This is a genomic window from Enterococcus sp. DIV2385, from assembly GCF_051711925.1.
In the GTDB taxonomy this organism is placed as follows: domain Bacteria; phylum Bacillota; class Bacilli; order Lactobacillales; family Enterococcaceae; genus Enterococcus; species Enterococcus faecalis.
On record NZ_JBIONV010000001.1, the window covers coordinates 452,973 to 568,315 of the forward strand.

Below are 115,343 nucleotides of genomic sequence, written 5' to 3' on the forward strand. Positions count from 1 at the left end.
CTTGATAGGTTCCGTTAGATACTTGAGAAGCTTTACCTGAAAGTTGAGTTGAGCCGGCATTGGCGACTACGTTTGTGACTGGTTGGATTGACCAATTGACACTTTGGTCAGCTGAGGGGCTGCTTTGAATATAGTCGGTTGACGTTTTGGAACGAGCAAAGACAATTGTAGAGAGCGTGTCGCCATATTCTAATGGTGAAGCTAACGATGTCGAGAAATTTCCGGCTGCATCGACAGAAATCCCTTTCACCACAATGGGGGTAGTGGTGCCATCATGGCGGTTCAAGGTTAATTGAACAGAGTAGTTATAGTTTGGGTCTTGTACTTGTTGAATGGTCCCTGTTACAGTAGTGTCCAGATGATTTGGTTGAGTTAGTTTGGCTGGTGTGACTTGAGGAACGGGATAATTACCTAAACTAAGTTGAGCTTTGCTAATTATGCCTGTTTTTGTATTATTCCCAATAATAATATTAATTGCGCCTAATCCAGTGCCAACATCTGTAAAGGTTCCTCGAATCGGATAGTCTTTGCCGTTAAGAGCAGGAGGGATTGAAATTCCTCGTTTATAAAGTGCGCCGACATCAAACGAAATGGCGGCAGACCATTTGGTTCCGGGAAGTAACACCAAGGTGCTACTTGGAAAAGTCAGATAAACAGAATGATAAGTGCTACTATAAGAGAGGCTGACGCCGTTAGTTGAACTGTGAATATCTTGAGTGGCTGTTCCTGGATAACTGACAGTCCCTGTTAAAAGAGTCAGAAAATCTTGTTGCTTTAGAGTGTCGTTATCTAACTGGCTTGAAATTTCTGTAGGAAGTTGAATAGCAATAATCGGTCGATCATTAATTGCTAAGCCGATAAGTGTCACACTGTATTCATACGAAAGTGTGATAATATCTTGGTTATACGTTCCCGTGCTTAAGGTACTTTTTAAGGTGCTATTACCAACAGAAACACTAGCTGGCGTAGGTGCCATAGGTTCATCGTTTTCAGAGGAAGCATGGGTTTGCTCGGTTTCTTGTTCCACGATATCGGTTGCTTGAGTTGTTTGTTGTTCTGTTGAAACTGAAGTAAATGTTTCACTAAAAGTAGAGGCGTGAGTTGTAGGGTTCAGTGTTTCAGAATGAGCTATCAAAGGTTGAGTCAGCGATAAAAAAAGCCATGATATGATGCAAGAAAAGATTCCCCAGACGAACTTATTCAAAACCATCCTCTCCTTTTTTGATATTATATGTATAATGACGGAAATATATAATGAGTAAATATTGAGTACATACATTCTATAATGGGCCATTCATAAAGTAAAGCGATTACATCCGATGGTGAACAAGATATTTTGTTCACAATCTTTTAGTGTTTTAAGAAGGAAATTTCTCGAAATTCTATGCTTTTTTAATCCGAAAAAATTAAAAAACTGATAGTTTGCTAAAAATCGAGTCTTTCTTTCACTTCTTAGCACTTAAAATATTTACATTTTCCTAGGGATAGTGTACTATTTAAAGGTATGCATAAATAAAGTTTGATGTATAAAATTAAATGTTATTCGGAGGGAAACAAATGTCTGCGAAATGGGAAAAAAAAGGCACTAATGATGGTGTATTAACTTTTTCAATCGAACAAGCAGTAATCGAAAAAGGATTAACGCAAGCGTTCAATAAAGTGAAAAAAAACTTAAACGTACCTGGTTTCCGTAAAGGAAAAGTATCACGTACTGTTTTTAACCGTATGTATGGAGAAGAAGCGTTATACGAAGATGCGTTAAACGCTGTTTTACCAGAAGCATATGAAGCGGCTGTTTTAGAAGCAGGAATTGAACCAGTAGCACAACCAAAAATTGATGTTGAAAGCATGAATAAAGGGGAAGACTGGGTTATCACTGCTGAAGTAACTGTAAAACCTGAAGTAAAATTAGGCGAATACAAAAACTTAACAGTGTCTAAACAAGACCGTGAAGTAACAGATGAAGACGTGGAAGCACGTTTGAAACGCGAACAAGAATCTCAAGCTGAATTAGTAATCAAAGAAGATGCCGCTGCTGAAAACGGCGACACTGTAGTTATCGACTTTGAAGGCTTCTTAGGCGACGAAGCATTTGAAGGCGGCAAAGGCGAAAATTACTCATTAGAACTAGGTTCTAATTCATTTATTCCAGGCTTTGAAGACCAATTAGTTGGCAAAAAAGCTGGCGAAGAAGTAGAAGTAAACGTTACTTTCCCTGAAGATTACCAAGCAGAAGATTTAGCTGGTAAAGAAGCAGTTTTCAAAGTAACTGTTCATGAAGTAAAAGCAAAAGAATTACCAGAATTGGATGATGAATTTGCAAAAGACGTTGACGATTCAGTAGAATCATTAGACGAATTAAAAGAAAAATTCCGTAAAGAATTGACAGAAGCAAAAGAAGCAGCAGCTGAAGAAGCAAAAGACGAAGAAGCAATTCGTTTAGCTGTTGAAAATGCTGAAATCGTTGAATTACCACACGTAATGGTTCACGACGAAGTTCACCGTTCAATGGATGAATTCTTAAACAACATGCAACGCCAAGGAATTTCTCCTGAAATGTACTACCAATTAACTGGTTCTACAGAAGAAGATTTACACAAACAATTTGAAGGCGAAGCAGAAACACGCACAAAAACAAACTTAGTGATTGAAGCAGTTGCCAAAGCTGAAAACATCGAAGTAACACAAGAAGACATCGATGCTGAAGTGAAAGATTTAGCAGAACAATACAACATGCCTGAAGCGCAAGTACGTAAAGTATTAAACAACGACATGTTAGAACACGATATTCGTATGAAACGTGCTGTTGAAACAATTACTGAAACAGCTGTTGAAAAATAAACATTTTTAATAAGCTCTTCATTCGATAGAGTTTTCTAAAACTGTAGATGGAAGGTGTCTTTCATCTACAGTTTTTTTCATATAAAATAACTTTTGAAAGGGTGTGTCAAAATGGATAAAAATTATTCGAAAATTAAATATGGATTAGTGGTGTTTGGCATCTTATGCTTGACGTACAATCTCTGGGAATTTTTTACGGCTAAGTATTCAACAAAACAAGGTGTGACGTTTGTTATCGAATGTTTACTTGGAATTGGGCTGATCTTTTTACCAGATCTTGTCAATAAATTTTTAAAAATTATTATGCCACCGACTATCGTTTATTTTTACTGGTTTTTCTTATTTATTTCAGTATTCCTAGGAACCTCGTTGCATATGATCTCAATCATTTCGTTCTGGGATAAAATTTTACATTTTGTTAGTCCGATGCTTTTAACTGCTGTGGGTTATGGTATTGCTGCTTTCCTATTGAAGAAAACGAAGTACGCCGATGTTTCCCCGTGGTTATTTTTATTATTTGGGTTTGCATTTGCAGGGCTTTGTGGCGTCTTCTGGGAATTCTGGGAATTTATCTGCGATTCATTAGGGAACATGAACTTACAACGCTATAATATGTCCAACGGCCAACCATTTATTGGGCGTGCTGCTTTGATGGATACGATGGGGGATTTATTTACCAATACCCTTGGGGCCTTTGTGATGGGCGTGTACACGTATATCAGAAGCAAAGGAAATCCTGAGTATTTAGAAAATTATGCGATAAAGAGAAAATAATAAAAAAGCGATTCAACCATGGTTGAATCGCTTTTTTGCTGTTTTTTTAAGCAGGTACTTCGACAGGTTTTTTCAAAAGTCCGTAGACAATTCCTGAAATAATCGCCCCAATTAAGATGAACAATAGATATAGTAATGGATTACTTAATAGGAAGACGACGAAGATTCCTCCATGTGGTGCCAATAATTTGATACCAAACGCACCAACCAACGCACCAGTAAAGGCAGAACCTACCACGAAACTTGGAATCACACGTAATGGGTCAGCTGCTGCAAAAGGAATTGCCCCTTCAGTGACAAAAGAAAGTCCCATTACAATATTGGTTAAGCCGGCATCTTGTTGATCTTTTGTAAATTTATTTTTAAATAAACGAGTTGCTACGAAAATTGCTAATGGAGGAACCATTCCGCCAGCCATTACAGAAGCCATGACCACGCTGCCACCTTCTGCAACAGTACTTGCTAGCGTAGCTGTACCGAAAACATAAGCAGCTTTGTTAACTGGTCCACCTAAGTCGATGGCCATCATACCAGCTAATAAAGCACCAAGTAAAGCTGCATTTGTGCCATCTAAGCCAAGTAGGAAATGATTTAACGCATCATTAATTGCTTTCATCGGGATGTTAATGACTAACATTAATAAGCCCGTAATAATCAAACCAAAAACTGGATAGAATAAAATGGTTTTAATTCCATCTAATGATTTTGGCAAGCCTTTGAAGACTTTACGTAAAAGAACCACTACATAACCAGCTAAGAAACCACCGATTAGGGCACCAAGGAATCCAGCTCCGCCAGCATTTGCTAATGCACCAGCGGCGAAACCAGCAACTAAGCCTGGACGATCCCCAATACTAGAAGCAATAAAACCAGCTAAGACAGGTAACATAAAGCCAAATGCTGCGCCACCAATTTGGTTAAACCAGCTAGCTACGTCATTGTAATTACCTAAATTGGCTAATTGATCTTGAGGAACCCCGATAAATTGATCAATCATAAAGGAAAGAGCAATGGCAATTCCGCCACCAATAACGAAAGGTAACATATGAGAAACACCATTCATTAAATCTTTATAGATACGAGAACCGATTGAACCTTCCGCTGAATCCTCTTGATCGCTTGGAGCCGAGTCACTGCCATGGAAAGTAGGAGCTTCACCACTAATGGCTAAGTTAATTAGTTCTTCGGTTTTACGAATTCCATCACTGACGGGACGATTGACTAATTTTTTACCATCAAATCGATTCATTTCTACTTTTTTATCGGCTGCGACAATCACGCCATCAGCACGAGCAATATCTTCAGCAGTTAAACGATTTTTAATTCCTTCTGAACCGTTTGTTTCTACTTTAATGTCTACGCCCATTTCTTTTGCTTTTTTCTTCAGCGCATCTTCGGCCATGTAAGTATGAGCAATTCCTGTAGGACAAGCAGTCACAGCAATAATATATTTACGATTGCTTTCTGGTGCTGGCGTTGTTTGTTCTTGTTCTGCTTTTTCTTCCGCTTCTTTTTGATCTTCTGCTGCTTGGAAAAGCGCTTGTACTGCTTCTGGAGTTTCCGCTTCTTTCAATTTGCCAACAAATTCTGGATCGATAAGTAATCGAGAAAGGGCCGCAAGCGCTTGGAGATGTGTATCATTGGCGCCTTCTGGAGCAGCAATCATGAAGAATAGATAAGTAGGTTGTCCATCTAGTGCTTCATAATCAACACCTTTTTTACTTTTAGCAAAAAGAACTGTCGGTTCTTTTACGGCACTATTTTTTGCGTGAGGCATAGCGATGCCGTCGCCTAAACCAGTCGATGTTTGTGCTTCGCGTTTTAAAATTCCTTCTTTGTAAGTGTCGATGTCAGAGATGCGGCCACCATCGTATAATTTTTGGACCATTTCATCAATCGCGCCTTTTTTATCAGTAGCTTGTAAATCCATAATCATGACATCTTTTATTAATAAATCATTAATGTTCACTCTATTTTCCTCCCTTAGTGGATTTATTCTGAAATTTTTTCAATTGTTACTTCGTGAATAAGTTCTTGGATAAAATCTTCTGAGGCTAAATCATCAGAAAATGCGGTCGCGCTACCGCAAGCGACACCCCATTTGAAAGCCTCTAAAGGATCTTGTGTTTTTGAAAAGTTGCCAATAAAACCAGCAATCATTGAGTCGCCAGCGCCGACAGAATTTTTCAGTGGACGTTTTAAAACGTTGGAACGATAAACACCTTCTGTTGTGAAAAGTAATGCACCATCACCAGCCATTGAGATAATTACGTGTTGCGCTCCTTCTTCTAGTAACCGATGTCCATAAGGTAAAATATCTTCAACACTTGTAAAGGTTGTATGATATAATTCTGCCAACTCATGATTATTTGGCTTGACCAATAAAGGCTTTTGTGACAAAGCGTTCATTAAATCTTCACCTGTCGTATCAATAACAAATTCTGCGCCTTTTTCCTTCACAATTTGGATTAACTCTTCGTAAAATCCTTTGCGTAGAGAAGCAGGTGTACTTCCTGAAAGAACAACAATATCACCAGCCTGAACACGACTAACTGCTTGTTTTAGTTCTTGAATTTCTTCGTTTGTTAGGGCAGGTCCTAAGCCGTTAATTTCTGTTTCAGTATCTGATTTCAATTTAATGTTGATTCGTGTATCAGCAGACACGGGAGTGAAATTCGTTTGGATTTCTTCTTTTTTCAACCAATCGGCAATGAATGAGCCTGTAAAACCACCTAAAAAACCTAAGGCAGTGGATTCTGTTTCCATACGTTTTAAAATACGTGAAACGTTGATTCCTTTGCCGCCAGGTAATTTAAAATCATTCGTCATCCGATTCAAATCACCAATTTGTAGATGATCGACGTGAACGATAAAGTCGATAGAAGGGTTTAAAGTCACTGTGTAAATCATTTGTTTGCCTCCATTAAAATAGTTTTTTGCTGGAATCCTTGAAGCGATTCAGCAGGGCAGTAGTCAGTTAGTAAAGTAACTGACTCTAATTCTTCCACTTTGGTAAACGTTACTTCATTAAATTTTGTATGATCCAGTAAAACATAGGCTGTTTCTGCTTGATGAATAGCCAAGGCTTTTAGCGCTGCTTCTTCGGGATCAGGCGTCGTTAAACCAAATTCTAAATGTGCGCCGTTAGTTCCTAAAAAAGCTTTGTTAAAACGAAAATGTTGTAGCTGTTCCATACTAGTGGCACCAATGATTGCTTTAGTGGAGAGCTTCAAAGTACCACCGAGCATAATAGTGGGAATTTCCATATCGCTAAGTTTTGCAGCGTGATGCACGGAATTCGTCACTACATGGATTTGTTTCCCAACTAAAAAAGGGATCATTTCTAACGTGGTTGAACCAGCATCTAAATAGATCATATCGCCATCTTGTACACAACTAGCGGCTAAAGAAGCAATTTTTTGCTTTTCGTGCGTGTTTTTGATTGATTTTTCCGTCATGTTTTGTTCAAAGCCTAAATTAAGAATACGCTTAGCGCCGCCGTGAATGCGTTCTAACAAATTGGCGTCTTCTAATTCTTGTAAATCGCGGCGGATTGTGGATTCTGAAGCATTGAATAAGCTAGCAAGTTCTTGTGATTTGACGACTGATTTTTGATCTAACAATTGTAAAATTTTTTGATGTCGTTCTTCCGTAAGCATTTTCATCCCTCATTTCATGGATATAATAGCACAAATGAAAACGCTAATCAATCTAAAACGGTCAAAAACATTCAAAAAAATTAAAAAACAGTCATAAGAAAAAAAGAAAGCTGCTGAACTCAGGTTCAGCAGCTTTCTTTAATTCACTAAATCATTCGGTAAAGTTTTTTGATAAATTTCTTTCTTGACTTGGTAAGCGAGTTTTTCATCGGTCAAAATAATAAGCACATCGCCAACATGCATAACAGTATCACCATGTGTTAAAATTTCCGATTCGCCACGGCGAATGGAAGTGAGCAACATTTGTTTAGGCCAGACAAAATCACGTACCATCGTATCATCTAAGGAACTTTCTGCAGTGATAGGTAATTCAATAATCGTTTTGTGGCCACGAATATTACTTACTTTAGAAGGAACCAAACGTTCTAATAAGCTTTCATAAATTGGCTTGCCGCCAAGACTATCGATGGTAATATAACTAACTAAAGCGACAACCCCTAAAGACATTAAATGAGAAAAATTGCCGACCATTTCTGTTACTAAAATAATCGCTGTTAACGGTGCTTTACCAATCGCAGTAAAATAACCAGCCATGGCAAAAATTAAAAAGTTTTTCACAAAAATTGGATCCATCCCTACGTATTGGACAAGTAGACTACCATACAATGTTCCGATAATGGCACCTAAAGTTAGAATAGGCAAGAAAATACCACCAGGGAGATTCGATCCGTAAGAAACCATTGAAAAAACAAAACGTAAAACCAGTAAGCCGACTAAAGCCCAAATCGTGGCCGGTTGATTGCCTAAAGCTAAAACAATTTGATTCCCACCGCCAAGTAAATGTGGAAAGAAATAACCAATCGGTAAAATCAAAATAAAAGGAACAAAACCATAATAATTAGAAGAAAGGCCTTTGATTTTTCCATATACTTTTGGTAAGGACAACAATGTTTTTTGATATATCCAACCTAATAATCCTAGCAAAACGCCCAGCAGGACTAATGTCCAATAGTACTCTAAAGGCAAAGATTTAACCGGACCAATATAAAGAACTGGCTGCAATCCGAAGAAATGCAAAGAAACAAAGTTAGCGGAAATGGCCGCAGAAAAAGAGGTTAACCAAACTAAAGGTGAAAAGGAATGGTGAACCTCTTCTAGAACAAATAAAAGTCCTGCGATTGGTGCGTTAAAAGCGGCGGCTAAACCAGCACTGGCACCACTACTGATTAAAATTTTTTCTTCAGACTTGGTGCTTTGCCGCCATTGACTATAGCCTTGTCCAACCACTGCACCTAGTTGAATTGAAGGACCTTCACGTCCCAAAAATAGCCCAGGACTAATCGCTAAGATCCCACCGATAAATTTTTTCCAAAGCACTGGAAACCAATGAATTTCTAATTGACCTTGAAGTTGTCCTTCCACTTGGGGGATGCCACTGCCTTTAATTGCTGGTTCGCTTTTGATCAGTCGTCCTAATAAATAAGCAAGCACGAGAGAAAATAAGAACCAAGGAATCATCCAAAAGGGTTTTTCGTGAAACGTTTGATACAGATGAACGACTTGTTCGCCAATTTTTTCAATGCCTAAGCGAAATAAGCTGACAACAAAGCCGACCAGAATTCCGACGACGATGCCTTTAAGGATAAAGCCGATTCGGGTACCATCTAATTGTTTAATTTCATGTACATCATTATTCATTTCATTTTTAGCCTCCATCACTACTTACTAATGTACTGCGGTTTGACTTGATTTACAAGAAAATTTCATATAAAAAGAAAAAGATTTTTTGTTCTTTTCTAAAGAACTTCAAAGGGATTTTTGGTATACTGTATAAGATTGAAAAAAGAGAGAGGACGTTTAATATGACACAAAAACATGCCTTGGTTCAGGGAATGAATCCTCGACAAGAAGAAGCCGTTTTGCATACAGAAGGACCACTGTTAGTCATGGCTGGTGCTGGTAGTGGAAAAACGCGGGTTTTAACACACCGAATTGCCTATCTAATTGAGGAAAAAGAAGTAAATCCATGGAATATTTTGGCGATTACGTTTACCAATAAAGCTGCTAAAGAAATGAAAGAGCGTGTAAATAAATTACTGGAAACGGGTGGCGAAGATGTATGGGTCTCCACTTTTCACTCCATGTGTGTAAGAATTTTACGTCGTGATGTGGATCAGATTGGTTACAACCGTAATTTTACAATTATTGACCCATCGGAACAAAAAACATTAATGAAACGCATCTTAAACGACTTAAATATTGATTCAAAAAAATATGATCCTCGCTCAATTTTAGGTACGATTAGCAATGCCAAAAATGAATTACAAACGCCTGAAAAAGTTGCTGAAATGCAAGGTTCCTTATATGAAGAAATTGTCGCAAAATGCTATGAAGCCTATCAAAAAGAATTACGCAAAAACCAATGTATGGATTTTGATGATTTGATTATGAATACGATTCGTTTATTCAATGAACAACCAGATACGTTGGCTTTCTACCAAAATAAATTTCACTATATTCATGTGGATGAATACCAAGATACCAATCATGCACAATATACCTTAGTCAATTTATTGGCTGCACGTTTCAAAAATCTGTGTGTCGTAGGTGATGCCGACCAAAGTATCTATGGTTGGCGCGGGGCGGATATGCAAAATATCTTGGATTTTGAAAAAGATTATCCAGATGCCAGTGTAATTTTGCTAGAACAAAATTATCGATCCACCAAAAACATTTTGGCGGCTGCGAATGATGTCATCAAAAATAACCGTAACCGCCGCGAGAAAGAACTGTGGACAGAAAATATAGACGGTGAAAAAATTGTCTATTATCGTGGGGACACAGAACGGGATGAAACACAATTTATTGTGAGCCAAATCCAAAAAGAAATGCGGGAAAATGACCGAATTTATGGTGATTTTGCGGTATTATATCGGACCAATGCCCAATCCCGTGTAGTGGAAGAAATGCTCTTGAAATCTAATATTCCGTATACCATGGTGGGCGGACATAAATTCTACGACCGTAAAGAAATTAAAGATATTTTGGCTTATTTAAGTTTGATTGCCAATCCAGATGATTCGATCAGCTTTGAACGAATTGTCAATGAACCAAAACGAGGAATCGGTAAAAGTTCAATTGAAAAATTACGACTATTTGCGGATACGCATGGTTGGGCTTTGCTGGAAGCTGCCCAAAATGTTGATTTGGCAAATATTTCAGGAAAAGCGGGTAAAGAGCTTGGTAATTTTGGCATGATGATTCAAGACTTAATGAAAACAGTGCCCTATTTAACGATTACAGAATTGGTGAAAGAAACTTTACAACGTAGTGGTTATCGGGAAGCTTTGATGGCGCAAAATAATTTAGAGTCTCAAGCTCGCTTAGAAAACTTGGACGAATTTTTATCTGTGACACAAGAATTTGATAAACGTTTTGAAGCGCAAAACAACGACGATCCAAATGGCGAAGAAACAAAATTGGCGGATTTTTTAACAGATTTAGCCTTGGTTTCTGATTTAGATAATTTAGAAGAGAGCTCTTCGCAGGTAACCTTAATGACGTTGCATGCGGCCAAAGGGCTGGAATTTCCAGTGGTCTTTTTAATGGGCTTAGAAGAAGGGGTTTTCCCATTATCACGTGCCATGCTAGAAGAAAGTGAACTGGAAGAAGAACGGCGTTTGGCTTATGTTGGTATCACACGAGCGGAAGAAGCCTTGTTCTTAACGAATGCTTATTCGAGAACATTATATGGTCGCACGCAATATAATCGACCAAGTCGCTTTTTAGAAGAAATTGAGGCGGAGCGTTTAATGAAACAAGGGGCGGCGGCCAATTTACAGAAAGCTCCAGCGCGCACCTTTGATCCTAAAGTATTCAAGCCCAGCGCAAGTAAACCAGCTTATACACAGCCAGCTACAAAATCAGTTAGCAACAAAGTGGCAAGTGGTGGCGAAAAAGTTTCCTGGCAAGCAGGTGATAAGGTCCAACATAAAGCATGGGGCGTTGGTACAGTCGTTCGTGTAGGCGGTTCGGCCAAAGACTTAGAGTTGGACATTGCTTTCCCAGAAAAAGGCATTAAACGGTTGTTAGCGGCATTTGCACCTATTGAAAAAATTTAACATGCAAAATAGGTCAGCGATTTAATGAGAAAGCATCATTAGATAAATTCTTTTTATTTTCTATCTTAGTGTAAATGTGTTAAAAAGACGATAAGAGCATTACACTTATGAGGAGGAGTTCTACGATGGAACAACAACCATTAACATTAACGGCGGCGACAACTCGTGCGCAAGAATTAAGAAAACAACTCAATCAATATTCCCATGAATATTATGTCAAAGATCAACCATCCGTAGAAGATTATGTTTACGATCGTTTGTATAAAGAGTTAGTCGATATTGAAACGGAGTTTCCTGATTTAATCACGCCAGATTCGCCGACACAACGTGTAGGTGGCAAAGTTTTATCTGGTTTTGAAAAAGCTCCGCATGACATTCCAATGTATAGTTTAAATGATGGGTTTAGCAAGGAAGACATTTTTGCTTTTGATGAACGTGTTCGTAAGGCGATTGGTAAACCCGTTGCTTACTGTTGCGAGTTGAAAATTGATGGGTTAGCAATTTCATTACGTTATGAAAACGGGGTGTTTGTACGCGGAGCAACACGAGGCGATGGAACGGTTGGTGAAAACATTACAGAGAACTTACGAACGGTTCGCTCTGTACCGATGCGTTTAACGGAGCCCATTTCAGTGGAAGTTCGTGGCGAGTGCTACATGCCTAAACAATCCTTTGTCGCGTTGAATGAAGAACGTGAAGAAAATGGCCAAGATATTTTTGCCAATCCTCGGAATGCAGCGGCGGGAAGTTTGCGCCAATTAGATACAAAAATTGTGGCGAAACGGAACTTAAATACGTTTTTATACACAGTTGCTGACTTTGGACCGATGAAAGCGAAGACGCAGTTTGAGGCATTAGAAGAGCTTTCTGAAATTGGTTTTAGAACCAATCCTGAACGTCAATTATGTCAGTCAATCGATGAAGTTTGGGCCTACATTGAAGAATACCATGAAAAGCGGAGCACTTTGCCATACGAAATCGATGGAATTGTGATTAAAGTGAACGAATTTGCGTTGCAAGATGAATTAGGTTTCACTGTCAAAGCACCTCGCTGGGCGATTGCCTACAAATTTCCACCAGAAGAAGCAGAGACAGTAGTGGAAGATATTGAATGGACAATTGGGCGCACGGGAGTGGTCACTCCTACTGCGGTCATGGCTCCTGTACGAGTCGCGGGAACCACGGTTAGTCGGGCAAGTTTGCATAATGCAGATTTTATTCAAATGAAAGATATCCGTTTAAATGATCATGTTATTATTTACAAAGCCGGCGATATTATCCCAGAAGTAGCGCAAGTCCTAGTTGAAAAACGTGCAGCCGATAGTCAGCCTTATGAAATGCCGACACATTGTCCAATTTGTCATAGTGAGTTGGTGCATTTAGATGAGGAAGTGGCGTTACGTTGTATTAATCCAAAATGCCCTGCGCAAATTAAAGAAGGGCTGAATCACTTTGTCTCACGAAACGCAATGAACATTGATGGCTTGGGGCCAAGAGTGTTAGCACAAATGTATGACAAAGGATTAGTGAAAGACGTAGCGGATCTGTATTTCTTAACAGAAGAACAGTTAATGACTTTGGATAAAATCAAAGAAAAATCAGCAAACAACATTTATACTGCCATTCAAGGGAGTAAAGAAAACTCTGTCGAACGTTTGATTTTTGGCTTAGGGATTCGCCATGTGGGGGCGAAAGCGGCGAAAATTTTAGCGGAGCATTTTGGTGATTTACCAACCTTAAGTCGTGCAACTGCGGAAGAAATTGTGGCTTTGGATTCAATTGGCGAAACAATCGCAGACAGCGTTGTGACGTATTTTGAAAATGAGGAAGTTCATGAATTAATGGCTGAACTGGAAAAAGCCCAAGTGAACTTGACATATAAAGGTCTCCGGACAGAGCAATTAGCAGAAGTGGAGTCACCTTTCAAAGACAAAACAGTTGTTTTAACAGGAAAATTAACGCAGTACACTCGCGAAGAAGCCAAAGAAAAAATTGAAAATCTTGGTGGAAAAGTTACAGGGAGTGTTTCGAAAAAAACTGACATTGTGGTTGCTGGCGAAGATGCAGGCAGTAAATTAACCAAAGCTGAAAGCTTAGGCGTGACCGTTTGGAATGAACAAGAAATGGTCGATGCGTTAGATGCAAGTCATTTTTAAGAAGAAAAATTAACGTTGTCAGATTTTATGTCGTAATTTGATGGTATACTTATTTTAGTCATAAAAGTTATATGAACGAGGACTTTCTGAGTTGAGAAAGGAGGTTGATGCTTATGCGCAATTCTTCTTACTTTAACGAAAGGAGCAATGTTTTTGTCCGTTGAAGCAGCGCTAGGACTGATGATTGGTTTTGCAACACTTGTTGTGACCATTATCTTCGGTATCTTAGCGCTTGTCTTAGACAACAAAAATAACCGTTCATAAGCTTTGAGGAGCTGAACGGTTAAGCGTTTGAAATAAAACCAATAACTCAGTAAGCCACCAGTTCTTATAACTGGTAGTGGCTATTAGAGAGGTATGTTCCTGCATATCTCTCTTTTCATTTTCATAATAACATATTTCCGTCATTTTTGCGAGCGACAAATTATCAATGAAATTCAAGGTTTCATCTAAAATATCCGACCATTTTATGGTAGAATGGGAACAGAGTGAGCAGCTGTGCTAAGCTGTTTAAAGAAATACAATCCAATTGATTAATCTGAAAATGAAAATTTCAGTAAATGATAGAAAGAAGGGTATCTATGGCAATTACAGAAGAACAAGTCAAACATGTCGCTAAATTATCAAAATTATCTTTCTCCGAAGAAGAATTAGCGGACTTTACCAATCAACTAGATAAAATTATTGATATGGTGGAATTACTAGAAGAAGTAGATACAACAGGGGTTCCTTTTACTTCAAATGTGAATGAATCAATCAATGTCATGCGTGAAGACGTAGCGACACCAGGAATGGACCGTAAAGAATTAATGCGGAATGTTCCGGAATCAGAGAATGGTTACATTAAAGTGCCTGCAATTATGGATAACGGGGAGGCAGGAGCCTAATGGAAAAATTATACGACAAATCGTTAACAGAGTTACATGATTTATTGGTCTCAAAAGAAATCACTGCAGTTGATTTAACCGAAGAAACATTAAATCGTATTCAAAATACAGAAGAACAACTAGGTTCTTTTATCACAGTTAGTGAAGAAAAAGCAATGGCATTAGCCAAAGCGATTGACTTAAAAGGCATCACTGAAAGTAATCCATTAGCTGGGATTCCAATTGGGATTAAAGACAACATTGTCACAAAAGATATTTTAACAACAGCTGGCTCAAAAATGTTACACAATTTTGACCCAATTTATGATGCGACCGTGATGGATAAAGTCTATCAAGCGGATATGATTCCAGTCGGAAAATTGAACATGGATGAATTTGCCATGGGCGGAAGTACGGAAACGTCTTACTTCAAGAAAACAAAAAATGCTTGGGATCAAACGAAAGTCCCTGGTGGTTCTTCTGGTGGTTCAGCTTCTGCTGTCGCAGCCGGACAAGTCCCAGTTTCTTTAGGGAGCGATACAGGTGGCAGTATCCGCCAACCAGCCGCATTCAACGGTATTGTGGGCTTGAAGCCAACTTATGGACGTGTGTCTCGTTTTGGCTTGATTGCTTTTGCTTCAAGTTTAGACCAAATTGGTCCATTGACACGAAATGTTAAAGACAATGCCTTAGCTTTAAATGCAATTAGTGGTTATGACGAAAAAGACGGCACTTCTGCAGGCGTTTCTGTTCCTGATTTTACGGCAGATTTAACTGGCGACATCAAAGGCATGAAAATTGCTTTACCAAAAGAATACTTAGGTGAAGGGGTACACCCAGATGTTCGTGAAGCGGTATTAAAAGCAGCAGAAACATTTAAATCTTTAGGAGCAACGGTGGAAGAAGTTAGTTTGCCACATTCTAAATACGGCGTAGCGGTTTATTATATTATTGCCTCTTCAGAAGCAAGTTCAAACTTACAACGCTTTGATGGTATTCGTTATGGTTACCGTTCCGAAAATGTCCAAAATCTAGAAGATGTCTATGTTAATTCACGTTCTGAAGGTTTCGGAACAGAAGTTAAACGTCGGATTATGTTAGGAACCTTCTCTTTAAGTGCTGGTTATTATGATGCGCACTTTAAAAAGGCTGGTCAAGTCCGTACACTAATCAAACAAGATTTTGAGAATGTCTTTGCGGATTATGACTTAATCATTGGCCCATCCACACCAACAGTTGCCTTTGGTCTAGGGGAAAACATCAATGATCCAATCACAATGTATATGAATGATATTTTAACCATTCCTGTCAACTTAGCAGGACTACCAGGCATGTCCATTCCAGCAGGCTTCTCAGAAGGCTTGCCAGTTGGTTTACAAATTATTGGAAAACATTTTGACGAACATACAATGTACAAAGCAGCGTACGCCTTTGAACAAGCGACAGATTTCCATACGAAAAAACCAGTCATTTTAGGGGGGAACGATTAATGAACTTTGAAACTGTCATTGGATTAGAAGTCCACGTAGAATTGAAAACCAACTCTAAAATTTTCTCCTCTGCGCCAGCGCATTTCGGAGCAGAACCAAACAGCAACACAAATGTGGTTGACTGGAGTTACCCAGGTGTTTTACCTGTCATGAATAAAGGTGCCTTAGAATTTGGCATGAAAGCAGCACTTGCCTTGAACTGTGAAATTTCAAAAGAAACACATTTTGATCGTAAAAACTATTTCTACCCAGATAATCCTAAAGCGTATCAAATTTCTCAATTTGATCAACCAATCGGACATGATGGTTGGATTGAAATTGAAGTCGAAGGCAAAAAGAAAAAAATTCGCATTGAACGGGTGCATTTAGAAGAAGATGCCGGCAAAAACATTCATGGCACAGATGGGTACTCTTATGTGGACTTGAACCGTCAAGGAACGCCTTTAATTGAGATTGTTTCAGAAGCGGATATGCGTTCACCAGAAGAAGCCTATGCGTATTTAGAAGCATTGCGTTCAATTATCCAATTTACAGAAGTTTCTGATGTGAAAATGGAAGAAGGTTCTATGCGTTGTGATGCCAATATTTCTTTACGTCCGTATGGTCAAGAAGAATTTGGTACTAAAGCGGAATTAAAGAACTTGAACTCTATGAACTTTGTAAAAAAAGGTTTAGCTTATGAAGAAAAACGCCAAGCCAAAGTCCTATTATCTGGTGGCGAAATTCAACAAGAAACACGCCGCTTTGATGAAGCAACTAGTACAACGTTGCTTATGCGTGTTAAAGAAGGCTCAAGTGACTACCGTTACTTCCCAGAGCCAGATGTTCCTCGTTTTTCAATTGATGATGAATGGATTGAAAAAGTTCGCGCTAGTTTGCCAGAAATGCCAGCCTCACGTCGTGCCCGTTATATCAGTGAATTAGGTTTACCTGAATACGACGCAATGGTCTTGACTTTAACGAAAGAAATGTCAGATTTCTTTGAAGCAACCTTAGCAAACGGTGCAGATGCGAAACAAGCATCAAACTGGTTAATGGGCGAAGTTTCTGCTTACTTAAACAGTGAAAAAGTTGAATTAGCCGATACTAAACTAACACCAGAAAATCTAGCGGGTATGATTACTTTGATTAACGATGGCACAATCAGCTCGAAAATTGCGAAGAAAGTGTTCAAAGAGTTAATTGAAAACGGTGGAGACGCTAAAGAAGTTGTCGAAGCAAAAGGCCTTGTTCAATTATCTGATCCAGCGCAATTATTACCAATGATTAACGAAGTTTTAGACAACAACCAACAATCAATTGATGACTTTAAAAACGGAAAAGACCGTGCAGTTGGTTTCCTTGTTGGACAAATTATGAAAGCAACTCGTGGACAAGCAAACCCAGGTGTGGTTAACAAGTTATTGCAAGAAGAGCTTTCAAAACGATAAGAAAGTAGCAGGCAAACCATGAAAAAAGCTAGAGTGATTTATAATCCAACGTCAGGCAAAGAGTTAATCAAAAAGAACTTAGCCGATATTTTATCTATTTTAGAAGAATGTGGTTATGAAGCCAGTGCATTTGCGACCACACCAGAAGAAAATTCAGCACGCAATGAAGCACATCGTGCTGCGCGTGCAGGATTTGATTTACTAGTAGCAGCAGGTGGAGATGGGACCATTAATGAAGTCGTGAATGGGATAGCTCCGTTGAAGCGGCGACCTAAAATGGCCATTATTCCCGCTGGAACGACGAATGACTATGCACGGGCCTTGAAGATTCCTCGTGATAATATCGTTAAGGCAGCAGAAGTGATTAAAAAAAATCAAACTGTCAAAATGGATATTGGCCAAGCCGGCAAAAATTACTTTATCAATATTGCGGCGGGTGGTCATTTAACGGAACTGACTTATGAAGTTCCATCAGAGTTGAAAAGTATTTTTGGTTACTTAGCGTACTTAGCCAAAGGAGCCGAAATGTTGCCGCGAGTGAAGCCGATTAAAATGCGCATGACGTATGATGAAGGTGTGTACGAAGGCAACGCATCAATGTTTTTCCTAGGGCTGACTAACTCGGTGGGTGGTTTCGAGCAAATCGTACCAGACGCTAAATTAGATGATGGTAAGTTTTCATTAATCATTGTAAAAACAGCCAATATTTTTGAGATTCTTCATTTAGTTGCGTTAATGTTAAATGGTGGAAAGCATGTTGATGATCATCGACTAATCTATACAAAGACTAGCTATTTACATGCAGAAACGTTAGAAAAGAACAATAAAATGATGATTAATTTAGATGGTGAATATGGTGGCGATGCTCCAATGACCTTTAAAAACATGCATCAACATATTGAAATTTTTGCAAATGGTGATGCACTGCCGTCCAATGCAATTATGGGTTCTGTCTTAACTGGTAGCGATGAGATTGTCGTAGAATCAGAAGACGAAGAGGAAGAAGCATATAACGAAGCCAGCAAAGAATTTGTCAAAGAAGTTGAACGACTAACAGACGAAGATATTGATGGCGATGGAAAGATTGCCGAAAAAGAAAAGCACTAGGTAGTCCGTGAATAGCTAATGAAAGATTTAGTTGATAAGATCTTTCATTGGCTATTTTTTGACTAAGGGAAAGGATCTCATTCTTTTATTTACCTAAAAAGCCCAAACGAAATTGCTAAATCGCCATGAAAATTCGTTGTTGCTTTTCTTAGGTATTTTCATTAGAATGAGTGAAGTGTATAAAAAGAAGGAGCGACTTATGAAAAATTATCCAGTAAAGAAAAATGACGTCATTGAAGTAGAAATCGTTGACTTGACGCATGAAGGTTTAGGCGTGGCAAAAGTGGACCATTATCCATTGTTTATTGAAAATGCCTTACCAGGTGAAAAACTTGAAATCAAAGTCTTAAAAACAGGCAAAAGTTTTGGTTATGGGAAAGTATTGACTGTCCTAAAAAGCAGTGAACAGCGTGTGCCCGTGAAAGATGAAAACTTTACAAAAGTCGGGATTAGTCCGTTGCAACATTTAGCGTACGGCGCCCAACTATCATTTAAAACACAACAAGTAGAAAATGTTATGCAACGTGTCGCTAAATTGCCAGAAGTCCCTGTTTTACCAACAATTGGGATGAACGATCCGTGGCATTACCGGAACAAAGCACAAATTCCCGTGCGTAAAATTGACAACCAACTACAAACAGGTTTTTTCCGGAAAAATAGCCATGATTTAATTCCGATGGAACATTTCTATATTCAAGACCCAGAAATTGATGCAGCAATTGTTAAAATCCGTGACATTATGCGTAAATATAGCGTAAAACCTTATAACGAATCTGATAATACAGGGAACTTACGCCATATTGTCGTTCGTCGTGGCTACCATACTGGGGAGATGATGGTTGTTCTAATTACGAGAACACCGAAATTATTCCCAATTAGTAAAATTGTGCCAGATATTTTGGAAGCTATTCCGGAAGTAGTCAGCATTGTACAAAATGTAAATCCAAAACGAACCAATGTCATTTTTGGCGACGAAACCATCTTATTACATGGGTCTGAAAAAATTACAGATACTATTTTTGATTTGAAATTTGAAATTTCCGCGCGTTCATTTTATCAAGTAAATCCACAACAAACAGAAGTGATGTATCAAAAAGTTAAAGAGTATGCGGCTTTAACAGGCAATGAAATTGTGGTGGATGCCTATTGCGGGATTGGGACGATTGGCTTAACTTTAGCCCAAGATGCAAAGCAAGTTTACGGTATTGAAGTAATTGAAGAAGCGGTCAAAGATGCAGAAAATAATGCTAAATTAAACAACATTGAGAATGCCACTTTCACGGCTGGTTTAGCGGAAGAATTATTGCCAAAATTAGTTGAAAATGGCTTGCAACCAGATGTTGTGGTGGTGGATCCACCACGGAAAGGGTTAGATGGTCAATTAGTAAACACATTAATTGAAACGCAACCTGAACGAATTGTTTATGTCAGCTGTAATCCAGCCACACTCGCTCGCGACATTGCATTATTAACAGAAGGTGGCTATGAAGCAAAAGAAATTCAACCAGTGGATAATTTCCCACAAACGACCCACATTGAATCTGTCACGTTATTAACAAAGGCGGTGGATTAAATGAATGAAAAAGAAAAAATGTTAGAATTAATTAAAAAGAAACAAGGTGGTGGCCGTTCTAAAAAAATGGAAACTCCCAAAAATGATCGTAAAAACATGCGCAAAGGGCCTAAAATTTTTAATAAATAAGCGGTTATCAGTAAAAAGTTGTCTCCCATTTCATTAATGGGAGACAACTTTTTTGTTAAAGCATTCCTAGCCAAACAAATAAGTTGTTATTTTGCTAGTAAATCTGTTATTTTAGACAAAAGACAAGGAGGGCTATTCAGTGGAATATGTAACAACATTAGAAGAATTAGAAGAAAAAATTACAGATAATCGTCTACAAGCCGTCTTTTTGACAGCAAAAAATTGTAGTGTTTGTACAGTTGATAAACCGATTGTCGAAAAAATTGCAACAAAATATGAATTTCCTACATACATTGCAGAAGCTGATAAAAGTCCAGAAATAATTGGACAATTAAATGCTTTTTCTGCACCGACCATTATCTTATACTATGAAGGAAAAGAAATTCATCGCCAAGCTAAAATTATTAACTTTCAAGAAATTGAAAAGAGAGTTCGACAAGTACAAGAAAATAGTTAATCAAAAAGGAAGCCACCGATCACGGAGAGGCTTCCTTTTTAATTATCTCGCTAAATGTTCAGTTTGTTGTTGAGAAAAAAGTTGATAACTGACAAAAACTTCTGCTCTTTTGTTTACTTCTAATTTAACGAAAATATTGTGGATATGTGTTTTTACTGTCCCGATTGATAGGAATAGTTCGTTGGCTATATCTTGATTTGTTTTGCACTCTAAAAGTAACGAAAGCACTTCTCGTTCTCGCTGCGTTAATTGATAGGCATCACAAAAAGGCGCCAAAAGTACGGGTTCATCTGATTGATTTTCTTCCAATTTAGCAGCTTCTTTTTCAAGAACCGACAGAGGAAAATCACGATTACAGAAGTAGATAATGGCGATGGAGAGAATGATTGTATAAATATCTTCAGAAACGTTTCGGTTGTTAATTTTAAAGACAATATCAGAATATTGGTCAATGTTAAAAATAACGAAGGTATCTTCCAAAAGAATCGCCACACCGAAACCAATGCTTAGCCAACCAATAAAACGAAGATATTTTTTCGCAAGGGCTGATAAAGGATCTATTCGTAATTGATAGAGCGCATAGCATCCAAGGTAAATTAAAAATAGCTGATTGGGTAAATAGTACAACCAAACTTTTAAGGCGGAATTTTGTGAAAATGGAATAGCTAGCATCCATAAACCAATTAAAAATAACCAGACAAATTGATAATTTTTAAAAGGACGACCACTAACAGTATTGATAATAGCCAGATAGGCAAAATTACAACAAATAAAAATGATGGTCTTTAAAAAAGGTGCGGTCATAAAGGTCTGATTATATTCGGTTGCAAACGAATTAATGAACTCAGTCATATAAACAATCACATTGTCACAAATAAAAATAACCATTAAAAAGAGAAGCAATAAAAAAATCGGTTGTTTATTTTTCAAGTAAAGATTTAAGGTAAAGGTTGAAGTAAACGAGTATAAAATAATCAACAAGATGTTATAAATAAAAACAAATGTCACGATTGGAAACCCCTTTCATCTTTTATTTTAAGTGAATGATTTTTCAAAATAATTATACCATTTTCAAATCTATGATTGGTCAGAAATTAGAGAGAAATCCGCCTAAACTTTTATAAACCCCTGGTGTACCAATGGTTTATAACCATAAATAAACTTTTTTTAATGAAAAATCACGCCAAAAAAGAAAGCGTTTTCTAACTTTTGGCGGATAGTAAACTCTTCGCTAAACTTGGTAAAGTCAATGTGTAAACAAAAACAACTTTAGGAGGAACACATCATGAAAAGAGATTACGTTACAACAGAAACATATACGAAAGAGGAAATGCACTACTTAGTCGATTTATCATTAAAAATTAAAGAAGCGATTAAAAATGGGTATTATCCGCAACTGTTAAAAAACAAATCTTTAGGAATGATTTTCCAACAATCTTCAACTCGAACACGAGTATCTTTTGAAACTGCAATGGAACAATTAGGTGGACATGGCGAATATTTAGCACCTGGTCAAATTCAATTAGGGGGACATGAAACGATTGAAGATACCAGCCGCGTATTGTCACGTTTAGTAGATATTTTGATGGCTCGTGTGGAACGTCACCATAGTATTGTTGATTTAGCTAATTGTGCTACCATCCCAGTCATTAACGGTATGTCTGATTACAATCATCCAACCCAAGAATTAGGTGATTTGTGTACCATGGTTGAGCATTTACCAGAAGGCAAAAAATTAGAAGATTGTAAAGTTGTCTTTGTCGGAGATGCGACACAAGTTTGTTTTTCTTTAGGATTAATCACAACAAAAATGGGCATGAATTTTGTTCACTTCGGTCCAGAAGGTTTCCAATTAAATGAAGAGCATCAAGCGAAATTAGCAAAAAATTGTGAAGTTTCAGGCGGTAGCTTTTTGGTCACAGATGATGCAAGTTCTGTTGAAGGCGCTGATTTCTTGTACACGGATGTTTGGTATGGCTTGTACGAAGCGGAATTATCTGAAGAAGAACGTATGAAGGTTTTCTATCCAAAATATCAAGTGAATCAAGAAATGATGGATCGGGCAGGAGCCAATTGTAAATTCATGCACTGTTTACCAGCAACACGTGGGGAAGAAGTAACTGATGAAGTGATTGACGGTAAAAATTCTATTTGTTTCGATGAAGCAGAAAACCGTTTAACATCTATTCGTGGCTTATTAGTATATCTTATGAATGATTATGAAGCAAAAAATCCTTATGATTTAATCAAGCAAGCAGAAGCGAAAAAAGAACTAGAAGTTTTCTTAGACACTCAAAGCATTTAACGGCCAACTGTCCACTGATTGAAAAAATGAATCAGTGGACAGTTTATAAAGAGAGGAAGAGTCTTCATGGAGGGGAAAAAGAAATTTAGTTTAACGAGTGCCATTTTATCAGTCATCTGTGTGGTTTTCGTTGCTGAAGCAGCGGCGCCTGTTGCTGCAATTGGTAATTCTCAGTTTTTTTGGTGGATTTTCTTATTAATTGCATTCCTATTGCCATATGGGTTAATTTCATCAGAATTAGGAACAACTTATATTGGTGAAGGGGGCATCTATGATTGGGTGACCAAAGCATATGGTCATCGTTGGGGTGCCAGAGTTTCTTGGTATTATTGGATTAATTATCCATTGTGGCTAGCTTCATTAGCCGTTATGACGCCAGAACTATTAACGACAATTACAGGTATTAAGTTTTCAACACCGATGATGATTATTGTTGAATTAATTTTTACTTGGATTGTGGTTTGGATTAGTTTTTATCCAGTCAGCGACAGTATCTGGATTCTAAATGGAGCTGCCGTAATCAAGATGGTTTTAGCAGTCTTAATTGGTGGGCTAGGATTGTATGTAGCCTTGACGAAAGGTGTGGCCAATGAATTTACCTTGAAATCAATGCTGCCAACGTTTGACTTAAGGAGTTTATCTTTTATTTCTGTAATCATTTTTAATTTGTTAGGGTTTGAAGTCATCTGTACGTTTGCAGATGATATGGAAAATCCTAAGAAGCAAATTCCACAAGCTATTGTAGCAGCGGGGTTAGTCATTGCGGCCATTTATATTTTTTCAGCCTTTGGAATTGGGGTAGCGATTCCCACCGATCAAATTAGTACCGGCAGTGGTATGATGGATAGCTTTAAACTGTTGACAGGTTCGACAGAAGGTTGGTTCATTATGTTGATGGCTTTCCTATTCCTTCTTACGCTGTTCGGCAACATGATTTCTTGGTCATTAGGAGTCAATAATACAGCTTGTTATGCTGCTGAAAATGGTGACATGCCTAATTTTTTTGAAAAACGTAGTAAGAAAAATGACATGCCAATTGGGGCTGCTTTGATGAATGGCATTGTGGCATCGGTGGTCATTGTATTAGCACCAATTTTACCTAATCAAGATTTATTCTGGGCCTTTTTCTCCTTGAATGTCGTCCTATTCTTGTTATCGTATATCCCAGTTTTCCCAGCTTTTTATAAGCTTAGAAAAATTGATCCCGATACACCACGTCCGTTTAAAGTTAACGGAAAACCAGGATTTTTAAAAGTTTTAGTGGTTTTGCCAATGATTATGATTATTATTTCACTGATTTTCACAGCAGTGCCTTTAGATTTTAGTCCCGCAGCATTAAATGAAAAATTACCAATCACAATTGGGGCAATCATTTTTATTCTGTTTGGTGAAGTAATTATTTACGTGAAAAAAATTAAGAAGGGAACGAAAGAAAATGGCTAAACGAATTGTAGGAAGTACCCCTAAACAAGATGGCTTTAGAATGCCAGGAGAATTTGAACCACAAGAGAAAGTTTGGATGATTTGGCCAGAAAGACCGGATAATTGGCGTGATGGTGGTAAACCTGTCCAAGAAGCTTTTACTAATGTGGCCAAAGCAATTAGTCAATTTACACCGATGAATGTGGTGGTTTCTCAACAACAATTTCAAAATTGCCGTCGCCAATTGCCGCCAGAAATTACGGTTTACGAAATGTCAAACAATGATGCCTGGGTTCGTGATTGTGGACCATCATTTGTCATTAACGACCATGGAGAAATCCGTGGTGTGGATTGGACATTCAATGCTTGGGGGGGATTAGTAGATGGTTTATATTTCCCTTGGGACCAAGACGATTTGGTTGCACAAAAAATTTGTGAAATTGAGCATGTAGATTCTTATCGTACAGATGATTTTGTTTTAGAAGGCGGTTCATTCCACGTAGATGGACAAGGAACAGTCTTGACTACAGAAATGTGCTTATTAAGTGAAGGTCGAAATCCACAACTTTCAAAAGAAGCAATCGAACAAAAATTATGCGACTATTTAAATGTTGAAAAAGTTCTTTGGCTAGGTGATGGAATTGACCCAGAAGAAACCAATGGTCACGTGGATGATGTAGCTTGTTTTATTGCACCTGGTGAAGTGGCTTGTATTTACACCGAAGATCAAAATAGCCCATTTTATGAAGCGGCACAAGATGCGTATCAACGTTTGCTTAAAATGACTGATGCTAAAGGACGCCAATTAAAAGTCCACAAATTATGCTGTCCTGTCAAAAATGTAACCATTCAAGGCTCCTTCAAAATTGATTTCGTGGAAGGAACCATGCCACGAGAAGACGGCGATATTTGTATCGCATCCTATATGAACTTTTTAATTACAAATGATGGCGTGATTGTGCCACAGTATGGTGATGAAAATGATTGTTTGGCTTTAGAGCAAGTTCAAACGATGTTCCCAGATAAAAAAATTGTCGGCGTTAATACGGTAGAAGTTGTTTATGGGGGCGGCAATATACACTGTATCACACAACAAGAACCAAAGCGCTAGGAGGGAAACAGATGTCAAAAATAGTGATTGCATTAGGTGGAAATGCGTTAGGAAATTCTTCGAAAGAACAATTGGCAAAAGCACAAACCGCGGCAAAATCCATTGTTGATTTAATTGAACAAGGCCATCAAGTGGTGATTGCTCATGGCAACGGGCCACAAGTTGGCAAAATTCGCTTAGCTTTTGAGGAAACGAGTCAATCTCCAGAAGATGTCGTGCCGTTTCCTGAATGCACAGCAATGAGCCAAGGCTATATTGGCTATCATTTACAACAAGCAATTGATGAAGAACTAGTAGCCAGAAATTTAGGGGAACAACCAGTTGTTACGTTAATTACACAAGTCGTGGTGGATCCAAAAGACCCAGCGTTTACAAAACCAACAAAACCAATTGGTGGTTATTATGACGAAGAAACAGCCAAACAGTTGATGGCGGAAACTGGGAACGTCTATCAAGAAGATGCGGGTCGAGGCTGGCGACGGGTAGTTCCTTCACCAAAACCAGTTGATATTTACGAAAAAGTTAGCTTGCGAACACTTGTTGATGCAGGACAGATCGTAATTGCTTGTGGTGGTGGCGGGGTTCCTATTGCCTATGATGGTCCAGTCTATCATGGTGTAGATGCAGTCATTGATAAAGACTTTGCGGCAGCAAAAATGGCTGAACTCATTGAAGCAGATGTTTTTGTGGTATTAACTGCAGTGGAACATGTTTTTGTTAACTTTGGTCAAGCAAATCAACAAGCTTTGACCGATGTTACGGTTACGGCAATGCAACAATATATAGAAGAAAATCAATTTGCGCCAGGTAGTATGTTACCTAAGGTAGAAGCGGCCATCAGTTTTGCAGAAAGTAAACCAAACCGCCAGGCGATTATCGGGCTTTTAGAATTAGCTTCGGAAGCAATCAAAGGAGAAAGTGGTACACGAATTACACAATAAATTCTCAGTATTTAACTTTCACAAAAGACTAAAACAAACGCATTTAGCGGACTAACTTAATCGTTAGAGAGTAGGACATCGGTCGTTTTGACGGATGTCCTACTCTTTATTTTGTCTTTTTAACGAACAAAACTGTTAGTTGTCATGCAAAAATAAACATAGTAAGATAATCTTTAAATGGTATAGGAGGATAAAAATGTCTAAATTTTTAAAAGTAATCGGAATAATTGCTGTTTTGTTAGTCATAATAGGCGCTGCAGCTTATTGGTTTATACTCAAAAAGTTCACTCCTGAGGCAGAAACCCCAGCAATGTACAATCAAGAGAGAATCGTTAAAACGATTGAAGACCAATTAAAAGAAACAGATGTACAAAAAGCTCGGACCAAAGCACCGTTGATTATTGAAAAAAATATCACTGAATTACAGCAAGCGATTGCCGACGGAGCATTGACCTATGAAGAACTTACGGCGTTTTATTTGGACCGTATTTTACAGTTCGATCAAATAGATAATGGCATGAACAGCATCTCTGAAATCAATCCGCAAGCAATTAAGGAAGCCAAGGCATTTGACCAGCAAGCCTCTCAAACACCGAAGAAGCCTTTGTATGGTATTCCTGTGACTTTGAAAGAAAATATAAATACGACCAACATGATTTCGAGTGCAGGAGCTTATGCCTTACGCACGTTCAAGCCTAAGGAAGATGCGGAAGTAGTTAAGAAGTTAACAGAGGCGCAAGCTTTGATTTTAGGAAAAGTAAACTTATCTGAACTAGCGAATTATATGTCAATGAAAGCACCAAGTGGCTATAGTTCCAAGCATGGACAAACACTTAATCCTTATGGGCCGCTCAAAATAACACCTTCAGGTTCAAGTTCTGGGAGTGGGGCTAGTGTGACGATGAATATCGGCGCCTTCTCTTTAGGCACTGAGACGATGGGATCGATTGTTTCCCCCGCTTCTCATCAATCAGTGGTTGGTTTTAAACCGACCCACAGTTCAGTAAGTGGCGAAGGTGTTTTGCCATTGGCACCGTCATTAGATACAGTTGGCCCGATTGCCCGAAGTGTCGTTGATGCTGCGCAAGGCTATAATGCGTTTAAGAAAGACACGGTTCCGAGCATTGATTCAACGAAATTTACTAAAAATAACTTACAAGGTCAACGCATTGGGTTGCTAGAAATGCCAAGTGCTGAAGAAGAATTTACGGCTGCTAAAAAGGCCCTCCAAAAAGCTGGAGCAGAAGTGATTCCGGTAACACCAGACATGGAAGGGATTGATGGCGGGAAAGTTATTTCCAATGAATTTAAGTTTGCATTGGAAGAATTTGCGAAACGTTATGATTTACCATTTAAAACACTGGAGGAACTAATTGCGTATAATCAACAAGATAAAAAGGTTCGTGCCAAGTATGGGCAAGATTTATTAGAAGCAGATGTTAAAAAGAAACAACCAGATAAAGAAATCATTCAAACAACCATTAAAAAAGCACAGCAAACGTTTGATGCGTTGCTAAAAAAACAACAATTAGACGGATATGCCTTTATTGATTCTGAAGGTACGGGTTTAAGTGCCGTGGCAGGATATCCTGAATTGACTGTTCCTTTGGCGAAAAACAGTGAAGGACAACCTTATGGGCTGACTTTTACACAAACTGCCAATAAAGAGCAAACGTTATTTGAGCAAGCTTACAGCTTTGAACAAAGTACAAAAGGACGGATAGTACTTTCAGACAACGAGCTGTTGGCAAACAGTAAAAAAATAAATAGAGATGATCAGTAAAGGGAAACTAGGAATGGCGAAACATCCGTATCAAACCTAATAAAGATAATCGACCTACAAATGAAAGGAATTGTTTGTAGGTCGATTATTTAGGTTAGTCGTTTTTTTTTTGCTTTTTTAGGCGAATGTTTTCATGTAATAAGTTAATAAGTGGCCAGATTCGAGAAATAAGGCCGTCAATTTTTAAGCATATCAATAAAAAGAGTGAACGATGGCTGTGTTTGAAGCATGAATATGTGTGGTTGCTTCCGCTTTCACAACATTAATTTGGAGCGCTACCGTCGTAAAGGGTTCTGCTGCAGGAATTATTAGATGGAAACAAATCCATGAATACATAGAAGATTAAAACAAGATGAAGAAAATATTGTGGCAATAAAGGATATCAGAAAGCTTGCGTAATAACTATATGTAGTGTTTCGATATTTTTCGAATCAATATATAGTATTAAAATCTTCTTTTTATTCCGAAATCTGATTGACTTGTTTTTTAAAACGGAGTACTCTTATTGAGACGTCAACAGATAAAAGTTTGGTTTTAGGAAGGTCGGAAATTTGTTGTGAATAAGAATTTTTTGGTGAATGATTTTAAAGGTTGGGAAACGAGAAGTTACTTGTTTTTAGCTTTGATGGTGGGGGTACAGTTGATTGCATTTGCTATCAATCCATCGAATTGGATTACGTTAGTAGGTGGTTTAGCCGGCATCATTTGTGTGAATTTAATTGCCCAAGGAAAAGTCAGCAATTACATTTTTGGGTTAATCAGTGCAGTGATTATTGGCTATTTTGGGTTAGTGACACGGGTATATGCGGAAGTTCTTTTACAAAGCTTCTATATTATTATGGACATTACAGGGCTTTATGCTTGGCTTCGGGCTAGCGAGGATGGCTCGGGTCAAGTAACCGAAGTAAAAGTTTTAAAAGGTATTCAGTGGTTGTATGCCTTTTTCACGTGGCTGCTCATTGGCGTAGCTGCATATATTTTGTTAGGTTTTGTAAATGATGCGCAACAAACATTAGATGCAATCACGTTCAGTGTTTCAGCGACAGGGATGTTATTGATGATTAAACGTTATCAATCGCAATTCGTGTTTTGGTTACTAGGAAATATTTTTTCAATTTTGTTATGGTTCCGAGCTGGGACGCACGCTGGTGGTGATTATGCGATATTTGTTATGTATTGTATGTATACTTTTAACTCAATTTTTGGTATGTTTAATTGGTTGAAGATAAAAAATAAAATGGAAAAAAATAGGTAGGGAGTTCGATGGCAGTGATTGTTTTAGCAGGTACGATTGGCGCTGGTAAATCTAGTTTAACAGCTTTAATTGCAAACCGTTTAGGTTCAGAAGCCTTTTACGAATCAGTTGATGATAATGAGGTATTACCTTTATTTTATGCGGAACCGGAAAAGTACGCATTTTTATTACAAATTTATTTTTTAAATAAACGTTTTGATAGTATTAAACAAGCATTAACACATGAAAATAATGTATTGGATCGCTCGATTTATGAAGATTCATTACTTTTTCATTTAAATGCAGATTTAGGTCGTGCAAACGAAACAGAGGTCAAAGTGTACGATGACTTATTACAAAACATGCTCCAAGAATTGCCTTATGCTGCGCATAAAAAAAGACCTGATTTGTTAGTTCATATTCGTATTTCATTTCCCAAAATGTTAGAACGCATCAAAAAACGTGGCCGTCCTTATGAACAAATTGAGACAGATCCAACGTTGTATGATTACTATCAAATGTTGAACGAGCGTTATGATCAATGGTATGAAGACTATGATGAAAGTCCTAAAATTCAAATTGATGGCGATAAATATGATTTTGTCGAAGATCCTGAAGCGTGTCAATATGTCTTGGCGTTAATTGAGAAGAAAATTGAAGAATTAGAAAGATAAATAAAAAGAAGCAAGTCCGGACTTGCTTCTTTTTGACTTAAAATGTGGATAGATAGGCTAAAGTTGCTACTAAATAAAGGAGTGTAGTGCTAAATTATAGAATCGGATTTTAACCTTCCCCTAAGTTAAAATCGGATAATCTATCCATCGACAGTTTAAGTTTGTATAAAATAGCGGTAGCTATTATCAACGAAGTCATTCATCGGTTGACCTGACTTCTCTAGAAGTATACCATCGAAAATAACCAACAGTTGTTCAAAATTTGGACTTAGTAAGTGTAAATTTTGATTGAAAGTTTCTGTAAATCAATCATTTATTCAAAAAATAATGCTCGAAAGAAGGAAGATAAATGAGCCAAATTTGATTTGAACGCATTCTACGTTGGCGCAAAAAAGCGCAACGATTTTTACAAGGACGTTATGCCCGGTTCGATGAATTGAATCGAACGCTGTTGCTAACAAGTGTCGTGCTGGCGCTCATCAATATTTTTACTGGCTATCTTTGGGTTCGGTTATTGATTTTAATCACAGTCGCCTACGTGTATTATCGCTTTTTTTCAAAACATATTCACCCGCGATTGAATGAAAATCAACGGTTTATTCTTCGAAAACAACGCCTAATGCAAAAGGTTCATGCTTTTCGCAAGCGACACCTGACTCAGAAAGAGTATCGTTATTTTAAATGTCCAAAATGTCAGCAGTCATTACGTGCGCCGAAAGGACGAGGAACAATCAAAGTCACTTGTTCAAAATGCCAAAATCAATTTATCAAAAAAGTCTGACCTTCTGTGTTTTTTGGTCTAGGCAACTTTCGGACTTGTGGTATACTTGAGAAAAGAAACCATTGGATATTCTAAAAGGGGAATATCTTGTTAAAAAAGGAGAGAAAAAACAATGGAAATTAAACGCCAACAAGAAATTGTTGAAGCGTATCACTATGATATGCGAGTACCTGATTCAGAAGTAGAGACAGATTTACGTGTCAGTTTTTCACCAATTGAAGTAGAAGAAGAAAATTATCCAGAAAACAGCTCAGCACTTGTTGCTCGCTTAGAATTTCGAATTGTCTTTGACGAATTTGTTTTATCAGGGGCGATTAGTCAAATTAATCACATTATTGATCGTAAAATTGAAAAACAAGAAGATATTTCGCAAGAAGAAGTCGATGAACTTGTGCGTCCTTTATTTAGCATCGTCGAACGTTTATCTTATGAAGTAACTGAAATTGCTCTGGATCGTCCAGGTGTTCAATTGAATTTTCAACAATCAGAAGAAGCTTAAACTTTAAAAACAGCGTTTATAACGGATTCCGTTATAAACGCTGTTTTTATTCTTGTGAAGATTTAGCAACCAAAGCTTTTTTAAACTGTTCATAATTTTTTGTAGCGATATCCACATAAGCAATCGGCTGACCAACTTTGGTGATTTTTTCGGGAAGATAGGGAGCGAGCATTTCATTGTACAAAATGAACTCAGCTTCTGGTACTTCCTCTGAAAGAACATCATAACTGATAAAGTCAATTTCATAGGTTGGTTGAAAAAAGGCTTTGATGTTTTGCTGCTCTTTATTTGAAAAGAGCCAAGGACCCGCATTTGCAGGGCTTCCCACGAATAACGTCGCTCCATCACGGTTGACAGAAAGGATCCAACAAATTTTTTGCATACGCTTACACCTCCTAGAACTAAGTATACCACGTCAGCTTAAAAGAAAGAGGACAAAAAACAAATTATTTTTACAGTGACTAGTAAAACAACGCTTGGTGATAGTTTTAAACTATCACAACGGTTATTTTCTATCAAAAAGTAAGCAAATTATCCCACTATTTGCTATAAAATAAGGTACAATAGAACTATCACTGGAAACAGTTTGCTGTTTTCAGGGTATTTACTGGAGAGTGAGTACCGGGAACCTTTACTTCCTTTGATGTACTTGTCATTAAAAACATAGGGAGGAACTAAAATGACAACATTCATCACTGTATTAGTGATCCTTGCATTTATTGCTGTGTTATTCGGTTTCTACCAAATGCAAAAGAAACATTTAAAATTCTCAACACGTGTCTTTTCAGCATTGGGCGTGGGGATTGTTTTAGGTGCAATTATTCAATTTGCTTTTGGTACAGACAGTAAAATTACTACGCAATCAATGGAATGGATCGGGATTGTAGGTAATGGTTATGTAGCGTTTCTACAAATGCTCGTAATTCCGTTAGTATTTGTATCTATTGTAGGTGCATTTACAAAAATGAAAGAATCCAATAAATTAGGAAAAATTAGCTTTAATGTGTTAGCCACCTTACTAGGAACAACAGCAGTAGCTGCCTTGGTGGGGATTGGAACAACCTTAGCGTTTGGCCTTCAAGGGGCAAAATTCACGCAAGGTGCTGCAGAAACGTCAAGAATTGCCGAGTTAGCGACGCGTCAAGATGCGATTCAAGATTTGACGATTCCACAACAAATCGTTTCATTTATTCCTAAAAATGTCTTTGCTGACTTTGCGGGAACACGACCAATGAGTACCATTGGGGTGGTAATCTTTGCTGCGTTTGTTGGTGTCGCTTATTTAGGCGTTCGTCGTAAAGCGCCAAAAGAAGCTGAATTTTTTGCAAATTTAATTGATAGTTTATATAAAATTACCATGCGAATTGTTACCTTAGTTTTACGCTTGACCCCTTATGGCGTGTTAGCGTTAATGATTAATGTTGTAGCAACAAGTGATTTTGTTGCGATTATTAACTTAGGTAAATTTGTGTTGGCATCATATGTGGCCTTAATCATTGTTTTTGCCATTCACATGCTGATTTTAATTACTTTAAAAGTCAATCCAGTTACGTATCTAAAAAAAGTTTTTCCAGTCTTGAGCTTTGCTTTTACTTCTCGTTCAAGTGCAGGAGCTTTACCATTAAATATTGAAACACAAACCAAAGCATTAGGTGTCGATGATGCCACAGCAAACTTTGCTGGTAGTTTCGGTTTATCTATTGGACAAAATGGTTGTGCCGGCGTTTATCCAGCTATGTTAGCAACCATCGTTGCACCAACTGTTGGAATTGATGTCTTTAGTTTACAATTTATTTTAATGTTAGTAGCAGTTGTCACAATCAGTTCATTTGGCGTAGCCGGTGTCGGCGGCGGAGCAACTTTTGCTTCTCTAATCGTTTTAGGCGCAATGAACTTGCCAGTTGCAATTGTTGGTTTAGTAATTTCAGTTGAACCACTTATTGACATGGCGCGGACAGCTGTTAACGTTAACGATAGTATGGTTGCAGGCGTGTTAACAAGTGCTCGTATTCATGAATTAGATCGTGATGTCTTAAATGATCGCGACGTTGTCTTAGATGCAAATATCTAAATCAATAAAACGAAAAGTGTTTGAGCAATGTCTTGCTCAAACACTTTTTTTGAATTTTAAGCGAAAGTGCAGTAATTATTTAAAAGAACGTATATAATAAGTTGTTAACTAAATTCAAAAGGACGTGAAGGAATGTTTTCAAACCAAGTAAAGATTATGTTATATGTGAATAATGTTGAGGAATCTAGTCAATTTTGGCAAACGTTTGGCTTTGTTGAAAAGGAAAGAGAGGAAGTTGACGGCACATTGGTGGTAGAAATTGCACCAAGTGAATCAGCAGAAGCGATTATTGTTTTATATGATTTGGCCTTTATTCAAAAACATTCACCAGAAGTGGCGGGGAATACCCCTTCTTTAATGTTTGCTAGCGATGATATCATTGGTCTCTATAAAAAAATGCAAGAGGCTGGCGTTACTGTTGGTGAAATGGTTCAATTGCCAACAGGCTTAGTTTTTAATTTTGCAGATAACGATGATAATTACTTTGCTGTGATGGGGCAAGAAAGTAAATAAAAAACAGCTTGGCACCAGAATCTAGATTGATTCTGGTGCCAAGCTGTTTTTTATAAAAGTTGAAAGTTTTATAAATTTTACTAAAATCTGTAATTTTCATGAAAATATAGCGTATGATAATGCTGTTAATAGAATAGGCGGAGGTAAGCGGTATGCGTAAACGACATGCAAAGAAAAGACATGGAGGAGTGAATTGGCTTTTTATAGTGTGTTTGTTGGTGGTGATTGGTGGTAGTGGTTATTTAATAAAAACGTTCTTTTTCACTAGAGATTCACAAGTGAGTCAAGAATCGAAAGTGGTCTTGGAAGAAGATCGCCGAAGTGATAATTATGCGAATTTAACGAAAGAAATAGTTGCACCAGATAGTGGCGAACTTGATCAAAAAATTCAAGAAACAAATTATATTGGTTCGGCTTTGATCATTAAAGATGATCAGGTTTTAGTAAATAAAGGATATGGCTTTGCCAATTTTGAAAAGCAACAAGCCAATACGCCAAACACAAGGTTTCAGATTGGCTCAATTCAAAAATCTTTTACCACAACCTTGATCTTAAAAGCGATTGAAGAAGGTAAACTTACATTAGATACAAAACTCGCTACGTTTTATCCGCAAATTCAAGGTGCTGAGGATATTACGATTAGCGATATGTTGAATATGACAAGCGGTTTAAAGTTATCAGCAATGCCTAATAATATCGTTACCGATGAAGAAATTATTCAATTTGTTAAACAAAATACCATTCAAGTCAATAAAGGAAAATACAATTATTCCCCAGTAAATTTTGTCCTTTTAGCAGGAATGTTAGAGAAAATGTATCAACGTACCTATCAAGAATTATTTAATAATCTTTATCACAAAACGGCTGGTTTAAAGAATTTTGGCTTCTATGAAACCTTATTGGAACAACCCAATAATTCAACAAGTTATAAATGGACAGAAGACAATTCGTATAATCAAGTGCTCTCAATTCCCGCAGCTAGTTTTGCCCATGAATTTGGGACTGGGAATGTGGATATGACGACAGGTGATTTGTATTGGTACTTACATCAATTAATGAGTGGACACTTAGTTTCCACCGCACTTTTGCAAAAATTATGGACGTCTTCTCAGCAAAGTTCTTATCATGGCGGCATCTATGTTCATGATAATTATTTACGCTTACACGGCGTTGAAGCGGGTCAACAAGCCCTGGTTTTATTTTCAAAAGATATGAAAACCGGGGTCATATTGCTAACTAATTGTGTGAATCCAGCGAAATACAAAGAATTAATTGGTTCGTTGTTCCATGATGTAACCAATTTACCTGTTAAATTTTAAAGCAGAAGCAACAACGATCACTCCAAAGCCTTTTTAGGTTTCTTCTGAGAGACTTTATATTAAAATAAAGGGAAGAACGATCAAAGGGAGTGACGAAGATGAAGCAATCAAAAAATAAACAAGTTGTTATTGGTGAATCAACGAAAAAAAACATTTATCTTCAAGATATAGAACAGGAAACGCAAGCTTTTATTCTCCAAAACAATCCACAATTGACAGCTGAATCGATGATTACATTGGCGGAGTTACTTAATTATCGTTTGGATTACATGAAACAATTGGTCGCAAATGATTCTGAAAAAATCCAACAACTGAATGAATTGGTGGTTCAACATATCAAAGAAGATAAGCTGATTTCCAATAATATGAATGAAAAGATGGAAAAGAAATTAACCTTTGGCCAACGAGCAGCGGATACCATTGCTAAATTTGGCGGTAGCTGGGTGTTTATTGGCTTCTTTTGTTTCGTGTTGATTGCTTGGATCGTGATTAACTCTACCACTTTATTGGGACAACCATTTGACAAATATCCTTATATTTTGCTAAATCTCGCCTTATCTTGTTTAGCAGCTATCCAAGCACCGATTATTATGATGAGTCAAAACAGACAAGAAGCCCGTGATAGAGAACAAGCGAATAATGATTATAAAATTAACTTAAAAGCAGAAGTAGAAATTAATTTATTACATGAGAAAATGGATTATATTATCAATAATCAACTAGAAAATTTGGTAAAAATCCAAAATATTCAAATTGAACTTTTAGGTGAATTGCAAGAACAACTCGCCGCGACTTCTGAAAAGGAGTAGTATAAAAAGTAGCTCGTTGTTGCGTAATAATTATTACGCAACAACGAGCTACTTTTTTATTGTGTGTAAATACACAAGCAAAATAATCGCTTTCCCTTTTTTATTCACCGTATAATGGGATAGAATGACTTTATACAAAAGGGGAAAACAAGATGAAATACCAAGTATTACTTTATTACAAATATACAACAATTGAAGATCCAGAAGCTTTTGCGAAAGAGCATTTAGCTTTTTGCAAATCATTAAATTTAAAAGGCCGTATTTTAGTAGCGACAGAAGGGATTAACGGAACGTTATCTGGTACTGTCGAAGAAACAGAAAAGTACATGGAAGCAATGCAAGCAGATGAGCGCTTTAAGGATACATTCTTTAAAATTGATCCAGCAGAAGAAATGGCGTTCCGCAAAATGTTTGTTCGCCCACGTTCTGAATTAGTGGCGTTGAACTTAGAAGAAGACGTTGATCCATTGGAAACGACGGGGAAATATTTGGAACCTGCAGAATTTAAAGAAGCCTTATTAGACGAAGACACTGTTGTAATCGATGCTCGTAACGATTATGAATATGATTTAGGACATTTCCGTGGTGCCGTGCGCCCAGATATCCGTAGTTTCCGTGAGTTACCACAATGGATTCGCGAGAACAAAGAACAATTTATGGATAAAAAAATTGTTACCTATTGTACTGGCGGGATTCGCTGTGAAAAATTTTCTGGCTGGTTATTAAAAGAAGGATTTGAAGATGTTGCTCAATTGCATGGTGGTATCGCCAACTATGGAAAAAATCCAGAAACACGTGGCGAACTTTGGGACGGCAAAATGTATGTCTTTGATGACCGAATCAGTGTCGAAATTAATCATGTTGATAAAAAAGTTATTGGGAAAGACTGGTTTGATGGGACACCTTGCGAACGCTACATTAACTGTGCAAACCCAGAATGTAATCGTCAAATCTTAACTTCAGAAGAAAATGAACATAAACATTTAGGTGGCTGCTCATTAGAATGTAGCCAGCATCCTGCCAACCGTTATGTAAAAAAACATAATTTAACAGAAGCAGAAGTTGCTGAACGTTTAGCTTTGTTAGAAGCGGTTGAAGTATAAAAATAATAAAAAAATAAACAAAAAAACTTCGAAAATTATTTTTTGAAGTTTTTTTGTTTATTTTTTTGTCTTTAAAAGTGTTGATTTTAAAGCTTTATTAGCTGAAACCATTTTATTTTTTAAAAGCGTCTGAAAAAAATAAAAAAATCTAATAAATATTTCTTTTATATAATGTTTATTGGCTGGGCCAGTCAATGTTGAAAATGGGGAAGGAGGAATTCAGATGAAAATCATAAAAAGGTTTAGTTTGGTATGTTTAGGGCTATTGATCATTGGGTTGCAAACAAAAAGCGTTATGGCTGAAGAAAATAATTATGAATCAAATGGTCAAGCGAGTTTCTATGGCACCTACGTTTATGAGAATGAAAAAGAGTCAAATGACGTAGCGTATACCCAACAATCAGAAGAACAGGGAAGAAATAATTTAGCTGCTTCTGGACAAGCAGTTTTACCTAAAACAGGCGAGTCTGAAAATCCGCTGTATTCCTTGATAGGAGTTAGTTTGTTGGGGGTAGTCATTTATTTAATTAATAAAATGAAACGAGAGAAGGAGCTTATTTAATGAAAAAAACTGTTTTACTTACATCGGCAACCATACTTTTAGGCGTAGGGTTTCAAGCAATAAACGCATCAGCAGCAGAAACTTTTCCGAAAGAATACAATACGGAAGGCACAATTACTTTTGAAGCAGGCGATAACGAAATCACACCGCCTGTTGATCCAGAAAATCCCGATCCTACTGATCCAGTAGACCCAATTGATCCTCCAGGGCCAGGAACGGGTGGTGCCTTATCAATTGATTATGGGTCAAAATTTAAATTTGGTACACAAAAGATTTCTACGGCAGATCAAACGTATTATGCTGCGCCAGATGAAATGAAAGATGGTTCAAAAAAACCAACCTATGTACAAGTAACTGATAAAAGAGGAACGTTAGCAGGATGGAAACTAACGCTTTCCCAACCTGAACAATTTAAAACAGCTACTGGAGAAGAACTAGTCGGCGCTCAATTGACGTTTACAAAGGCAGCAGCTGCTTCAATGGTGGATGAAAAATATAAACCTACTGAAGTCAGTAGTACTATTTCCTTAACACCTGGTGTAAATAATAATCTAGCGATGAACGCTAAAAAAGAAACAGGTGTTGGGACTTGGGTTTATCGCTTTGGTTCAAATGAAGCAACAAATAAAGAAGCTGTCCAACTATTCGTTCCCGGAAAATCTGTAAAGCTTGCACAACAATATTCAACGAAGTTAGTTTGGGCATTAGAAGATACTCCCGCTAATAATTAAATAAAGGAGAAAAGCAATGAAAAAACAATTCACAGGAATCGTTCTATGCAGTACGTTTGCAGTTGCTGGTTGGTCCTTACAAGCGAAGGCAGAAGAGCCAAAAGAGTATCGTTCGAATGGTTTAGTAGAATTTATTCCGAACGTAGATCCGACAGAGCCAGTTGATCCAGAAAATCCCGATCCAGAAAAGCCAGTCAAACCAATTGATCCGACAGACCCAGAAGGTCCCAATCCTGGTACCCAAGGACCGCTGTCTATTGATTATGCTTCAAGTTTTGACTTTGGGAAAAATCGTATTTCGAATAAAGACCAAGTATATTTTGCAAGAGCACAGCAATATCAAGAAAATCAAAAAGAAACACCAAATTTTGTGCAAATTTCTGATAATAGAGGAACCAATAGCGGTTGGTCTTTAACCGTTACGCAAAAGGAGCAATTTAAAGCAACAAAGGCGACTTTAAATAGTCAGTTGACAGGTGCGCAAATTTCTTTAGCTAACCCGACCGTTAATAGTAATGCGCAAAATGTTGTGAAACCAGAGGCAACAAATAAGATTGCCCTTGTTCCAGGAACCGCATCGCTAGTGGCAGCTGCGAAGCAAGGAACCGGTGCAGGAACTTGGGCTACTTATTGGGGTAAAGTAGAAGTGGTTGCAGAACGCGATGAAACCAATACGGTACACAATGTTAATGTTACAAAAGATGTTGCGCTATCAGTACCAGGGTCAACCCCTAAAGATGCCGTGAAATATCAAACAAAATTATTGTGGACGTTGACGGATGTACCAGGAATTTAAAAAATAGAGGTGAAGAGAGATGCGAAACAAACAAAGCCTAGTCTTTTTGGCAAGTAGTTTATTCTTACTAATCCTTGCGCCTATTACTAGCGAAGCGATTAGTAATCCTTCGACAAATATCAACGAAGTCAATCGGGAAATAGTGGAGGAATCGGCCAATGATCAGGCAACTAGCGCTCCTTCTCACTCGGAAACATTAGAGCAAGAATCTTCCCTAGAAACGACAACAACAACCGATAATCATCCAGCAGAAACAGACCAATCAACGGCTACTTTAGAACCTAGCGAACAACAAAAGGATGACGATAACAGTGCAACGGAATCGGCGATAGTTGAACCACAGCCGCGCATGTTGGCTGCGCCATACGCTACTTCATTGCCTGATGATCCTAATATCATTCCAATCGACAAGGTATTTCAAGAGCCAATTGGAAATGCAACAAGTATTTTAGAAGGTGGGAAGTTATTACAACTAAACCCAGCTGTTAAATCACAAAAAGGAGCTATTTGGTCAAAAAAACCAATCAGTTTATTGTCGGATTTTACCTTTAAAAGTTATTTGTATTTAGGAAACGAGTATGCAAATGCTGGTGATGGTATGACCTTTACCTTAACGAATGATCCTAGAATGTCCACAACGCCTCAAGAAGTCATTGGTTCACCTGGGATGGGAATCGGTGCATACTCCACGAAAGCTGGTCAACCTTATGTTAGAAATGCCTTATCGATTGAGTTTGATACCTATAAAAATACTGGTAGTTCCAACCGAATGGACCGAGAAATTTCACAAGATAAGGGAAATGGACATTTAGCTTTTGTCACTCCGAAAGCTAATAACAACAGCTATACAGGGGAGCATTCAGGCGTCACCGTTGCGCCAACCTATCTATCTAATGGAACCTGGCGCATGTTGACTGTTCATTGGAATGCCGTAACCAAAGCATTAACATATGATTTAGAAGGTGTGGGCACGAATACGTATGTAGTTTCAGATTTAAATGCACAATTTGGCGCAACAACAGTTTATTGGGGCTTTACATCATCCACAGGGGGCAAATACCAAGAGAATGCTTTAGCAATGACACAAATTCCTACCAACGTTACGTCACAAGCAGCCCTTAGCGTGAATGGTCAGGAGTTTAGCTCAGCTGTTGAAGCAGTGAAAAATGATCAGGTGAGACTACGGAATACGTTGAATATTGACAATGACTTTATCGAAGATCGTCAACCGCAAGTAAGCATTGACTTACCTGATGAATTAGCATATGAAGAAAATTCATTAACGATTGATGGTAAAAAGGTAGCAGCCAAAGATCTGACACAAACAGGGAATCACTTAACAATTGCTTTAAATGACTACCTAGTTTTAAAGAAGGACATGATTATTGAATTAAAAACAACCCTTCAAGATAATACGCCCGAAAAAGTTTTAACTATGAACTTTGACTATTATGAAGAAGGAACCTTACTGCAAAAGTCAAATAATGTAACGATTACTATTCCTAAACCAACAGAAAAAACAGTGACCGTTTTTTATAAAGACGCGGAAGGTAAAGATATTGCTCCACCTAAGAGTGTAACAGGGAAAATTGGTGCACCCTATCAAGAAAAACCCCTAGATATTTCTGGCTATGTTTTTACAAAAGACTCGGGCAATGCGGAAGGAACAATGACAGAGGAAACAAAAGACATTTATTTTTACTATCGTTTAGGGGAACTATATTTTAAAGAGGCACCAAAACAGATTACTTTTGGTACGGAAAAGATACGTAATCAACCACTAATTAAACTTGGGCATCCCACCGAAGGACTAAAAGTCGTGGATGAACGTAACGCAAATAATTGGCGCCTGCAACTAAAGCAAACGCAACCGTTAACAAATGATTCAATTGTAATGCCAGATGTTTTTTCTTTCGTTTCAACTGCTGGAAGCTCTCAGATTACAAATGAGGCAATTACGCTTTTAGAAAGTAATCAGAAAGGTGAAACAGATTTAACAGCATTACTTGATGAATCAAAACAACAAGGAATTCAAATTAATGTTCCTGTAGCTTATCAAAGAGTTGGAACATTTAAAGCTCGTTTATCTTGGGCGTTAGAAGACGTACCAGGAAATTAAAGAAAAGAATGGAGAAAAGAAAATGAAAAAAGTAACAACAGTATGTTTATCCACATTTATTTTAGGGAGCTTAGGCATGACTTCTCAAGCCTTTGCAGAAGATGGCGGTAGTTATACATCTAATGGTATCGTAGAATTTACACCAAGTGAAGAGCCAACTAATCCGGTTGACCCAACGGATCCAACTAATCCAGTTGATCCTATTGACCCAACAGATCCTGAAGGTCCTAATCCAGGAACAAACGGTCCGTTGTCAATTGATTATGCGTCAAGTCTAGACTTCGGTATTCAAAAAATCACGTCGAAGGATCAGACTTATTTTGCTGCTACCCAAAAATACAAGACGGTAGGCGCAACCGATGAAGTCAAAGAAGGGCCTAACTATGTCCAAGTAACAGATAACCGTGGAACTGAAGCTGGCTGGTCATTAAAAGTGAAACAAGAAGGACAATTTAAATCAACTTCTGGTAAAGAATTGACTGGGGCAGCTATCACGTTTAAAAACGGAAATGTAGTGACTGCTTCAGATTCAGGCAAACCAACAGGCCCAGCCACAATCACGTTGAATTCAGATGGTAGTCAATCAGATGTAATGAGTGCAGCGAAAGGAAACGGTGCAGGAACTTATTTATTTGATTGGGGAACAGATGCAACTACAGCTGCTAAAAGTATTGAGTTAACTGTTCCAGGTTCTACAACCAAATATGCTGAAAAATACGCCACAAAATTAACATGGACGTTGACAGACGCTCCAGGAAATTAAACGAGTTTTAAAAGAAGAATAGCGGGGAACATGGTTACCTGCTATTCACTACATATAGAAAAGGAGTAAATAATTTGAACAGAAAAAAACAACGATTTCTTTTTTTTCCGATACTACTAATTCTTTTAGCGTTAGTACCTAGCAATGGTTTTGCCAGTGAATTTAATTTTGCGGTTACGCCTATTCCATCAGAAAAACAAGTAGATAAAGAAAAAACTTACTTTGATTTATTACTAGCACCAAATGAAGAAACTGAGTTGAAAGTGAACTTGCGCAATGATACAGATAAAGAAGTAAAGGTAGGTATTTCCATCAATAGTGCCATTACCAATTCAAATGTAATCGTGGAGTATGGTGAAAATAAGGGGAAAAAAGATCAAAGTTTAGCGTTTGATATAAAAGACTACGTTCAATACCCTAGCTCAGTTCGTTTAAAACCGAAAAGTGAACAAACGGTTTCTATTAACGTCAAAATGCCTAATACACCCTTTGATGGAGTGTTAGCTAGTGGTATCACTTTTAAAGAAGAAACGTCGGATAAAGGCAAACGTCAAGACGATAAGAGTCAGGGGTTATCCATTAAAAATGAATATTCGTATGTCGTTGCATTATTGATGCAACAAAATAAAAAAAAGGTTGAGCCGAATTTACTTTTGAAAAAAGTCTCACCAGGACAGATTAATGCTAGAAATGTGATTTTAGTCAATCTACAAAATGATCAAAAAACATATATTAACCAAGTTGCATTTTCGGTAGAGATTACCAAAAAGGGGCATGAAGAAGTTTTATATAAAGAGGAAAAAGCAAACATGCAAATTGCGCCAAATACCAATTTTTCTGTTCCCATTGCGCTAAAAGGGCAACCACTTAAGCCAGGAGATTACCATTTGTCTATGACCGTTGTTGGGAATAAAGATGCTGCAGGCTCATTTAAAAAATCAATAAACAATGAATCGATATCTTTTAGAAATCAATGGCAATTTGAAAAAGACTTTACAATTAATGGTGAAGTTGCCAAAGAATTAAATGAAAAAGATGTCACCTTAAAAGAAAATCATTCGAATTTATATTTGATGATTGGCTTACTACTATTATTGATAGTGATTTTAATCATTGCTTGGTTGATTTGGCGAAAAAAGAAACAGGAAAAAAACGAAAGAGAAATATAAAGAGTAGTTAATTTTTGATTTGATTATCGGCAACGTTTTTGTTTGTTTTTACTTATCAAACATGCAGTTTATTCAACAAACCTAACTCAAAAAAAGAAATAATAAGAAGGAGTATTGTTAAATATCGTCTGATACCACTTTACTAGTTATATTTTTTGTTTTGTTATGTAGCTAAAGTATTTGGCAATATATGTGAGAAAAATGGATAAATACAAACATTTACTATTATGGAGTACATTGTTACTCTCGTTTTTTCAAGTAACCAATGTGCAAGCAGCAGAAGAACGGAATCCAATTTATAATCCGACCAATCCAACAGAAGAAATTTATCCGATTGAGAATACTGGCACACCAGAAAAAATGGAAGAAACAAATGAAAGTACTATTACTAGCGAAACGCAAGCGGAAGAAAGTAGCGAAGACGTTAGTAAAAAAGAAGTGACAACCAATAATCCAAAAACAAATGAAGAAAGGCCTTCTTCCAAGAAAAGTCAGCATCAAGTATTTTTCACGGATGAATTATTTGATGCTAGCCATATCACCATTGTACCAAATAGCACAGGCGGTGCTGGAACGGAGGGGCAAAACACTTTTTACTTGAATTTCATACGGGAATTAGTAGGAACGGCTATTTATGGGAGAAAGAACTGATAAATGATGAATTATGAAATTTTTTTAAATAAAGAAGATCAACGAAGTTATTCCTTGCTAAGGCATTTAGAAGAAAGTCCCACGCTATCAGGTACTTTTATTGCACTTCGCGAAGAATTATCAATGTCGAATTTTTTAGTCAAAAAAACATTAGAAAAATTAAAAGCAGATATTGACAATCTAAAGTTAAGCGACAGCTTAACTTTAGTCGTTTCTGATGTAGATGTTACACTTGAAATTGATGGAAACTATTCAAGTAAACTTTTGCTCACGAAATACTTAACAGAATCGCTCTCTTTTAAATTAGTGTTGTCTTACTTTAGAGGAAATTATAGTTTGACAAAGTTTGCTGAATGTAATCATGTCAGCACCTCTGTGGCGTATAGTACCTTACAGCGGCTAAAAAAAGCCTTAAAGGAGTATCAGATCTATTTTAGTAAGCGGGAAATTGTCGGCAATCAAAAAGCAATTTCATTTTTTTTGTATAAATTGTTCACGCTTTCCAATCAACCAATTTCCGAACTATATTCGGTAAAAGTTTATAATGAAGCGAAACGTGTATTACAGTCTGTTGAGTTAAACTATACTTTCACCACCTATGAGCGACGCAATTTTTTCCATTATTTAGCTATTATGATTAACAACGAAGGACGTGCGGTGGAAGGGATCGATACGCGTGCACTGAATACATTTTCAGAGGAACTAATAAAAAAATCGCAAGTGGCATGGGCATTGGCCTCAAAATCATTAACGTATACGATTGTTTTTTTCTTGTATTTGCATGGCAAACTAGAGAAAAAATATGTCATTCACGAAGATCCTACGATTGAAAGCCTAACTCGTGTTTTCATTGGAAGTTTTGAAAAAGCATTTAATTGTTTAGAGGAGTCAACAAGGAATACTCTAGAAGAAGGGTTAGCAATTATTCATTTCAATGTTATTTACTTTCCGATTAATATGTTTGACGATTTTGAAATGGATTTACAGTTTTTTAAGCAAACATATCCGGAATTTTATTTTTATTTAATTGAATATATTCGTTGGTTAACAGCAAAACATAAAAAAATTGCGAAAGCCAATCACTGTTTGTTTTTTAACTATCTATTGTTGCTAATTAATCATGTTCCGGTTCGTTTAATTGCAGAGCCAGCCAAGGTCCTAATTGATTTTTCTTATGGAAAAGAGTATAACCAATTTATCAAAAAAAATTTATCCGTCTATGTGAATTTAAATGTAGAAATTATTGACCCGTTATCAGATACCTTACCAGATGTGGTGATTACCAATTTAAATAACTTGTATCAAGAAGAACAGAGTAAAGTTATGGTTTGGCTGGATCCACCTCGTTCGATTGATTGGGTCAATTTAACGCAATCATTATTGACTATTCAAGAAGAAAAATATCAACATCAAAAAGAATCGACAAAGACAAGCGGTGATCCTATCGAATAGAATCATCGCTTGTCTTTGTGTTTAAGTCTTTACAAAACCACCCAAGTGTTTTATAATATGAATATACATTCATATGAATAGAAAAACATTGATGAGGAGGCGCATAACAATGTCAAAACAAACAGGTGCACACACACATGAAGAAAAAGGTAAAAACGTTCCAGTTATTCTCTTTTTTACAGGATTGGCTCTTTTCTTTATCGGTTTATTTTTAGGGAACATGCTCTTAGTGAAAAATATTCTTTTCTCGTTAGCTGCTATTTTAGCTGGTTATCATATTATTGGGGAAGGCTTTGGAGATACGTATCGGGATACGAAAAACAATCGAAAGTTTTCGCCTAATATTCATTTGTTAATGACCTTAGCTGCAGTTGGTTCAGCATTAATGGGAAGTTTTGAAGAATCAGCATTGTTGATTTTGATTTTTGCGGCGGCGCATTTCCTTGAAGATTATGCCCAAGGCAAAAGCCAACGTGAAATTACAAAACTATTAAATTTAAATCCAACAGAAGCTCGCCTGATAACAGATGACGGCTCAATTCAAACTGTGTCAGTTGAACAATTGAAGATTGGTGACCGCGTGCAAGTCCTCAATGGTGCCCAAATCCCGACAGATGGCGTCGTGATTGAAGGAAGTACCGCTGTGGATGAATCATCTATTAATGGGGAAAGTATTCCCAAAGAAAAAAATAGCGGGGACGCAGTTTTTGGTAGTACCATGAACGGTTCAGGCACAATTGTTGTTGAAGTAACGAAAGATAGTTCAGAAACAGTTTTTGCAAAAATCGTACAGCTCGTGAACCAATCACAAGAAAATCAATCAGAAATTGCAAGCAAAATTAAACGATTTGAACCGAAATATGTCACACTAGTTTTAGCAGTTTTTCCACTAATTGTTTTAGGTGGCGCATTACTTTTCCAATTGACTTGGGCTGAAAGTTTTTACAGAGGCTTGGTCTTCTTAATTGCTGCCTCCCCTTGTGCATTAGCAGCGAGTGCCGTTCCGGCAACTTTATCAGGAATTTCCAATTTAGCGAAACAAGGCGTTTTGTTTAAAGGTGGCTCATTCTTATCAAATTTAGCTGAAGTGAAAGCACTCGCTTTTGATAAAACAGGCACACTAACAAAAGGCAAACCTGAGGTCACAGATTATCTTTTTGTTGATGGCTTAGAAGATCGCCAAGACGAATTAGTAGCTGTTTTAACAAATATGGAGAAAAAATCCAATCATCCATTGGCGACGGCGATTGTTAATCGCTTTGAAGCAGAAACAACGGCTTTAAATTTAGAAGTAGAAAATATTGTCGGGGTGGGTTTAGTAACGACCATTGCAGACACAACTTTTAGAATGGGTAAACCATCTAGTTTTGAACAAGTGCCAACAATCATTGAGAAACAAACAACGAAATTAGCGAGTGAAGGCAAAACGGTAGTGTACTTTGCCGAAAATGAACAAGTGATTGGTTTAGTGGCATTGATGGATGTTCCTAATGAAGAAGCAATGAACGCCATTCACTATTTCAAGTCACAAAATATTGAAACAACAATGATTACAGGAGATGCAAAACTTACGGGTGAAGCAGTTGGTCGCTTAGTAGGCGTGGACCAAGTTTTTGCTAATGTTTTACCTGAGGAAAAATCAGCGATTGTTGATCAATTAAAACGCGAAGTAGGAATGACAGGGATGGTTGGTGATGGCATTAACGATGCGCCCGCTTTAGTGAATGCTGATATCGGAGTGGCGATGGGGGATGGTACAGACATTGCTATCGATGTTGCAGACGTGGTAGTGATGAAAAATGATCTTTCTAAATTAGGCTATGCTCACCGTGTCTCAAAACGCTTGAATAAAATTGTGCAGCAAAATATTATTTTTTCAATGTTAGTGGTAGCAACGTTAATTATCTTGAACTTTTTAGGTATTGCGAATATCGCATTTAGCGTACTTATTCATGAAGGAAGTACCTTAGTGGTCATTTTTAATGGCTTGCGTTTATTAGTTAATACAAAATAAGTCAAATAGTCACTTGCAAGAAAGGAGAGAAAGCGATGAATTCTTTAAAAATGATTGAACTTTCTCTCACCGACGTTGTCATTCGGATGGCTCTAGCCGTGGTTTTTGGAGCATTGATTGGGTTAGAAAGAAGGATTAAAAGAAACGGCTTCGGTATCAGTAGTAATGCCATTTTATGTTTGGCCTCCTGTACGATTTCCATTTTACAGATTCAATCGGTGGATATTTTAGTCGATGTGGTGAAACAAAATAGCGCCTTGGCGTCCATTATTTCTATGGATATTACACGATATGGCGCCCAAGTGATTAGTGGTGTAGGCTTTCTCGGTGCGGGGATTATCGTTTTTAGAGAAAGGAAAGTCTCTGGGTTAACAACAGCAGTAATGATGTGGAATGTTACTATTATTGGTTTAGTCATTGGGATGGGCTTTTTAACCATTGCATTTATCAATCTCGTGGCAACTTTGCTAGTATTAGCTCTGGCCCATTTTAAACGAAAAACTCCTTTAAAACGATTGCAGCTTATCGTAAAAATGAAGGAACCCATGATTAAAGAAAGCCGACTGCATGAACAACTTCAAGCTTCTTTAGAAAAAGGGGAGCGCTTAGTAGAATTGACTTTGGAATCCGAACAAGAGGCAGTGACAGCAAAGATTTCTTATGTAGGCAAAGAAGATTTCTGGCATTCCAACTTGCACCATCTCTTGAAAGAAAAAGGGCACGTTCAATCTGTCTCTGTCACGGAAACAATTTAACCATAAAATAAAGCACTTGGGCGCTAGCGCGCGCCAAGTGCTTTTGTTTAAATATTTAATACTTTATCTAAGAAATCTTTTGTTCGAGGGTTTTGAGGATTTTCAAAGACTTGCTCTGGCGAACCATCTTCTAGGAAGTTACCGCCATCAATGAACATTACTCGATTAGCCACTTCTTTTGCAAAGCCCATTTCGTGAGTAACGATGACCATTGTCATTCCTTGTTTTGCTAAATCTTTCATTACACCAAGAACATCGCCAACCATTTCTGGATCAAGGGCTGATGTTGGCTCATCGAAAAGCATGATATCAGGATTCATCGCTAACGCACGTGCAATTGCGACACGTTGTTTTTGACCACCAGATAAAGAATCTGGATAGGCATCTTTTTTATCTGCCAACCCAACACGTTCTAAAAGTTCTAACGCTTTTTTCTCCGCTTCGTCTTTTGACAAGCGACCTAAATCGGTTGGTGCTAAAACAATATTTTCTAAAATAGATAAATGTGGAAACAAATTGAAATGTTGGAAAACCATGCCGATATGTTGACGGACTTGGTTGATGTCCGTATTTTTATCTGTCAAGTTCGCACCATCAATAATAATGTCTCCGCTAGAAGCTTCTTCTAATTGATTCAAGCAACGTAAAAAAGTACTTTTACCAGAACCAGAAGGACCGATGACGCAGACTACGTCGCCTTCGTTAATAGAAACATTAATGTCGTTTAAGACCGTGTTGTCACCATATTTTTTTACTAAATGTTCAACTAAGATTTTTTCAGTCATATTAGTTCACCTTCTTTTCAAGGTTTTTCGCTAATTTAGTTAAGCTAGTAATTAAAATTAAGTAGATTAACGCAATAACGAAGTAAACCATTGTACTTTGTAATGTCCGAGCAACAATAATTTTTCCTGTTTGTAGTAGTTCGATTAAGCCAATTGCTGAAAGGATAGTTGTATCTTTCAATGAAATAACAAATTGGTTAATGAATGAAGGAATCATAATGCGAATCGCTTGTGGTAAAATAATTTTTTGCATTGTCCGATTATAGGAAAGACCTAAACTTCTTGAAGCTTCCATTTGGCCAACTGGAACAGCTTTGATTCCGCCGCGCACAATTTCAGAAATATAGGCACTGGCATTTAAAGTTAATGTGATAATCCCAGCAATGAAGACCGGGATATTAAAGCCAAGTACACCAGGTAATCCGAAATAGATGAAGAACGCTAAGACCATTAAAGGAATTCCGCGAATTAAATCAACATAAATGGTTGAAAGTACACGTAATGCTTTGATTGGTGAAACGCTGAATAATCCGAAAATAACGCCGACAATTAAAGCAAGTACGAAGGAAATCAACGTTAATAGAATCGTCATCCATAAACCGTGTAACAATTGTTTCCAGTTGTTTTGCATGAAGCCAACAAACGTAGATTCGTCAGCTGTTTCTTCTTTGGCTTCGTTGCCATCTTTTACGTAAGTGCCGATAATTTTATCGTATTCACCTGTACGTTTCATTTCTTTTAAGCCTTCGTTAAACATTTCAAGTAGTTCAGGATTTTGCCCTTTTTTGACAGCAAAACCGTAAGAACCACCTTTTTCACGAGGAATTGGTGTCGCTAGTGGTTGATTTTGCGCAACCCCGTAGCCAATGACAGGATAATCATCCATCATGGCATCAACTTCGCCAATTTCTAACGCACTGTATAATGCATCAGTTGTGTCTAAATACTTAATTGAGTAATCATATTTCTTTTTATTTTTTTCTAAGAAATCAGCACTTTCAGTACCAATTTTTACGCCGACTTTTTTGCCTTTTAAATCATCATACGATTTAATTTTGTCATTGCCTTTTTTGACCGCAATTTGAATACCGCTATCAAAGTAAGGAACAGAGAAGTCGAAGGCTTTTTTACGATCATCCGTAATCGTCATGCCTGCAACCATCCCATCTGCTTGACCAGATTCAACAGCTTGGACAGCAGAACTAAAACCAATAAATTTAAATTCAACAGTAAAACCTTGCAATTCAGCTGCACGTTTGACTAAATCTACATCAATTCCGACATAATCGCCTTGGGCATTTTGAAACTCAAACGGAGCAAACGTAGAATCACTAGCAATCACATATTTCTCTTTTTTAGGAGTGATTTTTTTCATCTGTTCGCCAGCGTCTTGTGTGTTTGTTTCATCACCTGTCGCTAAGTAGTTGTTTAAAATTTTATCATAAGTACCATTGTCTTTAAGATTTTTCAAACCAGCGTTGAACTTTTTGATTAATTCAGGGTTTTGTCCTTTTTTCACTGCGAAACCGTAAGAACTGCCTGTTTCTTTATCACCAACTAATTGTAATTTTTGCCCATTTTTAACTGCGTAACCCAATACAGGATAATCATCAACGATTGCATCCGCTTCGCCGTTTTCTAAGGCTTTATAAAGACCCGTTGCATCGTCAAAATTTTTGATGGTGTAGTCATATTTCTCTTTATTTTTTTCAAGGAAGTTGGCACTTTCAGTTCCAACTTTAGCCGCAACCGTTTTGCCTTTTAAATCATCATATGATTTAATTTTGTCGTTTCCTTTTTTAACCGCTAATTGTAAACCGCTATCGAAGTATGGATCTGAAAAATCAAAGGATTTTTTTCGCTCATCCGTAATACTCATTCCAGCAATCATGCCATCAATTTGTTTAGATTGAATCGCTTGGACTGCACTATCGAAGCCTAATGGTTTTAAATCCACTTCAAAATCTTGATCTTTGGCAATCGCATCTAATAAATCAACGTCAATACCAATGTATTTTCCTTTTGAGTCTTGGAATTCAAAAGGGGCGAATGTTAAATCCGTTCCAATTGTATATTTCTTTCCTTCTGCATGTGCTGAAGTGCCACTAATGAATGTTAGCAGAGTTACCATCATCACAAAGAAAGAAAGTAAAAAGTGTTTCCTTTTCATAAAATACCTCCTAGTTTTGCATATTGAACAATTATATAGTAAGAAATAGGAAGCTGACAAGTATTTGAACGCTAAAAAGAGAAAAAAACTCTAATTTCCTTACATTGCATGTTATAAAATGTGACATATAAATTAAGAACAAAAGATTAAGATCAGTTGAAGTCCGAAACAGCAAAAGTGGCGAAAATATGTTCGGTATGTTAAACTAATAAGTGGACATTCTGCCAGAATGGGCCGATAATTTAAGAGAAATTAGACACTTTGAGGGGGAGTTATAAATGATCGAAAGAGAAACTTCCAATACCTTTCATTTGGCTTCTAAATATGAGCCTGCCGGAGATCAGCCAGCCGCTATTGCTGAACTAGTTGACGGTGTCAAAGGTGGAGAAAAAGCTCAAATTTTACTTGGAGCGACCGGAACAGGTAAAACATTTACAATCTCTAATGTGATTCAAGAAGTGAACAAACCAACATTAGTGATTGCACATAATAAAACACTAGCTGGACAATTATACGGGGAATTTAAAGAATTTTTCCCAGATAATGCGGTCGAGTATTTTGTCAGTTACTATGATTATTATCAACCAGAAGCATATGTACCCTCAAGTGATACATATATTGAAAAAGATTCCAGTATTAATGATGAAATTGATAAACTACGCCATTCAGCGACAAGTTCTTTATTGGAACGAAACGATGTCATCGTGGTAGCATCAGTTTCTTGTATTTTTGGTTTAGGGGATCCGCGGGAATACAGTCAACAAGTTGTTTCATTACGTGTGGGAATGGAAATGGATCGTAATGAGTTACTAAAAAGCTTAGTCGATATTCAATTCGAACGAAATGATATTGATTTTCAACGGGGGCGTTTTCGTGTCCGCGGTGATGTGGTTGAGATATTCCCAGCTTCACGGGATGAGCATGCGCTACGTGTTGAATTTTTCGGAGACGAAATTGATCGAATTCGTGAAGTAGATGCGTTAACTGGTGAAATTGTCGGCGAAACAGAGCATGTCGCTATTTTTCCGGCAACACACTTTGTGACGAACGAAGAACATATGGAACATGCCATATCGCAGATCCAAGAAGAATTAGAGGCACGTTTGAAAGTGCTTCGCAGTGAAAACAAATTATTGGAAGCTCAACGTTTGGAACAGCGAACTAACTATGATATTGAGATGATGAGAGAGATGGGCTATACGTCAGGGATTGAGAATTACTCTCGACATATGGACGGTCGCCAAGAGGGAGAGCCGCCGTATACGCTGTTGGACTTTTTCCCAGAGGACTTCTTACTTGTAATCGATGAGTCTCATGTAACAATGCCGCAAATTAGAGGAATGTATAATGGCGACCGAGCACGGAAACAAATGTTAGTGGACTATGGTTTCCGTTTACCAAGTGCACTTGATAACCGACCGCTTCGTTTAGAAGAATTTGAACAACATGTAAACCAAATTGTTTATGTATCGGCAACACCAGGCCCTTATGAAATGGAACAAACAGAGACGGTTGTTCAACAAATCATTCGGCCAACAGGTTTACTAGATCCAGAAGTAGAAATCCGCCCAATTATGGGTCAAATTGATGACTTGGTGGGCGAAATTAATGAACGGATCGAAAAAGATCAGCGGGTGTTTGTCACAACCTTAACGAAGAAAATGGCCGAAGATTTAACCGACTATTTCAAAGAATTAGGCTTAAAAGTTAAATATTTGCATAGTGATATAAAAACACTGGAAAGAACGGAGATTATTCGCGATTTACGATTAGGCGAATTTGATATTCTAATTGGTATTAACTTATTACGTGAAGGAATCGATGTGCCAGAAGTTTCCTTAATTGCGATTCTAGATGCGGATAAAGAAGGCTTCTTACGTAGTGAACGCTCGTTAGTGCAAACGATGGGACGGGCTGCCCGGAACGCCGAAGGAAAAGTCATTATGTATGCAGATAAAATCACCGATTCGATGCAACGAGCTATGGATGAAACGGCACGACGTCGGGCAATCCAAGAAGCATATAATGAAGAACATGGCATTGAACCAAAAACAATTATTAAAGAAATTCGTGATTTGATTTCTATTTCCAAAACAGCTGATAAAGATGAAACAGTGGTTCAATTGGATAAATCATATGAAGATTTATCAAGACAAGAAAAAGCTGATTTATTAATGAAACTTGAAAGAGAAATGAAAGATGCGGCCAAAGCGTTAGACTTCGAAACTGCAGCCACATTACGAGATACCATTCTTGAATTGAAAGCTGCCAAATAAGTCAACCAACGGATTAAGTAAAAGATACGATGAACCATCGTATCTTTTACTAATCTTTTCTCTATAGAATGACTTGAAATGATTTGACGTAAGAGATTTAGTAAAAGGAGAACATATATGGCAAATGATAAAATTGTGATTCATGGTGCACGCGCCCATAACTTAAAAAATATTGATGTCACGATTCCTCGTGACAAAATGGTTGTTGTAACTGGACTATCTGGTTCTGGCAAAAGTTCATTAGCGTTTGATACGCTTTACGCAGAAGGGCAACGACGTTATGTAGAGAGTCTCTCTGCTTATGCGCGACAATTTTTGGGACAGATGGATAAACCAGATGTTGACAGCATCGATGGTTTAAGTCCAGCTATTTCAATTGATCAAAAGACGACAAGTAAAAACCCACGCTCAACGGTGGGGACGGTCACAGAAATCAATGATTATTTACGATTGTTATTTGCTCGGGTAGGTCATCCAATTTGTCCTAACGATCATATTGAAATTACCAGTCAGTCTGTTGAACAGATGGTTGATAAAGTCTTAGAGCTACCAGAGCGAACAAAAATTCAAATTTTGGCGCCTGTTGTGGTCAAGAAAAAAGGCCAACATAAAAAAGTGTTTGAAATGATCCAACGTGAAGGGTATGTCAGAATGCGGGTGGATGGTGAAACCTATGATGTTAGTGAGGCACCAGAACTTGAAAAAAATAAAAAACATGATATTGCGATTGTGATTGACCGTATCGTTGTGAAAGAAGGCATTCGCTCTCGCTTGTTTGATTCGTTTGAAGCGGCTTTGCGTTTAGCTGAAGGTTACGCAATTGTTGATGTGATTGGTCAAGAAGAGATGTTGTTTAGTGAACATTATGCTTGTCCTTATTGTGGGTTCACAGTCGGTGAATTGGAACCGCGCTTGTTTTCATTTAATGCACCATTTGGCGCTTGTCCCGATTGTGATGGTTTAGGTGTTAAATTAGAAGTGGACAAAGACTTAGTGATTCCAGATCCCACTAAAACCTTGAGAGAAGGAGCCATTGTTCCGTGGAACCCTATTAGTTCCCAATATTATCCACAAATGTTGGAGCAAGCAGCCACCAGTTTTGGGATTGATATGGATACGCCGTTTGAAGAATTACCTGCAGACCAACAAGAAATTATTTTAAATGGTTCTGGCGAGAAAAACTTTCATTTTCATTATGAAAATGACTTTGGTGGTGTTCGTGATGTGGAAGTACCATTTGAAGGGATTTTAAAAAATATTAAACGACGTTATCATGAAACAAATAGCGATTTTACACGAGATCAAATGCGGTTATACATGACAGAATTGACTTGTCGAAGCTGTCAAGGGTATCGTTTGAATCCGCAAGCTTTAGCTGTAAAAATCAATGGCACGCACATTGGTGAAGTCAGTGAATTAGCAATAAAAAATGCGGTCCAATTTTTTGAAGGTGTGTCTTTATCTGAACAAGAAACAACGATTGCTCGGCCAATTTTAAAAGAAGTCGAAGATCGGTTAACCTTCTTAAAAAATGTCGGGTTAGATTACTTAACCTTAAGTCGAGCTGCCGGCACACTTTCTGGCGGAGAAGCACAAAGAATTCGCTTAGCAACACAAATTGGATCAAACTTATCAGGCGTCCTTTACATTTTAGATGAACCATCAATTGGTTTGCATCAACGAGATAACGACCGCTTGATTGACTCATTGAAAAAAATGCGGGACTTAGGCAATACATTAATTGTGGTGGAACACGATGAAGATACAATGATGGCTTCGGATTACTTGATTGATGTGGGACCTGGCGCTGGACATCTGGGCGGTGAAATTGTAGCCGCTGGTACGCCGGAAGAGGTTGCTAAAAATCCGCATTCATTGACCGGACAATATCTTTCTGGGAAAAAAGTGATTCCTGTGCCAAAAGAACGTCGCAAAGGCAATGGCAAAGCGATCAAAGTCACTGGTGCCAGTGAAAATAATTTAAAAAATGTCAGTGTTGAATTTCCGCTAGGTGAATTTGTTGCTGTCACAGGCGTTTCAGGTTCAGGGAAAAGTACTTTAGTCAATCAAATTTTAAAAAAAGCGCTGGCCCAAAAATTAAATCGTAATTCCAATAAACCTGGGAAACACAAAAGCATCACTGGTTATGAAGCCATTGAAAAGATTGTTGACATTGACCAAAGTCCAATTGGTCGAACACCAAGAAGTAATCCAGCGACTTATACTAGTGTTTTTGATGACATTCGCGATTTGTTTGCCCAAACAAATGAAGCCAAGGTTCGTGGCTATAAAAAAGGTCGCTTTAGTTTTAACGTCAAAGGTGGCCGTTGTGAAGCTTGCCGCGGGGATGGTATCATCAAAATTGAAATGCACTTTTTACCTGACGTCTATGTGCCTTGCGAAGTTTGTCATGGCAAACGTTATAATTCTGAGACGTTAGAAGTTCATTATAAAGGCAAAAACATTTCTGATATTTTAGATATGACGGTGGAAGATGCCGTAGAATTTTTCAAACATATCCCTAAAATTCATCGTAAATTGCAAACAATTGTGGATGTAGGCTTAGGCTATGTGACATTGGGGCAGCCAGCAACTACTTTATCTGGTGGGGAAGCACAGCGGATGAAGCTAGCGAGTGAACTTCATAAAAATTCTAATGGGAAAAACTTTTATATTCTGGATGAACCAACAACAGGCTTGCATACCGATGATATTGCGCGGTTGCTTCTAGTATTAGAGCGTTTAGTGGAAGCGGGCAATACCGTTTTAGTGATTGAACATAACTTGGATGTCATCAAATCTGCGGATCATGTGATTGATCTAGGGCCAGAAGGTGGCGACGGTGGTGGGACGATCGTGGCGACTGGAACACCAGAAGAAGTTGCTAAAGTCAAAGACAGTTACACAGGATATTATTTAAAACGTGTTCTGAAATAAACATTAATGATTAAATAAAGAACCTTGTTTTTATGGGAAACAAGGTTCTTTTATTATAAAATAACAAATATTTTTTAATAAAAATTAAAAATAAATGTTGACTTAATGTGTAATTAAAAGATATACTATGTTTGTTAACAAAATAACAATGAATACGAAGGGAAGTCTTAAATGAAAAACAAAAAAATAACAACAAGTTTATTAACAGCAGGAATGGTCTTAGCTATCGGAATCACACCTTTTGTACATAGTAACACAATGGAAGCAGCGACCTTAATTTCACAATCAGACCATGAAAAAGTAATGAGCTTTACCAAGAAAGACTTAAAAGAAGCAACGGGCATTCAATTGGAGCCGGCGACAGTACAAGCCGTTCATCAGGAATTAAAGCAACAAATCACCTGGGAAACATTAGGCTATTCCACAATTGATGCGCAAAATATTGCGACACGTTTTACACAAAATACATATCAGGCTCTGGGGATTTTAACAGATATCGCCAACCATTCAGACCTTCAATTGAAAGTCATTACCATTAATAATCCCTATCTAGCAACAGCTAAAATTGGCACCTTTAAGTGGGAAACCGTAACTCCTGAAGTTGGTGGAGACCATGAAACAGCAGACAATGAACTAACCACACCGACACCGACTGTTGCCAGTCTTCAAGAGATTGACGTAGAAATCGAATACGACGAAAATGAAATTGAGTTCACCTATGAAATAAAATCGAACGGAACAATTGAAGCAACGTATGAAGATGAATCTGCTGATTTAGAATTAGAAGGTAAGGCAGCACAAGACAAAATCATGACTCTTTTAGATGGATTGTCAATCAAAACAGCTACAAATGAACAAATTAAAGAACACATTACGAAAAAGTTAGCCATGAATGAATAAGTAAAAAAATTGAATTTGAAGCTAATTTTACTGATAAAACAGAAATTGAGTTTGTATTAAAATAACACACAGTTATACAATATAATTCAGCAATTAAAACAGCGTTGACAAAAATGTCAATGCTGTTTTTCTATGAAAGAATAGAAATCTTTATAAGAATGATTGAAAAGCTTTCTTTGATACGCCCGGGGTGTTATAATATAGTGATGCAAGTGAAGGGAGTGTTGAATATGCCAGAAAATTTACAACTGGTTATTATTACAGGAATGAGTGGCGCTGGAAAAACAGTCGCTGTTCAAAGCTTTGAAGACATGGGCTATTTCTGTATCGACAATTTACCACCAAGCTTAATCCCAAAATTTTGGGAATTAATTAAAGAATCTGGAAAAGTTACCAAGATTGCGTTAGTGATCGATTTACGTTCACGGACCTTCTTTAGAGAAATTCAGGATATGTTAGTCGAACTTGAAAATACTAATTTTATTGATACAACGATTTTATTTTTAGATGCCACCGATGAAGAGTTGGTTTCTCGTTATAAAGAGACACGGCGTGCGCATCCAATGGCGATGGATGGTTTAGTGACAGAAGGTATTCGTAAAGAACGTGCAATGCTGGAAGAAATCAAGGCGGATGCTCAGTTGGTCATTGACACTACGGACTTGTCCCCTCGTCAATTGCGGGAACGTTTGAATAAAGAACTAGCAACGAGAGAGACACACGAATTTCGAGTGGAAATGGTGTCCTTCGGCTTTAAATATGGCTTGCCGATTGATGCAGATATCGTCATGGATGTTCGCTTTTTACCTAATCCCCATTATATTGATGAACTACGGCCGTTAACTGGAATGGATCAACCTGTTTATGATTATGTGATGGGCTTCCCAGAAACAGATGAATTTTATACCAAATTTATCGATTTACTGCGAACAGTCTTACCTGGATATAAAAAAGAAGGTAAAAGTAGCGTCACCATTGCAATTGGCTGTACTGGCGGACAACACCGCTCTGTTGCATTGACAGAACGTGTTGGCGCTGAATTAAAAGAGGAAGATTACCATGTAAATATTACCCACCGCGACCGCTTAAAAAGAAAAGAAACGGTTAATCGCTCTTAATGAAAACCTATCGAATTCGTAAACCGAAGATCGTGGTTGTTGGTGGTGGAACAGGCTTGCCAGTAATTTTGAAAAGTTTAAGAAATCAAAGTGTTGATATTACTGCCGTCGTAACGGTCGCTGATGACGGCGGTAGTAGTGGCGAGCTTCGTTCCTCTATTAATAACATGACACCTCCGGGAGATTTAAGAAATGTTTTAGTGGCATTGTCAGATATGCCACAATTATATGAAGATATTTTTCAATATCGTTTTGATAAATCAGATAGTCATTTTGCCAATCATGCAATCGGTAATTTAATCATTGCTGCTGTCTCAGAAATGAGAGGAAGTACGTATGAAGCGATTCAATTACTTTCAAAAATGATGCATGTTGATGGACGGATTTATCCATCATCAGAACGGCCATTAACGTTACATGCCGTATTTAAAGATGGCTCAGTGGCGGTGGGAGAATCAAAAATTGCACTGGATCGCAAGACGATTGACCATGTGTTTGTAACAAATACACACGGAGAAGACCAGCCAAGAGCTGCGCGTAAAGTCGTCAAAGCAATTGAAGAAGCAGACATGGTCGTGTTAGGACCAGGGAGTCTTTTTACAAGTATTTTACCTAATTTAGTTATTACAGAAATTGGTGAAGCCATCAAACAAACAGCTGCGGAAGTAGTCTATATTTGTAACATCATGACCCAAAAAGGGGAAACGGAACATTTTACGGATGCAGATCATGTTCGTGTCTTAAACGAGCATCTACAAGCGCAGTTTGTTGATACAGTGCTGGTTAATACAGAAAAAGTACCAGAAAATTACATGGATCCTGAAATTTATGATGAATATTTAGTTCAAGTGAAGCATGATTTTCAAGGATTACGTGAAGAAGGTTGCCGAGTCATTTCGACAGACTTTTTAGAATTAAGAGATGGCGGAGTTTTTCATGATGGGGAAAAAGTTGTTGAAGAACTTTTCCGTATCGTATTTGGAACGAAATATTAATTAATCAAAAGAATCAAGAGAGGAGGAGCTTAGATGTCTTTTGCCTCGGATGTCAAAAAAGAGTTAACTGGTTTAGAAGTCCATCGAGAACACGCGAAAGCAGAATTAGCAGCATTAATTCGGATGAACGGCTCACTTAGCTTAGTTAATCAACAGTTTGTCTTGAATGTACAAACGGAAAATGCTGCAATTGCTCGTCGAATGTATTCATTACTGAAAGATCATTACCATGCACAAGCAGAATTATTAGTTCGTAAAAAAATGAAACTAAAGAAAAATAATGTTTACATTGTGCGTCTAAAACAAGATACACAAAAAATTCTAGCTGATTTGGATATTATGGATGGGGTCGTTTTTAATGGCAATGTGTCAAATGAAATCATGGGTAACGCGCAAAAAATGCGTTCCTATTTACGCGGGGCCTTTATGGCTTCTGGCTCAGTTAATAATCCGGAAACAAGTCGCTATCATTTAGAAATTTTTTCAATTTATGAAGAACACAATAATGACATTTGTAAGATGTTGAATTACTATGACTTAAACGCTCGAACATTGGGACGCCGAAATGGGTATATTTGTTATTTAAAAGGTGCTGAAAAAATTGCCGACTTTTTAACATTAATTGGTGCCACGAACTCTATGTTGAAATTTGAAGATGTCCGGATTGTCCGTGATATGCGGAATTCAGTAAACCGTTTAGTAAATTGCGAAACAGCGAATTTAAATAAAACTATTGATGCGGCTTCAAAACAAATTGAAAATATTCAATTTATTGAAAGTACAGTAGGGCTGACGTCATTACCGGAGAAACTTCAGGAAATCGCAGAATTACGGTTAGAGTATCCGGAAGTTAGTCTCAAAGAACTAGGGGAAATGATTCCTTCAGGAGCTATTTCTAAGTCAGGTATTAATCATCGTATTCGAAAAATTAATGAATTTGCAGAAAAATTACGAGAAAAAAGTGCGTAACTTTTCTGCTCCAGAAGTGAAGAATAACATTTCCGTTTGAAGTGCTATCCTTCACTTTTTCTTTAAGCGTGTAAAAAAAATTAAAGTGTGCAAAAAGTGTGTAGCACTGAAATGTAGTGTTGACCTGTGGTTTAAAGAAAGGACGTTGGCACGAATGTTGCATGTAATAAAATGCAAGCGATTACTTATTGCTGTTTTTAACTAAAACATTAAAAACTATTGGAGGGGTCAAAATGGTTCAACGATTAATTAGTGCAAATGCATCAGAAATCAAACGGATGTCAAAAGAAGAGCTGTTTCAGAGTATTAAAGCGAGCGAAGGGCGCGTAATTTTATCGGAAAATGTGGTAGTTCATCCATCCGTAGCAGGTGATATCACTTGTGCGGAAATGTCAAAAGCATATGGCGCAGACATGATTTTATTGAATGTTTTCGATGTTAATCAACCGATTGTAGTAGCCGCTTATGAAGGGCAATATACTGCGGAAACATGTGTCCCTAATGATGAGGTTGTTCATCGTTTGAAAGAACTAGTCGGTTTACCGATTGGCATGAATGTCGAACCTGTTGATGAAAATTTAGACTTAGCTTCAACGAGAGTTTCGATTGAACCAGGTAGAAAAGCATCAGCAGCTACTTTCAAAAAAGCCAATGAACTGGGTTTGGATTTTATCTTATTGACAGGTAATCCAGGAACTGGCGTGACCAACGACTTGATTGCTAAGAACGTGGCCTTAGCCAAAAAACATTTTGATGGCATCATTATTGCCGGAAAAATGCACAGTTCAGGCGTAGATGAACCAGTGGTCAGTTTAAAATCAGCTGAACAATTTATTGAAGCGGGCGCTGATATTGTCTTAGTCCCAGCAGTCGGCACGGTTTGGGGCATCGATGATCAACAAGTCAAAGAAGTTGTGAATTTTGCACATTCAAAAGGAAAATTAGTTATGAGTGCCATTGGAACTTCACAAGAAAGTGCTCAACCTGAAGTTATCCAAGCAATCGGCATTAGAAATAAAATTTTAGGCGTAGATATTCAACATATTGGCGATGCCAATATGGGCTTAGTTGGTATTGAAAATATTAAAGAGCTTTCTGATGCGATACGTGGGAAAAGACATACTGTTGCTAGAATGGCTCGTTCGATTAATCGTTAAAAAAGTGAACAGAGGCACGAATTCAGAAAATTTGAATTCGTGTCTTATGATTTTTTTATTGAAAAACGGTATACTAAAAGAGAAATAAAGGTTTGAAAGGATGAGGTTTTTTTATGGATATTTCAGTAATTGATGCAACAAAAGTTAACACAGAAACAGGGCTTCACATTGGTGAGCGCAATGCCCCTGTCAAAATGATAGAATTTATCAATGTTCGCTGTCCTTATTGCAGAAAATGGTTTGAAGAGTCTGAGGAACTGTTAGCACAATCTGTCAAAAGTGGTAAAGTTGAACGTATCATTAAGTTGTTTGATAAAGAAAAAGAAAGTTTACAACGCGGCAATGTGATGCATCACTACATTGACTATTCAGCGCCTGAACAAGCGCTGTCAGCATTGCATAAAATGTTTGCTACGCAAGATGAATGGGGAAACTTAACCTTAGAAGAAGTAGCGACGTATGCTGAAAAAAATCTTGGCTTAAAAGAACAAAAAGATGCAACGCTTGTTTCCGCAGTGATTGCTGAAGCCAATGCGGCGCACATTCAATTTGTACCAACGATCATCATTGGTGAGCATATCTTTGACGAAAGTGTCACTGAAGAAGAATTACGAGGATACATTGAAAAATAAAAAAATGGAAACAGCGACTGTCGCTGTTTCCATTTTTTTTATTTTTAATTTAAGGCGCTACTATTTTCCATTACTTCATCGATTAAACCATATTCTTTTGCTTGTTCGGCAGTCATATAGTTATCACGATCGGTATCACGTTCAATCACTTCAATTGGTTGGCCAGTTCGTTCAGCTAAAATTGAATTTAAACGTTGACGAGTGTCTAAAATGTGACGAGCAGCAATTTCAATTTCTGTTGCTTGCCCTTGAGCGCCACCAAGTGGTTGGTGAATCATGATTTCCGCATTTGGTAAAGCGAAACGTTTGCCTTTTTGACCAGCTGTTAATAAGAAGCTACCCATAGAAGCCGCCATTCCTAATACGATCGTTTGGACATCTGCTTTAACGAAATTCATGGTATCGAAAATCGCTAAGCCTGCAGAAACGCTGCCACCAGGAGAGTTAATGTACAAGTAAATGTCTTTTTCTGAATCTTGGGCATCTAAGAATAATAACTGTGCAATCACTGAGTTTGCCACATTATCATCGATAGGGCCGCTTAGCATAATGATGCGGTCTTTTAATAAACGAGAGTAAATGTCATAAGCACGTTCACCGCGAGATGATTGTTCAATAACTGTTGGAATTAAATTCATAAGTAAATCCTCCTATATAAAGAAACTTTTAAAGTCATTCTATCACAAAGCACTTTGAATGCCTATGAAAAGTATACCTCTTTGGTCAATAAAGGTCAACGAAGTCGCTTGAAAAATTTTGTGTCATTTTTTATCCGAAACTTTTGGATTATGTTATACTAAAATGGAAAATTAGAAAAGAGCGAGGGGAAAAATATGTTTGTTTTTATCGCCGGAATGGTCGGTGTAATCGTCGGTGCGCTAATAGTCACAGCAAGTGCCGCCTTACATTCATCTTACAAAGAGCGAAAAGAAGTACGTTATCGTGAACTAGAACATTTGGTTAAAGAAATTGAATCATTGAATTTATTAAATAAAAAAGTCAAAGAAATTTTACAAAAGCGTGAATTATATATAGACAGATCAATTGAATACTTATCGATGGATGATTGTTTCATCAGCATCGATGATTTTATTTATTTGGAATCATTTTCTGCTCAAAATAATTTTTACTTACCGACGTACTTAATTGAAGAATTTTTCAAAAAAATTGCGCATCGTAAAGTCATTTTGACGGCCAGCGAAGTTGCTGAAATGGGTGGTCACACCTATAAAGGCGGCCGTGTTATTTTAGAAAATTTTTCAGACGAAATTTTAGCAATTATTGAAGATAAAAAACGTAAAATGCAGCGTTTGTCTAACGAACCACTTCATTATTTTAAAGCGATTAAATAAAAAAAGAACCAGCGTACCCGCTAATTTTTTGGGGTATCTGGTTCTTTTTCTTGTTGTTCCATATCGGTCATAGTGTCTTCAATTTCTTTATGTAAGAAATAAGAAATAACTGTACGAATGATCACCAAGGTTGCCAATTTCAAAATATCTTGAAAAGTTGGTTTGACAATGGATTCAATAATATCAGCAGCAATTAAAATTTCTAAACTTAACAGAATGTAGCTACCAAGGAAGTTTTTGATGAACGTATTCATTTTGGTTAAGGTAAAGCGGCTTTGATTTTGTCGTTCACTTTTAATGAAATCTTTTCCTGCTAAACAAACACCCCAAACTAAAACAATAATCGAAAAAACATTCAGTCCTAAAATACATAGCTCAAAAAGTGGGGTTAAAAGCGTCATTAACTGATGGGGCCACTCATTCATCGTATTCACTCCTACCAAAAAGCCTTTTCTTTAACTATAACGAAACGGTTGACTAACGTCAAATATTGTTGAAATAAACGGGCTAAACTATTCAGCTTATAGAACAAAACTAAGAAAATTATGAATAGCATCTAACAATTAAGTAAAAGGACTGTAAAGGTTCTTTTACTTTTTTTGTGTAAAAAAAGAGTCTTAAAAGGAATCAAGTAGCAAAAAGTAAGTGAAAACCAACTTTGTCAGTGGATAGTCTTTTCATTAATTTTTAAAAGACAAATTTTACGTTTTCAAGAGCCGAATACTGCCAAGTTTTAGCCTATAAAGGTGATAGAATCAGAAATTGAGTAAGAGATGTGTCACAAAAACAAGGGGACACATCGACTTGATGAAAGATTTAAGGAGCTGTAGTTGAAGTAAAGAGAAGCAAGTGTCCCAAACACTAGCGAAAGAAAATAGGGAGGATTAAAATGTTTAAGAAAGCAACGAAATTATTATCGACAATGGTGATTGTCGCTGGAACAGTTGTGGGAAATTTCAGTCCCACATTGGCTTTAGCTGAAGGAGCGGTTAAAGCAGGAGATACAGAAGGAATGACCAATACGGTGAAAGTGAAAGACGACAGTCTGGCTGATTGTAAACGGATATTGGAAGGACAAGCTACTTTCCCAGTTCAAGCGGGTGAAACGGAACCAGTCGATTTAGTAGTTGTTGAAGATGCCAGTGGTAGTTTTTCAGATAATTTTCCACATGTAAGACAAGCGATTGATGAAGTGGTTCAAGGCTTATCTGATCAAGACCGCGTGATGCTGGCTTCATATCGCGGCGGAAAACAATTTATGTTTCCTGATGGAAAGACAAAAATTAATTCAGCTGATTATGATATGAATGTGCGCGTCAATACGCAATTGACTTATGATAAAAGCCAATTTGTCTCTGGTTTTGGAGACGTTCGGACGTATGGTGGTACGCCAACCGCCCCAGGATTGAAACTCGCTTTAGATACGTACAATCAAACCCACGGAGATTTAACGAATCGAAAAACGTATTTCCTATTAGTGACAGATGGGGTCGCTAATACACGTTTAGATGGTTACTTGCATAAAACCAATACCAATGATTCAATCAATGAATATCCAGATCCAAGACATCCTCTTCAAGTCTCAGTGGAATATAGTAATGACTACCAAGGTGCAGCAGCAGAAGTTTTAGCGTTAAACCAAGAAATTACTAACCAAGGATATGAAATGATTAATGCGTATTGGGAAAGTGTTGAATCTTTAAGTTCAGTGAATTCATACTTTGATAAATATAAAACAGAAGTGGGTCCTTTTGTAAAACAAGAGTTGCAACAAGGATCTAGCACACCAGAAGATTTTATTACAAGCCAATCTATTGATGATTTTACAACCCAATTAAAACAAATTGTCAAAGATCGTCTGGCTCAATCGACACCAGCAACAGCTTCATTAACAATTGCTGATCAATTTGACATTCAATCGGCGACCGCTACGGACGATGCTGGAAATGATGTGCCTGTTCAAATTAACGGACAAACCATTTCGGCAACTAGTACAGAAGGTTACGTAGGAAACATCACGATTCACTACGAAGTCAAAGAAAATACAGCGATTGATGCAGCAACCCTTGTAAGTAGTGGGACAATGAATCAAGGAACAATTGCTAAGGAATTTCCAGAAGCGATGATTCCTAAAAATGACAATGCGCATGCGTGTGACGTGACGCCAGAAGATCCAACGATTACAAAAGATATCGAAAATCAAGAACACTTAGATTTAACCAATCGTGAAGATAGTTTCGATTGGCATGTCAAAACAGCCTTTGGCAACGAAACCAGTACTTGGACCCAAGCCAGCATGGTGGATGACATTAATAAAGTGCTAGATATCATTGATGTGAAAGTCACCGACGAAAATGGTAAAGATGTTACAGCTAACGGCACAGTAACACAAGAAAATAACAAAGTAACTTTTGAAATGAACAAACAAGCAGACAGCTATGACTATTTAAGTGGTCATACGTATACAATGACTATCACCACTAAAATTAAAACTGACGCAACGGACGAAGAATTAGCGCCTTATATTGAACAAGGCGGGATTCCCAACCAAGCCGACTTAAACTTTGGCAATGAAGGTGACGTGTTACATTCCAACAAACCAACGGTAACACCACCGCCAGTTGATCCAAATATTGCTAAAGACGTCGAAGGTCAAGATCATTTAGACTTAACCAACCGTGACCAAGCATTCAAATGGAACGTCAAAGCAGCTTTCGGTAATGAAACAAGCACATGGACCCAAGCTAGCATGGTAGATGACATTAATAAAGTGTTAGACATCACAGACGTGAAAGTCACTGACGAAACTGGCGCCGACGTAACCGCCAATGGAACAGTGGCACAAGACGGCAACAAAGTAACCTTTACTATGAACAAAAAAGATGACAGCTACTCTTACTTAGCTGGTCATACATACACAATGACTATTACAACTAAAATTAAAACTGACGCAACGGACGAAGAATTAGCGCCTTACATTGAACAAGGCGGAATTCCCAACCAAGCGGACTTGAACTTTGGTAACGAAGGTGACGTGTTACATTCCAACAAACCAACGGTAACACCACCTGCACCAACACCAGAAGATCCAACGATTACAAAAGATATCGAAGGTCAAGATCACTTAGATTTAACCAACCGCGACCAAGCATTTAAATGGAACGTCAAAACAGCTTTCGGTAACGAAACAAGCACTTGGACCCAAGCTAGCATGGTGGATGACATTAATAAAGTGTTAGACATTGTAGACGTGAAAGTTACTGATGAAAATGGTAAAGATGTTACAGCCAACGGCATAGTAACGCAAGAAAATAACAAAGTAACCTTTACTATGAACAAAAAAGATGACAGCTACTCATACTTAGCTGGACATACCTATACCATGACCATTACAACCAAAATTAAAGCTGACGCAACGGATGAAGAATTAGCGCCTTATATTGAACAAGGTGGCATTCCCAACCAAGCCGACTTAAACTTTGGCAATGAAGGTGACGTGTTACATTCCAACAAACCAACAGTGACACCGCCTGCACCAACACCAGAAGATCCAAAAAAACCTGAACCTAAACAACCGCTAAAACCGAAAAAACCGTTGACGCCTACAAATCATCAAGCACCAACGAACCCAGTCAATTTTGGAAAATCAGCAAGTAAAGGAATTCATTTACCAATGACTAATACAACAGTAAATCCACTTTACATGATCGCAGGTTTAATTGTCCTTATAGTGGCTATTAGCTTTGGCATAACAAAAAATAAAAAAAGAAAAAATTAGACAAACTAAAAAGGAAGAAAAAACATGAATAAAAAAATTTCGTTCAGTCTGTTAATTTTGTTACTTAGTTTGTTGGTAGGTTTTACATTTATTCCGCATAAAAAGGAATTAAGTTTCAATGAGTATCAAGAAAAAAACACTCTGGCGAAACATTTTATGTTGTTTTAAAAAAGAAAAACTGTTCAGATTGTCAGGATTTCGAGAAACTATTGCAAGCACCTAAACAGGTTTACTATGTAGAATTAACCAACAAAGAGACCATGAAGGAATGGTCAACATTTATCCGAGAAAATAAAGTTTTACATGTGCCATCTATGTTTAAAATAGATAACGGCCATCTCAAGAAAATTGATGGAGAAGGAGATGCGAATCAATTATTCGCAAACTATCAAAAAATAACGAAGTAAAAAGAATAAAAAGACAAGACAAGTTTCCTTTATTAGGAAACTTGTCTTTTTTATAGTGTTAGTCGTTTATTAAATAACATGTGAAATGTTTTACAAATCCATTTTAGTTTGATAAAATAAACGCGAACATATGAATTTGTTTTCATTTGTTTTGGGAGGAGGAACGAATGATTGAATTGATTTTACTTTTGTCGGTGATTCTTTTAGGTTTATTGATTGGAAATAAAAGAGTTGATAAGTGGCTTTTTCTTAAGGCATTACTTTTGTTTTCTGTTATGCTAAGTGTGAGCATCTTAATTTCGGTAGCTATGTATTTATTATTAACAATGGGCGTTGCAAACGTAATAGGGCAGCGGTTAGAGTCGTTATTTCTTTTAGGGATAGTCGTTATCATCAGTACGAGTCTTTTGTTATATTTTTTATTGAATTTAACGACGAAAAAAATTGTTTTACCCATCGCTTTAATGAAAATAATTGAATATTATATTCAATGGGTATTGATTTATGTTACTATTTATCAAGTGATTTTTGATCAGTTTATTGTTTCTTCAGAAGTAAAAAATACGTTACAAGGGACTATTGATGAGCCAGTCGCAATCATTATTGTTATTTTGCCATCATTTATTTCAATTTGGATTGCCGTTGTTTTATTTAGGATTCGTATGGAAGAACTTTAATCAGATACTTTTAGAATGGAGGAGTTTGTATGTCTGCTTGGCAAACATTTAAAAATGGAACAAGGCAATTTTTTAAAGACATCTTGCAGTACTTATGGTTATTTTTTACTTTAAATGTCTTATTATTATTGGTGGGTGGGGCTTTTAGTTGGGCTACTTCCAACGCACTAAAAACTCAAGGTATTCCTTATCTTTCGTTTAATAACCTGAATTTATTGTTAGAAAAGCCGCTTGCTCTGGTGTTATTAATTCTCTTGTTGTTACTTTTTTTAGGTGCAGTTTTTTATCAGTTTACCTTTTTATTATTAGGGATTTTTCAAATACGGCAAGACCATCGCTTTCATTTTAAAGGAGTTACCAAGGCATCTTTTAAGGTTCTTAAAAAGCAAGGTGCCCGTTCGTGGTTATTCTTTTTCGGTTATTTTGTTGTCATTGTCCCTTTTGGTAACCTGATTTTCCAAAGTAATCTATTGACGAAATTTGTGATTCCAGATTTTATTGTTGAATTTTTGTCCCAACGAATTCCTTACTTGGTTGGGTTACTGGCCTTTGGGTTATTAGTCTGGTATTTAGCTATTCGTTTCATTTACACGCTTCCATTAATGATTCTGGAGAGAAAAAAAGCGGGCGAGGCAGTTAAGGCTAGTTGGTCAATGACAAACAAACGATTATGGTTCATTATTCGTAATATTGCATTTGTGACGATCGCGGTATTTGTTTCAACGTATGTTATTTATGTGTTACTTTATCTTCTACAGTTGAAGTTAGATACCTTGAGCGATACCATTAGCTTGCTAGGTGGTATTTTAAATTTAACGGTTGTCCAATTTTTACAGTTTGTCTCTAATGCTTGGCTTTCAGTATTACTGATTAATTTCTTATATACACAATTAAATGTTCAAGCAGAAACGACGACAAAAGTTGCCTTTGACAAAGAAACGAAACGTAATAAATTAGTGACTATCGGGATGGGCCTAGGACTATTCACCATTTTTGGCGGCTATATAATTTTCAATGCTGTTTACTTAACAGGGCTATTAGAATCAAAACCTTTGATTATTTCGCATCGAGGGGTCACCAATAGTAATGGCGTGCAAAATACTATTCCTGCTATGGAAAGAACCATTAAATTTAAACCAGATTATATTGAAATTGATGTTCAAGAAACCAAAGACCATCAATTTGTTGTGATGCATGATGCAAACCTTAAAGAACTCGCCGGCGTTGATGGCACGCCGCAAGAATTTACGTTGGCTGAATTAACAAAAATGACCGTTAAAGAAAATGGCCAAGAAGCACCAATTGCCAGCTTTGATGATTATTTAGCGAAAGCAAACCAAGCCAAACAAAAATTACTAGTAGAAATTAAAACGTCTAAACAAGATAGTCAAGGTGCGCTTTCTAACTTTATTGAAAAATATGAACGTCCTTTGATAAAGAATAACCATCAGGTTCAATCTCTCGACTACAATGTGATCAAAGCGTTTAAAAAAGCCAAATCAAAAGTAAAAGTTAGTTTTATTTTGCCCTATAATTTCACTTTTCCAGAAACACAAGCTGATTTGTATACAATGGAAGCTACCACGTTGAACGATACCTTCATTTTAAAAGCTGACCAACAGAAAAAAGCAGTTTATGCTTGGACAGTTAATGACTCAGAGGTACTAAGTAAAATGCTCTTTATGGACGTTGCTGGAGTGATTACCGATGATTTGGAGCTAGTCAATGAAGAAGTCAATGACTTTGAAAAAAATCCATCGTATGCGGATCGTATTTTGCATTATATTTTTATGCTGCCAAGTGTGGCTTCTCAATAAAAAATGAAGAAGAGGGTTAAACGAAATGAAAAAAGAATTTTCGCGAGTACTTCTTAAAAATCAATCTGATGAAATTCTTATTTTAAAAGATCGGCCAGACACATGGAATTTCCCTGGCGGAAAACAAGAACTTGGTGAATCAGCGCTGGAATGTGCGATTCGTGAAATGAAAGAAGAATTAGCAGTGGAAATTACTGAACTTGAAGAAATTTTTACTGGACCACTCGTTTTTGATTCAATCGTTTGGCAAGGACATTTTTATTTTGCTAAACAAGCCCAAGGAAAAGTTACGCTGAACGAACCAAATAAAATTAAAGGCGTACAATTTATTAAGCGGTTTGAGGAAGTAAATTTTTCACCAGGATTAGCTCCGCTATTTGATTATTTGGCGTGTAGCGATTATTTAAAGTTAAACAAAACTAACTGGAAATAGAAAGAATAGGAGTGTCTTTTGCTAGGGCTTTGTCAAGCGCATCTTTGATTATTTTAGAAAGTCCAAGGAAAAGTCGTGGGCATTGTTTATTCCTAATAAATGTGTTATAGTAACCAAGTAATCAATTTTGATAAGTAATTTGAGTTATATATTTAAAAACTATACTTCTCCTTTTGCCACTCAACATTTTTTGCAATAACTTGCATATTTTTATGCACTAGGAGGAAATATATATGAACAACGGTACAGTAAAATGGTTTAACGCAGACAAAGGTTTTGGATTTATTACAGGTGAAGATGGCAATGATGTATTTGCACATTTTTCAGCTATTCAATCAGATGGATTTAAAACTTTAGACGAAGGCCAAGCAGTAACTTTTGATACTGAAGAAGGTCCACGCGGCTTACAAGCAACGAACATCGTAAAAGCTTAATAATGAATGAAAACGGACCACGTGTTGGTCCGTTTTTTTGATAGCTGTTGTCTGATCTCGCCATTAATTACATAGCAAAACAAAGCAGAGGCCATTTAAAGGAGGAGAATCTGAAGATGACCTTAACTGAGCTGTTACTTGTAAGTGGATTATTTTGGCTAGTAATCATAATTGGTGTGATTGCGGGTAGCATATTTCTAATTAAGTATTTTAGAGGTCGGAGCTGAACGGTTCTGTTCTCGCCAATTATCAGGTTTTAAGCCTGGGACAAAAATCCAAAGTGATTTTTGCCCCAGGTTCTTTATTTAATTAGGATATCAAGTTTTAGGTAAAATAATTAACAAATTAAAAGCAATTTACTATATAATCAGAAAGGGATCTTTAAGAGAGAAGCAGGTGTTTGCTTGTCTTAATACTTTGTTTAGCAGATAGAAAAAGGAAACGTTATGCGTTACAATAGGAACGGAGGAATTTTAACCTTATTGGATTTGTAGCTGAAGCAGAACAAATATTGTTGCGTTAAGTGCGATTGAGCTTGCCACAAGCAACATTTAAAAAAACTACGGATAGAAAAATCATTCCTAAACAAGAAAAAAACACTCTTTAGATGAATAAAGAGTGTCCAGAAACGTTGATAAATCAACATATTTAAATAACGCGCCCTGAGGGAATCGAACCCCCGTCTCAAGAACCGGAATCTTACGTGATATCCACTACACTAAGGGCGCGGCACGAATACTAGTTTAGCTGATATTGACAAAAATTACAAGAGGGAGGACGAAAATAATGAAATTTGAGCAACGAATGTCCCAACAACAAAAACAAGTCCAGAAGTTGGCCATGACTCAACAGCTTCAACAATCCATTCAAATTTTACAATTTAACACGGAAGAACTCGCTGCCTTTGTTGAAGCGAAAGCACTAGAGAATCCATTAATTGATTTACAAGTAGACACGCAGTACACCACAGATTTTCCGATAACTAGTCGTTCTTACACCAACCAAGACGAAGAAAATAATTATATGAATCAAATTCCAGACTATCATTTATCATTATTTGAGTCTTTAATTGATCAAATTCATTTGAATTACCGCGATACATACTTGCGAACATTGGTTTTGTTTTTAGTAGAATATATAGACGTGAATGGTTATTTAACGATTTCGTTAGAAGAAGCGGCAGAGAAAACCGAAGCAAGCGCCATTCAAATGCTAGATGCATTAACTTTGTTACAACAGCTAGATCCAGCAGGTGTGGGGGCACGCAATTTACAAGAATGTTTGATGCTACAAACAGAACGAGACGATACCGCGCCTAATTTAGCGTATATTTTATTGGAGGAAGAGTTTGATGCCTTAGTGAGTCGTAAATGGGGCCCGTTAGCTAAAAAATTTGGGATTGAATTAGCAGAAATTCAATTGATTTTTGATTATATACAAACGTTATCGCCAGCGCCAGGGAATATTTTTGATGCGACCGAGGAATTGTATATTCGACCAGATTTAACTGTCCGAATCAAGGAAGATCGAATAGTGGTGATTTCCAACAAAGCCGGTCGACCGACATTAAATTTTCAAGAAAATTATTTCAAACGAATGCAAGAGACTGACGACAAAGAAGTCCAAGAATATATTAAGGATAAGAAAAACGAATTTGAATGGTTAGAGCGCGCAGTGAATCAGCGGGGGGATACAATTTTACGTGTAGGGCAAGAAATTGTGCGCCGCCAAGAAGCCTTCTTTTTAGAAGCAGATCGGCCATTAAAACCAATGACTTTAAAAGAAATTGCGGATGCTTTGTCTATTCATGAATCGACAGTTAGTCGTGCGGTCAATGGAAAATATCTAGAAACCACGTTTGGCGTCTTTGAATTGCGCTCATTCTTCTCCACAAGTATTCTTTCATCAGAAGAAGATGGCGAGGATGTCTCAACAACGATGGTTAAAAAGCAACTACAAAAATTAATTGATGAAGAAGTAAAAAGTAAACCGTTATCTGATCAAAAATTAGTCGAGCGATTAAAAGATTCAGGCATGGAAATATCCCGGCGAACGGTGGCAAAGTATCGTGAAGCCTTAGGGATTCCATCTTCATCTAAACGAAAACGATATGAGTAAACAACCAAAGCTTATGAGTGATTTTCATAAGCTTTGGTTGTTTTTTTACAATTTAAAAAATGTTGGTTTTTTGAATTGTAAAAAAAGCCTAAAGGAGGCAAAGTTTGCTTGCCATTTCCTAGGAAAAAACGTATATTAAAGTTACTTGCTTCTTTAAATAAAGGAAAAGAATAATTTTATAGAAAAGTTGGAAAGCACAAATGAATCAGACAGCAAATAGCAAGAAAAAACGCTATATTACAGGTTTTGATGGCATTCGGACGATCGCTGTAATTGGCGTGATTTTGTATCACCTTTTTCCCCAAGTCATGCGAGGTGGCTACTTAGGTGTTCCGATTTTCTTTGTTGTTTCAGGTTATCTTATTAACGACTTGTTGCGGCAAGAATGGGCAGAAAATCAGACCATTGATTTAAAAGGATTTTATGTGCGAAGGATGAAACGGCTGTATCCAGCATTAATTGTGATGCTTTTAAGTGCAGTTAGTTATATTACACTCTTTCAGCAGGATTTATTAAACAATATTCGCAGCGTTGTCGCTAGTAGTGTTTTTTATTACAACAACTGGTGGCAAATTTTTAAAGGGTTTTCTTATTTTGATGGATTTGCGACACAATCGCCATTTGTACATATTTGGTCATTGGCAGTTGAAGCGCAAAATTATTTAATTTGGCCATTACTTTTTATTCTTCTGGAACGCTTTGTTCGTAAGCGCGGTCGAATTTTCAGTTTAGTTTTAATCGGCGCCTTAATTTCGGTGACGCTGATGGCCGTTTTATATGTTCCTGGCGCAGATCCTACACGTGTCTATTATGGAACAGACACACGTGTTTTTTCTATTTTACTAGGTAGTGCATTGGCGTATGTTTGGCCAAGCACACGTTTGAAAGAAGAAATTCCAGAAGCCTCTAAAAAAATCTTAAATGGCGCTGGTTTAAGTGCCTTAGTTCTTTTAGTGTTAGCCTTTTTAACATTATCAGATCATACAAATTTTGTTTATTACGGCGGCATGTTTTTAATTAGTTTGGCAGCCACTGTCTTAGTGGCTGTCACTGCACATCCAGGGGCAGATATGAATCGTTGGTTAACGAATCCAGTCTTTACGTGGATAGGTAAACGGAGTTATGGCATTTACTTGTATCAATTCCCAATCATGATTTTTTATGAGGCCAAAATTAAGACCTTATCGGACCATGTTTTTCTACATTCATTGGTTGAAATAGCATTAATTTTAGTAGTGAGCGAATTGTCATATCGTTTTATCGAACATCCACTGACACGATTGTCTTATAAGGATGTCTGGACTCAATTCACTGAGTTTTTACGGAAACCGTGGGACCTTCGTGAAAAAGGGACAATGGCCTTTATGACAGTGATTAGCGTGATTGCAGTATTCGGTTTAATTGTGGCTCCAGCAAACGCTAAAAGTGCGCAACAAGAGCAACTAGAAAAAAATATTGCGAAAAATCAGCAAAAAATTGAAGAACGTAAAAAAGAAGTCCAAGAAAGTGGCACGAAAAATAGTAGCACGTCCACAGAAAGTAGTACAAAACCGAGTGAAAGCCAAGATGTTCTACCCACACAACTCACACCAGAGCAAGTAAAAAAAGCGCAGAATTTAGAAATCACAACTATTGGTGATTCTGTTATTCTAGATGGTGCTAGCGGGTTACAAGATATTTTTCCTAAAATGATTATCGATGGGGAAGTGGGCCGTCAATTGTATAGTAGCATTTCACTAATTGGTGAACTAGACAAAAAGAAAATGCTCAAAGATACTGTTTTAGTGAGTTTAGGTACGAATGGTCCTTTTACAGAGGCACAATTTGATGAATTTATGAAAGCGTTAGGTAATCGAAAAGTTTATTGGATTAATGTTCGCGTCCCAACTAGAAGATGGCAAAATCAAGTGAATAGTTTACTTAGTCAAATGGACAAAAAATACGATAACTTAACGGTCATTGACTGGTTTAATTATAGTAACGCCCATGATGATTGGTTTTATGATGACCGAGTTCATCCAAATGTGGCAGGTGGCGAGCAATATACACACTTTATCGCGGAGAAAATTTTACAGTAGCAAGAAACTTCCAGCTCAGATGAAAGGGGCTGGAAGTTTTTTGTTATAGGAAAAGCAAATATAGGTAATTTAATGATTTTCTTGAAAACCTAAGCTTTTTTTTTAGATATCTGGTATACTGTTTTTGTTACAAGTTCCCGAAAGGATTTAGCAAGTAATTGTCGTTACTTACTAAAGATGCCTTGTAACCGAAACTATTTAGGGGGAATAACATTATGACAGAAAGACATTTATTTACATCAGAATCCGTTTCAGAAGGACATCCAGATAAGGTAGCTGACCAAGTCAGTGATGCAATTTTAGATGCGATTTTGGAGAAAGATCCGATGGCCCGCGTGGCATGTGAAACATCCGTAACAACTGGTTTAGTCCTAGTATTTGGAGAAATTTCTACAACAGCTTATGTAGATATCCAAAAAATTGTTCGTCAAACTGTGAAAGATATTGGTTATACACGAGCAAAATATGGATTTGATGGAGAGACTGTCGCAGTTCTTGTAGCAATCGATGAGCAATCACCTGATATCGCTCAAGGGGTTGACGCAGCCTTAGAAGTGCGTGATCAAGATGAAAAAGACGATATTGGCGCTGGTGACCAAGGCTTAATGTTTGGTTTTGCCGTTGACGAAACACCGGAATTAATGCCATTACCGATCGCGTTAAGTCATCGTTTGGTTCGCCGTTTAGCAGAATTGCGGAAGGAAAAAGTCTTACCTTACTTACGTCCTGATGCAAAATCTCAAGTAACAGTGGAATATGATGATCAAGGTCAACCACAACGTGTGGATACGATTGTCATCAGTACACAACATGATGATGAAACAACCTTAGAACAAATCGAAAAAGACATTAAAGAACAAGTAATCAATGAGGTGATTCCTCATGAACTTTTAGATGATGAAACAAAATACTTTATCAACCCAACTGGTCGCTTTGTAATCGGTGGCCCTCAAGGAGATGCCGGCTTAACTGGTCGTAAAATTATCGTTGATACTTATGGCGGTTATGCTCGTCATGGCGGCGGTGCTTTTTCTGGAAAAGATGCAACCAAAGTTGACCGCTCTGCTAGTTATGCTGCGCGTTATATCGCGAAAAACATTGTTGCTGCTGGTTTGGCGAAAAAAGTAGAAGTCCAATTAGCTTATGCAATTGGTGTGGCGCAACCAGTGTCTATTTCTATTAATACGTTTGGTACGAGTGATCTTCCAGAAAGTAAATTAATCGAAGCAGTTCGTAAAAACTTTGATTTACGTCCAGCAGGTATTATTGAAATGCTAGATTTACGTCGCCCAATTTATAAACAAACTGCGGCTTATGGTCATTTTGGTCGAACAGATATTGATTTACCGTGGGAACAAACAGATAAAGTTGAAGCGTTAAAAGCTAGTTTAGCTGAATAATTAAATAAAAAAAACAAGAAGTCAGCCAATACTTGGCTGACTTCTTGTTTTTTTTGCAATAATTTTTTTATGAAAAAGCATTTTTTTAAGACATTTTGTTCTTTTTTGTATAGAATAGCTATGGAGCAATTTAGAAAATTGACAATTGAATAGAAAAGGATGTGAACAAATGGCAAAAGAAACAAATGTTAAGTTAGTCACGGTGAGTGTTTTTGTGGCAACATTTATGACAGCCATTGAAGGGACCATTGTGTCTACTGCGATGCCAACGATTGTCGGCTCGTTACATGGCATGGAAATTATGAACTGGGTATTTTCAATTTATTTATTAACGAATGCGATGTTAACACCGATTTATGGGAAACTTGCGGATAAAATTGGTCGTAAACCTGTCTTCATGATTGGTATTATCATTTTTATTTTGGGCTCCTCGTTGTGTGGCTTTGCCCAAGATATGTTGACCTTAATTATTGCCCGCGCAATTCAAGGTGTGGGGGCAGGCGCAATTTTACCAGTTGCGTTAACGATTATTGCCGATATGTATTCATTGGACAAGCGAGCGAAAATTTTAGGTTTAAACAGTGCCGCCTGGGGAATTGCTAGTATTTTTGGTCCGTTAGCAGGTGGTTTTATTGTAGATACAGTCGGTTGGCATTGGATTTTCTTCATTAATGTTCCTATTGGACTTGTTTTATTGGGCTTGATTAGTATTTTCTTAGTTGAACCAAAGCGGGAACGGACCAAGATGCCAATGGATATTTTGGGCAGCGTTACTTTGATGGCAGTGCTGCTAACGTTATTGCTAGGTTTTCAAATGATTAGCGATAATGGTTTTACATTAGTAACATTTGGTTGTTTGAGTTTGAGTGTGCTCTTTTTTGTAGCATTTGTGATGATAGAAAAACGCGCGCAAGACCCAGTGATTGATTTGCATTTATTTAATCAACCAACGTTTGTTTTAGTAAATCTTATTGCAGCGCTTATTAGCGGTTTCTTAATGGGGATTGATGTCTACATTCCGATGTGGATGCAAGGTGTCTTAGGAAAAAGTGCAGGAATTGGTGGCTTAGTTTTAGCGCCTATGTCGTTACTTTGGATGGCTGGATCATTTATAGCAAGTAGCTTTATGGAAAAATATGCTATGAAAAAAGTCTTAACGATTGGGTTATCGATTCTATTAGTCGGGGCCATCTTTTTAGTGGTAATGCCAATGGCCGTTCCGTTTTGGCTTTTCTTTGTAGTGTCTTCTGTCTTAGGAGTTGGTTTTGGGATTACTATCACAACGACTACGGTGACAGCACAAAGTACAGTGGAGCCTGAAAAAATGGGGGTTGCAACATCGTTTAATACGTTGGTGCGTACAATTGGGCAGACTGTGATGGTGTCAATTTTTGGTGTGATTTTAAACGCAGGAATGTTTGCAAAATTGGAAGCGAGCGCGTTAAACGTCGATGCAGATGTCATGAATCAATTAGTGAATCCACATACTGCAAATTTAATTCCAGCTGCGTTGTTAAAACCATTACGCGGTATCCTCTATGCAGGTCTGCATAATGTTTACTTAGTCGGTGCGGGCTTAGTTGTTGTCGCTCTTTTGTTAAATATTTTCGCAAAAGCGCAACGAGCGAAGGTTTAGTGGTACACTAATAGAAAGAGTATTGGAGGGAAAAGTAGATGGCCTTTTTACAAGCAAATATTTATTCAAATGTATTGGAAATGGAAGTGAATGTGAACGTAATTTTACCACAAGAAACGGTAAAAAAAGTGGGCACAAGTACCCAAGCAGCATTAACAGATATTCCCGTATTGTATTTATTACATGGGATGGGAGGGAATCACAGTGTCTGGGCTCGCAGAACCTCTATTGAGCGGTATGTCGCTGATTTGGGGATTGCTGTCATTATGCCGTCCACGGATTTAGCTTGGTATACGGACACGCAATATGATATGAACTATTGGACGTTTATCTCAGAAGAATTACCGAGAATTTGTCATCAACTCTTTCCACAGTTAAGTACAAAGCGAGAAAAAACCTTTGCCGCTGGTTTGTCAATGGGTGGTTATGGCGCCTTGAAATTAGGATTAGCGAAACCAGAATCTTTTGCAGCCGTTGCTTCTTTGTCTGGGGCAGTTAGTTTATCATCCACTAGTTTTGGGGAATTATTAAAAGTCCGTAAGCGAAGCTATTGGGAAGGTATTTTTGGCCCGTTAGATCAAATTGAAGGTTCCATTCACGATCCGCTGTATTTATTACAACAATTAGTAGAAAGCCAAACAGAAATGCCCCAATTTTACCTTTGTTGTGGGGAGCAAGATATGTTACTTTCTGCTAATCAACAGATGGCTCAAGCGTTGGAACAGGCACAGGCAAGTTACACTTTTGAAACTGGACCAGGAGAACATGACTGGGTGTTCTGGGATGAATGGATTCAAAAAGCCTTGGCTTGGCTACCAATACCAAAATAGAGAAAGTAGTTTTCGCTATTTATTTTAAAAGTTAACCCTTGGTCCGTCAGTCATTTCGACTGACGGACCAAGGGCTTTTTTTATTTAGATGAAGAGGTGTTATCTGCTTGCAACCCATCTAAGTAGGTTTTAACAGCTTGAATAAAGGCGGATTTTTGGTGAATGGAGCGCCGAAATTGAATGCTTTCCTCCATGTATGTTAACCCATTGTCGGAGACATATTGTTTCATGTGCAGCACTTGTTCTTTTAAATAGTCATCTCCGTTCAACACTTGCAAAACGAGCTGTTTTTCCTCCGTTGCGTCCATAATCATCCCAAATAAAAGATGTTGTAAAGACGTTACTGCTAAATGAGTCATTTCTGGTGAAAAACCTGCTTCTCTTAAAATGCCCATCATTTGATTTAAATGGCGTAATCGTTGGGGATAGGCAGGGACGGTTTGGATTTCGATAGCTACGGCACAGGGAAATTGTTGATAGAGATCATAATAGTTTTCCATGAAGGCTAGTAAGTCAGAATACCATTCACCACATAATGCAGGTTCTTGAAAGTGCTCTTCAATCGCTTCAGCCATACTTTGAAGTAAGGCTTGCTTATTTTTAAAATACCAATAAATTGCGGGCGCCTGTACACCAAGCTGTTTGGCGACTTTACGCATAGAAAGTTGTTCTAAAGTGGGACTTTTTTCTAACAAAGAAAATGCGGCTGCAATAATCGTGTCTTTTGATAATTTCGGTTCCATGATTTTAGCTCCTATTAAACGTTATCTTCGTAAGTTTATCAAAAAGAAGGTACACTTTATGATAGGAAAAACTTGTGAAAAATTAACTTGTTCGCTTGTATTTTACCACTAAAAATGGTAAATTATGAATCGGCCTTATTTTACAGTGTTAAATTGGTGAAGTCAATGAGCAAATTGATTTTTTTGTAATGGGGAAGAATTCGCAGACCAACACTGAAGAAGCAGGGAACTATTTTAAGAAAGTAGGGATAAGATGGACCTTATTATTCAACACGCCAAAAAATACAAAGGCTCGGTAGTTATTGCCTTGTTGGCGGTGATCGTAATGGTTGTCTCAGCACTTTGGCAACCAAAATTGTTACAACAAGTGTTGGAAGCAATTATGAATGACGATAGCGACAAAATGAAAAACTTAGGGATTCAATTAATTGCCATTGCAGGATTAGGACTCGTTGCAGGGGTTATTAATACAATTTTTTCTGCCAAAGTTGCCCAAGGTGTCAGTGCTGACATTCGTGAAGCAACTTTCCGCAAAATCCAAACCTTTTCATTTGGCAATATCGAAAAATTTTCAGCAGGTAACTTAGTTGTTCGTTTAACAAATGACGTTACTCAAATTCAAAATGTCATTATGATTGCGTTGCAGACACTTTTTAGAATTCCTTTTTTATTTATCGGGAGTTTTATTTTAGCGATGCTAACCTTGCCACAACTATGGTGGGTGATTGTTGCACTTGTCATCGCAGTTATTTTGATTTCTATGCTGTCCTTTTCGCAAATGGGCAAGCATTTCATGATTATTCAAAACTTGATTGATAAGATTAATGGTATCGCAAAAGAAAATTTGTTAGGCATTCGTGTCGTCAAATCATTTGTTCAAGAAAAAAATCAATTGTCACGTTTTACAAAAGTGAGTGAAGAATTAACTACCCATAACTTAATCGTAGGTAGCTTATTTGCTGTGATGATTCCAGCGTTTATGTTGGTGGCGAACTTAGCCGTTGTAGGCTCGATTTTCTTTGTGAGTAACTTAGTCAAGGATGATCCAACTTTAATCGGTGGTGTCGCTTCCTTTATGAACTATTTAATGCAAATCATGATGGCGATTATTATCGGCGGAATGATGATGATGATGACTTCTCGTGCCGCTGTTTCCATTAAGCGGATTAAAGAAGTGATGGAAACAGAACCAGATGTTACCTACAAAAAAGTCCCAGAACAAGAGTTAATTGGTAGTGTTGAGTTTGATCACGTATCTTTCCGTTATCCTGGGGATGAAGAAGATACCTTGAAAGACATCTCTTTCTCTATTCAGCCAGGTGAAATGATTGGGATTGTGGGCGCAACTGGGGCTGGTAAATCTACATTGGCACAATTAATTCCACGTTTGTTTGATCCGACAGAAGGAAAGATTGAAGTTGGTGGTGTCGATTTACGAGAAGTGAACGAACACAGTTTACGAAAAACAGTTTCCTTTGTATTGCAAAAAGCAATCCTGTTCTCTGGAACGATTGCGCAAAATCTACGCCATGGTAAACGTGACGCTTCTGAAGCGGACATGGAACGGGCTTCAGGCATCGCCCAAGCCAAGGAATTTATTGAAAAATTAGCAGAAGGTTATGATGCACCCGTCGAAGAACGAAGTAATAACTTTTCTGGTGGACAAAAACAACGGTTATCAATTACTAGAGGTGTGATTGGTGAGCCTAAAATTTTGATTTTAGATGATAGCACCAGCGCGTTGGATGCTCGTTCGGAGCGGTTAGTCCGAGAAGCGTTGGATAAAGAGTTAAAAGAGACTACCACGATCGTTATTGCCCAAAAAATTTCTTCTGTTGTCCATGCAGATCGTATTTTAGTATTGGATAATGGACGTTTAGTCGGGGAAGGCACGCATGAAGAATTAGCAGCTACGAACCCCGTGTATCAAGAAATTTACGAAACTCAAAAAGGAAAGGAGGAAGCTTAATGACTGATTTAATAAAAGCTAGTAAATTTTTCTATCATTATTTAAAACGTTACAAAGTTTCTTTCCTCTTTATTTTCTTAGCAATTTTCGCAGCGACTTATTTACAAGTCAAAGCGCCGCAATTCGTTGGGGAAGCTATTCAGGAATTAGCGAAATATGCGGTTAATGTGATGCAAGGAAAAGACGATAAAAGTGCGTTCGTTTCTGTCATTTGGAAACTACTCATTTTTTATGTCTTAACTAGTGCCGCTAGTTTCATTTATAGTATTCTCTTTACACAAGTCGTGGGAAAATCGACGAACCGCATGCGGATTGGTTTGTTTAACAAATTAGAAAAATTGACGATTCGTTTCTTTGATTCTCATCAAGATGGTGAAATTTTAAGTCGTTTTACTAGTGATTTAGACAACATCCAAAACAGTTTAAACCAAGCGTTGCTACAAGTATTAACCAATATTGCCTTATTGGTTGGTGTCTTAATCATGATGTTCCGTCAAAATGTGGAACTGGCATGGGCTACAATTGCTTCTACGCCGATTGCGATTTTAATTGCGGTCTTTGTGATTAGCAAGGCGCGCAAATATGTCGATTTACAGCAAGATGAAGTGGGTAAATTAAATGGCTATATGGATGAAAAAATTAGTGGGCAACGTGTGATTATCACTAATGGCTTACAAGAAGAAACCATTGACGGTTTTTTAGAGCAAAACGAAAAAGTTCGTGCAGCTACGTATAAAGGTCAAGTGTATTCAGGATTACTTTTCCCAATGATGCAAGGAATGTCATTAGTCAATACGGCAATTGTTATTTTCTTTGGTGGTTGGTTAGCAATCAATGGTTCTGTTGATCGTGCCGCTGCGTTAGGTTTAGTCGTTATGTTTGTCCAATATTCTCAACAATATTATCAACCATTAATGCAAATTTCTTCAGGTTATAGCATGATTCAATTAGCTGTTACAGGCGCTCGTCGTTTAAATGAGATGTTTGATGAACCAGATGAAATTCGTCCCGAAAATGGCGGAAAATTAGAAGAGATTAACAAAGCTGTGGCTTTAAATCATGTTGTTTTTGGCTATAATCCAGAAACGCCTGTGTTGAAAGATGTTTCTATTCATGTGGATAAAGGTGAAATGGTCGCTTTAGTCGGACCGACAGGCTCAGGAAAAACAACGATTATGAATTTAATGAATCGCTTTTATGATGTGAATGAAGGCGCCGTGACGTTTGATGGTGTGGACATTCGTGAAATGGATTTAGATAGCTTGCGTTCACATGTAGGCATTGTTTTGCAAGAGTCCGTTCTATTTTCAGGAACAATTCGTGAGAATATTGCTTTTGGTAAGCCAGAGGCCACGGATGAAGAAATTGTTCAAGCAGCGAAACAAGCGAATATCCATGAATTTATTGTAAATCTTGAGCAAGGCTACGATACTGAGATTACGGAAGAGAATAATCTTTTCAGTACGGGACAAAAGCAATTAGTAAGTATTGCACGAACGATTATTACCAATCCAGAATTATTAATTTTGGATGAAGCAACAAGTAATGTTGATACAGTAACAGAAGCTAAAATCCAAAAAGCGATGGACGAAGCAATTAAAGGGCGCACCAGTTTTGTGATTGCCCATCGTTTGAAAACGATTCTAAATGCGGATCGGATTATTGTTTTACGAGACGGTGAAGTCATTGAAGAAGGCAACCACCATGAACTAGTTGAACAAGATGGATTCTATGCGGAACTTTATAAAAATCAATTTGTTTTTGAATAAGTTGAAAGAGGTCGGGACAGAAGTGTTTAACTCCGAGAAATAAGAAGGAATTTCCGAAAATTGTTCTATAATTTTTGGAGAATTTTGACTTATTTCCGAAGGAGTTGCTTCTGTTCCCGCCGTTTATCAATTTTTAAGCCTGGAACAAAAATTCAAAGTGATTTTTGTCCCAGGCTCTTTTTGCTATGCTAAATAGAAAAAGGAGAAATATCAATGGAAAAATGAGGAATGTACGGCAATTACGGCGCACGTTTTTGGTGCTAAATCCTTTGTTTGTACTGAGTGTATTCAGAGAGAATCGATGGACAAAATCGGCACTACTTTTTTGGTTGTTGGCTAATAGTTTTTTATATGGACTGCAGTGGTTGATTTATTTTGGGGGCGAAAAAGGCTGGCTGATACATCTGCAGCGGTGGTATTATTGCGCGATTCTTCTCCAAATAGTAGGCACATTGATTGTATATTTTTCGTTTTTTGTATAAAGGTCTCTCGTTTCTTGCCGGAGAATATGCTAAAATAAAAAGCAGCAGGGGGCGAGAAAACCATGGAAAAGCCAAATAAACGCAAAGCTGATTTAGAACGTACACGGCAAATTATTTTGTCTGTCGCTTCTGAATTATTCATGACAAAGGGGTTCAAAAATACCTCCACTCGTGAAATTGCTTTAAAAGCGAACATTACCCAACCGAATCTCTATCATCATTTTAAAAATAAAAAAGAACTGTATTTAGCTGTGATTGAAGAATTAACGTCCCGTGTTCAGGAAGAATTAGTCCCAATTGTTTCTGGAAATGCATCAGTAGAAGAAAAACTTTATCAATTAATCAAAGTTTTGTTAGATGAACATCCGACCAATCTTTTCTTAATGTTGAACGATATGTTTCAAGAAATGGGCCCTGATTACAATCGTACGCTGTATCAAATTTTCAAAAAAACCTATATCAATAATATTGCGGCTATTTTTGAAAGTGAACCTGAAACCAATTGCTTACAAGAGGGCATCAGTGTAGATGATGCAACTCGGTTTATTTTATATAACGTTAGTGCATTATTAAGTATTGAAAAAACGTACCAGCGAAAAACAGTGGATGACGATGTCAAAAAATTTATTCAATTTATGCTACATGGCGTTTTGAAAAGTCACAAATAAAAAATAGAGAAGCCCTGTTGAAAAACAGACTTCTCTATTTTTTTGTAAAATTCACTTATCAATCGATAAATAATTATTGATTTATCGATCGATAAGTGATATAGTTTATTTCGAAAAGAAGAAAGAGGTGAACCATTCATGTTTTTAGGATTTAATGAAATGAAGTATTCAAAAGGACGGTACGTCCTTGTAGTCTTAGTAATGGTCTTGATTGCTTGGTTAATTTTTATTTTGTCAGGTTTAGCGAACGGTTTAGCTCAAGGAAATCGTTTAGCCGTAGATCAATGGCAAGCGAATCAAGTGGTTTTATCAAAAGAGGCCAATAGTAATTTAAATGTATCAGTGTTAGATGAAAACGTGAAAGAAACGATTTCAGGAGGCAAAATTGCACCGATTGGTCAACAATCTTTAGCCATCCGCCCAGCAGATGATAAAAAGGCTGAATTAACGAATGTTAGCTTATTTGGGATTGAAAAAGAAAGTTTTTTAATGCCAAAAGTGATTGAAGGAAACGCATTTACTGATAAAAATCAAGTGATTGCTTCAGAAACATTGAAAAATCAAGGATTTAAAATTGGCGACAAATTAACTGCAGGGAAATATGATGAGCAATTAGAAATTGTCGGCTTTATTTCTAAAAGTAGCTATAACATTGTGCCAGTTATTTACACTTCTCTGGATACTTGGCGGTCAATTAAATATGGTGACAATCCAGCAATGGCCAAAATGGTTAATGGTTTCATTGTTCGCAGCAAGGACAACGCGGAAGTTAAAACGACTAATAAAGACAGCCAAGTTCTTTCAATTTCAGATTTTATTGAAAAACTACCAGGATACAGCGCTCAAAACTTGACCTTGGATGGCATGATTTATTTCTTGATTGTGATTGCAGCGTTCATTATCGGTATTTTTATCTTTGTGATGACTTTACAGAAAACAGCAATGTTCGGTGTCTTAAAAGTTCAAGGGGTGCCGACTAGTTTCTTAGCAAAGGCAGTCATGCTACAAACCGCTTTATTGGCTGTTCTAGGAGTGGCGATTGGTCTTGCTTTAACGGGAATTACCGTGCTCTTTTTACCAGAAGCGATGCCTTATGCAACTAATGGACCACGCATGATTTTGTTTAGTGTACTATTGATTTTATCTGCATTAATTGGCGGGGCATTTTCAATTCGAACGATTGCTAAAATTGATCCGTTAATCGCGATTGGAGGTTAAAGACATGGCAAATGTTTTAGAAATGAAAAATATTTATAAAAAATATGGTGAAAAACATACAGAAGTGATCGCGTTAAAAGAATTATCTTTTGCGGTTCAGCCAGGTGAATTTGTCGCAGTAATTGGTCCTTCTGGTTCTGGTAAAAGTACCTTTTTAACGATTGCAGCTGGTTTACAGGCACCGACAAGTGGTGAAGTCATTGTTGGCGGGCAATCACTAAATAAGTTAACGAAGAAGCAACGTTTGGCGCAACGTTTTCAAAAAATCGGCTTTATTTTACAAAGCTCTAATTTGGTGCCATTTTTAACAGTGGAAGATCAATTTCACTTAATTGAAAAAGTTGATAAATCACGTAAAAATAGTGAATTAAAAGAGCAATTGTTAGAGACGTTGGGTTTAAAAGAATTACGAAATAGTTATCCTCGTGATCTCTCTGGTGGGGAAAGACAACGGGTAGCCATCGCGTGTGCATTGTATCATGAGCCAGACGTAATTTTGGCAGATGAACCAACGGCTAGTTTAGATACAGAAAAGGCATTTGATGTTGTCCAATTACTAGCGAAAGAGGCCAAAGAGAAAGATAAAGGGATTATCATGGTGACACATGATGAGCGTTTGTTGAAATACTGTGATCGAGTGGTTCGTATTCGTGATGGTGAATTGACGGAGTAACAAAACAAATAAAAGAGAACATGATCGGATTGCTGGAGATAATCCGACCATGTTCTCTTATTTCTTTTCAATACAGAAAAGAACAGGTGGCTGATTTTTTTGATTGATAAACTCATAACGTAAGACACTGTAAACATCTTGCGGTAAGGCTTGCGTGTAATTCGTGACCAAATCAAGTTCCTCTGAACCACCTTCGTGGCCATAATAAACGACTAAAATAATGCGACTTCCTTTTACCAAATGAGGCAGTAACCCATCTAACGCCTGTTTAGTCGTAGCGGGTTTTGTAATAATTTCCTTATTACTTTTAGGTAAATAGCCTAAGTTAAAAATAGCGGCAGTGATTTCTGTTTCTTCATCTAGGACAGCATGAAGATGTTCATGTCCTAATGGAAATAACGTAGTTTGTGGGAGTAAATTAAGTTCTGTTAACTTTTGTTCTGTATTGATCAACGCTTCTTTTTGGATATCAAAGGCGAAAACTTCACCAGAAGGGCCAACCAGCTCTGCTAAGAATGCTGTATCATGACCATTTCCCATTGTTGCATCAATGACGAAGTCGCCAGGTTCCACTACTTCTTTTAAAAGTTGGTGACTAAAATGTAGGGCTGTTTGTAGCATTAATTGAAAACTTCCTTTCCTGAAATGACAGTATATTTTCCTTGATAACTGTTGCGGCGTTTCATTTCCGCATCAATCGCATTGAGAACTTCCCATTTTTTCAAGCTCCACATCGGTCCGATAATTGTTTCAAAGGGAGCATCGCCTGTCAAGCGATGAATAACAATTTCGGGTGGAATCATTTCTAACTGATCACAAATCACTGAAACATAGGCTTCTTTGCTCATCAATTGTAAGCGTCCTTCATTATAATCCCGCATCATTTTGGTATTTGTCATTAAATGAAGTAAGTGCAGTTTAATCCCTTGGATATCTGAATCCTGAATAGTTCGCCGCACATTTTCGCGCATCATGGCAGGTGTTTCCCCAGGTAGCCCGTTAATTAAATGTGTACAGACCCGAATCCCGTGTTTCCGTAATTTAGCCACACCATCTAGATATGTTTGATAATCATGGGCGCGATTAATGGCAGCGCTAGTTTCCTCAAACGTGGTTTGCAAACCCAACTCTACCCATAAATAAAAGCGTTCATTTAATTCAGCTAAATAGTTCACTACCTCATCAGGCAAACAATCAGGACGGGTACCAATGGATAAACCAACGACGCCTTTTTCATTGACTACTTGTTCAAACCGATGACGAATAACGTCAACGGGCGCATGTGTATTGGTGAAATTTTGGAAGTAAACAATGTATTGATCGACAGTTGGCCATTTTTGATGCATCAATTGGATTTCTTTTTGAAATTGAAGCGGCAGGGGATCGCTAGGTGCAACAATCATGTCGCCTGAGCCAGAAACACTACAGAACGTACAACCACCTTTGGCAACCGTCCCATCACGATTGGGGCAATCAAAGCCACCATCAATTGGCACTTTAAAAATCTTTTCACCAAACTGTTGACGAAGTGCATAGTTCCAAGTGTGATAGCGTTTATTTGGATCATCTGAATAAGGAAAAATTTGCATAATCAAGACTTCTTTCTAGCGTTGTTTGCTTTGAAATCGCCAAACAAAGCGTTTTTCTAAATAAATAGGGTAACTTAATAACAACCAAGCTAAACCGAGACAAAAACCACCTAAGATATCGCTAGGGAAATGGACACCTAAATAGATTCGACTAACCCCAATCATGAAAATCCCAATACCTAGTAAAATTTGCACACAAAGACGGACCGTTTTATTTTTAATGAAAATTGGCAGAATCAATAAAATAGTGCCGTAGAACAAGGTACTTCCTACAGCATGTCCGCTAGGAAAACTATACGTATGTTCAGTTACTAAATGCTCCAAAGTAGGACGTTGGCGCATAAAGAATAATTTTAATAAAGAATTACCTACGCCAGCAATTAAGGCAGTATTAATAAAGAGCCATAATGCTTCAGCATAATATTTCCAAACAATAAATAGAGCAATGACAACGATCGCTAAGATGATAATCGTCAATGAATTGGCAAATTTGGTGTACCAAATAAAAAAGTTATTTAGCTGTGGAAAAGGACGACGAACAAAGGAAGTAATCGTTTGATCAAAGCCTTTGAGCCAGGTTGGATAAAAACGAACAACATAGCCTAAAAACATAAATACTAAAAGAAAACAACTACCTGCAAATTGATAATAAAGTTTGTTTTTCATAAAAAATCCTTTCAAAAATTAATCGCAACAATCCGTATTATACCATCAAAAGGGTAAAAAATTAAAAGATAATTTCATTGCCTGATTTGGAGGGGATACAGATATTAAAAAAGTTCTGGCACCACAATCTCTCATTGTGGTACCAGAACAGATGTTTTAACTGGCACATGTTTATTGATTATCATCATCAGGAGTATCAACGGTAATATCGCCGAATTCGCTAGAAAGGTTAAACTCTGTATCCGCACGACCATTCTTATAAGATGTTCGCTCTTTGTTTAAAAGTTGAACATCACCTAATTTTGATTCACCTTTGATTGAAATGTTACGCAAAATTTCTCCAGAATTTACATAAATATCTCCATGGACAAGAGCGACAGTTAATTTTTTAGGCACAGCAGGCATGTCTAAAGAAAAATCACCATTTTCACTTGAAAAGTTAGCTTCTCCTTTGAAATCATAGACGCTAATATCGCCATCTGTCGTTGTTGCTTGGATGTTTCCGCGAGCATTTTGCACTCGAATATCACCAGAAATAGTAGTATTTTTGATTTCATCGAAATAGGCTGAATCCAACGTTATATCGCCGTCAGTGGTTTCAACTGTTGCTTTTTTAGCGGAAGTATCCGCTGAAAGGTAGATACCATCTGAAGAGTTAAGCGTCATTTTTTTGGCTTTAACACCCGATAGACTAACATAAGAATTTGGTAGATTAGTTGTTAATTCGTCTACGTTAAAAGCATTCAATGAAACTGGTGAATGGGTTGAGCCATCAATTACTAACTTTTTCACATTATTAGGAATCTGGACGCTCACGTTCGGTGTGAAGTCACTAAAAATACCAATATTAAAGAATGACAATTCGGGTTGGTTTTGTGTACGAGTGGTATTGATGGTTGCTGTTATTTTATTTTTTTCTTCTTTGACATCTAAGGTGCCTTCAGCTTTTGAATAAAAGGCATTATTCGGTGATCGTAACCCCATTTTGTTACTATCAGTTTTATAAATGGTATAAGGGCCTTTGCCTTTTAAGGATAAGTGAAGTTCTTCGCCTGCTTGTTTATTTTTTAGTGTATAACTTTCTTTTAGCGGCGTGACTGATTTTTCCGCTTGCTTGTAATAATAGACGGCGCCAGATCCACCAATTAGCATCGCTAAGACAGCAATGGATAAGAGAATCCCTGTTGTTTTTTTCATTAGATATCACCTCGTAAAACAGCAATGTTCCATTGGAAATAACGCTTAAAGACATGTGCTGAAAATTTTAAAATTGGTAGAAACAGTAACCAACCAATGATTGATGCACCAAATAAAAAGAGACTCATAGATAATTGGAAAAAGGAAGCGGCATTTGCCTGGGTAATAACACTATAAATACCATAAATTGGTGAAAATAAAGTTGCAGCTCCGGCAATGCCACAACCGACGTACATTAAGGCAATCCCTAAAATAACCCAAAACATGAAGAAAAAATTTAAACAGAAAATACCAAGCACTTGGAAAAATCGGGTTAGTGGCCGATGCTGTGGTCGTTGATAGTATGGAGAATCATTATCATAGTAAAATTCAGATTCTTCTTCATAGGGATGATCATAAGCAGGTGTAGCCGCTGGAATTTCTTGCCAGCCATTATTTTCAATTTTTCGTTCCGTCAATTCAATGCCTTGTTCTTTTAAAATTTCTTCTGCGATAACCCGTGGTTTCCCCAATGATTTTGCCACTTGTTCTTCTGTTTCGCCTTCCGCAACACGAGCATCAAATAACGCCTTGTATTTCGCAAGAATAATAGCTTGATCTTTTGGATTTAATGCTTTTAAATAAATTTTCAGCTCAATAATAAAATGTTCTTTATTCATTCCGCTCCCTCTTTCTACACGATTCATTTCTCATCTTAAACTATAATTTCTTTTTGAGCGAATAACAAGAGGAATTAAAAAAATCAGACTAAGGTAAAGAAGCGTCTACAACTAAAGTCGCAGTTTTTTCCGAGTGGTAACAAGAGAGTAAATCCGTGTTAAAAAACATTACTTCTTTACAATCTAGTTACAGTAATATGAAATTTTGTTGAAGTGTTTTTAATTCGCCAGAAAAAAAGGTATACTTGTTATAATAACAAAACTAAAAAATTACATTTACATATAAGTTAAAAAAGGAAAGTTGGGGACGTATCAATGAAGAAAGAATCAATGTCACGTATCGAAAGAAGGAAAGCACAACAAAGAAAGAAAACGCCAGTACAATGGAAGAAGAGCACTACTTTATTCAGCTCGGCGTTAATTGTTTCATCTGTAGGAACGCCCGTTGCGTTACTACCAGTGACTGCTGAGGCAACAGAAGAGCAGCCAACAAATGCGGAAGTTGCCCAAGCACCTACTACGGAAACTGGCTTAGTAGAGACACCAACAACAGAAACTACGCCAGGAACTACGGAACAACCGACAACGGATTCGTCAACAACGACTGAATCGACAACTGAATCATCAAAAGAAACACCAACAACACCAAGTACCGAGCAACCAACAGTTGATTCAACTACACCTGTGGAATCAGGAACGACTGATTCTTCAGTAGCAGAAATCGCGCCAGTAGCTCCTTCAACAACCGAGTCCGAAGCAGCGCCTGCGGTTACACCAGATGATGAAGTAAAAGTACCCGAAGCTAGAGTAGCTTCTGCGCAAACTTTTTCAGCGTTATCACCGACGCAAAGTCCTTCAGAATTTATTGCCGAGTTAGCTCGTTGTGCACAACCTATTGCGCAAGCCAATGATTTATATGCATCAGTGATGATGGCTCAAGCAATCGTTGAAAGTGGTTGGGGAGCAAGTACGCTATCTAAGGCACCAAACTATAACTTATTTGGGATTAAAGGCAGCTACAATGGACAATCTGTCTATATGGATACATGGGAATATTTAAACGGCAAATGGTTAGTGAAAAAAGAACCTTTCCGTAAATATCCTTCTTACATGGAATCATTCCAAGATAATGCGCACGTGCTAAAAACAACTTCTTTCCAAGCGGGCGTTTACTATTATGCTGGGGCTTGGAAAAGCAATACAAGCTCGTACCGCGATGCAACTGCTTGGTTAACAGGTCGTTATGCGACAGATCCTAGCTACAATGCTAAATTAAATAATGTCATTACCGCATATAACTTAACTCAATATGATACACCATCTTCTGGTGGAAATACTGGGGGCGGAATAGTTAATCCAGGAACAGGCGGCTCGAACAATCAATCAGGAACGAACACGTACTATACTGTAAAATCAGGAGATACCTTGAATAAAATTGCCGCGCAATATGGTGTGAGCGTTGCTAATTTACGCTCATGGAACGGCATCTCTGGCGATTTAATTTTCGTTGGTCAAAAACTTATCGTGAAAAAAGGTGCTTCAGGTAACACTGGTGGCTCAGGCAGCGGTGATTCTAACAATAATCAATCAGGAACGAACACGTACTATACTGTAAAATCAGGGGATACCTTGAATAAAATTGCCGCCCAATATGGCGTGAGCGTTGCTAATTTACGCTCATGGAATGGCATCTCTGGCGATTTAATTTTCGTTGGTCAAAAACTCATCGTGAAAAAAGGTGCTTCAGGTAACACTGGTGGCTCAAACAACGGTGGCTCTAACAATAATCAATCAGGAACGAATACGTACTACACAATTAAATCAGGCGATACCTTGAACAAAATTGCCGCCCAATATGGCGTGAGTGTTGCTAATTTACGCTCATGGAATGGCATTTCTGGCGATTTAATCTTCGCTGGTCAAAAAATTATTGTGAAAAAAGGTACTTCAGGTAACACCGGTGGCTCAAGCAACGGTAGTTCTAACAATAATCAATCAGGAACGAATACGTACTACACGATTAAATCAGGCGATACCTTGAACAAAATTTCTGCACAATTCGGTGTTAGTGTGGCTAACTTACAAGCCTGGAATAACATCAGCGGTAGTTTGATTTTTGCTGGTCAAAAGATTATCGTGAAAAAAGGCGCCAACTCAGGTTCAACGAATACGAACAAGCCTACGAATAATGGTGGCGGTGCGACAACATCCTACACGATTAAATCAGGTGATACGCTGAATAAAATTTCTGCACAGTTTGGCGTGAGTGTTGCTAATCTACGTTCATGGAACGGGATCAAAGGCGATTTAATTTTTGCTGGTCAAACAATCATCGTGAAAAAAGGCGCTTCTGCAGGTGGCAATGCTTCTTCAACAAATAGTGCATCAGGCAAACGCCATACAGTTAAAAGCGGTGATTCACTTTGGGGCTTATCAATGCAATACGGAATCAGCATCCAAAAAATCAAACAATTAAATGGCTTAAGCGGGGATACAATTTATATTGGTCAAACTTTAAAAGTTGGTTAATTTAAGATTGAAAAAAATAGCTATCTTTGGTAACATGAGTCTTATAATAGAAAAAAACAATGAGAAGGAATAGTAGAAAGAACCATGTGATAGAGAGCGTATGGCTGGTGGAAATACGTACAGAAGCTTTTGAACTCGCCTTTAAGTTACTTTTTTGAACAAACCAAGTAGGAAAAGTCGGTGACGATCGTTAAGACGTTTGAGGTTAAGGTGACGGTGACTGACCGTTTCTTTGACGAATTTAGGTGGTACCACGTTGCATTTGTATGTTCACGTCCTATAGGAATTTTTCCTATAGGACTTTTTTTTATCACTAAGTGGCTAGTTTAAGTCAGAATAGTGACAATGGCTGCAGGTGGCAAATTTTAAGAATGAAAAATTTTATATTACTAGGAGGAATAACATGAGCTACAATCACAAAGAGATTGAGAAAAAATGGCAAAAATATTGGGCTAAGAACAATTGTTTCAATACATTGGACGACCCAAATAAAGAAAAATTTTATGCACTAGATATGTTTCCCTATCCATCTGGACAAGGCTTACACGTAGGTCACCCGGAAGGCTATACAGCAACCGATATTCTTTCACGTATGAAACGTGCGCAAGGCTATAATGTGTTGCATCCAATGGGCTGGGATGCGTTTGGTTTGCCAGCAGAACAATATGCGTTAGACACAGGAAATGACCCAGCTGAATTTACTAAGAAAAATATCGAAACATTCCGTCGCCAAATTAATTCATTAGGATTCAGCTATGATTGGAATCGCGAAATTAATACCACTGATCCCGAATATTACAAATGGACACAATGGATATTTACAAAATTATATGAAAAAGGGTTAGCTTATGAAGCAGAAGTTGCGGTTAACTGGGTACCTGAACTAGGAACTGTTATTTCAAATGAAGAAGTCATTGATGGAAAAAGTGAACGTGGCGGTTATGATGTGGTTCGCCGACCAATGCGTCAATGGATGCTGAAAATTACTGCTTATGCAGATCGCTTATTAGAAGATTTAGAGCTTGTTGATTGGCCAGAAAGTATTAAAGATATGCAACGAAATTGGATTGGACGTTCTGAAGGAGCCAATGTGACCTTTAAAGTCGCTGGCACAGAAGAAAGTTTCACGGTGTTTACAACCCGTCCTGATACCTTGTTTGGTGCAACCTATACTGTTCTAGCTCCTGAACTAGAACTAGTGAAAAAAATTACGACACCTGAACAAACAGCAGCTGTAGAAGCATATATTGAAGAAACCTCAAAAAAATCTGATTTAAATAGAACGGATTTAGCAAAAGAAAAAACAGGTGTTTTCACAGGTGCGTATGCGATAAATCCAGTTAATGGCCAAGAAATTCCAATTTGGATTGGCGATTATGTTTTAGCAAGCTATGGCACAGGCGCAATCATGGCGGTCCCAGCGCATGATGAACGGGATTACGAATTTGCGAAAACATTTGGCATTGATATCCTACCAGTAATCGCAGGTGGCGACATTACAACAGAAGCCTATACAGGGGATGGACCGCATATCAATTCTGATTTCTTAAATGGATTAAACAAAGCAGAAGCCATCGCTAAAATGAATGAGTGGCTAGAAGAAAATCACGTAGGGAAAAAAGAAGTATCTTATCGTTTACGTGACTGGTTATTCTCTCGTCAACGCTACTGGGGTGAACCAATTCCTGTGATCCATTGGGAAGATGGAACAACCACAACGGTTCCTGAATCTGAGTTACCTCTACGTTTACCAGTAACATCGGATATTCGCCCAAGTGGAACTGGGGAATCGCCATTAGCAAACATTGATGAATGGGTCAATGTCGTCGACCCTGAAACTGGCATGAAGGGAAAACGTGAAACGAATACTATGCCACAATGGGCTGGAAGCTCTTGGTATTACTTACGATTCATTGATCCTCATAATAAAAATGAAATTGCTGATTTTGAAAAATTAAAACGTTGGTTACCAGTTGATATCTATATTGGTGGTGCCGAACATGCGGTGCTGCATTTACTTTATGCTCGTTTTTGGCATAAATTCTTATATGATATTGGTGTGGTTCCTACCAAAGAACCTTTCCAAAAATTATACAACCAAGGTATGATTTTAGGAGAAAACAACGAAAAAATGTCTAAATCACGTGGCAATGTTGTAAATCCCGATGATGTGGTGGCTAAATATGGTGCGGATACGTTACGTCTTTATGAAATGTTCATGGGCCCATTAGATGCTTCCATTGCTTGGAATGAAAATGGCTTAGAAGGAAGTCGTAAATTCTTAGATCGCGTTTGGCGTCTGATTGTTGATGAAGAAGGCAAAATGCGTGACCGAATTACCACAATTAATGATGGCCGTTTAACGAAAGTTTATCATCAAACGGTTAAAAAAGTGACAGAAGATATGGCAAACTTGCACTTTAATACAGCGATTTCTCAATTAATGGTTTTTGTGAATGAAGCCAATAAAGTGGATGCCTTACCTTATGAATATGTGGAAGGATTTGTACAATTACTTGCGCCAATCGCGCCACATATTGGTGAAGAACTATGGCAAATTTTAGGTAACGAGGAAAGTTTAACTTATGTCCCTTGGCCAACCTATGATGAAGCGGCCTTGGTAGAAGATGAAGTGGAAGTAATTTTCCAAGTGAACGGAAAATTACGTGGCAAACAAAATGTCGCTCGTGGGTTAAGCAAAGAAGAATTAGAAAAAATTGCAATGAACCATGAAGCTGTTAAAGAATTTATTGAAGGAAAAACAGTGCGCAAAGTGATTGCTGTTCCAGATAAATTAGTAAATATTGTTGCAAATTAAGTTTACATGTTTTTATTAAAAAAAGAGCCGGACGTGTCAAAACGTCTGGCTCTTTTTAAGGTTGTTTTGTTTTACCTTTTTGATTCATATGTTCTTTACATGTGATTGTTATAACTGAAAGCAAGGCGATGAAGAGAAAAAAGTAACCGAGCGGCGTACAGAAAAAGGCGGGTTCTTTTAAAAGTCCATCGCTAGATAATGTTGATCCAACTAAAATAGAGATCATAAATAATAAAAGACTAATCAAGCCAAGAAATAAGCTAACACGATATTTTTTCAACTTCAGTTCCTCCTTTAATGAACTATCACTAAGATAAATCAAAAAGGTTAACTTTTTTTTAGGCAACTGTTAAAACTTAGATAAGAAATCTATTTTCTAAGTTTGTCGTTGTTGGTAATTGGTTAAGATCATACGTGAAAAGGGACCGACAATCAGCAATTGATAAGGAAGGGCAACAATAAAGTTCAGGCCCCAAGCTTGGAAATACGCACTTAGTGACAACGTCTGGCCTTCCATTAATAAGCCAAATAAAGACATACAAGTCACCATGCCGATAATCATGAGACTCGAAATGGTCAGAATAAGTAATAGCCGTTTTTCTTTATTAAAGGGTAAAGAAAAAGCGATTTTCTTAGCTAAGACACCAACGATGAAAACGTCTAAAATAAAAGCAACGATAAATCCAGGAAGCAAACCTTTTGATAAGGCGTACAATGAAAATTCTCCATGCAATAATAAATTATAGGTGCTCATTCCGAAAACCATCAGAAAGCACATTAACGTAGTAAAAAGCATTCCTTCTTTTTTATTAGTAGGCATTTTTTTCTCCTTTCATTTATTGAGAGTAATGATTGTTCTAGGCAGAAAAAGGACAAATTCTCTCGACTTTTACTAGTGTAGCAAAAATAAAAGTTCTTCATAAGTTAGAATTTGCTAAGAATTTGATTCAAATAAAAAGGTGTACTAAGTCAGCAGTACACCTTTTTATTCGTTATTTAGTTTATTTTTGTGTTATTTGTAACATCCTCTCCAAACCATTTTTGAGAAATTTTACTAAGGGTGCCATCTTTTCGTAACGTTTCAAAGGCAGTATTGATTTTTTGGACTAATTGATTGTCTGATTTTCGGACGCCCACAGCAAAATCTTCATTGTCATAGCCGACATGAGAAATAGTATAGTTTTTTAAATTATCTTCGTGGGAAAGATAGTAGTTGGCGTAGACGCGATCAATTAGGAGCCCATCAATTCGGCCAGATTTTAAATCTAAGAAAGCTTCATTAAAGCCGTCATATAAAATAGGTGTTTGGTCTTTAACAAATTTTTTCAAAACGTCAGGCTGACTTTCGAAGCCATCATAGCCAGAAGAGCCGTTTTGAACCCCTAAAATTTTGCCTTGCATGTCGCTCGCTGTTGCAATGTTTTTTTCTTTTAAAGAAACAAGTACTTGGTCGTTCGTCATGTAGGGTTGTGTGAATTGAACTTTTTCGGCCCGCTCGCTCGTTTTAGTGTAGCCGTTCCAAATAAGATCAATGGTTTGATTTTGTAATTCTGTTTCTTTCATAGACCAATCAATCGGTTGGAAGTCAACGGAAATGCCATAAAGTTTAAAAACCGCTTTGGCTAAGTCGACATCAAAGCCGACAATTTTGCCTGATTTATCTTGAAAACCCATGGGCACAAAGGAGTCATCTAAGCCAATAATAATCCGTTTTTCTTCGTTAATCCGTGTCCATTGATCTTCGTTGCTTTTTCTTTTACCACAACCTGCAAATAGGAGTAAACTACAACAGATAACCAGCAAGGCTAAAGAATATTTCTTTTTCATCATAAACTCCTTTCTATTGGACGGGGGCAACCGTCAAAAGATTGTCTGCAATTTTTTCAGCGAAAGCCATATCGTGGGTCACGACAATCTGTGTCATGCCTTGTTTCCGTAAATCTAAAATAACTTCTTCCACTTGTTGGCGTAAAGCTGGATCTAGCGCGCTCGTTGGTTCATCGTACCCAAGAACTTTTGGCTTCATTGCTAAGGCACGAGCAAGTGCAACTCGTTGTTTTTGTCCACCGGAAAGTTGGTACGGATAGAGTTTTTCTTTACCAGCCAAGCCCAATTTTTCCAGTAATTCTAAAGCTTCTTGCTGACTTTTTGCTTTTTCTTCTTTTAGTACTAATGTAGGTGCTAAGGTAATGTTTTCTAAAACTGATAAGTGAGGGAAAAGTTGGAAATCCTGGAAAACGACCCCAACCACTTGATCGGCATTGTCCATTTCAGCAGGATTGAAAGGAACACCATCCAACAAAAGCTCACCAGAATCAATGGTTTCTAAACCAGCCAAACAACGAAGTAAAGTGGTTTTTCCGCCGCCTGAAGGACCAACAATCGTTAAAATTTTACCATCTGGAATTTCTAAATTTAAGTGATCAATAATGGTCCGGTTGTCAAAATGTTTGGTTAAATTTTTAATAGTTAACATGGTAGAGTCCTCCTATTTATAATATTGATAGAATTTTTCAATTTTCTTAGAAGCAACAGTCAAAATTGCCGTAAAGAATAAATAAATCACTCCCACTAAAGCTAATGGCACTAATGTAACATCGCGGCTCATCGCAATTTTACCAGCACGTAAAAGATCGCCTAAGCCAAGAACATAAATAAGAGAAGTATCCTTGACCAAATTGATAATTTCATTTCCTACGGAAGGCAGCACGATTTTAACAACTTGTGGCAAAATAATCCGGGTGACTGTTTGAAAACGTGTTAAACGTAAAACCTTAGCAGCTTCATATTGACCTTGGGGAATTGCTTGAATCCCCCCGCGGAAAATTTCAGCAAAGTACGCAGCATAATTTAAAATAAATGCGAATAAGGCCGCATCGTAACGTTCAAAGACAATACCAATTAATGGTAAGCCGTAAAAAACAAAAATTAATTGTAACAATAGCGGAGTGCCGCGCATTAACCAAATGTAGAGGTTAATTAAGTAACGTAAAGGTTTAAACGAACTTTGTAAAATAAAGGCAATGATAATCCCCAGTGGAATCGAGCCAAGGAGCGTAAAGAAAAAGACTTTCAGTGTCATGCCAGCTCCGCTAACTAAAGCAGGTAAAATTTCTAAAATATAATCCATCATTTTTTCCTCCAACAATTTTTATTAAAAAACAAAAAAGCCTCTTGGCTGTGAGCCAAGAGGACGAATCGCATTCGTGGTGCCACCTCAATTTACTTATCTTTCACAAGATAAGCCTTATGTAGTTGCGTTGACAACTACTCTCTGTTAACGATAGAGTCACCGGTTTTTCTTACTAAAGGATTCAGAAAAACATCTTTTAGGTGTGAGTAAAGAAGAATCCATCTTTTTCTTTCAGCCAATGAAAAAGTCTCTGTAAAGGAAGAGCTAAATTACTATGTCCTAAGCCTTGATTGTAAGTATGAAATTGTTCGAACGGAACAGAAAACCTGTTGCTTTTCTAGCTTATCCCATTAAGCATATAGAAAAGAGGACAACAGACTTGAGGAGTTGAGGCACTCTCTCAGGTTGAAAAGCGCATCTAAAAAACAAAAAAGTCCTTTGGCTGACTAGCCAAAGGACGAATAATCAATTATCGTGGTTCCACCTTAGTTTATTCGTGTTTCGCAACACGAACCTTATGAAGTTCATAACTTCGCCTGTTAACGAGTGGTCCCGGACTTTCCTACTAAGGGTTCAAAAAGTCAACTCCCAGATGTGGTTCGCTGTTTCTTTACGTCTTTTTCCACCAACCAAAGACTCTCTTCACTAAAGGAAACAGTTACTCTTCTGTTCTCTGTTTTTCAATACTGTACCACCAGAAAAAATATCTGTCAACTCTTATTCTTAAAAAAATATTTTTCTTTCAAAAAGTAAGTGCTGAAAAAGGACAAATGTATGGAAAATCATGTAAAATGTAGGTAAGTTGTTTGAACAGAAGGAGGAGTTTTGGTATGAAACAGAAAAAGTGGTTAATCGGACTTGTTGCACTGGGCTTGGTTTTAGCAGCATGTGGAAGTGGCGGTTCGAAAACGACCTCAAACGAACCAGCTACACAGAAAATTAACGTCGCATCTGGTGGTGAACTCTCGACATTAGACAGCGCTCATTATACAGATGTCTATAGTTCCGATATGATTGGTCAAGTAGTTGAAGGCTTGTATCGACAAGATAAAAACGGAGATCCTGAGCTAGCTATGGCGAAAGCAGAGCCACAAGTTAGTGAAGACGGGTTAGTCTATACATTCAAGTTACGAGAAGCAAAATGGACAAACGGGGATCCAGTTAAAGCAGGGGATTTTGTAGTTGCGTTTAGAAACGTGGTCGATCCAGCGTATGGTTCAAGTAGCAGTAATCAAATGGATATTTTTAAAAATGGGCGTGCGGTGCGGGAAGGACAAGCTACGATGGAAGAATTTGGTGTCAAAGCAATCGATGACCAGACACTAGAACTAACATTGGAAAATCCAATTCCTTATTTAGCCCAAGTCTTAGTTGGAACACCTTTTATGCCTAAAAATGAAGCCTTTGCCAAAGAAAAAGGTACTGCCTATGGGACTTCTGCAGATAATTTTGTTGGCAATGGACCATTTGTAATTTCAGGTTGGGATGGCAATTCCGAAACTTGGAAATTGAAGAAGAATGATCATTATTGGGATAAAGAACACGTAAAATTGAATGAAATTGATGTTCAAGTAGTGAAAGAAATTGGCACAGGAGCCAATCTTTTTGATAATGGCGACTTAGATTACACTGTTTTAGCAGATACTTATGCACTTCAGTATAAAGAGTCAAAACAAGCGCATTTTGTACCTAAAGCTATGGTAGGTTATTTAAGCCCTAATCATCGCCGTGAAATCACCGGCAACGAACATGTTCGAAAAGCTTTTTTACAAGCGATTGATAAAGAAACTTTTGCAAAAGAAATTTTAGGAGATGGCTCGACAGCTTTAAATGGTTTTGTACCAGCTAATTTTGCAAAAAATCCAGATACAGGTGAAGATTTCCGTAAAGAAAATGGTGATTTATTGCCATATAATATTAAAGAAGCCCAAGCTAACTGGACCAAAGCGAAAGAAGAGTTGGGCAAAGATAAAATTGAATTGGAACTAATCTCAGCGGACTCAGCGATTGCCAAGAAAACCATTGAATTTGTTCAAGGGCAATTGCAACAAAATTTACCAGGTTTAACAATCAAATTAAAATCATTGCCTTTGCAAAATCGTTTGGATTTACAAACAGCAGGTAATTACGATTTAGCCTTTGGAACATGGACGCCTGATTATGCTGACCCCATTAATTTTTTAGAATTTTATGACTCGAAAAGTGGCTTAAATACTTCTGGTTATAACGATTCGGCGTATGATGCGGGTCTCCAAAAAGTTAGAAAAGATTACGCCAATGAACCTGAAAAACGCTGGAATGAATTACTAAGTTTAGAAAAAACATTAATTGAAAAAGATGCTGGTGTTTTACCCTTATTCCAAGGAGCCATTGGTTACTTGAAATCAGATCGCTTACAAGGCTTGCAAGTATTTTCTTTTGGTCGCACAGTATCCTATCGTTTAGCTTATGTAGAAGAATAAATTGACTTCTGAAAAGTCCTATCTTTTGAAAAAGTCTGCTTTCTGTTTTATCCTTAAAGAAGGAAAATTAACTAAAAAAATCAACTATGAAAGGTAGGTTTTTCAAATGTTTAGCTTTCTATGGGCATTAATTGTCGGAGGAATTATTGGCGCAATTGCTGGCGCAATTTTAGGAAAAGACGTGCCAGGTGGCATTATTGGAAATATTATCGTGGGCTTTTTAGGAAGTTGGGTAGCATCACTCTTGTTGCCTTCTTTAGGACCAGTCATCGGCGGGTTTCCAATTATCTCAGCGTTGCTAGGAGCGATTATCTGTATCGCTATTTACTCTTTTATTGTAAACCGTAAGGCGTAAAATTGTATCAAAATGATATCTTGAAAAGCATCATAAAACTTGTGAAGGTTGATCAAACCATTACTTTTGATGTCTTTTCTCTCATATTTTAAGTCTATGACAAAAATCTCTTTGGATTTTTGTCATAGACTCTTTTTTTAAAAATATTTATTATGAGAATTTCCTGCGTTAGACTGCTTATTTTTCATTTATTATTCATTTTTGATAATGGAAGTTTTGTTGGATAAAGTGAATGGCTCAAGGTTCAACAAAAATAAAGAAAAAATTAATATGTTAAGTTTAGGAAAGGTGAAATGCTGCTCTCATAATACGCCGTTTTATTCATTAAACGATAGTTGAAAAAAATAAGTGCCCTTGTTATTCTTTGAATTAAACTAATGGGGGCGAAAAGCATGGAATCGTTAAAAAGTAATCTTTTTTTGACCAGAGAAGCATATTTGGAAGCTTTTGAAACAATCATGACACCTTTAAAAACGGCTATTTTAACATCAGAAAAACCTGGTGTAAATTTTGGGTCCAGTGGTGCTGTCTATGATCAGCAACATGCTGAAATGGAAGCGCTCATTCGACCATTATGGGGAATTGGACCGTATTGGGTTACTTGTAAAGATGATGTTTTAAGAGATGCTTATGTGGAAAAATTAATCGCAGGAACTGATCCGTCATCCCCAGATTATTGGGGCGTTATTGTTGATTATGATCAATATATTGTGGAAGCAGCAGCATTATCTTTAACTTTATTGCTTCATAAGACATATTTTTGGTCCTGTTTTTCTGAGAAACAGCAAGAAAATATCATGGTTTGGTTAAATAAGGCACTTGGTTGTAAAATTCCTAAAAATAATTGGACGTTTTTCAAAGTGCTCATTCGTTTGGCACTCGAGGGATGTGGACAAGTGATTAACCAAACGGAACTAGAGGAAGAATTGGCGTTGATTGAACGCATGTATTTAGGTGATGGTTGGTATATGGATGGTAAAACTACGCAAAGAGATTATTATATTTCGTTTGCTTTTCATTATTATAGTTTGATTTATGTCAAATTTATGCGAGAAAGAGATCCTGTTCGTGCGAAACGTTTTACAGAACGAGCCGTTATGTTCGCGCAGGACTATCTGTACTATTTTGATGAGGAGGGCGAAGCGTTACCTTACGGACGTAGTCAAACGTATCGGTTTGCTCAAGGAGCGTTTTTCGCAGCTTTGATATTTGCAGAAGTAGAGGCGTTACCTTGGGGACAAATAAAAACGCTGTTAGCAAAACATTTACACTGTTGGATGCAACAGACTATTTTCACTTATGATGGTCGGTTGTCCATTGGCTATCATTACGAAAATTTAGTAATGGCAGAAGGTTATAACGCACCAGGCTCTCCGTATTGGGCTTTTAAAACATTTTTGTTGCTCGCAGTGGATCAAGACCATCCGTTTTGGCGTGCTGAACCGCTGGCGATAAAACGAGAAGAAAAGCGTTTGATAGAAAAGGGAAACATGTTATTCATCCATCCTAAAATGAAAACGCATGTCCTCGGCTATCCTGCAGGACTATGGCTTGAAAATCAAGCACATGCTGCGGCTAAATATAGTAAATTTGTCTATTCTAGCCGCTTTGGTTTTAGCGTTCCCAAAGCTGGTGCGCGTTATGAGGAGGGGGCTTTTGATAACGTATTGGCTGTTTCTCGTGATGGTGAATATTTTCGTGTTAAAGGGAAAGTTCATGATTTTTATTTAACAGAGGAGCAAGTTTATTATAAATGGCTACCTTTTCAAGAAGTAGAAATTGAAACAACCATTTATCCTTTTGGAGAATGGCATGTTAGAGTACATGAAATAGTGACATCGGTTCCATTAAAAGTGCGCGAAGGAGGATTCAGTCTACCGTTACTTGGAAAATTTTCAGAAAAAGAACTTGGTAAAGAGTGGGCTAGAGTCGATTCAGGAGAATTGTGTTCGCAAATAGTTGCAATTGAAGGGTATGACCACGCAGGTATTCTTCAACCTGAACCCAATACATCGTTGTTTTTCCCAAGAACAAGTTTACCTTATTTGCAAAAAGAGCTACCAATAGGAACGCATCGCCTGATTTGTTTGGTAGGTGGTGTGACAAGGGAGGAATAAAAAATGATAAAAATCGAATTGAAAAATAAAGACAATCAGATTATTACTGGTCGAATCGATCACGAGAAGCCAGAAGCGCCATTCGTGGCGGAGGGAGACACGTTAGCGGTATTAGCAATTAAACAGTACCTTTATCAAGTTGGCGATAAAATTGTAGTGACTTATACAGGGGCTACCCCTTATTTGATGGTTCAATTAGATGAAACTTTGGCTCCTTCATTGATTTATCTAAAAGAAAAAGTTTGGGAATATCAAATTCCATTAGAAGAATCTGCTCGAAAAGCTTTTGTTGATACGGCCTTTCATTCAGCAAGGCACCAAATAATGGTTCGACAAGCGCACACGTTTGAAAAAGACAATTATCAAAATCTTTCTATGAATACACATGACCAAAAAGAATATTCAGGAGCCTATCCTCATGCGTATGCAAACGTTGAAACGAGAGACGATGCTGTTTTCTTTGCGAAAAATGCGATTGATTCTAAGTTTGGTAACCTTTCTCATGGCTCGTATCCATTTGCTTCTTGGGGAATTAACCAAAAAAAGGAGGCACAGTTAACGATTGACTTTGGCAGACCTGTAGAAACGGACTGGATCCGCTTGCTATTTCGGGCGGACTACCCACATGATAGCTATTGGGAGGAAGTCACTTTAGCTTTTTCAGATGGTGAGGAACGAGTAGTTGCCACAACGAATACCACCTGTTTTCAAGAAATAAAGTTCCCAATGAAAACAACACAAACTTTGACATTAAAATGCTTACGAAAAGCGCTGGACTCTTCTCCATTTCCAGCGTTGACCCAAATTGAAGTATTCGGTCGGAATAAATAACAAGAGGTCGGGACAGAACCGTTTAGCTCCGAGAAATAAGAAGAAATTTCCGAAAATTGATCTTTGATTTTTGGAGACCAAGTAGGTATTGTTCATCATCGAATCACTACGTTCTTCGTGATTCTCAACAATTTCGGCTTATTTCCGAAGGACCTTCAACTCTTAGAGCTTTAGCTCTTAGAAGTTGTTGAGATCGGAGCAACGCGTAGTGTTGGTTCTGTTCCCGCCGTTTATCAGTTTTTGAGCGTGGAGCAAAAATCCAAAGTGATTTTTGTCCCACGCTCTTGTTTTTAAGAGAAATAATCAAGAAAGGTCGCTTTTTATTTTCTTTTACGTTATAATACAATAAGTTAATATGTTAACAAGTTAAGGAGTGATGGAGATGTGTAGTCAAGAAAATAAACAAAGACTGATCTCTCTAGGAGAAAATGTCACAGATGAATGGATTCAAACGCAATTAAATGAATGCGTTTCAAAAATTGCTAAAAATATGCAGCGTTTCGGAACACAGTTTCCTTCAGCTTGTGCTACGAATGGTCGATATCGTCTCAAAGCTAACGATGATTGGACCAATGGCTTTTGGACAGGCATGCTTTGGCTGGCATATGAGTGGTCTCACCAAGAAAAATTTCGTTTACTGGCAATGGAAAATATTGACAGCTTTCAACAACGATTAGAGGAGCATTTTGTTTTGGACCACCATGACATTGGTTTTTTATATAGTCTATCGGCGGGTGCTGGGTATAAAATTACCGGTGATAAGCGCTGTAAACAAGAAGTGCTAGCTGCCGCTGAAGTATTGTCAGCACGATTCCAAGAAAATGGCTCCTTCATTCAAGCGTGGGGCCATTATGGTGATCCCAAAGAATATCGATTAATTATCGACTCATTAATGAATTTACCGCTTTTATTTGAAGCAACTAAATTATCTGGAAATAGGGTTTATGAGGAAATTGCCTCACGTCACTATCATACGTTAATGAAAACGGTGATTAAATCCGATGCGACAACTTATCATACCTATTATTTTGATCCAGAAACAGGCAAACCAAAACATGGAGCTACGCATCAAGGACATAGTGATACTTCCATTTGGGCACGAGGCCAAAGTTGGGCAATTTTAGGGATTCCCCTAAACGAAACATTTCTCCATTCCCAACCATTTCCAGAAATGTATCCACAAATAGTGGAGGTTTTTCTAGCTCATTTGCCAGCAGATTTAATTCCCTATTGGGATTTTGATTTTAATGACCAAATGCCATCTGACAAAGATAGCTCGGCGCTGGCAATTGCGGCATGTGGTTTATTGGAAGCAGACAAACTACAGGCTTTTCCTCAAGCAAAAGAGCTTGCCAAAGGAATGATTTATCAATTAGGAGAATATTATCGTACGAAAAATGATTCCGAAAATGAAGGACTGCTACTCCATGGTGTTTACGCACATGCAGAAGGAAAAGGGATTGATGAACCCAACTTATGGGGCGATTATTTTTACATGGAAACCTTAATGCGTTTAGCAAAACCATCATGGCAAAGATACTGGTAAAGGGGAAAAATGATGCAAACGTTTGAGATTAAAGAAGACTTTTTATTAAATGGACAACCAATAAAAATTATTAGCGGGGCGATTCATTACTTTCGAATGACACCTAGCCAATGGGAAGATAGCCTCTATAATCTGAAAGCTTTAGGAGCTAATACAGTAGAAACCTACATTCCTTGGAATATTCATGAACCAGAAGAAGGCGTATACGATTTTGAAGGAATGAAAAACATTGAAGCATTTGTCCGCTTGGCAGAAAAACTGAATTTACTAGTTATTCTGCGTCCTTCGGCTTATATTTGTGCAGAATGGGAGTTTGGTGGCTTACCAGCATGGCTTTTGAAAGAAAAAGGTGTACGATTACGTTCGACAGATCCTATTTTTATGACTAAAGTTCGTAACTATTTTCAAGTATTATTGCCTAAACTAGCACCGCTGCAGATAACACAAGGTGGACCAGTGATCATGATGCAGGTTGAAAATGAATATGGGTCCTATGGCATGGAGAAAGCGTACTTGCGACAAACCAAGCAGATAATGGAAGAACTGGGGATTGAGGTTCCTCTTTTTACATCTGATGGCGCTTGGGAAGAGGTTTTGGATGCGGGTACGTTAATTGATGAGGATGTTTTTGTGACAGGAAATTTTGGCAGTCATTCGAAAGAAAATGCTGCCGTTTTGAGAAAATTTATGACTCGTCATGGTAAAAAATGGCCATTGATGTGCATGGAATACTGGGATGGGTGGTTCAATCGTTGGGGTGAACCAGTGATTCAGCGAGAAGGTACCGACTTGGCGAAAGAAGTAAAAGATATGCTGGCAGTGGGTTCTTTAAATCTCTATATGTTTCATGGAGGAACAAATTTCGGCTTTTATAACGGGTGTTCGGCGCGAGGTGCAAAAGATTTACCTCAAGTCACTAGCTATGATTATGATGCTTTATTAACAGAAGCAGGAGAACCAACAGAAAAATATTATGCCGTTCAAAAAGCAATTAAAGAAGTATGTCCAGAAGTTTGGCAAGCACAACCACGCACGAAAAAACTGGGGAATTTAGGAAGCTTTTCAGTAACTGCTAGCGTATCTTTATTCGCAGTAAAAGATCAAATGATGACACCGAAGACCACCGCGTATCCATTAAGTATGGAAGAAGCTGGCTCAGGCTATGGCTACTTGCTTTATTCGTTTGATTTAAAAAATTATCATCATGAAAATAAACTAAAAGTCGTCGAGGCCAGTGATCGTTTACACATTTATGTAGATGGAGATTTAGCTGCTACCCAATATCAAGAGACAGTGGGAGAAGAGCTACTCATTTCAGGACAAACTGAAAAAGACACACTTGCGTTAGATATCTTAGTGGAAAACTTAGGTCGCGTTAATTATGGCTTTAAATTAAATAATCCGACACAAAGTAAAGGAATTCGAGGTGGAGTGATGCAAGACATTCATTTTCACCAAGGCTATCAACACTATCCCTTAACTTTTTCACAAGAGCAATTAGCCAAGATTGATTACACAGCTGGAAAAAATCCATTGCAGCCTTCATTTTATCAAGTAACATTTGAATTAGAACAGCTAGCAGACACGTATATTGACTGTCGAGGCTACGGCAAAGGATTCGTTGTGGTCAATGGTCATCATCTAGGTCGTTATTGGGAAATAGGACCCATTCATTCGCTGTATTGTCCCAAAGAATTTTTACAGCAAGGACAAAATGAAGTAGTAATTTTTGAAACAGAGGGAATTGAAATTGAGTACTTGAAATTTACGAATCAAGTAATCATAGATTAAAAAAATAGAAGTAGAAGCTGAAATTTATTCGGCTTCTACTTCTATTTTGGTTTTGAAATATTTCCAATGTTTATAACTAATAATATATTCAGCAACACTACCATCTGCGAGATAGGAATGTTTAACTTGTTTAACAGCGGGTTCACGAAAACTTAATTGAAGTAAATTCAATAACTCAGCATCTTCGGGAAAGACAATTTCATTTGTTTCTACAGAAGCCAACGAGAAGAGGTCTACTGAAAAATCTTTACGGACTCGTTCATACACACTTGCATAAGCTGTGAGGTCCTTTGAGAGCGGCTCTTTAACAAGCTTTTTGGGAAGATGTGTGATATGTACGAGAAAGGGTGTATCTTCAGAATAGCGTACACGCTTGATTCTATAATAAGAAGCGTTAGCTGGTAAGCCTAATTCCTTTAAAATTTCGGCTTGATTATCTTCTTCAATTGAAAGGACTTTAACTTTTTCAGAGTCTAAAGAATGCAACTCGATATCAGAAAATTTTACATTTTGAGAAACTTTTGATTTCGAAACAAAGGTCCCTTTTCCTTGGATACGATACAAGTAACCTGCACTGGTTAGCTCATTCAGTGCTTTGACAGCTGTGATAGAACTAACAGCATATTTTCGTTTAATATCGGCTTCAGAATAAAATTTATCACCAGGAATAAAGGTATGATTTTTTATTTCACGTAAAAGGTCTTGTTTAATTTGTTCATATTTAGGTAACATGCGATTGCCTCCATTCTAGTAATCGAATGAATTAAGCATAACATGTTAACTAGCCTTTAGCAAACACTTTGAAAAAGAGGAAAGACAATTTTTATTTAAAGAATTCAAAAAAATAAATTCAATATATTAAGATATTAGGTTTACGGATAACTTAGTATGTGTTATAGTAAGTTCGTAGAGAACATAACATGTTAAGTAGGGTCACCTACATCTAGGGAGGGAAATTCGTGGAAAACATTGTACTAATTAGTCATGGTAGCATGGCTGAAGGCGTCAAAGTTAGCTTAGAAATGATCGTTGGTCGGCAAGAACACGTGCATACAGTCTCATTACGACCAGATAGCGACAATCTTCAATTTGAGAAAGAGCTAAATGAAAAAATGAAAGCCCTTAACGGTACGACACTGATTATTGCTGATTTACTAGGAGGAACGCCATGTAACGTGGCAACTAAGAATTATTTGAACGTTGACGGAGTGGAAATTATTGCAGGGATGACGCTCTCTGTTGTGATTGAAGCAGTGGTTAATCAACAGGCTTCGATTAAAGAATTAGTTTGTTTAGCACAAGAAAATATTGTTGATGTAAAAGCTGGGATGAATCAAGCAGAACAAGAGATTTCAGAAGCCAGCAAAGAAAAAGAGTTAAGTAACCATAGTCAATATGCTGGAAAAGAAAATATTGTAAACACACGGATTGATGAACGGTTAATTCATGGACAAGTAGCGGGAATTTGGTCGACAAGTCTTAGTACACAGCGAATAATTGTAGCCAATGATGAGGCGGCTACAGATCCTTTACAAAAATCATCTTTGAGAATGGCAGCGCCTTCTTCGATGCGTTTATCTGTTCTTGGAGTAGAGGCTGCCGCTAAAAATATTCAATCAGGAAAATATGGTAAACAGCGTTTATTTTTATTATTTAAAAATCCGAAAGATGTGCTCCGCTTTATCGAAGCGCAAGGGCCTATCAAAACTGTAAATGTTGGGAATATGAGTTACAAAGAAGGAGCACGCGAAGTAACAAAAAGTATTCAAGTTTTACCAGAAGAAGAACAAATTTTTGAAACAATTGCTTCAAAAGGCGTCACTGTGACAGCCCAATTAGTTCCAAACGATCCAGTCGTTGATTTTATGAAAAAATTACGCGGCTAAAACTGTCAGACTAAGAAAGAATATTTTTAAATTTAGGAGGAAATTTCAATGCATTTAGCAGCGTATCAAATTATTTTAATTACTATTTATGCGTTTATTGCTATTAATGACTCACTTATTTCAAATACGTTGACGCAACCAGCTATTGCTGGAATGATTTCTGGAATGATTATGGGAGATTTAAAAACTGGTTTAATGGTTGGCGGCACTCTTCAATTAATGCGTTTAGGAATTGCTGCTTTTGGTGGAGCATCGGTACCTGATTATTTCACAGGGGCTGTTTTAGGAACCGCTTTCGCTGTAATCTCTGGAAAAGGAGCGGAGTATGGTATTGGCTTAGCTGTTCCTGTTTCTCTGTTGATGTTGCAACTAGATGTAGTGGCCCGTTTTTGTAATGTCTTTTTACTTCATAGTGTCGATAAAGCGATTGATAAGATGCAAGTAAAACGGATTCCACGCTTAGTTTTATCTGGTTCTGTTCTATGGGGACTGTCTCGTGCCATTCCGATTTTATTAATGTTATTAGCGGGGGATGCTGTAGTAACAACGATTACCGATAACATGCCAGAATGGCTAATGACGGGCTTAAAAACAGCTGGAGGAGTATTACCTGTTGTCGGTGTAGGGATTTTATTACGTTACTTGCCAACGAAGCAATATATCCCCTATTTACTATTAGGCTTTTTCTTAGCGGCTTATTTAAAAGTTCCAATGTTAGGTGTTTCGATAGTTGGGATGGTAGCAGCGATGCTTGTATTTAAACGTGATGGGGCAAAAAGCACGACACAAGCAACAACAGGAAATGGTGATTTTGAAGGAGGATATGACGGCGATGAGTAAGCATAAACTGACAAAAAAAGAATTAAATGCAATTAGCTGGCGTTATATTTTAGGAAGCCAATTAAACTGGAACTATGAACGTATGATGAGTTCAGGATATTTATACGGCATCTTACCTGTTTTAAAAAAATTCTATGGTCATGATGAAGCACAATTTCAAGATATGATGCGCACACACAATCAATTTTTTAACACCAATGCTATTTTTGGGAATTTAATTATGGGGATTGATGTTGCGATTGAAGAGCAAGATGGCTATAAAGCGAAAGAAACAATTATTGCGCTAAAAACAGCTCTGATGGGTTCTTTGGCAGGCGTTGGAGACTCTTTATTCCACGTTATTTGGGGGACGATTTTCGGCTCTGTTGCAGGGACACTGGCTCAAAATGGTTCGGTGGTTGGCTGTGTTATTTGGATTATTGCAAATATTGCACTATTGTTTGGTCGGGCCGCGCTCTTACCACTTGGTTATAAGCAAGGGGTCAAACTAGTGACGACCTTAAAAGACAAGTTATCTGCCTTTACGAATGCAGCAACTGTTCTTGGTGTGACTGTGATTGGTGCCTTAATTCCTTCAGTTATCAAGGCGACAGTTCCTTTTGTTTATAAAAAGAACGGGGTCGAATTAGTTATTCAAGATACGTTAGATGCAATTTTACCTTCCTTAGTTCCAATCTTACTTGTTCTTTTAACTTATTGGATGTTAGGTCAAAAGAAATTAAATTCCACACGAGTGATTTGGATTATTTTAATTTTATCGATTGTTTTGAGTGCCTTTGGTATTTTGGCGTAAAAAGTATATTAAGTGATTTTCAGAGAGTCGGAGAGTGTAGAAAGTATTTTTCTTCACTCTTTTTCTCTAATTCGGATGTAAGCGTTTTACGATAATTTTTTAGGAGGAGAAAGAATGAAAAACAGGAAAATATGGGTAATGCTGGTCGGACTGTTTACTGCTTTGACGAGTGGATTTATGGGAACCACCCTTACTTTTGCAGAAGAAAACGAAGCGAGCCAAACGATTGAGCAACCCTCTTACATTTCAGATTTCCCCAATCAAGTTGGGCATTGGCAAGATTTGGTGGGAACAGCAGAAAAAAAGAATGATTCTGCTGGTTTATGGATCGCAAACACGAAGCAAGGGACAAACCTCGAATCTGTCTCTATCAATCTTGATGCACGCGAACAATCTTCAGGAGATCTTGAACTAACCTTTTTATATGAAGGACAAAGTAACTTTGGATTGGTTTTTCGCGGAGATAAACAAAAGACGAGTCAATGGCAATCTTTTGCTTATAATCGTGACGGTCGCTGGCAATTAGGACAACCAGGCGGTAAATGGCTAACTAATATTCCGGGACCAACATTACTAAGTGGCCAACAATATAAACTGCTGGTTCGCTATGACGGAAAAAAAATTCAGACATTCCTGAATGATCAATTATTTTATGAAAATGAAGAGGTTCATTATCCTGATGGTACGTCCATTAATGATGACTGGACGGGCGCTGTAGGAATTAGACTATTTGGTAATCTATCAAAGCTGAATATCATTTCTATGAAAAGTGGCTCCGTTGGTAGCATTCCTGTTATCGATTCATCTGCAGAATACCGAGGATTAAAAGAAAAATGGCGAAATCAGCTTGTTTCCAAAGAATATGATTCAACTAACCAAGCGCTTGTAGACTACGTCCAAAAAATCTCCAATGAAGCAACAGAACTCGATCAAACGATGAATAAAGAGCCGAACCGCAGCTATTTATGGCCACTAGAGCCTGGCAATACGCCATCTGCTGATTTAACGACTCAATTTACCAAATTGCAAAAATTAGCGTTAGCCTATGGAACGAAGGGGAGTACGCTTTACCAAGATGACAAATTGGCAGCAACCATTATTGATGGCTTAGATTTTATGGTAACGCAAAAAGGATATGATGGGAAAAAGTACCATGGAAATTGGTGGGACTGGCAAATTGGTGTGCCACAGAAGTTTCTTAATATTCTAATGATTTTAGAGGATAAAGTTTCTCCGGAAAAGCAACAAATCTATACAAATGCGCTGAGCAGTTATGTCCCAGATCCATTTAAACAGTTGTATACAAAACCACAAGGAACGTTTGTGGATTTAGCTTTTATCCCAAATTTTGTGACATCAGGAGCGAACCGAACGGACTTAGCTTTAACTGTTTTGGGGTTAGGAATTTTACAAAAGGATAGCGGGAAAATTAACCAAGCATCCAGTAGTATCGTCGATGTATTTAAATTAGTCACAAAAGGTGATGGTTTTTACCAAGATGGTTCTTTTATCCAGCACAATAACATTCCTTATACAGGTTCGTATGGAAATGTTTTGGTGAAAGGGGTTGGACAAATTTTGGCCATTACAGCAGATTCATCTTTTCAAATGGATGCAACTCTTGTGACAGAATTTGTTGAAAATGTTGATCGGGCCTTTCTTCCTTTGATTTATAAAGGAGAAATGCTACCAACTGTGAATGGCCGTTCCATCTCAAGAGCCCCAGCAGTTGGAAAAACAGGCTATGGCTCAACTACCATGTATAATTTATTAATTGTGGCTAAATTTGCTCCTAATAATTATCAAAAGAAATTTCAAGAAGCCGTTAAATATTGGATGAAGGAGAACCCAGATTATTATTTGACAAATGCTCGTGATTTTAATGATTTACAGATGACTATGCAACTTTTAACTAATCCAGAAATTACGGGAGGGCAACTTCCTTTTACAGGCACGAAACTTTATGCTTCGATGGATCGATTTGTCCAACGAACACCTAGTTATATGTTTGGGCTAGGCTTGTATTCAAAGCGCACTGCATCTTTTGAAGCAGGGAATAAAGAAAATAAACGTGGCTGGCACACTGGTGACGGAATGATGTACGTATATAATGATGACGAGGTTCAATTTAATTCCAGCTATTGGCCAACTGTAGATCCCTATCGACTACCAGGAACAACGGTAGATACCATTTCTTTGGCAGATGAAGTTTCAGCATTTACAACAATCACATCGAAAGAGCAATGGGTTGGTGGAGTAACGTCAGACAATCAGGCAGTAGTTGGGATGGCTCTTAATAAAGACGGGACCAAAAATAATGGGAAACTTTTACCTATGAACCTACAAGCTAAAAAATCTTGGTTTGTATTAAATGGGCAAATTATCGCATTAGGCGCAGGAATTAAAGGGGATACAGAAGCTTCGATTGAGACAGTTGTTGATAATCGTTTGTTAAATGATGCCTATCAGTATCAAGTGCTATCAAATATTGGGGAGATTCATGAGAAAAATGAAACGAGTAAAAAACAATGGTTATTACTAAAGTCGGATCATTCCAATGCTAATATGGGTTATTATTTTCCAGAAGAAACAACGGTAAATGTTAAAAGTGAAACTAGAAAAGGAACCTATAAAGCAATTAATGAAGCATTTCCAAGTGATAAAGAATATGTAGGTGATTATCGAACATTTACGATTCAACATGGTCAACACCCAACGAACGAGCATTATGCTTATGTAGTTTTACCAGGAATCGATGAAACTGATTTAAAAACATATGCTGCCAAAAAAACAGTAGAAGTTCTCTCAAATACAGAAGAAATTCAAGCAGTTAAGCAAGAAGAAGAAGGCTATCTTGGGGTTAACATTTGGTCAGAAACTGGCGGTACAATAGCAGGGATTACCTCAAATAAAGCTATTTCTTTAATGAGAAAGACACAACAACACCAAAAAACGTATACTTTCTCTGATCCCACACAAACAACTAAGACACTGACTTTAAAAATACCAAAAGATTACAGCACAGTAATTAGTCAAAGTGACGGAATCACTTATGATGATGCAACAGAAACCTTTACTATTAATTTTGAAAATGCCGCAGGAAGTAGTAAACAAATTATTGTAGAATAACTAAAAGAAATTAAAGTAGCCTCAAATTCCAGTTTAATCGGAATTTGAGGCTACTTTGTTGAAATTATTTAAGATTCTAACATTTCTGCAGGTAATAAAATCGTTTCACGATGGCCATCATCAAAAGCAAAAATTCGCGACGGATATGCCGTAGAATAACTAAATGGTAAGTCGATTGCCATTTCTACTGAACTATTTTCCTGAGAAAAATGGACAGTCACTTTGCCATTATTGTTCAACAAATCAAAGTGAAGTAAGTCGTTTAAAGGGATAACCCCTTTTAGATTTAAGTCAATAATCAACCAAATACTATCAATTAAGCCACTAGGTAAGCTGGAAACAACACCTAATGAAGCATAGCGGCTACGGTCACTATCAAAACGTTCAAACATATGGATGAC

96 protein-coding genes, 1 tRNA gene, 2 pseudogenes, 1 riboswitch and 3 other annotated features (1 of these 103 only partly in view) are annotated in these 115,343 nt (G+C 37.5%); of the genes and pseudogenes, 73 read left to right on the forward strand and 26 right to left on the reverse strand.

What is annotated here, in order from left to right; all coding sequences use genetic code 11:
- On the reverse strand, positions 1-1,294 hold the 5' portion of the coding sequence (locus IGM04_RS02270) for a hypothetical protein (protein WP_179189094.1). The gene continues 1,082 nt to the left of window position 1, outside the view; 1,294 of the gene's 2,376 nt are visible here — the first part of the coding sequence; it begins with the start codon at positions 1,292-1,294; the stop codon falls past the left edge of the window.
- A gap of 263 nt (positions 1,295-1,557) precedes the next feature.
- Here IGM04_RS02270 and tig point away from each other — a divergent pair, with 263 nt between their 5' ends.
- Entirely contained in the window at positions 1,558-2,841 is a 1,284-nt protein-coding gene (gene tig, locus IGM04_RS02275; protein ID WP_002355556.1) for a trigger factor, read from the forward strand.
- Between the two features lie 111 nt (positions 2,842-2,952).
- On the forward strand, positions 2,953-3,615 hold the full coding sequence (locus IGM04_RS02280) for a hypothetical protein (RefSeq protein ID WP_002355557.1): 663 nt from the start codon (positions 2,953-2,955) through the stop codon (positions 3,613-3,615).
- A 46-nt stretch (positions 3,616-3,661) separates the two neighbouring features.
- Here IGM04_RS02280 and IGM04_RS02285 read toward each other — a convergent pair whose 3' ends face one another.
- From IGM04_RS02285 to IGM04_RS02300, 4 genes are all read right to left on the reverse strand, one after another.
- Positions 3,662-5,584, reverse strand: coding sequence for a PTS fructose transporter subunit IIABC (locus tag IGM04_RS02285; RefSeq protein WP_086317656.1), 1,923 nt, complete (start codon positions 5,582-5,584; stop codon positions 3,662-3,664).
- Positions 5,585-5,607: 23 nt separating this feature from the next.
- Positions 5,608-6,525 carry a 1-phosphofructokinase gene (gene pfkB, locus IGM04_RS02290; RefSeq protein WP_002363177.1) on the reverse strand — a complete coding sequence of 306 codons (918 nt, stop codon included), beginning with the start codon at positions 6,523-6,525 and terminating at the stop codon, positions 5,608-5,610.
- Positions 6,522-7,274 carry a DeoR/GlpR family DNA-binding transcription regulator gene (locus IGM04_RS02295; RefSeq protein WP_002381250.1) on the reverse strand — a complete coding sequence of 251 codons (753 nt, stop codon included), beginning with the start codon at positions 7,272-7,274 and terminating at the stop codon, positions 6,522-6,524. Before IGM04_RS02295 ends, pfkB begins: the two co-directional genes overlap by 4 nt.
- Before the next feature lie 138 nt (positions 7,275-7,412).
- Positions 7,413-8,972 carry a ClC family H(+)/Cl(-) exchange transporter gene (locus IGM04_RS02300; protein ID WP_002358694.1) on the reverse strand — a complete coding sequence of 520 codons (1,560 nt, stop codon included), beginning with the start codon at positions 8,970-8,972 and terminating at the stop codon, positions 7,413-7,415.
- Between the two features lie 164 nt (positions 8,973-9,136).
- Between IGM04_RS02300 and pcrA the strand changes: the two genes are divergently transcribed.
- Positions 9,137-11,395: a DNA helicase PcrA gene (pcrA, locus tag IGM04_RS02305; protein ID WP_010708284.1), complete on the forward strand. Its 2,259-nt coding sequence runs from the start codon at positions 9,137-9,139 to the stop codon at positions 11,393-11,395.
- A 125-nt stretch (positions 11,396-11,520) separates the two neighbouring features.
- Entirely contained in the window at positions 11,521-13,551 is a 2,031-nt protein-coding gene (gene ligA, locus IGM04_RS02310) for an NAD-dependent DNA ligase LigA (RefSeq protein ID WP_086317657.1), read from the forward strand.
- On the opposite strand, the gene IGM04_RS02315 is transcribed toward ligA, so the two are convergent.
- Complete coding sequence (locus IGM04_RS02315; protein WP_306297581.1) at positions 13,548-13,763, reverse strand: hypothetical protein; 216 nt, start codon at positions 13,761-13,763, stop codon at positions 13,548-13,550. The genes ligA and IGM04_RS02315 overlap by 4 nt on opposite strands.
- On the opposite strand from IGM04_RS02315, the gene IGM04_RS02320 reads away from it, so the two are divergent.
- The 8 genes from IGM04_RS02320 (at position 13,729) to IGM04_RS02355 (ending at position 20,603) form a co-directional block, all read left to right on the forward strand.
- Entirely contained in the window at positions 13,729-13,815 is an 87-nt protein-coding gene (locus IGM04_RS02320) for a hypothetical protein (RefSeq protein WP_306173767.1), read from the forward strand. The two genes, IGM04_RS02315 and IGM04_RS02320, sit on opposite strands and share 35 nt — an antisense overlap.
- 317 nt (positions 13,816-14,132) lie before the next feature.
- Complete coding sequence (gatC, locus tag IGM04_RS02325; RefSeq protein ID WP_002355569.1) at positions 14,133-14,438, forward strand: Asp-tRNA(Asn)/Glu-tRNA(Gln) amidotransferase subunit GatC; 306 nt, start codon at positions 14,133-14,135, stop codon at positions 14,436-14,438.
- Positions 14,438-15,907, forward strand: a complete 1,470-nt coding sequence (gene gatA / locus IGM04_RS02330; RefSeq protein ID WP_048737364.1) for an Asp-tRNA(Asn)/Glu-tRNA(Gln) amidotransferase subunit GatA — start codon at positions 14,438-14,440, stop codon at positions 15,905-15,907. Before gatC ends, gatA begins: the two co-directional genes overlap by 1 nt.
- Complete coding sequence (gene gatB, locus IGM04_RS02335) at positions 15,907-17,337, forward strand: Asp-tRNA(Asn)/Glu-tRNA(Gln) amidotransferase subunit GatB (protein WP_002358703.1); 1,431 nt, start codon at positions 15,907-15,909, stop codon at positions 17,335-17,337. The genes gatA and gatB overlap by 1 nt, the downstream gene beginning before the upstream one ends.
- An 18-nt stretch (positions 17,338-17,355) precedes the next feature.
- Entirely contained in the window at positions 17,356-18,444 is a 1,089-nt protein-coding gene (locus tag IGM04_RS02340; RefSeq protein ID WP_002396964.1) for a diacylglycerol kinase, read from the forward strand.
- 199 nt (positions 18,445-18,643) lie between these two features.
- The gene (gene rlmD / locus IGM04_RS02345; protein WP_002364803.1) at positions 18,644-20,017 is read left to right on the forward strand and encodes a 23S rRNA (uracil(1939)-C(5))-methyltransferase RlmD; all 1,374 of its coding nucleotides are present in this window, start codon (positions 18,644-18,646) and stop codon (positions 20,015-20,017) included.
- Complete coding sequence (locus IGM04_RS02350) at positions 20,018-20,146, forward strand: hypothetical protein (protein WP_002355577.1); 129 nt, start codon at positions 20,018-20,020, stop codon at positions 20,144-20,146.
- A gap of 139 nt (positions 20,147-20,285) precedes the next feature.
- Positions 20,286-20,603, forward strand: coding sequence for a thioredoxin family protein (locus tag IGM04_RS02355; protein WP_002355583.1), 318 nt, complete (start codon positions 20,286-20,288; stop codon positions 20,601-20,603).
- Between the two features lie 42 nt (positions 20,604-20,645).
- Here the strand turns inward: IGM04_RS02355 and IGM04_RS02360 are convergent, their stop codons facing one another.
- Positions 20,646-21,491 carry a helix-turn-helix domain-containing protein gene (locus tag IGM04_RS02360; RefSeq protein WP_086317761.1) on the reverse strand — a complete coding sequence of 282 codons (846 nt, stop codon included), beginning with the start codon at positions 21,489-21,491 and terminating at the stop codon, positions 20,646-20,648.
- Positions 21,492-21,888: 397 nt separating this feature from the next.
- Between IGM04_RS02360 and ptcA the strand changes: the two genes are divergently transcribed.
- The 9 genes from ptcA (at position 21,889) to IGM04_RS02405 (ending at position 31,353) form a co-directional block, all read left to right on the forward strand.
- On the forward strand, positions 21,889-22,908 hold the full coding sequence (ptcA, locus tag IGM04_RS02365) for a putrescine carbamoyltransferase (RefSeq protein ID WP_002355587.1): 1,020 nt from the start codon (positions 21,889-21,891) through the stop codon (positions 22,906-22,908).
- Between the two features lie 66 nt (positions 22,909-22,974).
- Positions 22,975-24,351 carry an APC family permease gene (locus IGM04_RS02370; protein WP_086317658.1) on the forward strand — a complete coding sequence of 459 codons (1,377 nt, stop codon included), beginning with the start codon at positions 22,975-22,977 and terminating at the stop codon, positions 24,349-24,351.
- Positions 24,344-25,441 carry an agmatine deiminase gene (aguA, locus tag IGM04_RS02375; protein ID WP_002361262.1) on the forward strand — a complete coding sequence of 366 codons (1,098 nt, stop codon included), beginning with the start codon at positions 24,344-24,346 and terminating at the stop codon, positions 25,439-25,441. Before IGM04_RS02370 ends, aguA begins: the two co-directional genes overlap by 8 nt.
- 11 nt (positions 25,442-25,452) lie before the next feature.
- The gene (gene arcC / locus IGM04_RS02380) at positions 25,453-26,382 is read left to right on the forward strand and encodes a carbamate kinase (protein WP_002355590.1); all 930 of its coding nucleotides are present in this window, start codon (positions 25,453-25,455) and stop codon (positions 26,380-26,382) included.
- A gap of 196 nt (positions 26,383-26,578) precedes the next feature.
- A complete protein-coding gene (locus IGM04_RS02385) occupies positions 26,579-28,165 on the forward strand; it encodes an amidase family protein (protein ID WP_086317659.1) in 1,587 nt (528 codons plus the stop codon).
- A gap of 556 nt (positions 28,166-28,721) precedes the next feature.
- Positions 28,722-29,420: a nicotinamide riboside transporter PnuC gene (pnuC, locus tag IGM04_RS02390; protein WP_002355593.1), complete on the forward strand. Its 699-nt coding sequence runs from the start codon at positions 28,722-28,724 to the stop codon at positions 29,418-29,420.
- Positions 29,421-29,428: 8 nt separating this feature from the next.
- A complete protein-coding gene (locus IGM04_RS02395) occupies positions 29,429-30,073 on the forward strand; it encodes a deoxynucleoside kinase (protein WP_002355594.1) in 645 nt (214 codons plus the stop codon).
- Positions 30,074-30,446: 373 nt separating this feature from the next.
- Positions 30,447-30,854: a hypothetical protein gene (locus IGM04_RS02400; RefSeq protein WP_256924899.1), complete on the forward strand. Its 408-nt coding sequence runs from the start codon at positions 30,447-30,449 to the stop codon at positions 30,852-30,854.
- 112 nt (positions 30,855-30,966) lie between these two features.
- Entirely contained in the window at positions 30,967-31,353 is a 387-nt protein-coding gene (locus IGM04_RS02405; RefSeq protein WP_002358717.1) for a DUF1149 family protein, read from the forward strand.
- 46 nt (positions 31,354-31,399) lie between these two features.
- On the opposite strand, the gene IGM04_RS02410 is transcribed toward IGM04_RS02405, so the two are convergent.
- Entirely contained in the window at positions 31,400-31,735 is a 336-nt protein-coding gene (locus tag IGM04_RS02410; RefSeq protein ID WP_086317660.1) for a hypothetical protein, read from the reverse strand.
- Between the two features lie 297 nt (positions 31,736-32,032).
- Between IGM04_RS02410 and IGM04_RS02415 the strand changes: the two genes are divergently transcribed.
- The 15 genes from IGM04_RS02415 (at position 32,033) to IGM04_RS02485 (ending at position 48,180) form a co-directional block, all read left to right on the forward strand.
- Positions 32,033-33,424, forward strand: a complete 1,392-nt coding sequence (locus IGM04_RS02415) for an L-cystine transporter (RefSeq protein WP_002355598.1) — start codon at positions 32,033-32,035, stop codon at positions 33,422-33,424.
- Positions 33,425-33,556: 132 nt separating this feature from the next.
- Entirely contained in the window at positions 33,557-33,937 is a 381-nt protein-coding gene (locus IGM04_RS02420; protein ID WP_002358720.1) for a VOC family protein, read from the forward strand.
- Positions 33,938-34,089: 152 nt separating this feature from the next.
- Positions 34,090-35,256: a serine hydrolase domain-containing protein gene (locus IGM04_RS02425; protein ID WP_002384946.1), complete on the forward strand. Its 1,167-nt coding sequence runs from the start codon at positions 34,090-34,092 to the stop codon at positions 35,254-35,256.
- Positions 35,257-35,354: 98 nt separating this feature from the next.
- Positions 35,355-36,065, forward strand: a complete 711-nt coding sequence (locus IGM04_RS02430; protein WP_002355601.1) for a DUF1003 domain-containing protein — start codon at positions 35,355-35,357, stop codon at positions 36,063-36,065.
- Between the two features lie 152 nt (positions 36,066-36,217).
- Entirely contained in the window at positions 36,218-37,168 is a 951-nt protein-coding gene (gene trhO, locus IGM04_RS02435) for an oxygen-dependent tRNA uridine(34) hydroxylase TrhO (protein ID WP_002355603.1), read from the forward strand.
- A 178-nt stretch (positions 37,169-37,346) separates the two neighbouring features.
- A complete protein-coding gene (locus tag IGM04_RS02440) occupies positions 37,347-37,730 on the forward strand; it encodes an LPXTG cell wall anchor domain-containing protein (protein ID WP_002355604.1) in 384 nt (127 codons plus the stop codon).
- Complete coding sequence (locus tag IGM04_RS02445; protein ID WP_086317661.1) at positions 37,730-38,461, forward strand: WxL domain-containing protein; 732 nt, start codon at positions 37,730-37,732, stop codon at positions 38,459-38,461. The genes IGM04_RS02440 and IGM04_RS02445 overlap by 1 nt, the downstream gene beginning before the upstream one ends.
- Before the next feature lie 16 nt (positions 38,462-38,477).
- Entirely contained in the window at positions 38,478-39,257 is a 780-nt protein-coding gene (locus tag IGM04_RS02450) for a WxL domain-containing protein (RefSeq protein WP_002355607.1), read from the forward strand.
- 19 nt (positions 39,258-39,276) lie between these two features.
- Complete coding sequence (locus tag IGM04_RS02455; protein WP_086317662.1) at positions 39,277-41,376, forward strand: lectin-like domain-containing protein; 2,100 nt, start codon at positions 39,277-39,279, stop codon at positions 41,374-41,376.
- 22 nt (positions 41,377-41,398) lie between these two features.
- Positions 41,399-42,139 carry a WxL domain-containing protein gene (locus tag IGM04_RS02460; RefSeq protein WP_010817055.1) on the forward strand — a complete coding sequence of 247 codons (741 nt, stop codon included), beginning with the start codon at positions 41,399-41,401 and terminating at the stop codon, positions 42,137-42,139.
- A 74-nt stretch (positions 42,140-42,213) separates the two neighbouring features.
- On the forward strand, positions 42,214-43,308 hold the full coding sequence (locus tag IGM04_RS02465) for a DUF916 and DUF3324 domain-containing protein (RefSeq protein WP_086317663.1): 1,095 nt from the start codon (positions 42,214-42,216) through the stop codon (positions 43,306-43,308).
- Positions 43,309-43,509: 201 nt separating this feature from the next.
- Complete coding sequence (locus IGM04_RS02470; RefSeq protein ID WP_002381257.1) at positions 43,510-43,959, forward strand: hypothetical protein; 450 nt, start codon at positions 43,510-43,512, stop codon at positions 43,957-43,959.
- 3 nt (positions 43,960-43,962) lie between these two features.
- Positions 43,963-45,411 (forward strand): helix-turn-helix domain-containing protein, encoded by a 1,449-nt coding sequence (locus IGM04_RS02475; RefSeq protein ID WP_086317664.1) that lies wholly within the window; start codon positions 43,963-43,965, stop codon positions 45,409-45,411.
- Positions 45,412-45,520: 109 nt separating this feature from the next.
- A complete protein-coding gene (locus IGM04_RS02480) occupies positions 45,521-47,425 on the forward strand; it encodes a heavy metal translocating P-type ATPase (RefSeq protein ID WP_048737347.1) in 1,905 nt (634 codons plus the stop codon).
- 35 nt (positions 47,426-47,460) lie between these two features.
- Positions 47,461-48,180, forward strand: coding sequence for an MgtC/SapB family protein (locus tag IGM04_RS02485; protein ID WP_086317665.1), 720 nt, complete (start codon positions 47,461-47,463; stop codon positions 48,178-48,180).
- Between the two features lie 47 nt (positions 48,181-48,227).
- Here IGM04_RS02485 and IGM04_RS02490 read toward each other — a convergent pair whose 3' ends face one another.
- Both IGM04_RS02490 and IGM04_RS02495 read right to left on the reverse strand, forming a co-directional pair.
- On the reverse strand, positions 48,228-48,965 hold the full coding sequence (locus IGM04_RS02490; protein ID WP_002355616.1) for an amino acid ABC transporter ATP-binding protein: 738 nt from the start codon (positions 48,963-48,965) through the stop codon (positions 48,228-48,230).
- Position 48,966: 1 nt separating this feature from the next.
- Complete coding sequence (locus IGM04_RS02495) at positions 48,967-51,135, reverse strand: amino acid ABC transporter substrate-binding protein/permease (RefSeq protein ID WP_002361277.1); 2,169 nt, start codon at positions 51,133-51,135, stop codon at positions 48,967-48,969.
- Positions 51,136-51,413: 278 nt separating this feature from the next.
- Between IGM04_RS02495 and uvrB the strand changes: the two genes are divergently transcribed.
- The 8 genes and pseudogenes from uvrB (at position 51,414) to IGM04_RS02535 (ending at position 62,119) form a co-directional block, all read left to right on the forward strand.
- Positions 51,414-53,411, forward strand: coding sequence for an excinuclease ABC subunit UvrB (uvrB, locus tag IGM04_RS02500; protein WP_033594582.1), 1,998 nt, complete (start codon positions 51,414-51,416; stop codon positions 53,409-53,411).
- A gap of 117 nt (positions 53,412-53,528) precedes the next feature.
- Positions 53,529-56,348 carry an excinuclease ABC subunit UvrA gene (uvrA, locus tag IGM04_RS02505; protein WP_002361280.1) on the forward strand — a complete coding sequence of 940 codons (2,820 nt, stop codon included), beginning with the start codon at positions 53,529-53,531 and terminating at the stop codon, positions 56,346-56,348.
- A 171-nt stretch (positions 56,349-56,519) separates the two neighbouring features.
- Positions 56,520-57,313, forward strand: a pseudogene (locus IGM04_RS02510) (YusW family protein).
- A 165-nt stretch (positions 57,314-57,478) separates the two neighbouring features.
- Positions 57,479-58,366 (forward strand): RNase adapter RapZ, encoded by an 888-nt coding sequence (gene rapZ / locus IGM04_RS02515; protein WP_002355625.1) that lies wholly within the window; start codon positions 57,479-57,481, stop codon positions 58,364-58,366.
- A complete protein-coding gene (locus IGM04_RS02520; protein WP_075582851.1) occupies positions 58,366-59,361 on the forward strand; it encodes a gluconeogenesis factor YvcK family protein in 996 nt (331 codons plus the stop codon). The genes rapZ and IGM04_RS02520 overlap by 1 nt, the downstream gene beginning before the upstream one ends.
- Before the next feature lie 33 nt (positions 59,362-59,394).
- Positions 59,395-60,330 (forward strand): DNA-binding protein WhiA, encoded by a 936-nt coding sequence (whiA, locus tag IGM04_RS02525; RefSeq protein WP_002358736.1) that lies wholly within the window; start codon positions 59,395-59,397, stop codon positions 60,328-60,330.
- 233 nt (positions 60,331-60,563) lie between these two features.
- Positions 60,564-61,487, forward strand: a complete 924-nt coding sequence (locus IGM04_RS02530; protein ID WP_086317666.1) for a DUF7916 family protein — start codon at positions 60,564-60,566, stop codon at positions 61,485-61,487.
- Positions 61,488-61,600: 113 nt separating this feature from the next.
- A complete protein-coding gene (locus IGM04_RS02535) occupies positions 61,601-62,119 on the forward strand; it encodes a DsbA family protein (protein WP_002413649.1) in 519 nt (172 codons plus the stop codon).
- 44 nt (positions 62,120-62,163) lie between these two features.
- Here IGM04_RS02535 and clpP read toward each other — a convergent pair whose 3' ends face one another.
- Positions 62,164-62,757 carry an ATP-dependent Clp endopeptidase proteolytic subunit ClpP gene (gene clpP / locus IGM04_RS02540; RefSeq protein WP_002355633.1) on the reverse strand — a complete coding sequence of 198 codons (594 nt, stop codon included), beginning with the start codon at positions 62,755-62,757 and terminating at the stop codon, positions 62,164-62,166.
- A gap of 195 nt (positions 62,758-62,952) precedes the next feature.
- Here clpP and IGM04_RS02545 point away from each other — a divergent pair, with 195 nt between their 5' ends.
- The gene (locus IGM04_RS02545) at positions 62,953-63,471 is read left to right on the forward strand and encodes a hypothetical protein (RefSeq protein WP_002355635.1); all 519 of its coding nucleotides are present in this window, start codon (positions 62,953-62,955) and stop codon (positions 63,469-63,471) included.
- Positions 63,472-63,491: 20 nt separating this feature from the next.
- Here IGM04_RS02545 and IGM04_RS02550 read toward each other — a convergent pair whose 3' ends face one another.
- On the reverse strand, positions 63,492-63,896 hold the full coding sequence (locus IGM04_RS02550; RefSeq protein WP_002383026.1) for a DUF1622 domain-containing protein: 405 nt from the start codon (positions 63,894-63,896) through the stop codon (positions 63,492-63,494).
- A 464-nt stretch (positions 63,897-64,360) separates the two neighbouring features.
- Between IGM04_RS02550 and IGM04_RS02555 the strand changes: the two genes are divergently transcribed.
- From IGM04_RS02555 to IGM04_RS02580, 6 genes and pseudogenes are all read left to right on the forward strand, one after another.
- Complete coding sequence (locus IGM04_RS02555; protein WP_086317667.1) at positions 64,361-67,249, forward strand: isopeptide-forming domain-containing fimbrial protein; 2,889 nt, start codon at positions 64,361-64,363, stop codon at positions 67,247-67,249.
- 24 nt (positions 67,250-67,273) lie between these two features.
- Positions 67,274-67,656 (forward strand): annotated as a pseudogene (locus IGM04_RS02560) (bacteriocin).
- Between the two features lie 167 nt (positions 67,657-67,823).
- On the forward strand, positions 67,824-68,333 hold the full coding sequence (locus IGM04_RS02565; protein ID WP_002361285.1) for an SA1002 family membrane protein: 510 nt from the start codon (positions 67,824-67,826) through the stop codon (positions 68,331-68,333).
- Between the two features lie 29 nt (positions 68,334-68,362).
- Complete coding sequence (locus tag IGM04_RS02570) at positions 68,363-70,150, forward strand: glycerophosphoryl diester phosphodiesterase membrane domain-containing protein (protein WP_010825047.1); 1,788 nt, start codon at positions 68,363-68,365, stop codon at positions 70,148-70,150.
- 25 nt (positions 70,151-70,175) lie between these two features.
- On the forward strand, positions 70,176-70,583 hold the full coding sequence (locus IGM04_RS02575) for an NUDIX hydrolase (protein WP_002355645.1): 408 nt from the start codon (positions 70,176-70,178) through the stop codon (positions 70,581-70,583).
- 233 nt (positions 70,584-70,816) lie between these two features.
- The gene (locus tag IGM04_RS02580; RefSeq protein WP_002355647.1) at positions 70,817-71,017 is read left to right on the forward strand and encodes a cold-shock protein; all 201 of its coding nucleotides are present in this window, start codon (positions 70,817-70,819) and stop codon (positions 71,015-71,017) included.
- Positions 71,018-71,673: 656 nt separating this feature from the next.
- Here the strand turns inward: IGM04_RS02580 and IGM04_RS02585 are convergent.
- Positions 71,674-71,745 (reverse strand) — tRNA-Arg (locus IGM04_RS02585).
- A gap of 58 nt (positions 71,746-71,803) precedes the next feature.
- On the opposite strand from IGM04_RS02585, the gene rpoN reads away from it, so the two are divergent.
- From rpoN to IGM04_RS02610, 5 genes are all read left to right on the forward strand, one after another.
- Positions 71,804-73,135 carry an RNA polymerase factor sigma-54 gene (rpoN, locus tag IGM04_RS02590; RefSeq protein ID WP_002366210.1) on the forward strand — a complete coding sequence of 444 codons (1,332 nt, stop codon included), beginning with the start codon at positions 71,804-71,806 and terminating at the stop codon, positions 73,133-73,135.
- A 200-nt stretch (positions 73,136-73,335) separates the two neighbouring features.
- Entirely contained in the window at positions 73,336-75,213 is a 1,878-nt protein-coding gene (locus IGM04_RS02595; protein ID WP_002373449.1) for an acyltransferase family protein, read from the forward strand.
- 122 nt (positions 75,214-75,335) lie between these two features.
- Positions 75,336-75,431: riboswitch (SMK box riboswitch) on the forward strand.
- Positions 75,429-76,613 carry a methionine adenosyltransferase gene (gene metK, locus IGM04_RS02600; RefSeq protein ID WP_002355656.1) on the forward strand — a complete coding sequence of 395 codons (1,185 nt, stop codon included), beginning with the start codon at positions 75,429-75,431 and terminating at the stop codon, positions 76,611-76,613. It overlaps the preceding riboswitch by 3 nt.
- Before the next feature lie 169 nt (positions 76,614-76,782).
- A complete protein-coding gene (locus IGM04_RS02605; RefSeq protein WP_002364774.1) occupies positions 76,783-78,249 on the forward strand; it encodes an MDR family MFS transporter in 1,467 nt (488 codons plus the stop codon).
- Between the two features lie 38 nt (positions 78,250-78,287).
- On the forward strand, positions 78,288-79,079 hold the full coding sequence (locus tag IGM04_RS02610) for an alpha/beta hydrolase (RefSeq protein WP_002366213.1): 792 nt from the start codon (positions 78,288-78,290) through the stop codon (positions 79,077-79,079).
- Between the two features lie 80 nt (positions 79,080-79,159).
- Here the strand turns inward: IGM04_RS02610 and IGM04_RS02615 are convergent, their stop codons facing one another.
- Positions 79,160-79,822 carry a TetR/AcrR family transcriptional regulator gene (locus IGM04_RS02615; protein ID WP_016626815.1) on the reverse strand — a complete coding sequence of 221 codons (663 nt, stop codon included), beginning with the start codon at positions 79,820-79,822 and terminating at the stop codon, positions 79,160-79,162.
- A gap of 253 nt (positions 79,823-80,075) precedes the next feature.
- On the opposite strand from IGM04_RS02615, the gene erfC reads away from it, so the two are divergent.
- The 5 genes from erfC to IGM04_RS02640 all read left to right on the forward strand — a co-directional run bounded on the left by erfC (position 80,076) and on the right by IGM04_RS02640 (position 86,601).
- On the forward strand, positions 80,076-81,791 hold the full coding sequence (gene erfC, locus IGM04_RS02620) for a multidrug ABC transporter ATP-binding protein/permease ErfC (RefSeq protein ID WP_002355662.1): 1,716 nt from the start codon (positions 80,076-80,078) through the stop codon (positions 81,789-81,791).
- Positions 81,791-83,560, forward strand: a complete 1,770-nt coding sequence (erfD, locus tag IGM04_RS02625; RefSeq protein ID WP_002355663.1) for a multidrug ABC transporter ATP-binding protein/permease ErfD — start codon at positions 81,791-81,793, stop codon at positions 83,558-83,560. The genes erfC and erfD overlap by 1 nt, the downstream gene beginning before the upstream one ends.
- A 544-nt stretch (positions 83,561-84,104) precedes the next feature.
- Entirely contained in the window at positions 84,105-84,710 is a 606-nt protein-coding gene (locus IGM04_RS02630; protein WP_002355664.1) for a TetR/AcrR family transcriptional regulator, read from the forward strand.
- A gap of 138 nt (positions 84,711-84,848) precedes the next feature.
- Positions 84,849-85,928: an ABC transporter permease gene (locus IGM04_RS02635; RefSeq protein WP_002355665.1), complete on the forward strand. Its 1,080-nt coding sequence runs from the start codon at positions 84,849-84,851 to the stop codon at positions 85,926-85,928.
- 4 nt (positions 85,929-85,932) lie between these two features.
- Positions 85,933-86,601, forward strand: coding sequence for an ABC transporter ATP-binding protein (locus IGM04_RS02640; protein ID WP_002363221.1), 669 nt, complete (start codon positions 85,933-85,935; stop codon positions 86,599-86,601).
- A 57-nt stretch (positions 86,602-86,658) separates the two neighbouring features.
- Here IGM04_RS02640 and IGM04_RS02645 read toward each other — a convergent pair whose 3' ends face one another.
- The 5 genes from IGM04_RS02645 to IGM04_RS02665 form a co-directional block, all read right to left on the reverse strand.
- A complete protein-coding gene (locus IGM04_RS02645; protein ID WP_002355667.1) occupies positions 86,659-87,222 on the reverse strand; it encodes a class I SAM-dependent methyltransferase in 564 nt (187 codons plus the stop codon).
- A complete protein-coding gene (locus tag IGM04_RS02650) occupies positions 87,222-88,190 on the reverse strand; it encodes a TIGR01212 family radical SAM protein (protein ID WP_002355668.1) in 969 nt (322 codons plus the stop codon). The genes IGM04_RS02645 and IGM04_RS02650 overlap by 1 nt, the downstream gene beginning before the upstream one ends.
- 15 nt (positions 88,191-88,205) lie before the next feature.
- Positions 88,206-88,856 (reverse strand): phosphatase PAP2 family protein, encoded by a 651-nt coding sequence (locus IGM04_RS02655; RefSeq protein ID WP_002355669.1) that lies wholly within the window; start codon positions 88,854-88,856, stop codon positions 88,206-88,208.
- Positions 88,857-89,027: 171 nt separating this feature from the next.
- On the reverse strand, positions 89,028-90,053 hold the full coding sequence (locus IGM04_RS02660; RefSeq protein WP_010710779.1) for a DUF4097 family beta strand repeat-containing protein: 1,026 nt from the start codon (positions 90,051-90,053) through the stop codon (positions 89,028-89,030).
- Positions 90,053-90,712, reverse strand: coding sequence for a DUF1700 domain-containing protein (locus IGM04_RS02665; RefSeq protein WP_002381265.1), 660 nt, complete (start codon positions 90,710-90,712; stop codon positions 90,053-90,055). The genes IGM04_RS02660 and IGM04_RS02665 overlap by 1 nt, the downstream gene beginning before the upstream one ends.
- A 315-nt stretch (positions 90,713-91,027) precedes the next feature.
- Here IGM04_RS02665 and IGM04_RS02670 point away from each other — a divergent pair, with 315 nt between their 5' ends.
- Positions 91,028-93,241, forward strand: coding sequence for an autolysin (locus IGM04_RS02670; protein ID WP_033785873.1), 2,214 nt, complete (start codon positions 91,028-91,030; stop codon positions 93,239-93,241).
- A gap of 50 nt (positions 93,242-93,291) precedes the next feature.
- Positions 93,292-93,524 (forward strand) — a binding site (T-box leader).
- 120 nt (positions 93,525-93,644) lie between these two features.
- On the forward strand, positions 93,645-96,059 hold the full coding sequence (gene leuS, locus IGM04_RS02675) for a leucine--tRNA ligase (protein WP_086317669.1): 2,415 nt from the start codon (positions 93,645-93,647) through the stop codon (positions 96,057-96,059).
- Between the two features lie 55 nt (positions 96,060-96,114).
- On the opposite strand, the gene IGM04_RS02680 is transcribed toward leuS, so the two are convergent.
- From IGM04_RS02680 to IGM04_RS02700, 5 genes are all read right to left on the reverse strand, one after another.
- On the reverse strand, positions 96,115-96,339 hold the full coding sequence (locus tag IGM04_RS02680; RefSeq protein ID WP_025193898.1) for a DUF3955 domain-containing protein: 225 nt from the start codon (positions 96,337-96,339) through the stop codon (positions 96,115-96,117).
- 96 nt (positions 96,340-96,435) lie between these two features.
- Positions 96,436-96,879 (reverse strand): hypothetical protein, encoded by a 444-nt coding sequence (locus IGM04_RS02685; protein ID WP_002355676.1) that lies wholly within the window; start codon positions 96,877-96,879, stop codon positions 96,436-96,438.
- 176 nt (positions 96,880-97,055) lie between these two features.
- Complete coding sequence (locus IGM04_RS02690; RefSeq protein ID WP_002355679.1) at positions 97,056-97,889, reverse strand: amino acid ABC transporter substrate-binding protein; 834 nt, start codon at positions 97,887-97,889, stop codon at positions 97,056-97,058.
- Positions 97,890-97,899: 10 nt separating this feature from the next.
- Positions 97,900-98,535, reverse strand: a complete 636-nt coding sequence (locus IGM04_RS02695; protein ID WP_002358764.1) for an amino acid ABC transporter ATP-binding protein — start codon at positions 98,533-98,535, stop codon at positions 97,900-97,902.
- 12 nt (positions 98,536-98,547) lie between these two features.
- Positions 98,548-99,192 (reverse strand): amino acid ABC transporter permease, encoded by a 645-nt coding sequence (locus IGM04_RS02700; protein ID WP_002398092.1) that lies wholly within the window; start codon positions 99,190-99,192, stop codon positions 98,548-98,550.
- A 53-nt stretch (positions 99,193-99,245) separates the two neighbouring features.
- Positions 99,246-99,488, reverse strand: a binding site (T-box leader).
- 154 nt (positions 99,489-99,642) lie between these two features.
- Positions 99,643-99,875, reverse strand: a binding site (T-box leader).
- 147 nt (positions 99,876-100,022) lie between these two features.
- Between IGM04_RS02700 and IGM04_RS02705 the strand changes: the two genes are divergently transcribed.
- The 6 genes from IGM04_RS02705 (at position 100,023) to IGM04_RS02730 (ending at position 108,294) form a co-directional block, all read left to right on the forward strand.
- A complete protein-coding gene (locus IGM04_RS02705; RefSeq protein WP_002383058.1) occupies positions 100,023-101,654 on the forward strand; it encodes a peptide ABC transporter substrate-binding protein in 1,632 nt (543 codons plus the stop codon).
- Between the two features lie 106 nt (positions 101,655-101,760).
- Positions 101,761-102,009 (forward strand): GlsB/YeaQ/YmgE family stress response membrane protein, encoded by a 249-nt coding sequence (locus IGM04_RS02710; RefSeq protein ID WP_002355684.1) that lies wholly within the window; start codon positions 101,761-101,763, stop codon positions 102,007-102,009.
- A gap of 377 nt (positions 102,010-102,386) precedes the next feature.
- On the forward strand, positions 102,387-104,126 hold the full coding sequence (locus tag IGM04_RS02715; RefSeq protein WP_002407712.1) for a DUF2264 domain-containing protein: 1,740 nt from the start codon (positions 102,387-102,389) through the stop codon (positions 104,124-104,126).
- 3 nt (positions 104,127-104,129) lie between these two features.
- On the forward strand, positions 104,130-104,957 hold the full coding sequence (locus IGM04_RS02720) for a hypothetical protein (RefSeq protein ID WP_002386984.1): 828 nt from the start codon (positions 104,130-104,132) through the stop codon (positions 104,955-104,957).
- A gap of 382 nt (positions 104,958-105,339) precedes the next feature.
- Positions 105,340-106,503, forward strand: a complete 1,164-nt coding sequence (locus IGM04_RS02725; RefSeq protein ID WP_086317670.1) for a glycoside hydrolase family 88 protein — start codon at positions 105,340-105,342, stop codon at positions 106,501-106,503.
- 12 nt (positions 106,504-106,515) lie between these two features.
- Positions 106,516-108,294 carry a glycoside hydrolase family 35 protein gene (locus tag IGM04_RS02730; protein WP_086317671.1) on the forward strand — a complete coding sequence of 593 codons (1,779 nt, stop codon included), beginning with the start codon at positions 106,516-106,518 and terminating at the stop codon, positions 108,292-108,294.
- A 24-nt stretch (positions 108,295-108,318) separates the two neighbouring features.
- On the opposite strand, the gene IGM04_RS02735 is transcribed toward IGM04_RS02730, so the two are convergent.
- The gene (locus IGM04_RS02735) at positions 108,319-109,026 is read right to left on the reverse strand and encodes a GntR family transcriptional regulator (protein ID WP_002355690.1); all 708 of its coding nucleotides are present in this window, start codon (positions 109,024-109,026) and stop codon (positions 108,319-108,321) included.
- A gap of 260 nt (positions 109,027-109,286) precedes the next feature.
- Between IGM04_RS02735 and IGM04_RS02740 the strand changes: the two genes are divergently transcribed.
- From IGM04_RS02740 to IGM04_RS02755, 4 genes are all read left to right on the forward strand, one after another.
- The gene (locus IGM04_RS02740; RefSeq protein WP_256924901.1) at positions 109,287-110,180 is read left to right on the forward strand and encodes a PTS mannose/fructose/sorbose transporter subunit IIAB; all 894 of its coding nucleotides are present in this window, start codon (positions 109,287-109,289) and stop codon (positions 110,178-110,180) included.
- A 48-nt stretch (positions 110,181-110,228) separates the two neighbouring features.
- A complete protein-coding gene (locus tag IGM04_RS02745) occupies positions 110,229-111,020 on the forward strand; it encodes a PTS mannose/fructose/sorbose/N-acetylgalactosamine transporter subunit IIC (RefSeq protein WP_002358771.1) in 792 nt (263 codons plus the stop codon).
- On the forward strand, positions 111,013-111,813 hold the full coding sequence (locus IGM04_RS02750; protein ID WP_002383066.1) for a PTS system mannose/fructose/sorbose family transporter subunit IID: 801 nt from the start codon (positions 111,013-111,015) through the stop codon (positions 111,811-111,813). The genes IGM04_RS02745 and IGM04_RS02750 overlap by 8 nt, the downstream gene beginning before the upstream one ends.
- Positions 111,814-111,927: 114 nt before the next feature.
- Positions 111,928-114,942, forward strand: coding sequence for a polysaccharide lyase 8 family protein (locus tag IGM04_RS02755; protein ID WP_086317673.1), 3,015 nt, complete (start codon positions 111,928-111,930; stop codon positions 114,940-114,942).
- Between the two features lie 68 nt (positions 114,943-115,010).
- Here the strand turns inward: IGM04_RS02755 and IGM04_RS02760 are convergent, their stop codons facing one another.
- Positions 115,011-115,334 carry a DUF960 domain-containing protein gene (locus IGM04_RS02760; RefSeq protein ID WP_002355697.1) on the reverse strand — a complete coding sequence of 108 codons (324 nt, stop codon included), beginning with the start codon at positions 115,332-115,334 and terminating at the stop codon, positions 115,011-115,013.
- Between the last annotated feature and the right edge of the window lie 9 nt (positions 115,335-115,343).

Excerpts from the sequence above, each read along its gene's own strand:
- tig (WP_002355556.1), top strand. The coding sequence starts at position 1,558 with ATGTCTGCGAAATGGGAAAAAAAAGGCACTAATGATGGTGTATTAACT.
- IGM04_RS02280 (WP_002355557.1), top strand. The coding sequence starts at position 2,953 with ATGGATAAAAATTATTCGAAAATTAAATATGGATTAGTGGTGTTTGGC.
- pfkB (WP_002363177.1), bottom strand. The coding sequence starts at position 6,525 with ATGATTTACACAGTGACTTTAAACCCTTCTATCGACTTTATCGTTCAC.
- IGM04_RS02295 (WP_002381250.1), bottom strand. The coding sequence starts at position 7,274 with ATGCTTACGGAAGAACGACATCAAAAAATTTTACAATTGTTAGATCAA.
- IGM04_RS02300 (WP_002358694.1), bottom strand. The coding sequence starts at position 8,972 with ATGAATAATGATGTACATGAAATTAAACAATTAGATGGTACCCGAATC.
- pcrA (WP_010708284.1), top strand. The coding sequence starts at position 9,137 with ATGACACAAAAACATGCCTTGGTTCAGGGAATGAATCCTCGACAAGAA.
- ligA (WP_086317657.1), top strand. The coding sequence starts at position 11,521 with ATGGAACAACAACCATTAACATTAACGGCGGCGACAACTCGTGCGCAA.
- IGM04_RS02315 (WP_306297581.1), bottom strand. The coding sequence starts at position 13,763 with ATGGTCACAACAAGTGTTGCAAAACCAATCATCAGTCCTAGCGCTGCT.
- gatC (WP_002355569.1), top strand. The coding sequence starts at position 14,133 with ATGGCAATTACAGAAGAACAAGTCAAACATGTCGCTAAATTATCAAAA.
- gatA (WP_048737364.1), top strand. The coding sequence starts at position 14,438 with ATGGAAAAATTATACGACAAATCGTTAACAGAGTTACATGATTTATTG.
- gatB (WP_002358703.1), top strand. The coding sequence starts at position 15,907 with ATGAACTTTGAAACTGTCATTGGATTAGAAGTCCACGTAGAATTGAAA.
- IGM04_RS02340 (WP_002396964.1), top strand. The coding sequence starts at position 17,356 with ATGAAAAAAGCTAGAGTGATTTATAATCCAACGTCAGGCAAAGAGTTA.
- rlmD (WP_002364803.1), top strand. The coding sequence starts at position 18,644 with ATGAAAAATTATCCAGTAAAGAAAAATGACGTCATTGAAGTAGAAATC.
- IGM04_RS02350 (WP_002355577.1), top strand. The coding sequence starts at position 20,018 with ATGAATGAAAAAGAAAAAATGTTAGAATTAATTAAAAAGAAACAAGGT.
- IGM04_RS02360 (WP_086317761.1), bottom strand. The coding sequence starts at position 21,491 with ATGGTTATTTTTATTTGTGACAATGTGATTGTTTATATGACTGAGTTC.
- ptcA (WP_002355587.1), top strand. The coding sequence starts at position 21,889 with ATGAAAAGAGATTACGTTACAACAGAAACATATACGAAAGAGGAAATG.
- IGM04_RS02370 (WP_086317658.1), top strand. The coding sequence starts at position 22,975 with ATGGAGGGGAAAAAGAAATTTAGTTTAACGAGTGCCATTTTATCAGTC.
- aguA (WP_002361262.1), top strand. The coding sequence starts at position 24,344 with ATGGCTAAACGAATTGTAGGAAGTACCCCTAAACAAGATGGCTTTAGA.
- arcC (WP_002355590.1), top strand. The coding sequence starts at position 25,453 with ATGTCAAAAATAGTGATTGCATTAGGTGGAAATGCGTTAGGAAATTCT.
- IGM04_RS02385 (WP_086317659.1), top strand. The coding sequence starts at position 26,579 with ATGTCTAAATTTTTAAAAGTAATCGGAATAATTGCTGTTTTGTTAGTC.
- IGM04_RS02395 (WP_002355594.1), top strand. The coding sequence starts at position 29,429 with ATGGCAGTGATTGTTTTAGCAGGTACGATTGGCGCTGGTAAATCTAGT.
- IGM04_RS02405 (WP_002358717.1), top strand. The coding sequence starts at position 30,967 with ATGGAAATTAAACGCCAACAAGAAATTGTTGAAGCGTATCACTATGAT.
- IGM04_RS02410 (WP_086317660.1), bottom strand. The coding sequence starts at position 31,735 with ATGCAAAAAATTTGTTGGATCCTTTCTGTCAACCGTGATGGAGCGACG.
- IGM04_RS02415 (WP_002355598.1), top strand. The coding sequence starts at position 32,033 with ATGACAACATTCATCACTGTATTAGTGATCCTTGCATTTATTGCTGTG.
- IGM04_RS02420 (WP_002358720.1), top strand. The coding sequence starts at position 33,557 with ATGTTTTCAAACCAAGTAAAGATTATGTTATATGTGAATAATGTTGAG.
- IGM04_RS02425 (WP_002384946.1), top strand. The coding sequence starts at position 34,090 with ATGCGTAAACGACATGCAAAGAAAAGACATGGAGGAGTGAATTGGCTT.
- IGM04_RS02430 (WP_002355601.1), top strand. The coding sequence starts at position 35,355 with ATGAAGCAATCAAAAAATAAACAAGTTGTTATTGGTGAATCAACGAAA.
- trhO (WP_002355603.1), top strand. The coding sequence starts at position 36,218 with ATGAAATACCAAGTATTACTTTATTACAAATATACAACAATTGAAGAT.
- IGM04_RS02445 (WP_086317661.1), top strand. The coding sequence starts at position 37,730 with ATGAAAAAAACTGTTTTACTTACATCGGCAACCATACTTTTAGGCGTA.
- IGM04_RS02450 (WP_002355607.1), top strand. The coding sequence starts at position 38,478 with ATGAAAAAACAATTCACAGGAATCGTTCTATGCAGTACGTTTGCAGTT.
- IGM04_RS02455 (WP_086317662.1), top strand. The coding sequence starts at position 39,277 with ATGCGAAACAAACAAAGCCTAGTCTTTTTGGCAAGTAGTTTATTCTTA.
- IGM04_RS02460 (WP_010817055.1), top strand. The coding sequence starts at position 41,399 with ATGAAAAAAGTAACAACAGTATGTTTATCCACATTTATTTTAGGGAGC.
- IGM04_RS02470 (WP_002381257.1), top strand. The coding sequence starts at position 43,510 with ATGGATAAATACAAACATTTACTATTATGGAGTACATTGTTACTCTCG.
- IGM04_RS02475 (WP_086317664.1), top strand. The coding sequence starts at position 43,963 with ATGATGAATTATGAAATTTTTTTAAATAAAGAAGATCAACGAAGTTAT.
- IGM04_RS02480 (WP_048737347.1), top strand. The coding sequence starts at position 45,521 with ATGTCAAAACAAACAGGTGCACACACACATGAAGAAAAAGGTAAAAAC.
- IGM04_RS02485 (WP_086317665.1), top strand. The coding sequence starts at position 47,461 with ATGAATTCTTTAAAAATGATTGAACTTTCTCTCACCGACGTTGTCATT.
- IGM04_RS02490 (WP_002355616.1), bottom strand. The coding sequence starts at position 48,965 with ATGACTGAAAAAATCTTAGTTGAACATTTAGTAAAAAAATATGGTGAC.
- IGM04_RS02495 (WP_002361277.1), bottom strand. The coding sequence starts at position 51,135 with ATGAAAAGGAAACACTTTTTACTTTCTTTCTTTGTGATGATGGTAACT.
- uvrB (WP_033594582.1), top strand. The coding sequence starts at position 51,414 with ATGATCGAAAGAGAAACTTCCAATACCTTTCATTTGGCTTCTAAATAT.
- uvrA (WP_002361280.1), top strand. The coding sequence starts at position 53,529 with ATGGCAAATGATAAAATTGTGATTCATGGTGCACGCGCCCATAACTTA.
- rapZ (WP_002355625.1), top strand. The coding sequence starts at position 57,479 with ATGCCAGAAAATTTACAACTGGTTATTATTACAGGAATGAGTGGCGCT.
- IGM04_RS02520 (WP_075582851.1), top strand. The coding sequence starts at position 58,366 with ATGAAAACCTATCGAATTCGTAAACCGAAGATCGTGGTTGTTGGTGGT.
- whiA (WP_002358736.1), top strand. The coding sequence starts at position 59,395 with ATGTCTTTTGCCTCGGATGTCAAAAAAGAGTTAACTGGTTTAGAAGTC.
- IGM04_RS02530 (WP_086317666.1), top strand. The coding sequence starts at position 60,564 with ATGGTTCAACGATTAATTAGTGCAAATGCATCAGAAATCAAACGGATG.
- IGM04_RS02535 (WP_002413649.1), top strand. The coding sequence starts at position 61,601 with ATGGATATTTCAGTAATTGATGCAACAAAAGTTAACACAGAAACAGGG.
- clpP (WP_002355633.1), bottom strand. The coding sequence starts at position 62,757 with ATGAATTTAATTCCAACAGTTATTGAACAATCATCTCGCGGTGAACGT.
- IGM04_RS02545 (WP_002355635.1), top strand. The coding sequence starts at position 62,953 with ATGTTTGTTTTTATCGCCGGAATGGTCGGTGTAATCGTCGGTGCGCTA.
- IGM04_RS02550 (WP_002383026.1), bottom strand. The coding sequence starts at position 63,896 with ATGAATGAGTGGCCCCATCAGTTAATGACGCTTTTAACCCCACTTTTT.
- IGM04_RS02555 (WP_086317667.1), top strand. The coding sequence starts at position 64,361 with ATGTTTAAGAAAGCAACGAAATTATTATCGACAATGGTGATTGTCGCT.
- IGM04_RS02565 (WP_002361285.1), top strand. The coding sequence starts at position 67,824 with ATGATTGAATTGATTTTACTTTTGTCGGTGATTCTTTTAGGTTTATTG.
- IGM04_RS02570 (WP_010825047.1), top strand. The coding sequence starts at position 68,363 with ATGTCTGCTTGGCAAACATTTAAAAATGGAACAAGGCAATTTTTTAAA.
- IGM04_RS02575 (WP_002355645.1), top strand. The coding sequence starts at position 70,176 with ATGAAAAAAGAATTTTCGCGAGTACTTCTTAAAAATCAATCTGATGAA.
- IGM04_RS02580 (WP_002355647.1), top strand. The coding sequence starts at position 70,817 with ATGAACAACGGTACAGTAAAATGGTTTAACGCAGACAAAGGTTTTGGA.
- rpoN (WP_002366210.1), top strand. The coding sequence starts at position 71,804 with ATGAAATTTGAGCAACGAATGTCCCAACAACAAAAACAAGTCCAGAAG.
- IGM04_RS02595 (WP_002373449.1), top strand. The coding sequence starts at position 73,336 with ATGAATCAGACAGCAAATAGCAAGAAAAAACGCTATATTACAGGTTTT.
- metK (WP_002355656.1), top strand. The coding sequence starts at position 75,429 with ATGACAGAAAGACATTTATTTACATCAGAATCCGTTTCAGAAGGACAT.
- IGM04_RS02605 (WP_002364774.1), top strand. The coding sequence starts at position 76,783 with ATGGCAAAAGAAACAAATGTTAAGTTAGTCACGGTGAGTGTTTTTGTG.
- IGM04_RS02610 (WP_002366213.1), top strand. The coding sequence starts at position 78,288 with ATGGCCTTTTTACAAGCAAATATTTATTCAAATGTATTGGAAATGGAA.
- IGM04_RS02615 (WP_016626815.1), bottom strand. The coding sequence starts at position 79,822 with ATGGAACCGAAATTATCAAAAGACACGATTATTGCAGCCGCATTTTCT.
- erfC (WP_002355662.1), top strand. The coding sequence starts at position 80,076 with ATGGACCTTATTATTCAACACGCCAAAAAATACAAAGGCTCGGTAGTT.
- erfD (WP_002355663.1), top strand. The coding sequence starts at position 81,791 with ATGACTGATTTAATAAAAGCTAGTAAATTTTTCTATCATTATTTAAAA.
- IGM04_RS02630 (WP_002355664.1), top strand. The coding sequence starts at position 84,105 with ATGGAAAAGCCAAATAAACGCAAAGCTGATTTAGAACGTACACGGCAA.
- IGM04_RS02635 (WP_002355665.1), top strand. The coding sequence starts at position 84,849 with ATGTTTTTAGGATTTAATGAAATGAAGTATTCAAAAGGACGGTACGTC.
- IGM04_RS02640 (WP_002363221.1), top strand. The coding sequence starts at position 85,933 with ATGGCAAATGTTTTAGAAATGAAAAATATTTATAAAAAATATGGTGAA.
- IGM04_RS02645 (WP_002355667.1), bottom strand. The coding sequence starts at position 87,222 with ATGCTACAAACAGCCCTACATTTTAGTCACCAACTTTTAAAAGAAGTA.
- IGM04_RS02650 (WP_002355668.1), bottom strand. The coding sequence starts at position 88,190 with ATGCAAATTTTTCCTTATTCAGATGATCCAAATAAACGCTATCACACT.
- IGM04_RS02655 (WP_002355669.1), bottom strand. The coding sequence starts at position 88,856 with ATGAAAAACAAACTTTATTATCAATTTGCAGGTAGTTGTTTTCTTTTA.
- IGM04_RS02660 (WP_010710779.1), bottom strand. The coding sequence starts at position 90,053 with ATGAAAAAAACAACAGGGATTCTCTTATCCATTGCTGTCTTAGCGATG.
- IGM04_RS02665 (WP_002381265.1), bottom strand. The coding sequence starts at position 90,712 with ATGAATAAAGAACATTTTATTATTGAGCTGAAAATTTATTTAAAAGCA.
- IGM04_RS02670 (WP_033785873.1), top strand. The coding sequence starts at position 91,028 with ATGAAGAAAGAATCAATGTCACGTATCGAAAGAAGGAAAGCACAACAA.
- leuS (WP_086317669.1), top strand. The coding sequence starts at position 93,645 with ATGAGCTACAATCACAAAGAGATTGAGAAAAAATGGCAAAAATATTGG.
- IGM04_RS02685 (WP_002355676.1), bottom strand. The coding sequence starts at position 96,879 with ATGCCTACTAATAAAAAAGAAGGAATGCTTTTTACTACGTTAATGTGC.
- IGM04_RS02690 (WP_002355679.1), bottom strand. The coding sequence starts at position 97,889 with ATGATGAAAAAGAAATATTCTTTAGCCTTGCTGGTTATCTGTTGTAGT.
- IGM04_RS02695 (WP_002358764.1), bottom strand. The coding sequence starts at position 98,535 with ATGTTAACTATTAAAAATTTAACCAAACATTTTGACAACCGGACCATT.
- IGM04_RS02700 (WP_002398092.1), bottom strand. The coding sequence starts at position 99,192 with ATGATGGATTATATTTTAGAAATTTTACCTGCTTTAGTTAGCGGAGCT.
- IGM04_RS02705 (WP_002383058.1), top strand. The coding sequence starts at position 100,023 with ATGAAACAGAAAAAGTGGTTAATCGGACTTGTTGCACTGGGCTTGGTT.
- IGM04_RS02710 (WP_002355684.1), top strand. The coding sequence starts at position 101,761 with ATGTTTAGCTTTCTATGGGCATTAATTGTCGGAGGAATTATTGGCGCA.
- IGM04_RS02715 (WP_002407712.1), top strand. The coding sequence starts at position 102,387 with ATGGGGGCGAAAAGCATGGAATCGTTAAAAAGTAATCTTTTTTTGACC.
- IGM04_RS02720 (WP_002386984.1), top strand. The coding sequence starts at position 104,130 with ATGATAAAAATCGAATTGAAAAATAAAGACAATCAGATTATTACTGGT.
- IGM04_RS02725 (WP_086317670.1), top strand. The coding sequence starts at position 105,340 with ATGTGTAGTCAAGAAAATAAACAAAGACTGATCTCTCTAGGAGAAAAT.
- IGM04_RS02730 (WP_086317671.1), top strand. The coding sequence starts at position 106,516 with ATGCAAACGTTTGAGATTAAAGAAGACTTTTTATTAAATGGACAACCA.
- IGM04_RS02735 (WP_002355690.1), bottom strand. The coding sequence starts at position 109,026 with ATGTTACCTAAATATGAACAAATTAAACAAGACCTTTTACGTGAAATA.
- IGM04_RS02740 (WP_256924901.1), top strand. The coding sequence starts at position 109,287 with ATGGCTGAAGGCGTCAAAGTTAGCTTAGAAATGATCGTTGGTCGGCAA.
- IGM04_RS02745 (WP_002358771.1), top strand. The coding sequence starts at position 110,229 with ATGCATTTAGCAGCGTATCAAATTATTTTAATTACTATTTATGCGTTT.
- IGM04_RS02750 (WP_002383066.1), top strand. The coding sequence starts at position 111,013 with ATGAGTAAGCATAAACTGACAAAAAAAGAATTAAATGCAATTAGCTGG.
- IGM04_RS02755 (WP_086317673.1), top strand. The coding sequence starts at position 111,928 with ATGAAAAACAGGAAAATATGGGTAATGCTGGTCGGACTGTTTACTGCT.
- IGM04_RS02760 (WP_002355697.1), bottom strand. The coding sequence starts at position 115,334 with ATGTTTGAACGTTTTGATAGTGACCGTAGCCGCTATGCTTCATTAGGT.